We start from the raw sequence: 115343 nt of genomic DNA on the forward strand, positions 1-115343 counted from the left end.
ACCGTGAAGCTAATCTTCATACTCTCTTTAGTTGTGCTGATTTATTCAATCGTTCAAGTCGTCAAAGCACCCATCGAGGCCAAGCAGGCCCTAAATGATTGGGCAAAAAAGAGGGAGGAAGCTATCGCCCGCCCCCTTTCAAATGAAGAGAATCCTCTCCCCAAGGGAATGGTCAGTTCTCCAAAAGAACAACCATCTTCTTCCCCCTCCTATAAAGAGGGTGAAGTGATTGGAGAAATCCGCTTCCCCACCTTAAATAAGAAGGTGGCTATTCTGGAGGGTACGGAAAGCCCTGAATTAAAAAAAGGAGCTGGACACTATATAGGTAGCGCAGCCATCGGCGCCATCGGTAATAGCGTGCTTGCTGGACACCGTGATACCGTATTCCGCAATCTAGGAGAACTTGTCGCAGGAGATCTGATCGAACTGGAAAGCATGGACGGTACGTTCACCTATGAAATGACAGGCAGCACGATTGTAGACGGGACTGAACGCGGCGCAATAAAACCAAGCGATAAGGCTATTCTTACCTTGATCACCTGTTATCCTTTTTCATACGTGGGATCAGCACCGGACCGATATTTACTTTCAGCGAAGCTAGTGAAGCAAGAAATATCGCCTCATTAAAGCTAATCTTAACTCTTAATCTTCCTCCTCAGGGATGAGACCAGATATGGAAAGTGATACTATATAGATACAACAGTAATGAGGAGATGACCCACAGTGAAAAAAGAGGTTATAGAACGGTTTATTTCGTATGCTCAAATGGATACCCAATCGAACGAGGATAATGAAACTTGTCCGTCCACTCCGGGGCAGATGGCGCTGGCCCACAAGCTTGTCGAAGAGCTAAAGGAGATCGGCATGGATGAAGTGCAGGTGGATGAGCATGGGTATGTCATGGCTACACTCCCAGCCAATACGGAGAAGGATGTTCCGACCATTGGTTTTTTGGCGCATCTCGATACAGCAACTGATTTCACAGGAACAAATGTAAAGCCACAGATCGTGGAGAACTACGATGGCAAAGATATTCTTTTGAACAAAGAATTAAATGTTGTATTGTCTAAAGCGAGCTTCCCAGAGCTGGCAGAATATAAAGGCCATACATTAATTACAACCGATGGCACCACCCTGCTTGGCGCAGACAATAAAGCCGGTATTGCCGAGATTATGACAGCTATGAATTACCTTCTTCAGCATCCAGAAATCAAACATGGCAAGATTAGAGTTGCCTTCACACCGGACGAAGAAATCGGCCGCGGACCTCATAAATTTGACGTAGCTGCTTTTAATGCTTCCTATGCTTACACTGTGGACGGAGGCCCACTCGGTGAACTAGAGTATGAAAGCTTTAATGCTGCATCAGCCAAAATCTCGGTTTACGGCGTCAATGTACATCCTGGTACTGCCAAAGGAAAAATGATTCATTCCGCAAAAATCGCTATGGCGCTCCACCTTAGACTCCCTGCTGAGGAAGCTCCAGAATTCACAGACGGTTATGATGGCTTCTACCACCTTAGCTCCATAGAAGGCACACCGGAATTCAGCAAGCTTCAATATATCATTCGTGACTTCGACCGCGAGAAATTCGAGGCACGTAAAGCCTTTCTTTCTGCCATCGTAGATGAATTTAAGAGCATCCATGGTGAAGAGAACATCGTACTTGAAATGAAAGACCAATATTACAACATGCGCGAAAAAATCGAACCGGTGCGTCATATTGTAGATATTGCCCATGAGGCGATGGAGAATCTGAACATCACACCGATCATCCGCCCGATTCGCGGGGGAACAGATGGCTCACAGCTTTCCTACATGGGTTTACCTACACCTAATATTTTCACGGGGGGCGAAAATTTCCACGGCAAATTCGAATACGCCTCTGCTGACAACATGGAAAAAGCGGTAAACGTAATCGTCGAGATCGCCAAGCTGTTCGAACAAAAAGCCTAAATTGTAATTAACGTCATTCCATATTGAATACAAAAAATCCCTGAAAAGGTCGATTCAGACCTCTCAGGGATTATTAATGTCCAAAGTCTATTCGATTAGCATCTCTCTTCCGGCGGCGTGTCTTTCCAGATCACGTTTTCCCCGTAATTCTTACCCCAATCATACATCAATCGAAGGACGGGAAGCAGGCTCTGTCCATATGAAGTCAGAGAATACTCTACTTTTGGAGGAACCTCGGCATACACTTTCCGAAGAACCAACTGATCTTCTTCAAGCTCTCGAAGCTGATTGGTCAACATTTTTTGCGTGATATGAGGAATTAACTTCTTCAGCTCACTGAACCGCTTTGTCCCTTCAAGCCCAAGATGCCACAGGATTATCAGCTTCCATTTGCCTCCGATCACCGCAAGCGTCAGTTCCTTCTCGCAGTTAATTTCCTTCAAATTGATGCGATCTTTAATCTCGGTTGCCATAACTAAAGCCTCCTCTCTCCTGTTGTCATACTAACACAAAAACGAATAACCTCCTTACTAGGAAGGCATTCGTTTCTGTACTTTCACTCTAAATTAGCATGCTTGCCGAACATCTGCTGAGTCGTCTGCCCCGTCTTCTCCATCATCCGCAGAATCACTGCATCGTAAAAGACTAACATCGTCTGTTCGAATAAAGAAGCCATTGGCTGAATCGTGCTGTAGCTTCCGCTGGTCTGATCTTTTGTAGACCCCGGCAGCTTCACTATATAGCTCGCTAAACGTCCGAGGGTCGAATCCGGCGCAATTGTAACGGCAATAACCTCTGCACCTACTCCTTTGGCCTTCTCTGCCATAGAGATCAGCCCCTTCGTCTCTCCTGAACCCGAACCGAGCACAAGCACATCACCAGGCTCAATACCCGGGGTTACCGTTTCTCCCACGACGTACGCTTCTTTACCGACATGCATGAGTCGCATTGCAAAAGCTCGTCCCATCAATCCTGATCTACCAGCCCCGGCCACAAATACCTTATTCGACTGAAGAAGCAGTTCAGCCATTCGTTCAGCTTCTTGATGATCAAGCTGAGAAATGGAGCGCTGAAGCTCCTCTATAATTTGCTGCGCATATTTCAATGTGTCCATTGTAATCTTAAGCCTGGTTAACTAGACGTTTCATCTCTGCCGCTGCAGCCTTTTGATCAGCCTCACCCGTAATGCCTCCGCCAACGATAACAAGATCAGGATTCGCTGCGATAACTTCCGGAAGCGTACTTAGCTTGATTCCCCCAGCGATAGCGGTTTTAGCCTGTTTAACCACACTTTTAATTGCATTCAGATCTGCAAAAGAATTTTTCCCTTCCGCCTGATGGTCATATCCAGAATGTACGCAGATATAGTCTACGCCAAGTGCGTCCACTTCAGCCGCTCTTGCTTTGATATCCTTCACATTGATCAGGTCAACCAGAACCTCTTTATTCGTCTTCTTAGCCTCCTCCACCGCACCTCGAATGGTAGCATCATCAGATACACCAAGCACAGTAACGATATCAGCACCAGCCTCTACCGCCTTCATCACTTCATATCCACCAGCATCCATGATTTTCAAATCAGCCAATACTGTCAAAGCAGGAAAAGCTTCCTTTATTGCTTTCACCGCATGCAAGCCTTCATTAATAACGATAGGTGTTCCAATTTCAACGATATCTATATATTCAGCAACCTCTGAGACAATCTCTTTCGCTCCCGCAATATCCACTAGATCCAATGCTAATTGCAATTTCATATTTATTTGCACTCCTTGTTAATATATTTTAGTAAGTCATGTACAAATTGTAGATCCTTACATCCTTTAAGGGAAGTAGGCACTTTATTGTGATGTAGTTACCTGGAGGATACTAATGTGCTGCTGCCAGCTTTATCTTTACAGATATTTATAACCTTTTGTCATATTTTTGTAAAAGTACTGCATTTTCATGAAAGCTGTGCTAACATTACAGTTTGTTTATGGAATAACAGGAATTTAATCATGATGTAAGAAGGTGTACAATGAAGCACAATAATCACCAAGAATTTAACCTTGTAAAACTAACTTGGCCGATATTCCTGGAACTGTTCCTATTTATGCTCATGGGCAGTGTGGATACTTTTATGATCAGCTCCGTATCGGACGATGCCGTATCAGGTGTTGGCGCAGCGAATCAGATTATCGCGATGGCTATTTTAGTTCTCAGTGTAATTGGTAACGGCGCAGCGATTGTGGTCTCCCAATACCTCGGTTCCAAAAAACCTCTGGAAGCCGCTCAAGTGACCGGCAATGCCATTACTCTAAACCTGTTAGTAGGAATTCTCCTAAGTACGTTTTTGCTGATATTCGGAGGGACTCTACTAACTGCCCTGAATGTAAAAGGGGACATTCTCGTTTACGCTAAATCCTATATACATATTGTCGGGGGCGGTATTTTTCTCCAAGCATTAATCAATGCTCTGGCGACCACAATCCGTACGCACGGTTTCACTAAACAGACGATGGTCGTATCCTTGCTGATGAACATCATTCACGTGGTGGGTAACTACTTACTCATCTATGGTCATTTTGGACTTCCAGCGTTAGGTGTCGAAGGTGCAGCTATCTCAACGGTTGTCAGTCGGTTTATCTGTCTTATTATTTTCTTCTTACTGCTCTACAGAGTGATGGAGGTACGGGTAAAGTTAACCTACTACATTCATCTTTCCAAAAAATATGTGCAGCAAATTCTCAAAATCGGCATCCCGTCCGCGTTTGAATCGATTATTTATCAATCTTGTCAGCTCGTATTCACGCTGTATATTACCTATCTGGGCGCCGAGGCTATGGCCACTCGTCAATACGCGCTCAACATTTCCAATTATATATATTTATTCAGTGTAGCCGTCTCCATGGGAACCTCCATTATCGTAGGACATCTGGTGGGAGCTAGACGCCCCAAGGAGGCCTATAAGCGTGTATTCACCAGTGTGAAGTGGGCACTTCTGGTCACAGTAGTAATAGATGCTCTTGTGATCGTCTTCCGGGTACCGCTATTCGGCCTCTTCACAGACAACGAGAACATTATTCTGATGGGGGCTCAGGTTATATTGCTTAGTTTCTTCCTAGAGACCGGGCGCACAACTAATTTGGTCATCATTAACTCACTACGCGCCTCGGGCGATGCGAAGTTCCCAGTATATATGGGACTGATCTCCATGGTCTGCATGAGCTTACCCCTTGGCTATTTTCTGGTATTCCAGCTTAACCTAGGATTAGCCGGTGTGTGGATTGCCACTGCGGCTGATGAGTGGACAAGAGCTGTCATTATGTATTTCCGCTGGAAGAGTCGAGCTTGGGAGAAACACGGACTGATTCAGCACGATGATGTAGAACACAGCGTGCCTTCCACTACCCCTGCAGCTGTAAATTAACGAATTTATTTAGGTGGTTCTCTAAGGTCATACCAGATCTTAAGGGTCCACCTTTTTTATCGCTTCATGATTACATAAATTTTAGAATGAATGAAGCATTCTACGTTACAATAGATAGAACGTAATTAATTTAAAGGGGAGAACCTCATGCCGGAAGAAACCGGGATCCACGAGTTATTGACGCTCAAGACGATTGCGGAGACCTTAAACAGTTCCAATGAGCTCAAACCGATGCTCGATACAGTTATGGGCAAGCTGTTAGATCTAACAGGAAATACGGCAGGCTGGATCTTCCTGAGCGAAGAGAATATGGAGTATGAATTCGCCGCAGATCGGGGTTTACCGCCAGCGCTGCAACGGGACAATAAACAGCCGATGCAGTGTGGAAGCTGCTGGTGCTTAGACCGCCTATGGAACGGACGGCTAGAACATGCTGTTAACATTCTAAACTGCAAGCGGCTGAGTAATGCCAGGCAATATAACTGGGGCGATACGTTGGGGATCACCCACCACGCCACTATCCCACTGCATTCAGGTGATCGCTACCTAGGACTTATGAATGTAGCCGCACCGGGCAAAGCACATTACCCCGACAGTGAGCTGGCTCTGCTACAATCCGTGGCCCTGCAAATTGGCAGTGCCATTGAACGCATGCAGTTATATAGCACCGAGCAGCGCCGTGCCAATCTGTACGCCAAATTAGGGGAGTTCAGCGCTGCTTTGAATCTAACGGCTAGTGAATGCATCTCCCCAAGCATTCTGGTGGAGAAAACCACCGCCCTGATTGGCCAATATTTCGATTGGCCTTTTGCAGCGATCATTGGACAACATGAGGGCAAATTCGAAGTACATGCAGCCGCTCATGCAGCTAATATAACACCTGAATTAGCTCCTTTTGAGCTCTCGGATTCCTTTAAGAATCGTCTAAGGGATATTGCAAAAGGACAGCGCTTCGCAACATTAACCTCTGACGAAGAACAGGAAATTACGAACTCATGCTGTTCCGAACAGCCTGTTACAGAGCGAGTTGTAATGCTTGCCGTCCCCTTTCGGCAGATTACTGCACATGGTTCAGCCATTCTACTCATCACCTCGCCTAAAGCACTCGCCTCCGCAACCGCAGATGGAGAAGTACTCGAAGCGATTGCCGAGCACATTTCAGCTACACTGGAAAGTGTACAGCTCGGAGAGAAGCGCCGCGAAATCGCGCGTCTGGACGAGCGGAATCGACTGGCCCGTGACCTCCACGACTCGGTGAACCAAATTCTGTTCTCCCTCTCGATGACGGCCAAAGGTGTAGAAAGCATGCTGAAGCAAGAGCACACCTCCCATCCGGCTGCTGAGGCGGTCCGCGATATTCAAGAGCTCTCGCAATCTGCACTCAAAGAAATGCGTGCTTTAATCATGCAGCTTCGTCCTGCAGGACTGGAAGCCGGGTTATTGACCGCGCTGCAGGCTCATGGTCAGCAACTAGGGCTGTTGATACAGACAGAGCGCAGCGGTGTACTCGAACTTCCCCGCAATGTGGAAGAAGGGCTTCTGCGCATTGGTCAAGAAGCGCTCAACAATGTACGCAAGCACTCCGGAGCTTCTAAAGCTGAAGTATCACTACATTTGAACGCTACCGAGGTGATACTGAGCATTGCCGATCAGGGCAAGGGCGGTGCCAAACGGCGCTGTAACACAGACACCAATGAATCTCTCGGCCTGCATATTATGAAGGAAAGAGCTGAGGCGCTCTACGGCCGTATTCATATCCACAGTGAGGAGCATCAAGGCACAACAGTTGAGGTAACCATCCCTTTGCCCCTCCAATCCACATGAAGTCGGGTGATCACAAATGACAATAGGTTTATTACTGGTTGACGATCATGCAATGGTTCGTCGAGGGCTACAAGTGTTTCTCTCGACACAACCGGACATCAAGGTTATCGGAGAAGCGTCGAACGGCCGCGAGGCACTAGAGAGAACGGCTGAGCTCCAGCCGGATATCATATTAATGGATTTGAACATGCCTGTTATGGACGGTATCGAGACAGCTAAACAGCTACGGATCTCCCATCCACAGGTCAAAATCATTGTGTTGACCTCCTTTTCAGATCAGGATCATGTACTCCCTGCTATCCGCGTAGGGATCAAAGGATATTTGCTAAAAGACATAGAACCAGAAGCGCTGGTAGTCGCCATCCGCAAGGTACACAGTGGTCAAGTTGAGCTGCATTCCGCAGCTGCCAGTCAACTGATGAATCTAATGGCAGCTTCTACACCAGAACAACTGAATGTTAGCAACTCAGATCTGAATGGATCCAGTACTACATCGGTTACAATCACCGGATCTGAGCTTCTTACTCCGCGAGAGCAGGAGGTGTTAGACCTCATTGCACTAGGTATGAGCAACAAAGAGATTGCCAGTAAGCTGGTCATCACCGAGAAGACTGTTAAGACACATGTCAGTCATGTACTAGGAAAGCTGAACTTATCAGATCGGACTCAAGCTGCCATTTTTGCATTGAAAAGCGGCTACAACTCATAGCGCCACAGCTCATCTACAACTATAGTCTTAGACGCTCAGCACAATTGCTGAGCGTTTTTATTATGCAGGTTCATTCCATGTGCTGACGTCAACAAATGTCGATTCAGCTATCATTGGTTTATAGCAATCGACCTTATAGGAGTGGATACAGATGAAAGTCATGATCCTGACAGGCAGCAATCGAAAAGAAGCGACTAGCACCAAGTTGGCAGAGCATGCCACACATTTTATTAATCAGCAAGGCGAACAAGTCACCCTGTTTAATCTCCATAAACGCCCGCTGCCCTTTTATTCACCAGATGAGTCTTACGCGGAGCATGAGCATCTAAGCGCCCTCCATCAAGAGATGCTAACTGCGAACGCAATCATCCTGATTACCCCGGAATACCACGGTTCCATGAGCGGCGTGATGAAAAATGCTCTCGACCATCTAGGCCAGACACACTTCAACGGCAAAGTGGTATTGTCCGCTAGCTCTGCAGGTGGAGCTATAGGTGTAAGCTCATTGCTTCAATTGCAGGCGGTTGTACGCAATCTACATGGGATTAATACGCCAGACTGGATCTCCATCGGTGGGATGCAGCGCAAGCGGTTCGAGGTTGAATACGACGGGTATGAGGGCGGCCAAGAAATTGAAGATCGCATTCGCCTAGTCTTAGAATCATTCCTAAATTTAGCTCGCAAAATCAATAGCCCGGCAGGTGCCGCGCTATGATCAAAGGACTGTTTGAAACCCATCTGAACGTGACTAACCTTGAACAATCTGCTCATTTCTATGCTCATGTTCTGGGACTACCCTTAGCACATTCGGAGAATACTGAGGGCCGCAAGCGGCGATTTTACTGGATTGGAGAAGATCGTAATCAGGCCATGCTGGGAATTTGGGAGAAGGCACCTTCCGAGGTTGTGCGTCAGCACTTTGCTTTCCAAGTAACGTTTGAGGATATGAAGCAGTCAGTATCCTACCTGAAGGCCAAGGGGATTGAAGCCTCCAACTTCCTCGATGATGATAAGGGACAATTGTATGTATTTGGCTGGATGCCAGCCGTATCCGTGTATTTCAGTGATCCAGATGGTCATTCCTTAGAGTTCCTAGCTGTACTGCCTGATTCACCCAGACCTGAGCTAGGAATGGTACCCTGGAAAGAATGGGAACTAATACACGGAAGAACCTGGTAGTTATTGATAACATTCAGGCTAAGCCTGCACACGAGGAGACGAGAATATGATAAAAGGACTATACGAAGCACATTTACCAGTAAGTAATCTTGAGGTATCTATCGAATTTTATGAGAAATTGGGATTAAAAATGGCCTGGCGGGATGAGGAAACTGCATTCTTCTGGATTGAGGAAGGTCGGAGTTGGATCGGCATTTGGGAAGGAAAGGAAGTAGAAACGCCATACCACCCATCTTTACGGCATATTGCCTTCCGCGTAACTTATGAGGATCTGAAGCAATCACTGCAATGGCTGGAATCCATTGGGTTAGACGCTGTTCCGTTCCGTAATCGAACTTCCGTTGAGCCTTTTATTCGAGCTTATCAAGGGAATGCTTCTGTGTACTTCAACGACCCGGACGGCAACAGCCTGGAATTGATGTGCCATGTAGAGGTTCCTGAACATTTGAAGCATCTCTCAGAGAACATCATCTTAACCGAGTGGGACAAATTGCTCGAACAGAACTAAAATACTCAAACAAAAAACAGCTGCCCACCATCAAGGGTCCAGCTGTTTGAGTATGTTAGCTGCTTCTTTTTAACCATCTCTAGCATGGTTTTAGTAAAGGCTGTTACTTAATCGTGATGCCTTTCTTCATAGCCTTCATATCTGAATTCGTGTTCACAAGCATTGGCAGTATCTTCATACTTCTCGTCATGGGAGAGTTACATTGCCAGCAGGTAGGTACGTACTGAAATGCAAAGTTATCGCGCATCCAACCGGTGCAACCTTCCTTGGTACAAGACCAAATGGCTGTGTCTTCCTGCGGAAGATCCTCCAGTGCTTTTTTACGAAAATACATAAGTACCCCTCCTTGGATCGAATCGAGACGATTTCGCCACCCTATTAGGGGCAGATTCATAAGATGAAAAATAAAAAAGCTGCCCTCAACTTGTGTTAAGGGCAGCCTAATTTTCGAATTACAGTTTTACAACGTTTTCGGCTTGTGGTCCACGAGCGCCTTGAGTTACGTTGAACTCAACGCGTTGGCCTTCGTCCAAAGATTTAAATCCGTCGCCTGTGATTGCGGAGAAGTGTACGAATACGTCGCTTCCACCTTCAACCTCGATAAAACCAAATCCTTTGTCTGCATTAAACCATTTAACTGTACCTGTTTGCATGATATTACCTCCAATATTTTATTTAACACATGTCCTTTTATTCCTACGTAGTGTACGAACAAATAAAAATTCACACATTGGAAAAGGACTCATACGCACAAATGATAACCTTTTACAATATGTGAATTAAGGGTTAAATTTATGATTAACTTCATTGTACCACACTAAATCATTGAATGCAATGTAAATGCCTACTTTTTTCATTCCGGCTCTATATCCTCTTATATTAAAGGCTTTAGAGCCGGAAATGCACAAGGGTTAATCGATGTATCCTGCCAGCCCTTTATCCATTAAGTAATCCATCTCCGCATCAAGAATCGTCTCTACTGTGATTTCATCCAGCTTCACATCACGCTGGGCAACAACATAGTCAACCAGATCATCATTGTCGATGTCTACCTCGCCTTTGGCATTGGCCTTGGCATTATTGATAAAGGTCTGTTCATGCTTCAATACTAAACGAATTAATTTAGGATCTACTTTGGTTTTGGCAGATAATACTGTTACTAATTCCTGCTCGTTTAATTTGTCACTCATTTTTCAAATTTCATCTCCCTACAATTATTACACATCCATTGTAGCATATTTCACGCTTTAACGCGTCATTACGCGAAGTATACCGCGGTTTGTTCACACTTTTCTTGCTAACACGGGCTCTACAACATTCCACTTCAGGTAAGTTATTTAATAAAAACAGTTGTGAGGAACATTGACTTGTGCCAAAATATAAAAAAAGTGTTGGACCAAATTGAATACTAGAAAAGGCGGTTGAATTCATGAGCTCTGTATCTTCCCAGCAATTAGACACAAACAGCAACAAGGCACATCGTTATATCGAAGACGTATACGCACAGGTTGTTGCGCGTAATCCTTTCGAGCCCGAATTCCATCAGGCTGTAAAGGAAATCCTTGAATCTTTGCTTCCAATCCTGGCTGCTGAACCTAAGTATCAGGAAAATGCCATTCTGGAAAGATTGGTTGAGCCAGAACGTTTGATTATGTTCCGTGTTCCTTGGACAGATGATCAAGGTAAGGTCAGAGTTAACCGTGGATATCGTGTACAGTTCAGCAGTGCCATTGGACCTTACAAAGGTGGACTTCGTTTTCACCCATCCGTTAATGCTAGTATTATCAAATTCCTCGGCTTTGAGCAAATCTTCAAAAACGCTCTTACCGGTCAACACATCGGCGGAGGTAAAGGCGGATCCGACTTTGATCCTAAAGGAAAATCCGAAGGCGAAATCATGCGTTTTGCACAAAGCTTCATGACTGAATTGCAAAATTACATCGGGCCTGACCAGGACGTTCCTGCAGGAGATATCGGTGTAGGTGGTCGTGAGATTGGCTACATGTACGGACAATACAAGCGGATCCGCGGAGGATATCCGGCTGGCGTATTGACTGGTAAAGGTATTGGTTACGGCGGAAGTCAGGCTCGGACAGAAGCTACTGGTTACGGTACAGTTTATTTCGTAAACGAGATGCTGAAAGCAAAAGGCCTTTCCTTTGAAGGAAGTCGCGTTGTTGTTTCCGGGTCTGGTAACGTAGCGATCTATGCGATTGAAAAAGCTGTACAGCTAGGTGCAACAGTTGTAGCTTGTAGTGACTCCGCTGGATATATCTATGACGAAAACGGCATTAACCTCGAAACTGTCCGCCGCCTGAAAGAAGTCGAAAGAAAACGGATAAGTGAATATGTGAATGAACACCCTAACGCTGTGTATACCGAAGATTCCACGCAAATTTGGACTATTCCTTGTGATATCGCCCTTCCGAGTGCTACTCAGAATGAGATTGATGAAGCCATGGCATTGAAACTGATTGAGAATGGTGTTAAAGCAGTAGGCGAAGGCGCCAATATGCCATCCACCCTTGAAGCTATTCACCAGTTCCAACAAGCTGGCGTGCTATTCGCACCTGCCAAAGCTGCTAATGCTGGCGGCGTAGCTGTATCTGCGCTTGAAATGGCCCAAAACAGCATGCGTATGTCCTGGAGCTTTGAAGAAGTTGATACGAAACTGCATGAGATCATGGTTTCCATCTATCAACAGTCTGTAGATGCATCCGAGCAGTATGGACAGTCTGGCAACCTCGTTGCAGGAGCGAATATCGCTGGATTCAAAAAAGTAGCCGATGCTATGTTGGCTGAAGGCGTAATCTAATCAAGCATAAACAAACGGCGTTGTAATCCTAAACGTCCGATATACGAAGTCCCCGTAACCGGTGAGTAAGAAGCCGGGTACGGGGACTTTTTTGTACAACTATGAATTCCAACCTGGGATTTGCCGCAAATCGCCATCCCATATAGAATAAGTACTCTTCACAACCATATTAGACGGCGAAGAAGCCGTGTGAATATAGCAGGAATCTATGCCTACCTTCAGAGCACCCTCAATATCCGTACGAGGATCATTTCCAATCATAATAGCCGAGCTCAAATCGGCTTCATATTTGTCGACTAAGTAGCTGTAAAATAGCGGATCAGGTTTACTCACCCCTGCTTCCGAAGAGATCGCAATGCCATCGAATAGATGGATGATTCCGAGCATAGTTAACTCTGCCTCAATAAATGTCTTCTGCCCGTTGGAGAGCAGAAATACTTTTTTGCCACGTTCTCTTAATGTTTGTAGGATTTCAGCCACACCGTCATAAAGAGAGATATGGACCATCGATAACGTCCGTAGCCATCTCACAGTTTCATATAACCACGCTTGATCCGGTTCTCCACCTAATTGACGGGCCACAGACCGAAACACTTCCTCCATTACGAAATCCGGATACTCGCAGCTCCGTGCGGCTTCACTTAGTTGAAGATCCCTCTCCCGCAAAAACCGTTCTTGCAGTTCCCCTCCTGATATAGAGAGTCCCTGATATCCGAAATGGAGAGCTAACCTTTCCCATACCTCAGATTGCTCCTCATCTGTCTCAATATCAATCAGTGTACCGTACAGATCGAAAATATAAGTCTGATACATCCCCGTCTTCCTTCCCATGATTCACATTATAAGTTACCCCTTAGTCACATTCTCCGTCGCTGCCTGCCCCTCCTCCATTTTGTTTGACACCTTTTGATAAAGATAGGAGATCCCGAGCAGGCAAATCCCAAAGCTGGCATAAGCGATAATTTTACTTCCGGTATTCAGTAGTCCCAGATCGTATAGCAGCAGCTTACCTGTCGCCAGAAGCGTTAATCCAAGGCCGAGGCGCCGGATATACACATATCTTTTGCGGAAGCCGTACATGATGAACAGAACTGCTATCAACAGATACAAAAGACTAAATATTAATCCCGCATCGCTTAATTGCAGCTGTACCCCTAGAAAAGCGGTGATGATTCCGAGTAGATACACTCCCATGAAGACAGGGTAGATTTCCATACTTTTATACTCACGTTTAAGCAAGGTGATCAGCAGATCACGTCCACTAAACCACACGAAAATATTGAAGATAATGAGTATACCCAGTGCGCTATAATCAGCCCCGGTATTACGTGAAAGATCATTCTGCAGGCTTGGCAAGCCTACTGTAATCACCAAACAAATAGCATAGCCGATCCCAAAGAGAAGTCTTACAAAATACTTAACAATCGTGTCATAAAGCACCTTCACCTTTGGCAAAACATAGGCCAGAACAATAGTTAACAGAGCGGACAACAGCAAATTATAGAAGGTTCTATGCGAGAAATCCTCCGGTACAGCCAGACGATACAGTCTTCTTGATTCATACAAACCATAGATCCAGAAATTCAATAATGCCGCGTATTTAAACCACAGGGCTAAGGTGATTTCGTAAGGCTCACTGCGCTGTAGGACATCCTTTCGATTATGCTGAACGGCGTACCATACGGCAATAATCAGCATGCCTGCAGTAATGAAGACATATTTTAGCGGAAAATAGGCGTCTGCGGAATTCAACCATTCATCGGCTATAGCTAGCTGCATGGGTACATTTAATCCGAAGAACACCGCAAGGCAAAGCGTTAAAATCCCCCAGCCTGCCCTTTCCATCCCTTTAAACCGATTCAGATTACCAAACAAGGTAAGCACAACGCCTTCAACCAACCAGCCAATGGACCACCAAGCCGCTCCGAATTGGAACGGAATCATCAGAATACCAAAGGTCAGCGAAGTAGCGTAGAACAGCAGCATGCTTTCTTTTTCTTGTGGCATCAGCTTTTCAAGCCCTCGTCCAAGCCCTAGATACAGCAGACAGAAGAGCAGCGCCAGCGCACCATTGTAATCCTTGAGCCCTGCATCCAGAAATAGAAGATACAAGGTAAGACAGCTAATAAACGTGTTGCATCCCAGTAGAGAGAAATCCCACCAAGACAACTTGGAGCGATACTTGAACGGGTACCATAACGTAATGCCCAAATACATCGCAAAAGTCAGCACCGCATAAATCATATTCATTCCGTTGCTATCCGATAACGCTATTAATATCAGCATGGAGGGTGTATTAAATAAGTAGCTGATGTAATTGACCACGTTCCAGCGTTTGCGGAAGGAGATTAGTAGAATGAATAAATTCAGAAGAAACAAGTAGCCCATTGCCACATAAACTGCGTTGCCTGAAAGTCCGAAAGCCCCAAGATAAGAATATAGTGGCAGGTACCCTCCGATTAAGCCCAACGCACAAATACTTCGTGATTCATACCTTAAAGACAGGAGCACGGCAGTCAAAGTGACGAGCACGGATAAGGACAGCCCTACATAAATACTGATAATATCCAGTAAAAAATAGCTATAGAAAATAGAGCCGTACAGCACTGAAATCCCGCCGCCAAGTAACCCTAAAGCGAACGTCCCTTTTCCTTTGCGGTATAGCCACTCCCCGCCCCCTAACATCAGTAAACCCAGTAGGAAAAAGGCGCCTCCCTTCATATAACCGGTGAACCAATTGGAATAGGAGTATCTGAATGCTGCTCCCACGGCCAAGATCAGCAACAAGATCCCAAGCTTGTTAATCCAGCCTAGTCCAATTTTCATTTCGATCTGATTTTGCTTTCTTCGACGCTCTAATACTTCTTCACTGATCTCTTCTGAGGCAAAATCATGTAATCCGTTATCCATTCTGGAGTTCAGAGCAATTTCGGACTCCCTCAGTCTTTGTCGCTGCACTAGTACACGCTCATTTAACTCCGCCGATAACGCCCCAAGTCGACTGGATAACTCCGCTTTATCCTCACCGAGCTGCCTCGCGGCTGTTTGGTACAACTGCTGAATATGACGCTTTGTGTCCATCTCAAAAGCCGTCAGCCGATCCGTATGGGCAAGGCTTTTAGAGGCAAAATAAGTCTGCAGCTTCTGTCTCGACAGACTAAGAATGCCAAGCTTCTCATCTAAAATTTGTTCCGTTAGCGTAACTTTTAGCTCCGTATTCTCTTCTTGGAGCTTCCCTACCTGAGTCTTTAACTCCACTAAAGCAAGCTTATGTTTCTCATATTGCTTCTTCAAGTGTTCATTCTCGTTGACCAGATCGTGACTTTCATATTCCGCAATCAGAGCTTCATATTCCTTAATAAGCCCGTCCTGCTGGACCTTCATGAATCTAAGTCGATCTTTGAATGACTCCATAGCGCCTCCTAATGTGAGCGATTGTTATTATTTCCATTTTACTACAAACGGCAGGGTCTCTTACTCCTTTTTATGCAAAAAACTGCAACATATTTGAGAGATGTCCCGTCTAGATAATAACAACACTAACAAATGAACTTAAAAAGGAGCTCACAACTATGAACAACATTTTAAAAACAAGTACAGTTCTTTTAACTTTGTCCCTAGCACTTTCAACAGGAGCAGCCTATGCCGCACCAACAACAACTTCTGCCAAAAATGATGCTGCTCAAACTACCGTTAGCGCTAACCAAAAAACATTTGCGATTGAAATCAACGGTTCCGCTCTGAAAGAAACAGGCTTCCAAACTACAAATGGCAAAGAGCCTATGGTGCCACTTCGTTCGGTTACTGAAGCACTTGGCTTTGAATTAACTTGGAATGGACAAACTAAATCCGTTGATCTTATCAATGGTGCTGTGTTCACTACAGTGAAAGCCGGAGAAGATCGCTATAGCATTAACAAAATGAATACTACGCTTGGAACTGCACCACAATTGGTTGACTCCATTTTGTACGTTCCAGCTTCCTTTGTAAGTGAAATCATCCACCACAACATGACCGTGAAGGGAGATTCCATCGTGATCACTGCTGCTAATCAGGAAGAGCATATGACCAAGACTGGCGTGATTACAGCTGTCAATAATGAGGGCAAATACCAATCCGTTCAGATTCAGGGTGTAGGCACAGATGGCATCGTACTGAATGTAGGTGAAGATACGACTATCGAAATGGCAGACGGTACTAAGCTTGCTCTAAAAGATCTTCATATCGGTATGACCGTAAAAGCAGAGCATTCCATGATCATGACCATGAGCCTGCCACCGCAAACTCCAACTTACAAGATCACTGTTCTAGATGAGCAGAAACAAAATGATCTTTTGGGTACTGCAGGTACCATTGAAGAAGTTCAAAAAGACGATGAAGGAAACATCAGCATCACCGTTAAAGGCAGTGGTCTGAACGAACAGTCACAACAAGAAGTAGTACTTCGCATTAGCAAAGATACCGTGCTAATTAATACCGATGGCAAAGCTGTAAACAGCAGCGAGCTTGTAAAAGGCGCAAAAGTTATAGGATTCTACAGCCCTATGCTGACTAAGAGCCTGCCACCAATCGGCACAGCTGCTAAAGTCGTGGTAGATTCCGTTCAACAATAAGAAGCATATAAAAAAGGCCAGTTCTCTAATTACGGGAACTGGCCTTTTGTTTGATTATTTTTAGCCTGAGAACTCTGCTAACAAATACAAGTCTTCTTCTTCACACCAAGCTTTCCAGCCTGTTCAACCTTAGCAATATAATCTACAGCCAGTGGTACTTTACATGCGGTTTGTCCCATTTGTACCTGGACCTTTCCAATGCTTGCAGCAATCTGCGTTGCCTCATCATGCAGTTCGGTTACGCTGCTGGCGGCGATAATTACAAACATATTCATCGTGTAACGAACTCGATTCCGTTCCTGATGAATGGTAGATTGTATTTGCTGTAGTAGCTTTCTGATCTCAGCGATGTCTAGCAGATCATCCGGTGTAACTGAAATGAAATTCCCATAAGTGCTCCAGCCACAGGTGGCTACCATTTCATCCGATGAAGAAATCCATTCTCTTGCAAGTTCTAGTGCGTAAGGGCTCTCTGCAGCGACAGACGCTACCGTATATTCCGCTATTCCAGAGCAGTAAGCTGCCACTACCCAGCTTTGAAGCTCTTCCTTAGTAAGCGTCTTGGGGTCAACTGTAAGCCCTGCCAAATACATCGCATCATAATTCCCCGTCTGATACAAAGCGCGAGCTAGACCTTGATCTTTCTTGATATCCTTTACCAGCTTCTTCATGTCCCCTATCCTTACTCCAAATAAAGGCTCCTTAGCACCATGTCGTATGAAGGTACGCTTCGTCTGCTCTGTACCCATTTCCTCGAGCTTACTCATCACTTCATTAATTGTCAGATTCATTAGAACACCTCTTTATCCCTTCATCGCTTCTCTTAAAATGGGCTCACGACCCAGCGTTACTCTATTCTTGCCCGAATTCTTGGAACGATATAACGCTTCATCCGCTTCCCTATACAAATCTTCAAAAGTCACCTCTCTGCGCTCTGTAAAAGAAATTCCGATGCTAGCGGTAAGCTGAATACTATCGTGTTCGCTCAAAATTATTTTGTAATCACTCATCGTAGTGCGAAAATCCTCTGCTTCCATCAAGGCTGCACGTTTATCCTCAGCAAAAAAGCATACAGCAAACTCCTCGCCCCCGACTCTTCCGGCAATGCCTTTGTTTTGGTACACCTGAAGTATTTTATTCGAGAAATCAACTAATGCCTGATCTCCTGCTAAATGACCATAGGTATCATTAATTAACTTAAAATCATCGATATCAAATAACAACAGCGCCAGTCCTAGTCCGTCCGGAATCGTTTGATTTTGCACCATTTGCATAAAGTGCCTGCGATTATAAAGTCCCGTCAAATCATCTACCGTTGCTTGATAGACCAATTCACGTTCATACCGCTTCTTTTCACTATGGTCACTAAAAACAATTAGCATCCCCTTGTTCTCTGTTGCCTGATGTTCAGTCGCTATCAATGAAACCCCATAACAAACCTCTCTTATTCCAGTACATACAATCTCGAACTGTCCTTCGGTCCTTTGACTATAATGAGTGCCAATGTCCTGGTGATGCCTCATAAAAAGATCAATATTTTTCCCCATCCAGGTCTCATTCGATATCCCGGTAATCTCAAACAAAATGGAGGTTGCAGCCTCATTTATACCAATGATACTATCATTCCGGTCTGTCAAAACTACGCCGTCTTTCATATGCTCCAGGATTTTAATTTTAGTTAAAGGATAGATCGTAGATTTAGAGTCAATGAATAAACACAAATAAGCCGCTATAATTGCGGGTAGATAAGTGAAGGCCGTAAAGCCTGTAAGCGTGATCTTCAACAAGGGAAGTAAAAAAACAGAAACGACCGGAACCAGTAACCCAGCAAATAGTAAGAACGCACGTCGCAAAAAGGCTGTCGGTCTATTCATTAAGGAAACAGCTAGCAAGCAGACCGCATATAGACCAAATAGCTGATCATAAGAAATAAAAGCCATGCTAAGAAGCGTAGGCTTTACAGTAATTCCACTAACACCCGCAACAGTGGCCATGCCCACTTCACTACGCATTAGATGATGATAGGTATCCGTAAAAATAAGCAGTACGTCCAAAGCAACTGGAATCGAGAAAATAGCAAGTTTTACAGGTAGGCGTTCCACGGAAGGAGACACATATTCTTTAACGACAGCATATGTAAATAACGCACTTAAAAAAAGCGGAGCCTGCTGCATATTCTTCCACCACAGCTTAGCCTGAAAAGAGGATGACATGATCTCTCCCGCCGTTGCAATAAATATGAGGCTGACCAGCAGCATTAAGATCCATAAATAGCGTCTTCCCGCCGACTTTCGATGTCGATAGGAGCTGATGCCCATGTAAAAGCTTAGAACACTGCCCATTAATAAGTAATACGGATATCCTTGAATCCACGGCATGCCATATTTCTCCTATTTTTCAAGTCGCTCCTATCATTATATCCTAATCAATCCTACAAATGAATCAACAAATACCAGCACATCTGTACATCTTACGATTTGAACTTTACTCGATGGGAGAACATATACTTTCTGGCCAAGTCCTTAAATGCATCTTTATCTTGTACCGACTGAAAGTACCGTTTAGGGATAATCAGCGCTCGATTAGAAGACACAAAAAACACGAACAGGTTCATCGTTTCACCTATTTTATGTATCTCTTCCCATTTCACTTGCCCGGAACCTGCCTCAGATACGTACTTTATACCCTCATCTGATACGGAATAGCTCTGAGGCTGCTGGGCTAAACTGTCTGTTGCGAAGGCTTTTTTAGATTTTTTGGTCAAACTTGATTTGGTCATATACCATAAAATAGCGGCAAGTATCACAGCAGTCACAGCAAGGATTGAAATATTTTTAATACTGTAATCCTTTGTAATTAACAGTAAAATCACAAAATAAGCAACCACACTGAAAGAGCTAAGTATAATACGGCTATTCAAGCTGAACCATAGGTTAAACTCCTGAACGTCCTCACTCTTAAGGACGGTATCTACTTTTATTTCATTTTCCATTACTAATCGCTCCCCTGCCACTATCGAAATTTGTCAATTCCATTTCATTCTAACATGTCTGAACACAAAAAAGGGACATCCCTGAAGCCATCGCTTCTAAATGGGTTGTCCCTTTTTAATCCGTAAGGATTCTTATTTCTTTTGTGCAAGACGTTGTTTGAACTTGTCAACACGGCCGCCTTGTTCTGTATCTCTTTGTTTACCAGTGTAAAATGGGTGGGATGCGGAACTTGCGTCCACGCGAATAACAGGATAAGTGTTACCATCTTCCCATTCCATTGTTTCATTGGATGATTTTGTAGATGCACTCAAGAATTTGAAGCCTACGCTTGCATCCATGAAAATAACCTTGTTGTACTTTGGATGTATGCCTTCTCTCATTCTGATCGTCCTCCTTCTGAACAAATTAGTGGAGCCTTTATGGTAAATTAACCAAATGATCTGTAGGTTTATCTATAAGTATAACCTAATAAACGTAGGAAAATTCGTAAATCTTACGATTTAGACCACCACTCCATCATACGTGAAATCGACATGTAAAGTCAACTACTATCCGATATTCCTTATATTCCCTTACGTTCAACTGACTTATACATCATACTCCAGTTGTTTTTTTGCCTGAACAATAAAATCTAACGGGTTCTCAATAGTGCTGGATTGATATTCTACAGCACCTATTTTGAGACCGAGGCTAACTTTATACTTTTTGACAAATTCAGTATCATTAAGCTCTTGAAGCTTCAATTTAATCCGCTCGATCACGATTTTTGCTCCATCGTTGTCGGTGAACAGCAGAAGGCCCCATGTTGCGTCATCTTTGTCCAGTAAATACAATGCATCATTGGTACGAATGCTGGCCTGACTAAGCTGAGATACGTCGTGAATGGCCTCAGCCAGCTTATCTTCGGGAATAATACGTCTAATCTCATTCCAGTATTTCACTTTCACTACAAGCAGTGTGAGTGGAATCTGATATCGAGTCGAAATGCCTGTAAATAAGGCAGCATCCTTCTGAAAAGAAATACTGTTACGCAGATCTGTGTTCTCGTCGATGATGGCCATATTAGCAGTCTTTTTCTCCAAACGCTGATTTTCAGCCTGCATCTCACGATTGCTTCGTGTAAATACCCACAGCACCACTGTTAACAATGGGGTCATAATTAGCCAGAAGTAAGTATTCAGTCCAATTGTCTCTCCCAAAGATATCGTCTGATACATCGTGTAGAAGCCATACGCAAATATAAACACCAGGTTCAAGACCAGCCCTGCAGTCACCGTTGTAAAATACGTAACAATCGCCAGAATAAAAGCCACATTTAAAATGATAATATTCTGGATATAATCGTCAGGTGCCCCTGAAATGAAGACAATACAAATAAAAAGAAGCACCAGGAACGATAAAAGAGCGATATCTGAAACTAAACCGCTGCGATTACGTCTCACGCTTATCACCACGTTTCTTCATGTGTTTACGAAGCAGCAGGATCAGCGATAGAATCACCAGTGTCAGCACCAGCACAATTACGATAATGAAACTCAGCACGTCCGTTCGTTCCGCTATTTTTTTAACCACGGAATCCTCTGCTGCTCCAGTAATGATCTTGAAACGGTGCGCATTGACATTACCGTCCTTATCAACGATTACCCCATCGCCAAACACCTTCCATTTGTCCCGCTCTGTTGCGATCAACTTCGACGCCAAATAGTACTCTTCAGAGTGGGCACCCGTAACAGCAAGCAACCCCCGTCCCGCCTCAAATGGCGATTCAATCAGCTGCAGTGTACCGATTTGAGCACCGTAATGATCTTCAATACTCATCTTCTCATTGGAGCGAATCGCTGTTCCGTTCCCGTTATATTGAAAATAGAGCTTATCATTATGATCACGGATGACCTTATTATTCTTATACGTGCCTATGGCGATGACATTATTATTCTTCAAATGATCAGCGCTAATGTTATCCGTGTAGAACTGAATGTTACCTATATTTCCGCTAGCGTATTTTCCCAATAGATTAAATACATTAGCTAAACTCAAATATGAATAATCATCCATTTCTTGTGGTAGAACGACTGCTACTTGATTGTAAAGCCCGTCTCGAATGAACGGATAAGGATAGTTATTAAACAAAAGATCCGTACGATCCTTAGTATTAAGACGCATTACAGAATCTTTGCTAATATACGCCCACGGCATTTGTTGCTTATCTAAAATACATTCGGCTCCCTTCAGCTCCAAATCAAAGGCTACATTTACCGTGAAATTACCCGAAATATTCAAGCTTTGGGGAACTGGAAGATCCAGCTTATCGCCATTCGCCAGCTCTTTGGTCAGCTTCTTGCTGCCAATGGGTGTGTTGTTGATGCTGACAGTCACTAATGAACGGTCGAAATCTAAATTCTGTGCATAACGGAAATCCAATCTGACTCTGCCTGAATCTGCAATCGAGCGGTTAGAGGGCAGTGCAACAAAGTATGTCTGCTCCTGATGACGTGCCCCAGTGAGTTTATCGCCCGTTTCTGTAAGCGAAATATTGGAGCTAATCGAAAGGGGTGGTGCAGATACTTCTGTAGCATCATCGACCACCTTTAAATCACTGCTGATTTGACCCAATAACTCTTCATTCGCAACAAAACGGCCTGCTTTAATCAGTAAGTTCTCATCCTTCGAGGTTACGACAAGTGTCGGCTGAGTATCCTTATTCACTAACTGCAGCAGTGCATGTGTACTTAAATCTTCAGAGGTGCTTAGCTGAGCCTTTAGCCCACTTGGTACTCGGTCATACATAGCTACCAGTACAACCGCAGCTTTATTCTTCACCGCATCTGACCGGTAGGGAAGCATTGGAATCGTTCTATTGTCCAATGTATTCCCCTTCACAAGCCCGGAGAGCGCATACGTAGCCGACTCCAATTCTGCCCCTGTGCTTTTATCCGGTACGGTCAGCACACTATAATTCTTCGTTAAAGTATCAACGCCAGAGAAGCGCTCGCTAAAGTCACTAACCCCTCCAGTCAAGGGCTTCGGCGTATACATCACGCTAATACTGGATGTATTAAACAGATGCAGCCAATTATCAAAATCATAATCGACAGAACAAGATTGTTCATCTGTATAGTTCGACTGCAAATAGCCCTGAATTCCAAGCGTATTGGTTCCTTTTTTTAGAAACCCTTTAGGTGCCTGAAGGACCAGCTGTTGTTCGCCATTATCTCTTAGAGAGGGTCTAAATGTATAGAATGGGCTGCCATTTAGCGTTAATGTAACGCTAGAAATCTGCTCCTTAGTAATTTGCGAAATTTGAAAGTGCAGGTTAATTCTGATCTCATCCACATTCCAATAATCCATGACCTCAAAATATTGCTGCTGAGCACTCGAACCCTTTAACGCTGTATCTGTTCCTGTGAAAGACGTTGTGTAGGTTAATCTAGTATCCTGAGGCGGAGCCTCGGCGGCTGCAACATTCAATTGAATTAGAAAAAGAGAGAGGCAGGTTAACAGTATAACCATTTGTTTTTTCATCATCATGTTCTGTTTCTCCTGTGATCACATATTTCTCATATTACTTCTTTGATCGTTATTAATAGCGTTCAGTCTTATACCACTTTGCTTCTCTTTTGAAGATGAGATCTTTGGCGTAAAGATATAATCCGTAAGCCGCGACAACCATCCACAGCTGACAATAAGAGACGTACATCAACATTACGATCCATAAATTGGACAAGCTCATCTCGCCCTTCTCTGTCGTCAACGTTATGAAAGTACCTACAACGAACAGTATGATGGCGAGTAGCCAGAGAAAATTGCTAAGCCCAGCAATAGTAGTATGTACATAGCCCAAAGCATGCAGGATGAGCAGCACATCGGAGGTAATTAACGAAATCAGCAATAAGAAGTAAATCGCTAAAAAATATAGAATATCGAATCGGACTTTTGCGGCGGATTTATCGAACAGCAGGGGGATATTTTTGACAATGACATAAATGTTGCCCTTAGCCCAGCGCGTTCGCTGCTTGAACCAGACTTTTAAGGTCTGTGGCTCTTGCTCCCATGTGACCGATTTCGGCTGGAACTTGATCCGATAACCCATCATATATATTCTGAAGCTGATTTCTGTATCTTCGGCTATCGCTTTAACATCCCAGCCACCGATACTTTCTACGATAGACCTGCGCATAATAAAATTAGTGCCGGGAATGGTGCATAACTTGAACAGCTTCCAGCGTCCCGCTTGAGCCATCCATTGAAAGGACAACGTCTCAATATTAATAAACCGGGTAAGTAGGCTTGCGTTACGGTTACGGGTTCTAAACTTACCGATTACTGCGCCTAGGCTAGAATCATTCATGATCTCAGCGACCAGATAACGTAAAGCCGGTTTTTCAGGAGTGTTGTCTGCATCATAAATCGCAATTAACTGCCCTTTGCAATGGGTGAAGCCTATATTCAGCGCATTCGATTTCCCTTTGCCACCAGTAATCGCATCCGTATTAATAACGATCAGCTGCCGCCCCGGATTTCGGTTTTGGATACCGGCCAGCAGTTCAGCACTGTTATCAGAGGAATTATCATTAATCACAATAATCTCATATCGATCTTCCGGATAATCAAGCGCTAGCAGAGACTCCACCGTCTTACAGATTACTACCCCCTCATTGTGAGCAGGAACCATAATTGAAACCAAAGGATATTCGCCCTCTATCTCTGGTATGTCCTCATTTTCTGATTTAATGTAATATAAATAGCCTGCGATAATGAGGGTCACATTCACCAGCAATAGAGACCAGATACAGATCACTGCAATTACCATCAGTATGTCTGAAATCGTCATAGGATCCTCCAAATCACGATTAGTTGTCTCATTTCAAATACTTTTTCCTATACAATCGGTATCCGATAATCATTAATCCGCCAAATAGCAACAGAGAAATCATTATCGCAACTATAAAGAACTGATTCTGTATATTAAAAAGCGTCGTAAAGCTCTTCTTCTGCTCTTCTGTATACCGATAATCGCTATTCACTGTTTCTGGCGTATAATTCAGACTCAAGGGTTGTCCATTAATAGAAATCACTCCTTCTGATGAAGTGATCGTATTGACGTCTGTAACAACCTCATGCCTTTCTTGTTTATAATCCGCAAAAGAAACCCAGTATTGTTCCAGCATCTTCAGCATTTCCTCAAGTTCTTCCTTACCCTTAGGCATATCCACAGTGATTACCGTGTCCATCGGCAATTCTGGCATCACATTATTGGATGTTTGCAGATCCTGCAAAAAATCAATCGGTACACTATATAAAGAGGATGGAAAGGACTTGGAGGTGTCGCTTTTCTCCATATAATCAACATTTTCATCCGGATACAATATCACAGAATCGAAAAACCCCATCCCCACCTCCGAGTATTCCTTGTCATACGCCCAGTGCATTTGTGCTCCGATTCCAAGCGGCCCAATCTTGTTGTGCACCAGCAGATTAATGAACGCGTTCATCTTCACCTGAAGTGAATGATCCATATTACTAGTACTCGTTGAATGCATCGCAATAGGGGCATTGACCAGAATGCTGCCATTATTCGATTGCACTCTTTTGATGGCTACCAAATAACGCTGCATTGCCGGATAATCGGTATTGCTGAACACTGGCCGCACACTTGCGAGAAAAGGAATTCCCACTTGATACAGCCGCTCCGCAGTCTCTGTCAGCAATCCCAGATCAGAGAAGGGATAGATCTCTTTGATCGCAAGATATACTTTAGGCGTTGCGTTGATATGAAGCCAATCCTTCAGAACATACCCCATCGCCAGTGCACTGACATTCTCTTGTTCAAAATACGGAACATAAGCAGCATCCTCTTTACTCACAGCATAAGGTGCTTGCAGGCTATCATCCTGGAAGATCAGCTTTCCAAGGGACTGGGTTCCCTGACTTCCGGCTATATAGAGCATATCCTGTGCCTGAAGTGAAATTCCCGAGAACTGTCCGATCTGGAGATCTGGATTCGCGTCATACATGACATCTGTGGTTAACTGTAGTTTCTTTTTCAGCGAGGCTGGAGGACTGTACCCGATGTGCAAATACTGTCCCTGATAATGCTCCCAATCCTCTACATAAAATTTATTAGTAATCAAAATATCCGCTGCATTACGGACCATGATCACTTTAGAGTAATGATTCAGCATACCTTGTTCATATTGATCCAGACTTCTAAGTGTGACCTTCATGGAATAGGCCGCCAGCATTCGCTGGAGTTCAGTCACGTTGCCTTCCTTCGTTGTCCCCTTAGCGAGGCTGTCGTAGAGTAGTAGGACCTGCTGTGGCGAATTAGCAGATTGGACAGGTGTGACGGGAATCAGAAGGGCTGATAGGGTCAACGTCAGTAGCAATATACCGTTTAAAACTCCCCTGATGCTCACACACTCACATCCTTTTGAGGCTTTGTATACGGGCTAGAAGGGGTACTCTTGCTAACCCGCTTAACCTGATTGCTGTTTTTAGAAACTCTACGCCCAATCACACTGGATAGGGTCAGAAAAGTGACTAAATCAAAGGATAATGTAAATAAGAACTCATGCTTGGAAATATCGGCATCGCCTGCCCCGATAATCGATACAAAAATACCTGAAAGCCCAATGCCAATTGAAGTAACAATCAATACCATTCGCTGCATACCTCTGAAATCACGGGACTTGATCGCTTTTACAAAGGAAGGCATATAGAGACCGATGACAAGCACCATCCAGAGGAAGATGAACCCGAATGTTCGCGGGGCCAGCGTTTGTTTCAGTTGGCTGTATCCGGTGAAAAAGTGACTTTGTGCTCGAAACTCCTTACCAACGGAATGCTCGAAATTCCCCATAGCCGCAGGCTTAATCGAGAATGCACTTTGAGCAGCTACATTAAGAATCGAATTGAGCTGGTCAGGGTTCGTTAAATAATATTTAAGGATGGATATAAATCCATAACGACTGTAGAAATTCTCCTCCAGAAGTGGTGAATTTACGTCTATGGTCACGTACTTCTCATAGTGAATGCTGTTCTTCAGAATAGCGTATTGCTCGTCCATCCCTAACGCTTTTAAAGCGGCTTCTGGATCAGGTGATTCCTTCAGCACACCTCGGGTCATGGCATGGAACTGGTTAATGTTTACGAACTCATTTGAGATATTCAAATACGTGAACACACCTGCGAGGAGCATCAAAGCAAGAGACGCCATTGTTAGAATCCGAAATATCTTGTCTCTACGAATCCAAAGCAGTGAACATGCCAGAACAGCAATGATCATACCCACTGGCGCATTCTGCTGCTTAGAAGTAGTCAGGATCAGCGTGCTAATTACGAATAAGGCCAGCATCGCGTAGTCATTGAATCTTTTTCGATATAACATCAGCCATGAAGCGAACATGAAGATCATCGTGATCATCACAACGCTTTCGCCGTAAAAGGAGTTAAAATAAGCCGTATAACCGGTATCTCCGAATATAAAAATAGCAATACCTGCAATGATGAATCCCTGTTTTCGGGACATCTTCCATGTAATAGCCTCTATTAATAAGTAAATTGCGATTACATATAAAATCGTATAAATCGCCGCTTGAAAGCGGATGTCGAATACCTCACTACTGAAGAACAACTTGTTAAGTCCTATAGCCAGCTTGATAAATAAGGACTGAGAGGAAAATAACATTGCACCATTCTCATTAAAATATTGAAAGATCCCATATTGCTTCACAAAATAACCAAAGTACTGACTATCATAATCCGGCAGATTGAAATAGAGTCCATTACTATAAATGCTACGGAAAAAGTCACCGTTATCCGCCACTCCGACATACGGAGCTGTGAACAGCGCGATGATGGTAATAAGCATCACTCCAAATGCAGCAAGAAATGCAGGAGAAACCGATAAATTAGCAAGCGCTATCCCCTGCTTTAGAGGTGTTTTCACCGTGTTGTCCATCATGCAGGTTCACCTTCAATACAATAAGTTTAAGTTAATAGACATAGGCCAGTAATGCCATCAGGTTGTCAAAAGAATAAGCTTGGCCGCTAGCCACATCACCGAATCCTCCGTACAGTGGGCTATCCACATCTGTTACTCTGAACTCGTTCATTCTTTCAATGCTTTTGTGGTGGAGAGATTCATCGCCGATTTCTGTGCCGATCATAGCCGTAATGGCATAAATGGCTGTAGAGCGGATATCGTTCAGCGGCTTACCTTCTCTCGAATATTGCCCATACAAAGTTCCAGCTCCGACCTGTTGCTTGATAAAATCAATGCTGGCGGCTTTCTGCTGACCCACCTCAGCTAAGGCTAGAATGGATAAAAGCGACTCTACTGTATTGATGTTTTCCGAACTATATTTTCCGGTCTCATAATTAAACCGTGTCTCATAAAAGGGGAATTCATCCGATAAATATCCGTTTTCCAATATTACGTTCAAATCATTCGTCAGTTTCTTACTAAATTGGCTAGGAATCGACATTTTTCGCAAAGTGCCCAAATTAATATAACACAAAGTGACGAATGTGTTTGTTGAAGAATATTCCATATCGTAGAAATCATAAAGTTTTCCGTCTTTTACATTATAATCATAAAATCTTTCGCCATATTTATCCGCTTCAGCTGTATAACGTTTATCGCCGAACTTCTCCCCTGCCTCATAAAGAGCTTGAATCATACGCAAATCATCAACGGCAGCATTCAAGGGGTATAGCTTCTGCTGTTTAGGACTGTAACGGTAGCTGAAACCACTGTTGATATCAAAGGTTTGCTTAGCTAGTTGCCATTGCTCTGCAAATCTCTCTTGTTGGCCGCTACGCACAGCTGCCAGCATCCGGAGAGATGCCGATTCACTCAGAACTTCGTGTCCACTCGCCGCTTCCGCCGACTGATCTGTTTCAATAAAATTAGTATATACACCGTACTCACCTGTGAGTTTCGAGGTAATAAACTGCTCTAAGTTAGTTACTTCCTGCGTCTGGATTACCTTAGTATCATTTTCCGAATCTACTGGAGCTGGAGAATTAGTATGAACACTATTGGACAGATTCGGTGCTGCCGTTTTTTCGCATGCCGTTAACCCTATAATGCCTGCAAATATCGCTAATGCAGCAATGATTATTTTCCTCAAGTGATCACCTCCTTTTAATATTCTCCTATTCTGCTTACTGCCTAGTATTATCTATAACGGTAATATACAACAAAATGTTAAATCAACTGTCAGCGTTATGTATCTATCCTTGGACAAAAAAGAGATATCCTTACGCCTTTGGCGAGCGGGATATCCCCTCTGTATCAGTTATTTATTCATTCATACGTTCCCAAAAACGATGGGCAGTAATTGCCGCGACAAGGCTGGCAGCGAACACCTCTCCACCATCTCCAATAATTACACCCGGACTGCTTCTATGCTCGGCCGTTTCAAGTAGTTTAGCATTTTCAGTAGTCACCGCGATGGGCTTAAAGTGAGAATAGGCTTGGTTCAGGAATTGCGCCGTATCCTTGTGGAATTTCTTACGTTCCGAATTTCCACCAGCTGCATAAATCGCATCAAAGAGGACCGAATCTGTCGTGGATAAGGTATGAATGACTTCAAGCTCTGTCCCCTTTGAGCCTTTAATAAATCCAAGCTTATCACTAATTATTTCCGGCTGGATCCCGGCTCTCATAAGCGTATCCAGGACAGGCATCACTAAGACTTCATCAAATCCGTCGCCTATAATCACACCTATTTTACGTGTGTTTGGGTGCTTCTTCGTATTTACCTGACTTAGTGCCGGGGAGGCTTGAGTCACCTCGGAACCGCCTGTTATCGGAGGCTTCGCCCCAATAGCCTTTGCTACAGGCACAGCAAGCTCTAACGTAACGTTCGCGAGCATATCTACAACCTGCTGCCGGACTGACTTACTCTTTACCTTCCCGAGCTCGAATGAATAAGCTTCAATAATATGCGTTTTTTCTGGAGTACTCATGCTGTTCCAGAACAGCTTGGCTTGTGAATAATGGTCTTCAAAGCTTTTGCTCCGGCTACGCACCTTACGACCCTCAACCTTCTCCTGATAATGTACATAACCACCTTCAGCCTCTGTTGCAGGTGCGGGCGTATTGTTAGCAAGCGAATTATTATGATAGCTCACTGAACCCTGATTAATCGTCTGCCGTCCATACCCGTCACGCTGATTATTGTGGAAAGGACATACCGGTCTATTGATCGGCAACTCATGGAAGTTAGGACCGCCAAGCCGAATTAGCTGAGTATCCGTATAAGAGAACAATCTGCCCTGAAGCAGTGGATCATTGGTGAAATCGATGCCTGGAACCACATGTCCAGGGTGGAAAGCTACCTGCTCCGTTTCGGCGAAGACATTATCCACGTTGCGGTTCAAGGTCATTTTCCCAACAATCTGTACAGGTACATCTTCCTCTGGCCATAGCTTTGTAGGATCCAGCACGTCAAAATCATACTTAAATTCATCTTCTTCACTTAGAAGCTGAATGCCCAACTCGTATTCCGGAAAGTTACCGGCTTCAATTGATTCCCATAAATCACGGCGATGAAAGTCAGGGTCCGCACCTGATATTTTCTGAGCTTCGTCCCACACCAAAGAGTGTACACCGAGCACCGGTTTCCAGTGGAATTTAACAAAATGGGCTTTTCCTTGCTCATTAATCAACCTGAAAGTATGCACCCCAAACCCTTCCATCATTCTGAAGCTACGTGGAATAGCACGGTCCGACATCAGCCACATTGCCATATGGGCCGATTCTTGGTTATTGGCTATGAAATCCCAAAAGGTATCGTGAGCCGATGCGGCCTGAGGCATTTCATTGTGCGGCTCAGGCTTAAGCGCATGTACTAAATCTGGGAACTTGATTGCATCCTGGATAAAAAAGACGGGCATATTATTTCCGACTAAATCGTAATTCCCTTCCTCTGTATAGAATTTGGTAGAGAATCCGCGGGCATCCCGCACCGTCTCGGCTGATCCCCGTGATCCGGCTACCGTCGAGAATCGGACAAACACCGGTGTCTTCACGGAGGGATCTTGAAGGAATTTCGCCTTTGTATATTCTTTCAGTGATTTATATACTTCAAACTCACCGTGAGCAGCAAATCCACGTGCATGCACGATTCGCTCAGGGATTCGCTCATGATCGAAATGCGTCATTTTTTCCCGGAAATGAAAGTCCTCCAGTAAGGTTGGGCCCCGGTCACCCGCTTTTAAGGAGAACTCGTCCTCTGATACTTTTAAACCCTGGTTCGTTGTTAAGGTGTGACCTTCATCCTTACTGCGAAACTGTTCCAGTTGCTCATTCTTGCTGTTTCCGTTCACTTTTTGATGTTCACTCATTAACAATGGCTCCTTCCAAAGGTAAAGTAAATATTATCATGTATCTCTTACCCTTTAGGAAAGTTTTGCAAACAAAAAAAGGCGGAATTCCGCGAAGCCATAGCTCCCGAAAATCCGCCTATTCCATCTAATTCTGACCTAATCCTTAATCCTACGATACGTCGCTTCATCGGAAACAACATACAATCTAGCATCCTTAGGAATAGCCTGATCCAGCTTTCGATTGATACTTAGATCGCTACGATCCGCCAATAAGGTTGCACCTTGCAGAAGCAGGCTCTGAAACGCATCCCCATAAGTCTTCCACGTAGCACTCACTGGAATCTCATAAATATCATCACCATATTTACGGCTCAACAGCTGCGTTATCACCTCAGAGTTGCCCTCTTGCAGTGCAGAACGAACAGCCAGTCTGGAGATGGCATCATGCGAAAGAACGAACTCATTTACTTGGACATGCCTGAAATTCTGTATATTCTTCTCTTGCATTATTTCTACAGTCGTATGTACTTGTGGCGCAATGCGCTCAATGCTAGAGGCAATTAATAAAGATTTGCCGTCGATCAGCGATGCTTCATCAATCCTTGTGTCCCCGAACACAATGGCTGCTCTTGCTTCATGGATGTTAGCCTTAAGAAGAATCTCATCACTGGAGGCATCGCCACTTATAAAGTGAACTTGATCCATATGCTCCAGAGGATGACTTCCTGTCTCATCAATGATGACAATGTGGCATTTCGGCGAATAGCATAGAATCTCCTCTACGGCAGCTTGTGCTTTCTTACTCCAATTAATCAGAATCACATGACCCTTTCCCCGAAAGCTCAACGTTCCCGCTCCTCTCCTTCTCTGCACCTCCGCAATGGAGTCAATGACCTTACCAATAACCAAGCTGAGGAGGCCGATACCAAAGATATATAGAAACATGGTAAACAGCTTTCCAAATACGGTCTCTGCAAAATAATCCCCATACCCCACTGTCGCCATCGTTGTCATAACCCAATAGAATGCATTAAACCAACTGTGAAACGTACCCGGCTCAATCAGGTAAGCTATCGACGCACTAAGAACTATAAAGATCAGAATAATTAACCCTATAGTCCGTTTACGCAACCGCATCATCTTGGTGGAAATTCTCAGAAACAGATGCATCTGCCCACCCCTTCTTCACATCAAGCTAACACGCCTTCGATGTCCTTTAAGGACAGTAAGCGTTTATGCGAGAAATATAGGCTGCCACTCGACGGATGGATCGGGGCAACCTTTGTCTTTATCCTATTTCAAGTTGAAACTAAACAATCAAACTGCTAATCGCAAATGCTGTCCCAATAAACACCAAGCAAAGCATAGTGCCTACAGCCACATTTCCCTTCTCCAGATGCTCTGAAATCTTAAAGGTTGGGGTTGCCAATTCAAAGATCCAATAAGCCGCAATTAAGCACACATAACCTACCGCAAACCAAATGATCATGTGCAGAATGGAGGTATTCGTATATGCCGCTACGCCAATAATAATAGCCGTTGCCAGAAACTTGCCGCCTAAAGCCAAGGCTACAGCCACATTGCCTTTCTTCAGCTCCTCCATATCTTTAAACGGAGTCATCAAACCAAAGATCACCATGCCTAACAATTGCAAAAGAATAATCACAAACACACTCACTACCAAATTAACCACCATCGTCACTTCGCCCACCCCCGAAATTTCGCATAAGCCGAATCATAGTCGGCAAAATCATGTACTTCCTCAAGGACTACGGAAGCGGTTTTCTTTTTCTCTAATGCGGTATAGCGTTCATCATCAATCGGCTGCTTAATCCGATTACCTGAAGGGAGCTCAAGCACCGCAAAGTTTCTTGTCTTATCCTTATACTTAGTCTTGTATACTCCTACAATATCAACATCAGTGGTTACCGATACTTTAAGATTAGTAAGATCATCTGCTGCCGTTTTTTCATCTGCATAAGACTTAATCGTGCTCCATGAAGACAGGCGAACTTCATTCTTCTGATCAGCATCCGTGATTAACTCGGCGTCCATGAACTGAAGTGTCCAAATTTTATCGCCAGTAGCATAATTCCCATCATTCGGGAGCAGTTCATTATCCGGCAAAACCGTCATGTCACTCCCAATTAAATCCCCTACGGTACTCTCTACCACCCGGTAGTCCCACGGTACCCGTGCTACACTATCTGAAGTTTGAGCTGTTCCTGAATCAAATACACTGCCCTGATTACTGGAACATGCGCTTAGTAACAGTACCGTCAAAAGCATCATACATAAGACTCCGATTCGGGCTTTCTTGCTCTTATCCAATTATCTCACTCCCAACGCAATAAAATGACTGGCATTGCCTGTAATCAATCCGCCCGCTCGGCCGAGCATACCACAAGGCTTCCCGTTAATCACGAACATGCCTGTCAGCAGATGAAATTCACCCTCTGATGTCGTTATCCGTGCTAAATCGGCTCTTTTTTGATACACAGTGGGGAAGAGCTGACTACTGTCATAACCGTCTTCATCTTCAAGCTCTAGCGCACCACTATCATCAAACATGCGCACCGAACCCCCTTCACGACCAAAAACAGATTTGGACACAAAGTTCCCTGAGAATACAGGCTTATTATAAGTAGGTAAAATATAGCGCGAGATCGTCTCTCGCTCTTCCTTGTCGAATAACAGGCCCAGCTCATACATTCCCCAAACCGCTGCAACCAGCCCCTTGGATTGGAGCAATATACTGTGAGGACCATTAAAGAGCTGAAGATTTCCTTGCTCTACCGCATAGGCGAGGGCATCCCCGCCTTCATCAATAGCCATCCACTCTTTAGGATATAGAGCGAACATCCGCTCAATCATACGGTCCTCCCCATCCTTGAGAATTCCGTTGTCGACCCACAGATCAAGACAATCCACACACTGGATATCGAGACCACTGTGCTTCACTAATGCTTCTATCGTACCTGAATCTTCAAGATGAGATCCATAAGCCACACAAGCTGCGGTATCCGGACGTTCTACCTGCCAAGCTGCCGCAACTTGTGCCTTCATCCCTTGATTTGGACTCTGTATTCCAGCTTGCTCACAGATCCATGGTGTAGCTATCGAGGCTTCCACATAACCTGTTGGGGTATCCGCATTCAGTTCGAGCAGCTTAATCGTCCCATCATGGGCAATGGCAAAGTCAAATCTGGCATACCGACTAATGAATCCTTCTTCTGGCATAGGACACCCGTCAAGCATCTCCCAAAGTACAGGGGGAATCCCAAGCAGTTCATACAAATCGCGCTTTAAATGAACATAGCGAACCGCTTTATCGAGGATGGCCCAGAGTTTTGATGAGGCTTCTTCAAGCTCCTTATAAGTGTCCCTGTGCATTAGAGCAATTGCATCCAACCAGTACTCTTCATCCTCAAGATCCGCCCAAGTGAACCCGAGTTCATATAACGCTTTGACCCGTGGACCTCTTTCAAGCTCAGACTGATCTAGAATTTCAAATACACTCTGCTGCTCATTCATCCGCCAAAACCACTCTTACTTGAGCCTGATCTCGAAGAGGACTTCGAGCCTGAGCTAGATTTAGAGTTCTTCGATGAGTTTAATCCGCTGGAAGTGCCACCGATTCCATTTTTTGAAGAAGAACCTCTTCTCGTAATGGAGCCTGTGGACGAAGTCGATGTTTTGGGCTTTACAACAGAACCGGGAACCTTCTTATTCTGGAACTTCTCACTGCTATAGGTAGGCGGCTTATAAGTTGTTCTCGTGCCTCCATAATAAGTTGGGCGGTCCTTAGACCATCCTCTGGAAGAGTAATTGCCACCACTGTTAAACAGCATGTGATACAGCAGCAAGTCATCCCATCCAAAACCCGAATGATATCCACCATAGTTATTCACTACCGTCGTTCCATTATTGGTTACAACACCTTGGCCTTCCTGTTCTACCTCTTGTTCACCTTCCGGATATGGAATATTCCAATCCACATTTTTGTCAAAATAGGCTTTAACCTCTTCGGTAGACCAGGACACTAGCTGTGGTTCATCTCCAGAAGTATTTGCGCTAGCCCCTGCGCCGCCAGGAATAAACATAGCATTCGCTAACAAAGCTATGCCTAGCGAAGTAGATAATACTCGAATGGGCTTACCATCAGAGGTGAATAATTTGGATACCGCTAATTCCTTATCCTTTTCATCTTTAGACATCGTAAGGTTCTCCTTCCCTTATCTCAATCATTCGTTGTGCATCGGAACAAGTAAAAGCTCCAGCTTACCTTCATCTACATTCAGCCGTCCTTCAACCGTTTCATATTCAACACTGCCAACCACAATATAATTGACATGCTCTAGCGCTGCGATCATATTCATGCTCCACTTGCGTTCCTCGATGACTCGCAGCCCGCCTTCCGGCATTTTTTCAAATAAGATTACATTCATCCCATTGTCCATTATTACCATTCCTTCCTTAGTTCTGCTATAGCATCTGATACGTCTTTATTACCTTTTCGTTTCAGTTCTAGGTATGTGTAGACTGCCCAACCTTACTCTTGGCATTAGAACGTCTATACAAGAGCAGAATTCCTAACGAGCACAAGCTAACGAGGAGCAATACACCGTATACATTCTGATATGCTTTTGCAGGGGAGATATCACGCTGAGCATGTAGTAAAAGCCCGCAGACTGCAACAGATACAGAACCTCCGAAGAATTGAACCAGTTGTAAAAGCCCCATGCCAGAACCAATCCAAGTCCTTGGAAGAACTATAGAAGCTTCATTGTTTAAGGATGCCATCGTAGCTGAGAAGGCGGGAGAGAAACATAGATAACCCAGCAGTAGCACGACAGGTGATACCGAAAGATTCAGAGCAAATACAGCCATAACGGCTGCAAGTATACAATGTCCAATCAATAAGAAGCGTATATTACCGTACCGATCAATAAAACGTCCCACGAAACGGGTCAGAAATGCAGATAATAGCGCTCCCGGTGCGATATACAAGCCAATCATCAGCGCTGATTTATCGAACAGATTAGCAAGTGCAAGCGGCATCAGGAACAAGTTCCCTAAGTTCAACACCAGAATACAAAAGCCTACGGCAACCAAATTCAGGTAACCCGGCATGGTAAGCAGCTGCGGATTAATGAATGATTCCTTGGCCTTCTTCAGATGTAAGGCATGCACGATAATTGATACTACACCCACCGCTAGCCATACAAGCGACTGGGTAGTTACAGCTACCAGTAAACTTGCCGCATTTACAACGGTCAGCGCCGCCCCCAGGATGTCAAAGCTTGCAGGCTGTGGCTGTTCCTTAGGCAATAACCGCAGCAGTACCGGCAGCACAATAAGCACAAGGCAAGTAATGCCGAACAATCCATTCCAGCCAAAGTACTGGCTGATGACGCCTCCGACAATAGGACCCAAACCAAAGGCCATTGCACTTCCCGCCGAGATCATCGCAATAGCAGCACCGCGTCTTTCAATCGGAACATACCGACTGGCGAGTACAAGCCCCAATCCAGCCATAGATCCAGCACCCGCAGATTGCACGATTCTCGTGATCAATAGCATATTAAAGTCATGTGCGAACAATCCAAACACTGATGCTGTCCCAAGTGTAATTAAGCCAATAGTCAAGAGCTTGCGAATCGGCACCAAGTCGGATAACCGGCTATAAATAACCGTTGATAGTGCATAGCCAATCGAATAGCTGGAAATGACCCATGAGCCTAGGTCAGCAGAAATTTGGAGATCCTGAATAATGGTTGGAAGCGATACATTAAACATCGTTGTGTTCATCACTACAACAAAGAGGCAGATCGTCCATAATGGCATAACTATTTTATCATTCATTCCTAGTCCATCCCTGTCCTAATTTATCTATACATGCTCAACTAATTTTATGCCTATAAAAAGAGGTTGGCAATTAGAATAGGGGATTACTTGCGGCACACTCATTCCACATACCGATTCGATTATGATCTCCATTCTCCGCAATATATACTTGTAGTGTTTCAATCAGACCCGTCTTGTGCTAATGATAAGATCTTAGAGGTATATTATATCGCGCATGAACTAGGAAAAGAGTGTTCACAAGAGTTCGCATAGAGAATTTCTAAATAGGAGGTAGTAGCCATGAGGGGTTTGACAAAAGAAGTTGCGATGGAAATTGTTCGACGTACGATGCATGTGATTGGGTACAACGTCAATGTTATGGACAAGCGAGGACGAATTATTGGGTCTGGAGATGGTAAGCGGTTAGGGCAATCACATGAAGGTGCATTACTCGCGATAGAGCGTCGCGGAAGATTCGAGATTGATCAGGAGAGCGCCGCTAGATTGCAGGGGGTATTGCCCGGCACGAACCTTGTTATTGAGTTTGAGAATGAGATTGTTGGTGTTATTGGGATTACTGGTGATCCCAAGGAAGTGACGAAGTATGGTGAATTGGTGAAGATGACGGCGGAAATGTATCTTGAGCATATGAAGCTGTTAGAGCAGGCTCAATGGGACAAACGAATGAAGGAGAATTTCCTGCTCGCGGTGATGAATGGCGATGAGGGGAACGTACAAACATTGCGACATCAAGCACAGCAGATTCATTTTCAGGTGGATAAGCCTCATATCGCATGTATCATTGAATTAATTAATCGTAATGAAGAGGATCTAATGGCAACAATGAAGCGGGTAGCTGATGTATTAGAAGGACGCCCGGCTGTTCAATTGATTACCATTCGTAACGCCAGACAAGTTGTTCTGGTCAAGGAGCATCTCCATGAGCGGAAGCCGCATACGGATATATGTGAAGGAATTCACCAGATAAGACGTTGGTTAGATGTAAAGGAGATTTCTCCACTACGTATCGCTGTAGGCAAACCATTTACAGGGATTCAGGGGATGATGAAGTCCATTCAATCCGCAGAAGATACGATGCGTGCAGGCTATGCAATATATCCGGATGAGCCGGTTTATTATGCAACGGATCTGCAACTGGAGACGATGGCCGTTCCGAGTGTGCATCATTGGATGTCGGAGGAGTTGAAGCAGCTATGGGCGCATTTTATGGAGGAGGATCGTAGTGGCGAGCTTCAACAGACATTAGTTCTATTTTACATTGAAAATGGGGAGCAGCAGCATATAGCAGAACGACTGCGGATTCATCGGAATACGTTACGTTACCGACTCCAGCGTATCACCGATCTCACGGGGAAAGATCCAAGAAATTATCAGGAGCTGTTCCTGCTCATGAGTGCGCGTTGGTTATATTTGTTGGAGCATTCTGGTATGTCCTGTGACGAATAGGAGTTTATATGTTCATTTGCACAAAAAAAGACATCAATCGTTGCGAAATGTTTATTTCTCCGCCTAATGAAACGCTTACAAAATTTCGCTAAAGTATAGGTATGAGCTCAAACCACATATCTACCTATACATTCTGTGTAAAACTGGGGAGGAATTACTCATGACAGTGAGTGTAAGCGTTTTAGGTGCTTTAGCTGCATTGGTTGTGGCAATCGTTCTAATATTGAAAAAAGTACCGCCAGCCTACGGCATGATGATTGGTGCGTTAGTAGGTGGTTTAATCGGTGGTGTGAGTATGGTGGATACCATTACGCTGATGATGGATGGTGCCAAAGGGATGATTCCTGCTGTGCTTCGTATCTTGGCAGCAGGTGTGTTAGCAGGTGTATTGATTGAATCAGGCGCGGCGAAAAAGATTGCAGAGACGCTGGTTCAGAAAGCCGGTGAGACACGGGCATTACTCGCATTAGCATTAGCAACAATGGTTCTTACAGCGGTCGGCGTATTCGTGGATGTAGCTGTTATTACTGTAGCACCCATTGCATTAGCTATTGCACAACGTGCAAATCTTTCGAAATTGGCAATCCTGATCGCTATGATCGGCGGCGGTAAAGCCGGTAACATCATGTCACCTAACCCGAATGCGATTGCCGCATCAGATGCATTTCATATTCCATTAACTTCGTTGATGGCAGCAGGTATAATCCCAGCCGTATTCGGGATTATCGTAACGTACTTCATCGCAAAGCGTTTAAACAATAAAGGCAGTAAAGTAGAAGCTTCTGAGGTAACGAATAATCCGAATGAGCAGCTTCCAAGCTTCTTTACAGCCTTTCTAGCTCCACTTGTAGCCATTATCTTGTTATCCCTTCGTCCAATTGCAGGCATCGTAATCGATCCAGTTATCGCGCTTCCGGTAGGAGGTATCATAGGCGCCATTGCAATGGGAAGATTTAAGAAGTTAAATGAATTCGCTGTATTTGGTCTTGGTAAAATGACGGGTGTAGCCGTCATGTTAATCGGGACAGGTACACTAGCTGGTATCATTGCAAATTCGCAATTAAAGGATGTTATTATCGACGGCCTTACTGCATCTGGCCTACCGGCATACTTGCTTGCTCCAATCAGTGGTGCATTAATGTCTCTTGCAACAGCATCGACAACAGCAGGTACAGCCGTAGCAAGCTCTGTATTCGGCTCCACCATCATGGGACTTGGCGTAGCTTCGCTAGGAGCAGGGGCAATGATTCACTCTGGTGCGACTGTATTAGACCACATGCCTCATGGTAGCTTCTTCCACGCAACAGGTGGCAGTGTGAACATGCAGATGAAAGAGCGTCTGAAATTGATTCCTTATGAAACCGCAGTTGGTCTAACACTAGCGATCGTTTCGACATTAGTATTCGGTGTATTCCAATGGTTCCTATAACAACTGTCGAAGCATAAACAACACAAAAGGATGTGAAGAGCATGAAGTTTGTATTGGCACCAGATTCATTTAAAGAAAGTATGACTGCGATGGAAGCCTGTGAGGCCATAGAACGAGGACTTCGTTCCTCTTTTCCCGATGCAGAATATATTAAAGTTCCGATGGCAGATGGCGGCGAAGGTACGGTTCAGTCACTCGTCGATGCGACAGGCGGACGAATTGTACATTGTGACGTAACAGGGCCGCTCGGTCACCCTGTGAATGCATTTTATGGCATTATGGGAGATGGAAAGACCGCGATTATTGAGATGGCAGCTGCTTCTGGACTTGGACTTGTGCCGAAGGAAGAGCGTAATCCGTTGATCACCACGACAAAGGGTACAGGAGAGCTTATCGTTCATGCGCTGAATGCAGGCGTACGTTCCATTATTATGGGTCTTGGTGGCAGTGCAACCAACGATGGTGGTGTAGGCATGGCGCAGGCGCTTGGATTCCGCTTCCTGCGAGAAGATGGAACGGAGATTGGATACGGTGGAGGATCGCTAAGTGAAGTTACCCGTATTGATAGTGATCATGTAGATCCGAGACTCCAAGGTGTACAAGTGGTAGCCGCATGTGACGTAGACAATCCGTTAACTGGTGAGCGCGGGGCATCCGCCATCTTCGGTCCGCAAAAAGGTGCAACACCCGACATGGTGAAGCAATTGGATGCAAATCTTGCACGTTTAGCAAACATCATTGCGCGCGATCTCGGAAAAGATGTAAATGATACAGCAGGTGCGGGTGCTGCGGGTGGACTTGGTGCTGGCGTGATGGCCTTCCTAGGCGCCAAGTTGAAGCGAGGCGTTAACATCGTCGTCGATGCCATGAAGCTTGCGGATAAAGTGAAAGATGCGGATTATGTCATCACAGGCGAAGGGGGTATGGATAGCCAAACTGTCTATGGTAAAACACCGATTGGTGTTGCCAAAGTAGCACAAGCCGCTGGTGTACCTGTCATTGCCTTAGCGGGTTCCCTCGGTACTGGCGTAGAAGCCGTATACGAGCATGGTATCGATATGTTCTTCTCCATCGTGCCTGGGATATGTACGTTAGATAAAGCGCTCACCGATGCTTCCTTCAACATGGAGCGCACCGCGCGTAATATAGGGATATTAATCAAACATAGTAACCGTTAATCATAAGAAGAAACGAAGTTGTCGTCCATGAAAGACGTTAATCGTTTCTGGAGAAAATATAAGGATTTTTTAAAGCGTGGAATAATATATTACTATATATTTAAAAAAAGATCTGACCCGTGCATGAAGCCGAGTCAGATCTTTTATTTCGTCTTTGCAGGTAGTCTAGGTTTGTACTTCACCTAGTCTGAGCCTTTTCATCAATCCAATAAAGTTTAGGAGACTTGAGATTCCTTAGCAAGAACAGGTACGGTGTTATCCGCTACCTGCACATCATCCTTTGTCTTGGAGAGGACAATGTTCAGCACAATCGCTGTAAGCGAACCGGATACGATACCGTTTTGCAGCAGCATCCGAGCAAATTCAGGCAGCTCTGCGAACATTGCAGGAAGTGTCGCTGAACCTAAGCCAACAGCAATACTGCAAGCCGCAATCAGTAGATTACCATCCTTACGGAGATCCACATCGGATAGAATGGATATCCCGGAAACGGCAACCGATCCGAACATGACAATCATAGCTCCACCAAGTACGGCATTCGGTACAATCGTCGTCAAGGCAGCCAGCTTAGGAAGGAGTCCTAGTACAATCATGATCCCGCCAGCGGCAAAAATAACATTACGGGTCTTAATGCGAGACAGCGAAATCAAACCCACATTTTGGGAAAAAGCAGTGTATGGGAAAGCATTAAAAATTCCACCCAGCATAATCGCTACTCCCTCGGAACGTAGTCCGTTTACGATCTGCTTCTGTTCAACTTTCTGATCAATTACTTTACCAACTGCAAAATAAACCCCAGTAGACTCCACCATACTAACAATGTTAACGATGATCATAGTGAAGATTGCAGTAAGACTGAATTCAGGCCATCCGAAGTAGAACGGTTGTGCGATGCTTACCCAAGAAGCGTCACCTACCGTAGAAAAGTTAACGATGCCCATTCCATAAGCAATTGCAGTACCTACCACAAGACCTACCAGAACTGAGATCGAGCGCAGGAATCCGGTGGCGAAACGGTTAACTGCTAAAATGACAAGTAGTGTAATCAGTGCAAGCAACAAATTGCGGGGTTGTCCAAAATCAGCACTGCCTTCTCCGCCAGCAACGTTATTCATAGCTACTGGAATAAGAGATAACCCGATAATGGTCACGACAGAACCCGTTACAATGGTCGGGAAGAACTTCAGCAGCTTCCCATAAAGCGGGGCCGCAAGAACAACGAACAAACCGGAAATAATGATCGCACCGTACGCAGTCGCCAGATTATGTGTCGAGGCAATCGCAATAATCGGGCCAACGGCTGTAAAGGTACATCCAAGAATAACTGGGAGCCTGCTACCAAAATACTTGGTGCCCATTATTTGCAGCAGTGTAGCCAATCCGCAAGTGAACAAATCGGCTGCGATGAGGTAAGCCATTTGAGTCCCATTTAGCTTCAAGGCACCCCCAACAATCAGCGGTACAATTACTGCTCCTGCATACATGGCTAGGACATGCTGAAGTCCTAACGTAAATACCTTTTGCTTGCTTAACATCCCGCACTCTCCTTGATTTTCTCTAATGAGCTTTCATTATCAATGAAGTGAATTTCACCTGGTGACATAGATGCAATACGGGCCAAGGCATGGACTTCTATGCCTCTGTTCTCCAGAAGGCTCCGGCCTTCTTGGAAGCTCTTTTCAATGACACAACCGACACCAAGGAGCTCTGCTCCAGCCTCTTTCACGATATCTACCAGTCCTACAAGTGCGGCACCAGTAGCGAGGAAATCATCCACAATAAGCACTTTGTCATCCGGCCCAAGATATTTCTGAGAGACGCTGACCAGATAGTCCTCTTGGCGTGTAAAGGAATGCACAGGTGCTGAGTAGACAGCCTCTGAGAGCGTTACTGCTTTCTTTTTCTTCGCGTAAATAAACGGTACACCTAATGCAATCGCAGTAGCCATGGCGAACTGAATTCCACTAGCTTCAATAGTAATTACTTTCGTGATCGGTTGATGACCGAACAACTTTTTGAACTCCTGACCGATTTGCAGCGCTAGCTCCGTATCGACCTGATGATTCAGAAATGAATCTACCTTCAGTACCGTATCTGATAAAATAAGACCCTCTTGTCTAATGCGCTCTTGAAGTACTTTCATCGTGAACTGATCTCTCCTTCTTCATTAAAAAAACAAAAAAAGGACAAATCCCTTGAGTCGTTTCTCTCAAGTGAATCTGTCCTTCTGGGCTTTTGTCCCTTAGTGGTGTAACACTGCATAGTGTCCGCATCGCTCGGTCCAGACCTTTCCTCCAAAGAAGAAAGCGGAACCCTAGATGCGCTATTTCACTCATAGTCGGATAATTACGATGGTTATCCGGTAGAAACTTATGGGCCATATTCCCAAGATTATATGAGTTTGTTTTTAATGTTCGATATGAATACCTTGTATATCTTACACGCTCTGTCTGGTGCTTACAAGCAAAATTTTCAGTATTCCGCATACCATTTTCAGGTTATTTTCACGAAATTCAATGGTTTACATTTAGTAGTGGTTACTCCAAGATCTTCTGCGCCGTCTCTTCGGTTGTTACGAGTACATTCATATACCCGCCATTCAGCGCGCCCAAGATCCCCGAGACCTTCTCCAAAGATTCCGCTACACCAATAGCGTACCTCGCCCGCTTGATCTGCTCCAGCTCAATAGTCAGCGTTCGATCCGATATTGCTGTACGCACAGGCAATCCATTGCCGTCATAAAAACGCGAGCAAATATCACCAGCTACCTTCCCATCCTCCAGCTCATCAATCACAGCATCGCCATAAAATCCGCGCCATGCCTCTTCACCTTTAATTTCCGGTGATCCAATGCCGAATACAGCGATGTCCAGCTGATCCCATGCCTTGGCAATGGTCTGGTAATACTGCGAACGCATCAACTGATCTCGGGTCTCCTTTTGCTCCGTGATGGCTGGGACGTCAATCATTAATGAGCGTGCACCCCACTTTAAAGCCGCTTGATAGCAGATATTATTTACATGGTATCCGCTCTCCATCTTTCCAGATGGACCGCCCACCGTAGGTATACAGGTTACAAAAGGTCTCTGTGCGAGGGTCAGATTGTCTACAACAGCAGCTAAGCTGCTTCCCCAAGAGAAGCCTATCATATCTTTCGGCTGAACCACTTTCTCCAGCCATTTTGCACAAGCCCGTCCAATGGCTTTACGTTTGTTCACCCCTGACTGGGCCGTGTCTACCTCTACAACAATGGCTTCCTTCAGCCCGAACCGTTCTTTCAATTCCTGCTCCAGTGTACAATGATCTCCAATATCGTAATTGATCGTGATCGTAACGATACCTTCTTCACGGACTCTCTTCAGCATCCTACTTATGGTGGTGCGATATATGCCAAGTTCATTAGAAATTTCACTTTGCGTTAAATTCTGCTCATAATACATTTGTGCAATCTTAATGAGCAACTTTCTGTCTTCTTTTCGATCCATGATAGAACTCCTCGCTTTTTCAAGGATTTGACGGATTCAGAACCCCTCGTTATACTGTAGACGATTATTTTTGCACACTTTTTATTATATTGCACAAATGTGCTATTTATCAATTTTTTAATCAAACAATCAAAACAGGCGAGGTGCTAACTATGAACAATCTGAAGTGGGCAATCATAGGCCCGGGAAGTATCGCTAATGAATTTGCGGCTGCTCTAAATGACATCGGCGGAACTTTATATGCGGTAGGATCAAGGACCTTAGAGAAAGCCCAGGCGTTCGCGAGCCAATATGGAGCGGAGAAGGCTTATGGCAATTACAGCGAAATGCTGCAAGATCCAGAAATTGATGTCATCTACATCTCTACACCACATAGCAACCACTACGAATACATCATAGAAAGCTTGCAGAATAACAAACATGTCCTCTGTGAAAAGGCGATCACCGTAAATAGCAAACAACTGCAGGAAATCGCCAAGCTCGCTAAACAAAAAAGCTTAGTCGTCGCAGAAGCTATGACCATCTACCATATGCCACTGTACAAAAAGCTACGGAAAATCGTGGATGAAGGTAAGATCGGACGCCTCAAAATGGTGCAGGTCTCCTTTGGCAGCCATAAAGAATATGATGTGAACAACCGTTTCTTCAGCAAAGATTTGGCTGGAGGGGCGCTGCTGGATATTGGGACGTATGCCTTGTCCTTCACAAGATTCTTCCTGTCCAAACAGCCACAGGAAATTCTAACGACAGTGAAACGTTTTGAGACAGGCGTCGATGAACAATCCGGAATCATTCTGAACAACGATGCGGATGAAATGGCGGTCATCTCCCTGACCATGCGCTCCAAAATGCCTAAACGCGGCGTCGTTTCTGGAGAACTTGGCTTTATTACTGTAGACAATTTCCCACGGGCCTCTACAGCTACAATTCAATATTTAGATGGCACCCTAGAAACGATCGAAGCCGGCGATACTTCCAAAGCGCTGCAATACGAAATCGAGGATATGCAGCGCTATATCGCGGCAAACGGCAAACAGGAAACCCTCAAGCTCTCCTTAGACGTCATGGACATTATGAGTAATGTTAGAGAACAATGGGGAATCAAATACAGCTTCGAATAACATATTCGAACACAATCGATCAATCATCAAAGCGTTGGCATTCCCTTCAACTGAAGGAGACCCAACGTTTTTTATCGCGGATAATATTCTAGAAATGACTGACAATATCCTTAGGCCATATCTTATAGGTACTTTTTAGTACCTATAGCACTTTAAAGTACGTACTATACTTAAATGACTCATGCCTTCATAATTGCACTTACCGGCCGGTGATTAACAAAGTGTAGGAGTGAACGACATGTTGCTAGATCAAAAAAGAAGTACCCTGGCCCTCTTGGCTTTAGCCATAAGCGCCTTTGCGATCGGAACCACCGAGTTTATCAGTGTAGGGCTGCTGCCTTTAATCGCTGATGACCTGAATATACCGCTGACCACAGCTGGATTAACTGTTACTTTGTACGCTTTAGGGGTAACCTTTGGCGCCCCAATCTTAACGTCGCTGACCACCGCGATATCGCGCAAAACATTATTGCTTATCATTATGATTGTGTTTATTATCGGCAATAGCCTTGCCGCAGCTGCGGACAGTATTACAATTCTGCTAATAGCTAGAGTAATATCTGCCCTTTCGCATGGTCTGTTTATGTCGATTGCTTCGACCATTGCCGCTGACCTTGTACCTGAGAATCGTAAAGCCAGCGCTATTGCGATCATGTTCACAGGGCTAACCGTAGCTACTGTTACTGGTGTGCCACTGGGTACCTTTCTAGGGCAACAGTTAGGCTGGAGAGCTGCATTCATCGCCATTATTGCCATCGGGCTAATAGCGCTCATCGGTAATCTGATCTTGGTCCCTGCCACAGGGCTGCGCAAAGGAACCCGAACACCGCTTCGAGAACAAGTTAAACTCGTGACAAATGGACGGTTACTGCTTGCCTTCGCAATCACTGCTTTAGGGTATGGAGGTACCTTTGTAGTCTTTACTTATTTATCTCCACTTCTTCATGAAATCAGCGGTTTTAAAGAGAGTACCGTTGCCATCATCCTTCTTGTTTATGGCATAGCGATCGCCATCGGCAACGTCATTGGAGGCAAATTAGCCAACCGTAACCCTATGAATGCCCTATTCTATATGTTTGCTATACAAGCTGTTGTACTGTTCGTCTTAACCTTTACCGCACCCTTTAAAGTGGCTGCACTACTTACGATCTTCTTTATGGGGGTGTTAGCTTTCATGAACGTACCTGGTCTACAAGTACACGTAGTTACACTTGCAGATCGATACGCTCCGAGTGCGAGAGATGTGGCATCTGCACTGAATATTGCTGCTTTTAACGCTGGTATTGCCATCGGGGCTTATCTTGGCGGTATCGTCACCGATCATATGGGACTGATTCATACCACTTGGGTGGGTGCTATAATGGTTCTATCCGCTGTATTCCTAAGCGCTTGGAGTCGTTCGCTGGAGAAGAAAGATGAGACTCTTCTCCAGTCTGAGGCTGCTTAATCAGCCTTGCATTAACCTACCAATCAATCTTTTAAATATCTCAGGAGGTAATCTTATTATGGCTCAACATCTACAGGATACAACTGCATTACACAACGGGGTAAACATGCCTTGGCTTGGCCTTGGTGTATTTCAAGTCGAAGAAGGCTCTGAGCTGATCCAAGCGGTCAAATCTGCTATTGCACACGGCTACCGCAGCATCGATACAGCAGCGATCTATCAGAATGAGACTGGCGTAGGTCAAGCAATCAAAGAAGCTTTGCAGGACAACAACCTGTCCAGAGAAGAGCTCTTCGTAACTTCAAAGGTCTGGACTGCAGATATGGGCTACGAAGAAACCATTGCCGCCTACGAAGCAAGCCTAGCTAAGCTTGGACTTGAATACCTTGATCTATATCTTATCCACTGGCCTGTAAAAGGAAAATATAAAGAGACTTGGAGAGCACTTGAAACCTTGTATAAAGAGGGACGCGTAAAAGCGATTGGGGTCAGCAATTTCCAGATCCATCATCTTGAAGATGTGATGAAGGATGCGGAAATTAAGCCGATGGTAAACCAAGTGGAGCTCCATCCTTATTTGAGTCAGCAAGCACTGCTTAGCTTCTGCCAGGAACAGGGAATTCAATTGGAGGCTTGGTCTCCATTAATGCAAGGGCAATTGTTGGATCAGCCTGTACTGAAACAAATTGCAGCTAAACACAGTAAATCCGTAGCTCAAGTGATTATCCGTTGGGACCTGCAGCGTGGAATTATTACCATTCCAAAGTCTACTAAAGAGCACCGGATCATCGAAAACGTAGATGTGTTTGATTTTCTGTTAACAGAAGAGGATATGAATCTAATCAACGCCCTGAACCAAGATCAACGGGTAGGTCCTGACCCTGATAATTTCGACTTCTAAGAAATTAACCACTATATTAAGTAACAGTAAAAAAAGACCCTATCTTTCAGAAATGAAAGAGGGGTCTTTTTTGTCTTTACGCCCCTTGCACTAGCACAATAAGGATCGGCAACACAAGAAAGGAAGCAAGCGTCGTCCATAAAATACATTTGGATACCAGCGCTGGAGAGGCGTCAAATCGTTCCGCTAATACCACCGCGTTGACGGCAACTGGCATGGAGGCCAGAATCAGCAGCACAGAGAATAAAATACCATCAATATGCAGAATAGATAATCCGAGGTATGCCACTAGTGGAGCTAAGATTAATCGAATGATCATCGCTGTCCAAAAAGTAGACTGACCCTTACGTTCAGATGACATGGTTCGTACTTTGACCATCTGTGCACCCAGAATCGCCAGTACGACTGGTGAATAACCTCCGGCAACCATGGAGACCCCTGTTGCAAGCTCAGAAGGTAAATGCAGGTCAAATATTCTAAGAAAAAGTGCTAGCATAGCTGCATAGATGGCAGGGAGAGAGAACACGGACTTTACCGCATTTTTCACCGAGAACTGCGATCTAGCCGCAAAATAAACGCCCACAGTATTCACGATAATCATCTGCCCAATCACATACACAGAAGCCTTATCGAGCCCAAGCTGTCCGAAAGCCAGCAACACCAAGGGAAGTCCATAATTCACACTATTCGTAAATGTCGAGACCAGAGTCAATCCCGACATTTCAGAGGGGCCGAGCTTCAATAACTTTCCGATGATATTTGCAATCGCCCATAAAAAGCACAGATTTAGCAGCGAAAAAGCGAGCGTCTTGTAAATATCATCCATAGAAATCTCGGCCGTAGCCAGTGTATTAAGAATAATAGCCGGCGTTAAAAAGTATAAATAGAGCGTCAATAACGGCTTAGTATCCAAATTCTTAAACCGTCCAAGCAGTGCACCGACGATCACCGGAATGGATAATGGCACGATGACTTGATACAACGTTGATAACACGCTCTGGATCATGAACAGTACTCCTCTGCTCTAAGTTACTCTAAACTATAAGCGCAACAGAGCAAGACGTCTAAGATATGAAATCAATATACACAATAGCCATTACCTATAATTAAAAAAGGTCTCAACCCCTATAACGGGGTCGAGACCTTTTTAGCATGTGTTACATCATTTTGATTTCAAGCAATTCATATTTGATGATACCCATTGGTGCGTTTACACTAACGATATCCCCGACTTTTTTACCCAGTAATTCCTTGCCTAGCGGACTTTCATAGGAAATCTTGTTGTTTAGGACATCTGCTTCAGCAGCCCCTACAATTCTATATTCAATCTTCTCGGAGTATTCGATATCGTTCAGGGTAACGATACAACCCATACTAACCTTTGACAGATCCATCTGACTCTCATCTACGATCTTGGCTTTGGTCAGCATTTTCTCCAAAATCATAATACGAGTCTCCATGAACGATTGGTCGTCCTTGGCCGAATGGTACTCGCTATTCTCCTTCAAGTCTCCATAGCTGATTGCCAATTTGAGCCGTGCTGCCAATTCCTTGCGCCCTGGGCCCTTCAATTCCTTCAGTTCTTCCTCTAATTGAGCCAATCCTTCTTTGGTCAAGAACACTTCTTCATTAGACATGTATACAACTCCTATTTTGGATGCTTTCTAATATTTTAACCTATATTTCACATTCATGCGAAAATAAAAATCCCTGCCACAATTGAACATTGGGCAAGGATGTCAATGCTGCATCATTATTCTGGCAAATGCTCTTTACAGAAAAGGAGTAATGCTGCTTCCTCGTCCTCTTCCATATCAAAGTCAAGCAACTGACCTGTTGTTGTCTCCTGTAGATCATAACTCACGATGCTAACTTGATCTTCATCCACTTTAATAATCGCTCTAGCGGAAACTCCATTCTCTACATAGAGCTCATCATCTTCTGGAACATCCAGCTGAACCACGAATTCATACCGTTTACCGGTTAGTATACCAAAAGGATCTTTAACATTCTCCACGTTGTAGCTTGTAAATGTCAACATTGCTCAATCAACCTCTTTTCCTAATACCTGCCACGTCATTGTATCACAAAAAGCTGCATGAAGGGGTCGCCCGTCCCTCAAGCCATAGCTTTCGACTTCTTGATCTGCTTGCTTCGCAATTGTCCGCAGGCAGCATCAATATCTACACCATGCTCCAGACGAGTACTTACGCTGACGCCCTGCTTCTTCAAGGTATCAAAAAAGGCTCGTACGGTCTCCCGCTCGCTTCTTTGATATTGACTGTGCTCATCGACTGGATTATAAGGAATCAAGTTCACATTGACGAGCTGGCGCCGGTCGCCGATTAGCTCGGTCAGCTCAAGCGCATGCTCCTTGCCGTCATTTACATCCTTCATTAGAATGTATTCTAACGTAATTCTGCGATTTGTTTTTTCCAAATAATAATCTATGGACTCCATTAGCTTCTCAATTGGAATGGCCTTGTTAATCTTCATAATCTTCGTCCGCAGCTCATTATTAGGCGCGTGAAGCGATACTGCCAAGTTCACCTGTGTATTCGCATCGGCAAATTCAACGATTTTGTTAGCAAGCCCACTCGTTGATACAGTAATGCCTCTTCCTGCGATGGCTAGTCCCTTATGGTCCTTAATAATCGATAAGAAATCGAGCAGGTTCTTGAAGTTGTCGAATGGTTCGCCAATTCCCATGACTACAACGTGACTAACCTTTTGTTCGAGGTTTGCTGCATCCAAATGCTGCTGAACCTTCATAATCTGCTCTACAATTTCACCGCTGGAAAGATCACGACTTTTCGCTAACAGTCCACTAGCACAAAAGCTGCAGCCGATATTACATCCAACCTGAGTAGTGACACATACGGACAAACCGTATTTCTGTCTCATGAGCACCGTCTCGATCAGGTTGCCATCCTTCAAACGGAATAGGAACTTGATCGTCCCATCCGCAGACTCCTGCTTCACATGTTCTTCCAACGTATGGATCACATAGTGCTGCTCCAATAATTCTACACAATCTTTATTTACATCGAGCATTTCTGAGAATTCTGTAATCCGCTTCCGATAAAGCCAATCCCAGACCTGCGTAGCTCGAAATTTTTTATGTCCACGTTCTAACAGCCATGCCGCCAGTTGATCAAAAGTTAATCCATAAATGGATTCCATATTCATTCGTTATCCTCTTTTCAAAACATTAAAGTTCAGTCCATCACTACTCATTGTCTCAAATTTTTTTTATTTAAACAAGGGGAGTTGTAGCGAAGCGTCGAAGTTTACACCATTAGAAGTCCGTTCTATGAAATTACATCTGAGGAGAGATCGAATCAAATGAGCTCAACCACAATAAAAATCATCGGTTTTGCCCTTCTAGCTGCCGTTCTAATCTTTGGTGGCTTTTTACTGTATATTACCATTACCGATTATAAGCCCAAGGAGACTACTCCATTAACGGTAAACCATAATCAGGAACAAATGATGAAGCAGGGAGAACCTTTTGCAATAACAACCTTTAATATTGGCTATGCTGGGCTGGATAAGGATCAGGATTTCTTTATGGATGGCGGGACCAAATCACGTTCAAGCAGCGAGGAACAAACGAGGACAAATCTTGAGGCAATAGCCTCTCTAATGACCACTTCAGGCTCAGATTTATTTATGTTGCAGGAGGTAGATCTCGGTTCTTCTCGTAGCAACCATATAGATGAGGTCTCCTTGTTATCGAATACCTTCTCTGATTACAGCAACGTATTCGCAACGAACTACAAGGTGCCTTGGGTACCGATTCCCGTTCTTGATCCGATGGGCTCAGTAAATAGCGGTTTATTAACCTTATCTAAATTCAGTAGCACAAGTAACGTTAGATATGATCTTCCGGGAAAAGAAAGCTGGCCTCGTCAACTGTTTGAACTTGACCGCGCCTTTTTGGAGAGCAGATTCCCCGTCGATAACGGGAAAGAACTGATCCTGATCAACCTCCATTTATCAGCCTTTGACCAAGGGGGAACGATTCGCAAGCAGCAATTAGAATATCTTTCTACTTATATTCAGAGAGAGAATGATAAAGGCAATTACCTCATCTTAGGCGGAGACTGGAATCATTCTTTACCGGGCACAACCCCTGAGGCCTTTGAGACTACACAAGCTTGGCCAGAATGGCTGCAGCAGTTCCCTGAAGATTTCAAACCGGAGGGCTTTCAATGGGCTGTCGATGCTAAAGTGCCGTCCGTCCGGACACTTGATGTAGCTTATTCAGAGGGTGTAAATTTCCGGGCTGTAATTGATGGCTTCCTTGTTTCACCGAATATCACAATTAGCGGCGTACAGGGCCATGACCTATCTTTTGAACACAGCGATCATAACCCTGTAACAGCTACTCTTATTCTAAGATAAACCCAATCATGGATCATTGATGTTATTTAAAAATGACGAATTTCATGTTTTTCCCTTTTAGATACTGAATGATAGCAGGCAATGCCTCTACGGTAATTTTCTTTTCATGAAAAAGATATACAGCACCGGACGGATCAGTATGATGAACAAATTGAATGACGTCTTCTGGGATCTTGCGTCTCCAATCCTCGGAATCACGATTCCATAACAATACTTTCATCTGCTGTTCTGTCACTTTGGCTGCTAACTTATCATTAATCGCACCATATGGCGGCCGAAAAACCGTAATCGGCGATTGAATGATTTGCTCCAATGCCCGGTTAGCCTTCGCCAAATTATTCTGATTCTCGTTAGCCCCATTGTCGGTCATCTTGCTATGATCCCACGAATGACTTCCAATCGACATCTGATGTTCACTCGCATACTTAACCGCTTCCACATTATGAGCGACCTTATTCCCAACAAATAAAAAGGTGGCTGCCACCTCATGTTCTACTAGAATATCTACGATTTCTTTCGTATACTTCGACGGACCATCATCAAATGACAAGGCCACGTAACCTTTCGGCAGGCTATAGGTGTATTTATTCCCGGTTAATTTAATCTCCTCATACCGCTGTGTTTGTTCTTGAGGAGGCTCTGTAGGTTCTGGTGTAGGTTTAGAAGGTTCTGGCGTAGGCTCAGACTCCTCTTGCTGGCTAGGGGTCGCTTCTATCTTACCAATAGGAGGAATGAACGGTAGAGAGACTATTTTCTCGATCCCCTCAGCGCTGGCGCCTAGTGAGGGACCTTCCAATCCTTCTGCACGGTCCATATCTTGACCACCCATTCGAAGAGACAACAATACAACTACTAAACAAGCGAACATGATACTCTGCAGTCTAAGTCTTCCAACCCGTTTTTTTCTCTTCTTTCTTAGCCTGCGTGCTGGAGGTATAGAGGGTGGCGTAGTTTCAACAGTAATCTCTTCCTGTACATGGGGATCGTTCACTTGCTTTAATTGAAGAAGCTGAGACACATAATATTCAGAACAGGCAAAATACATGGTTTCGCTGAAGGTTTGATTCATAATAATCAGTGTGCTGTAATAACTGTTGCGAAATGGATCCCACTTCGGATACAATGACAATCTCATTCTTTCCCCGAAAAAGGGAGCCAACGCGTTTAGTTGTTCATATGTAAATTCGTCTATGTTTAGCATGCGTCTGGCATACCCAATATCACGGGTTAAACCTACTTCAATCTGATAACCGGCCTGTTCATGCTCAAGCGACAGCAACTCAATCATTAGAACAGTGCTCGGTTCATTCATTGCCATGAATCTTATGTATCTCCGTTATCGTCATTTCGTCCCGCCAGTGTGCTTCCATTCCCAAAAGGAACGGTCATACGATTGGTAAAATCGCTGATCATACCGGAGAGATATGCTTTTTCTTGGCGGATCGTATCGTATTTCTGTCTTAAATGCGCGTTCTCAGTTTCAATCCGTCCGAGCTTCTCTTCCAGATCATTCATCTTCTTGAGCTTCTCTGCATGAGCTTCGTTATGCTTTTGGATCAGATTTACATACTTTTGATGCTCCAGATCGATCGTACTCTTTAATTCTTCAATCTCTACAGTGAGGGTAGTCTGAAGCTCCCGATAATCTTCCAGCACTTGATCGACTTTCAGATTCTTCTCAATCAATTTATGCTCGAGCTCTCGAACGTTCTTCTCTCTTTCCTCAATCACTTTATTGAGATTCTTCATGTCCCGGTTCAAACGTTCAACATGGCTGCTGGAATGAGTCAACCGATCCTGAAGTTCATTAATATTCGTCTCAGCATGCTGTCTGGCCTGAATGATCTGCTCCACGGAGAAGATCAAATCGAGTGATTTTTTATCAAGCGGCGCTTTCCCTGTAGTAACCACTCCTGCTAAAGTCTCGCCAGCAATCTGTTCCTCTACTTCCTCGCCCTGCTCTTCTGATAATTGCACCTTTTGAACCATACCCGGTTTGGACTGCTTATCCACTGAATCTTTCTTTTTAAAAAAGGGAGAAATCATTGATCTTATCACCTCAATTATAAAAAAATGTCAAAAAATGTCGAGTGCCCACGAGTCTATTATAGTTTACTTGTCTTGTCTGTAAGTGAGCCTTTATATCTAACTTTTTGAATTGGATCAAAAGACCTAAATTCTTGCCAACAACAAGAAAAAAGCACCCTTGCGGGTGCTCTGGTTTTAATTAAATTTATCGGGGAATTGTTTAACAATACCTTCGGTTAGTATATCTCCAAACATAATCATATGCTCCAGCCCTTTATCGAAAGCGACGATCTCGGCATCCCAATCCTTTTTAGCTCTAGCTGTCACATCATCCGTTATTAGCTCCAAATGTTCATGAAACATCTCTTTCAATTGTTCATACGAATATTTGGGATTCTGTGCGCTAAGGAACTTAGCAATGTCGTCAGCGTTGTCATACCACTCTTTATTGTATTTTTCCAAATCCGCCTGATTACCTGCTAGTACAGCAGCAACTACCTTTCCAGCAATGAGGATATGCTCCCGCAATAATTGAGCTAGCTTATCTCCTACTGCCTCACCGTAATACGGCTTATAAACATTGCCTATCTCCTGCTGATTCTGTAGCAATCTCGCCAGTACCTTCTCTTTGTCCTCGGAATTCGCAAAGGCGCTAACTATGTAGTTTTTCGTCCATATCACATGGTCACTCCATAGTTTCCTAAGATTATCTTTAAGCTCTATTACGGAGGGTGTTAAGCATTGCTTATGTGAGCTTTTTTTCTCTTTCACTGCAGCATCGGCAGTTACGGGCATTATACTAACAACAAGAAACATACACAACAAAGTTAGCTTTGCAATCAAAAACTTAGGCTTCAATATGACCTATCTCCTTTTAAGCATTTATTAACTATCTTGCATAGTGTGTACCGATACTCTTATTTCATTCCTATTTTCTTTTAAGCACAAAAAAAGCACCGTCATTAGACGGCGCCTCTTCCTTAAACTTATCTGAACATCACTTTATCTACATTGTATTTAGACTTTAATTCATTAATGATATACGTTTCGTAGATCTCTCTATGAACAGGGCTCTCGATTAAACTTACATCAATTCTGGTGACCTCGTCTCGATGCAGCTTAATATCAGATACGGTATCTTCAAAATGTTTTTTGATTCTGGGTCTTAGCTTTCTCGCTTTACCTACAAACAACAACTCATCTTGGTCATTGTAGAACATAAAGATACCACCGTAATCTCTTGGAATAAGATGGAAATCAGTGAATCCATAGATATTGCTTAACTGCGGGTTGATTTGTTTAGTAATACTAACATCCACATTGGGCATTGTTATGTTGATCATTTTAGCTCACGTCCTCTTTCTATATAGGAGTAAATAGTATCATAAGTTTGCCTTTTATTCTATCTTTCACAATGAGCCTGGCTCTTTATTCTGCCTTGGACTGACGACTCTTTAGAGCTTGAACAGTCTCTGTTATCCCTTGCTCAAAAGGAGTAGCGGGAATTGGACCCACAACACGCTCGTATTTACCACCGCTTAGGACCACAGGCTCTTTGGTTAAATACAGCATCTCAACGATCTCTTTCATGACTGGAACAAATACACCGAGCAGCGATAGTCCAGCCTTTCCTAAAGAGATAACGGGCTTCTTAGAGCCGCTTGCTGCTTGCGCTATTCTAACGATATCTCGCCCTGAGATTGTGCCTGCCCCCGGAATGTTCCAATTCTGACCATAAGCCTCATCTCTAATAGCGAGCTCAACAATCATGACAGCGGCATCCGGCAAATACACATACTCACGGGCAACGGTCATATTCCCGATGAACACTGCAGGTTTACCCGCAGCGATGGACGCCAGAGTCGATCCTAAATAGGAAGCCTCATTGGCGGTAGGTCCATAATAATCCGGTAAACGGACAATGAGCCGCTGTGCTTTACTCCAACGCTGGCTAAAAAACATTTGTTCAAACTCAAGTTTCACTTTACCTTTTTTTGTATGTGGATTCTTCGGATGTTCCTCGTCGATTGGCTTGTCATTCTGTCTTCTTCCATAAGGATAAATGCCATCCACTGCGACAACCTTTATCCCCAGCTTATTAGCCGCCTCCATGACCGCCTCTCCCATAGGTAACAGTCGTGTGCTCATTTCATTATACGGAATAGATGCACTATGAAAAATAACATCCACATCCTGTGCAGCTGATAATATATCCTTCGTATTAAATACGTCCCCTGCCATTAGCTTAAGAGCGGCGGGATTACCCAGCTTTGCTGCCAGCTTCTCCAGCTTGGGAATCGATCGCCCAAAGGCCACCGTTTCTATCCCTCTTTTTAATAATTCAGCGATAATTACCGTCCCTGTTCCCCCGGTTGCACCAAGCACAAGCGCTTTTGTTAACATAATCATTCCTCCTATTATTGTTATTGATTAATCACTAACTAGTACTCAGACATCTAAGAACCGAAGCTCTTAGATGTTACAACGTATCTTCACCTCTAGGACTCTTTCCGATGTTTCGGCTTCAACTCTGGCATTCCAAGGGCCATAGAAATATTGCAGAGCATACCATTGGCCATAAAGGTGCTTACCTCTACTTCAGGCTGCTCGATGCCAGCAGCGACAAACTTCCCGTGCACAACGTTGGTGATCTCCAGCATTCCCTTTTGCATGGCTTCACGAATGATTTCATCGCGAATCCCTAACCCCTGAACTTGCAAAATAATTTCATTCGGATGTGTCTCCATCAACAACTCGTATACTTTAATACTTTCTTTTAACACTTGATCTGCGGGGGCTTCTACGCCTTTAAATGATCGAATAATCCGCTCAAAAGCCCGTTCCAGGGAAGCGACAAACAATTCTTCTTTGTTCTTGAACACCTTGAACACATAGGGCTGAGAAATACCTACCTTTTCCGCAACCTGTGCTGTTGTAGCTCGGTAGTAGCCATTCTCGGCGAATACAACAACCGCTGCCTCCAAGATTTGTTCTCGGCGGTTTACGGTGACCGATTCATCCGATTTCTTGCGACCGGAACTAGATTCTGTTGTCATGATAATCTCCTTACGTAACCTAGATCTAATTAGGTTATTGATCAATCACTTTCTTGATTAGAGTATATGCTCATCTCCTAAATAATGCAACTTAAAATCAACTATAATTTTTAACAACTTTCATCCGTACTGAAAATACAGTAAAAGTTAATTCCCCATTTCCGCTGGAAATATTACTAAAAAATATGACGTTATTCAGAACCTTCTCGCCAAAGGGTTGTGATTTTCCTCATGAGGGTATTATAAATATTAAGGTAGTGTAGAGTTGTGTTAACTTCATGAAAAGAGCAATTAGCATCAAGGGGGATTTGATTCATGTCAGCAACAGACAGGCAAAAAATTGTAGATAGTGTCCCGCAAACAGGATTTTTTGGACATCCTAAGGGACTATTCACACTCTTCTTTACTGAATTTTGGGAACGTTTTTCCTATTATGGCATGAGAGCGATCCTTGTTTACTACATGTATTATGAAGTAAGCAAAGGCGGGCTCGGATTTCCAGAGGATATGGCCCTTTCAATTATGTCTATCTACGGATCACTCGTATATATGTCTGGAATTATAGGTGGATGGCTTGCGGATCGAATTTTTGGGACTTCGAAGGCAGTTTTTTACGGCGGCGTTCTAATTATGTTTGGGCACATTTTATTGGCGATACCGGGAAATGCCACGCTATTCTTTTCTTCGATGATTATGATCGTGCTCGGAACCGGACTTCTTAAGCCCAATGTATCAAGTATTGTAGGCGAAATCTACAGCGAACAAGATAACCGCCGCGACGCTGCTTTCAGCATTTTTTATATGGGTATTAATCTCGGCGGATTCATCTCTCCACTGATTGTAGGCGCTGTAGGTATGAATAATTTCCATCTCGGTTTCTCGATTGCCGCGGTGGGCATGTTTATTGGATTAGTTGTTTACGTAGTGACTCGCACCAAAAATCTAGGTCTGGCAGGTACGATTGTACGCAACCCGATTCCAGCCGAACAAAAGAAAAAATTATTTACTTGGATTGGTATTGGACTAGTTATACTTGCTTTATTAGTTACGGTCGGCATTCTTACTGGAGCACTCACCTTTAAGACATTCATTAAGATCGTAGGGGTGTTAGGACTACTTATTCCTACAATGTACTTTATTGTGATGTACCGCAGTCCCAAAACAACAGCTGTAGAGCGATCACGGATTCTCGCGTACATCCCTTTATTTATTGCTTCGATTATGTTCTGGGCGATTCAGGAACAAACTTCAACAGTTCTAGCAAGCTTTGCTGATAAGCGTACCCAGTTGGATTTTGCAGGCATACACATTTCTCCAGCTTGGTTCCAGTCGCTTAACCCGCTGTTTATTATCGCCCTTGCACCTGCATTTGCATGGCTTTGGTTAAAGCTCGGTAACCGCCAACCAACGATTCCACAAAAGTTCTCGCTTGGTTTATTGTTTGCCGGTCTGTCCTTCCTAGTGATTCTGGTACCGGCTTACTTCGGTGGAGCCAATTCACTGGTGAATCCATTATGGCTGGTTCTCAGCTACTTTATCGTCGTCATTGGAGAACTATGCTTGTCGCCTGTTGGCTTATCAGCAACGACCAAACTGGCGCCAGCTGCTTTTACTGCTCAGATGATGAGCATGTGGTTCTTGTCCAATGCTGCTGCACAAGCTATTAATGCTCAGATTGTGAAGTTCTATACCCCGGATACCGAAATGCTGTACTTCGGAGTCATCGGCGGAGTCGCCATTGTGCTCGCGTTAATTCTCTTCCTGTTCTCTTCTAAGATTCAAAATTTCATGAAGGGTATACGATAAATATATAAGGCTGCCGGAATATTCCCGGCAGCCTTTTTTTGAATCAATATTCTAAGCCAGGTCTACACCAGAAACATAGCAACAATCGTTGTAACTATCAGCCCAATCAGCACCGGTTTCACATTGCGTCTAGCGAGCTCAAATGGACTTACGCCGCAAATGGCGGCGGCTGGAATCAATGCCCATGGGATTAGCGTTCCCCCGCCAACCCAAATGGCAGATACCTGACCGAGCGAAGTTAAAGTAGCTGCGTCGGAATGTGTGGCAACTGCGAACAATTTTCCGATGGACCCCGCAAGTGAGATTCCCGAGAACCCTGAACCATCAAGGCCCGTAATGGCCCCTGTTATGGTAGCGGTCACAGCACCTACAGCACCATTTAGAGGTACATTATGCGCCAGAGCAACCCCTAAATCATTAACAATTCCCTGAGATGCAGCAGGTAAGACTTTACCAAACAATTCAGCAAAGGCCGAATCTCCCAGATAGAAGAATGCCGCAATCGGAATTACTGGACCGAATACTTTAAAGCCAAATGTAAGTCCATCGATTAGATATGAGGTGACTTGCTCCAGTCCCTTATTACGATGTGCGAGCAACGTAACTACAACCAAGATAAATACAGCAGTCCCGCCAACTAAGGCCGTTGCGTCTCCACCCTGTAAATCCAGCAGAAACATGCCTGCTACATCAGCTAGAAACAGGAGTGGGATAACAATCGCCAGCCATTTCTTCAGTGTGGGAGGAATCACCGCTTGACCCTCGACCGCGTCATTGTCTGCAGCTAGCGCACTCGCGGCATTTTTCCCGGAAATAAGTCCGTCTCGCCAAGTACCGTTCTTCTGGTCTCGTCGCATCATCCAATAGGCTGTTACCGTAGTGACTACACCCATCACTATAACAAGCGGAATACTCGCTTCCATGACACTGCTTACCGGAAGTCCTGCCGCATCTGCCGTCAATTTAGGTGCACCTTGAATAATATAATCACTCGACAGCGCAATCCCATGACCGAATAGATTCATCGCAATCGCTGCTCCAAGTGCAGGCAATCCTACACGAATAGCAACGGGCAGCAGCACAACCCCTATCAGGGCCACTGCTGGCGAAGGCCAGAAGAACCATGATGTCACCATCATAATCAAGCCAATGCCCCAAAATGCCATAAACGGCGTACGTAAAAAACGGGTAAGCGGGGCAACCATCGTCTCGTTTATTCCGGTACGTGTTAACACTCTGCTCATGGCTACAATGATCGAAATAATCATAATCGTACCCATTAACTCCTTTGTTGCATATACAAAAGAGTTGAATACGCCTGTGACTGAACCACTTATCGTTTCTGTCGCGAGCCAGCCTAATACAAAGATGCCTGCAATACAGATCATCGTTGTATCCCGCCGCTTAATCAGAAGTGCCATAATGAACACGATGAATGCCAAATATACATAATGGAGCGCTGTTAATTGGATGCCCATCTCTGAACCACACCCTTCTCCTGCTTACAAGTGCTATATGTTATGCAGAGTTGTAGGCTAATGTTCGGTAGAAATGGGCCATTAAATGTTTATCATTTAAATAGAAAGAGACGCTTTTGCTAATGTAAAAAAAGCCGCCCCACGCGTAGATAATATCTACGCATGAGACGGCTTTCTTAGTGTTGCCTATTTAGAAATTTATTATTTAGCCACGACTCCGCCATCAACTGGCAGCTCAACACCCGTAATGTAAGAAGCTTCGTCAGAAGCTAGGAACAATACAGCTTCAGCTACTTCAGAAGCACGTCCAACGCGTGGCAATGCAGTCTGGGACATAAAGAAGCTATGCATTCTTTCATCATTTACAAATTCAGCACTCATTGGAGTTTCGATAAAGCCTGGGTGAACAGAGTTCACGCGAATGTTATCTTTACCAAAGTCTACAGCTGCTGCTTTACTCAGCATACGAACGGCACCTTTAGAAGCTGTATAAGCGCCGGCACCACTGCTGCCAGTCAAACCTGCGATGGAGGAGATATTGACGATGGAACCACCTTTATTGTTCTTCATTTGAGGAACAACATGTTTCATCCCAAGGAATACGCTGCTTACATTAATGTTCATTACTTTGTTCCATTGATCAACAGTGGATTCAAGCAATTGAACTGGGAACGAGATCCCTGCGTTATTTACCAGGATGTCGATTTTTCCAAATTTGCTAATCACATCTTCTACAACTTTGATCCAGTCTTCCTCGGAAGCTACATTATGTGCATAAGCTGCGGCTTGTCCACCATTGGCTTCGATTTCTTTTACAACTGCTTGTACAGCAGCTTCGTTAATATCAGTTGCTACAACTGTAGCACCTTCTTTGGACAATAAAAGGGCTTCTTCACGACCCATGCCACTGCCTGCACCTGTAATAATTGCTACTTTATTAGTTAGACGATTCATAATTAAGTCTCCTCTATAATCGTATTGTGATATAATAATTCCAGTGATGATAGTCACACTATCACTGTGATATTTATCATATCATTTTTACGAAATAACTACAACCTCTCCTTGCTTAATCCAATAAACGGTGGATATAATACTAATAATTAAAGAACCTAATTAAAAAATGGAAGGGTCTATCCCTCATGAATCCTAAAGCACGCTATGAAAAAGAACGATCTGAAGGTAAACAGCAGCGATTATATACGATTCTCGAATCAGCAGAACGAATATTTTCGCAAAAAGGAATTGAAAAGTCGACGATGCAGGATGTCGCAAGCGAAGCAAATATAGGGATTGCGACGTTGTTTCGATATTTTCCTAGAAAAGAAAAGCTAATCGTGGCGGTGGCTACCCGAATGCTAGAGCCAATGCTCGATTACTTTAAGCATGTAGCCGACTTACCACTTACCTGTCTCGAAAAGATCGAGATGTTATTTGATTTCTTTATTCAGGATCAAAATCATTTAAGCATTATTTTTATGGTCAATTTTGAAAGCTATGCCTCTCACTTAAATGAGCCTGTTGAGGACGTTCTGGATTTCAATGCATTAAACCGTAAGATTTGGCATGAGTACTCCAGGATCATTCAAAATGGGGTAGAAGACGATTCTATTCGCGCCGATCTCCCTGTGAAAGAGACCTTAATCACGCTGATGAACAGCTTTGCTCTTTTTTCCAGAAAGCTAACGATGAAAGAGAACATCCTCCTGCTAGAATCGGATTTAGACTCCGACAAGCAGCTTGAGCTTCTTAAACAAATCTTTCTAGAGCATTTAAAAGCCTAAAAAGCGCCAGTTTCCTTATGAGGGGAACTTGGCGCTTTTTTGATCATAAATTGGATTGCTAGTGAAAAGGACAGGTGGCCACAGGTGATCGCTGATAAAGGAAACGAGGGCTGTAATCATATTCTTTCAGTTTACTGTCATTCCAAATCGGTGTAGACGACGGAGACATAGGGGGGATCAGCCATGACCAGCGTCCCGAAACCTGACGTCCATGTCCCTGCTCCTGCTCTTGAAATCTCACAAATTGATCGGCTGCTGTATGGTGATCAACGATACTGACCCCAGCTTGCTTAAAGGAATACAGTACTGCACGATTCAACTCAAGAAGCGCCCGATCCTTCCAAAGCGTTGTGTTACTGGAGCGGTCAAGTCCCATTAGATCAGCTACAGCCGGCAAAGTGTTATATCGTCCAGTATCCCCTAAGTTACGTGAGCCAATTTCGGTCTCCATGTACCAGCCGTTAAAAGGAGCCGCGGGGTATAGAATCCCGCCAATCTCCAACTGCATGTCCGAAATGATCGGCACAGAATACCAGCGAAGCTGAAGCTCTGCAAAACGTTCAATTTCAGGATGAGTTAACGGTACCTCCTGAATGAGGTGTTGAGGAATAGGAAATACATGGGGGTACCCATTACCTATGCTGATCACTAGCGGCAATACATCATAATTGCCCCTTGTTCCCTGCCAGCCTAGTTGTTGGCACACTTTCGTAAATTCATCCGATGCCGGATCACCAGCGCGTTCATGTTCAGCATCACCAGGATATCCCGCGTAACGAATCAATTGATGGTTCCAAATCCGGATTCTCCGATCAGGAGCTTCCCCGCTGCGGAAGACCGTGATAAGTGGACGAATCCGACCTCCATTATTCGCCTTTTCCAGATGTCGCAGCAAAGCTTCAGCAATATCCTCCTCGGTCTCTGCCAGACGTTCATCCATCAGCTCAATGGATTGCCAAAAGAGGCGGCCAATGCAGCGGCTATTATTTCGCCAAGCCATTCTTGCCCCATGAGCCAGCTCTTCCGTTGTATGTGTATAACTCCCGGATTGATTAATTTCTTCTCGTACGGCTTGGATGCGATGATCCATCTCAGCTTCAGTCTTATCAAGTTCAGCGTAACATTGTCGAATGAAAGCCTCCGCCTGCCGGGTTAACTCTTCAATGTCCTTACCATTCATATCGTTTATCTCCCATCCAAGCTCTTGCTAGAACCTTCAATCCAGTATACCATCCTCAATCCTAAGCTACATCCTTAAGGAAACAGTACATGAGAGTGCACGAGAACAACCCGTGAAGCTTAGTCGCTTCACGGGTTGTAGCAGGAACATCTAGCGTTCTGAACGTTTCCCTTGCGTCTTCAATGCAGCAAGCCTGCTCTTATCCTCGGCCAGCAGTTCTTCAGCCAACTCCACACCTTGGGGGCCTAATGAGGCCTGAGCTTGTTCTACCGCCTGTTCGGTATGCGCCAAACGGTTCTCAGCCTGTGCCAAAGTCTGTTCTGTTGGATGACTAAGCGCCTGAGAGACAGAGAAATGAAGCTTGCCTAAAGCATTTTTGGCTTGAGTTACATTGTCGTTCGCTTGCAGACTGGAATCGGGTTGTTTCATAAATGAAATTCGCTCCCTTCTGAAATGCGCCTGTTCTCTTCTAGCATGGTTTAGGATAAGTAACTTTATGCATACACCTACTGGATGATGGATTGCATGAAAGTAGTCATTTCTTTGCTGGCCTTATTCAAGCGCTCAATTACCCCGCTGAATTCGGTGACCAGTTCTGCTTGTGCGTGTGAAGAAGCGGAGATCGCTTCAATTTCCAGCTCCATTTGTTTAATGGATTTTTGAACATCACTGAGTGATTTTTCAATATTATGGGTTGCTTCTTTGGTATTTACAGACAGTTTGCGTACTTCCTTAGCCACAACGCCAAAGCCCGCCCCCTGCTCTCCTACACGCGCAGCTTCGATGGCTGCATTTAGTCCTAGCAGATTCGTCTGCTCAGAAATCTCACGAATGAAGCTAGTAACCTTATTTACTTCTTGAGACTCCGTTACCGCTCTACGTGTATTATCTAATATTTGCTGGGAGGTAGCCGATAATTCTTCAGATTGTGCAGCTACGCTCTGAACCATATCCATTAGGTGATTGCTTATCCCATTAATCTCGTCTGTAAATACTTCAAGCTTATTCTCGTTCTCCAGTGTGTAGGCAATTGCGAACACGCCTACTACCTCGTTGTCTGTTCCATATATAGGCACACATGTTGAAATCACAGGAGATCCATAAATTTCTGCTGGAATCCGGTTAAAGGTAACCTCACCTTTCAATCCATTTGAAAGCGTTAGGTCTTCAGGTGGAATAGGACTTCCTTTAGCCAGTCCAAAATCAATGGCATTACTCGGAGTATAATACTGGAAGATTTCCCTGTCCGTAATACCGATCATAATATCTTGCGAGTGAAGCTTTTTGAAGTAAGGTGCTGCGAGGACTAAGGCATCGATAATACTCATCTGTTCATCTCCCATTAAGTAAATGTATATGTAAGTTTATCGACACAATGGGTGACATAATGAATATTGTCATAGTAAAGTAACAATCCTACCGTAGGATGGATTCATGAATACTAAACCTATTAGCAGACGTCAATTTCTGAAGAAAAGTGCTCAAGTGTCGTTGGGGCTGCTTGGAAGCGCTGGTGCAACCGGCATTTATTCACATTGGGTTGAGCCCTACTGGCTTGAAGTTAAACATATAGATATAAAGCTTCCTCTACTCCCTCCAACATTCGATAGATTTCGTATCGTTCATTTCAGTGATTTACACTTAGGCGTATATACGAAGTCCGAAGCCTTAACAGAGTTAGTAAAGCAAGTTCAACATGTAGGACCAGATCTGATTTGCTTCACCGGGGATCTGCTGGATCATTCTGTCGATTATATTTCTGAGGCTGTAGACATCTGTTCACAGTTGCGGGCACCCTTTGGACAATATGCTGTGTTAGGTAACCATGATGCTTTTGGTACTAGGAAAGCTGTGACGAAAGGGTTAACGCAATCTGGATTCCACGTACTTCATAATGAACATATTGTCTTAAAAAAAAATGCGGAGGCGCTTTATCTAGCTGGAGTGGATGATCCGTGGGTCGGCAAAGCAGACATTCATCAGGCGCTACGCCATATCCCTGATAAGGCATGTACTCTACTCCTTGCGCACGAGCCTGATTTTGCCGATGAATACAGTGATCTTCCCATAGATCTGCAATTGTCCGGCCATAGTCACGGAGGACAGGTGCGTCTCCCATTTGTAGGTGCCTTGTATACCCCGCCGCACGGCAGTAAATATTCAAGTGGATTATACCAGCTCCCAGATAGTAGACTCCAGGTCTACACCACACGCGGAATTGGAGTGACTCGTATGCCTATACGTTTTAATTGTCGTCCCGAGCTTACCGTAATTACTTTAAAGTCCTCATGATTGTGTCAAAAATTAATAAATGGTTAAAAAGTATATACCTTTTGCACGTCTATACAACAACACTGTAACCGTGTTTGTAATCAAATCTATTGGGGGCCTAGGTATAATTGTAGGAGTGATAGATAACATCAAAAATCATAATGAACTACATAAGCCCATCATTGGAGAGGAGAAATTAAATCATGAACAAAACTATGAAATGGACGTCTGCTGTATTAGCTACTGGAGTATTATTTGGAGGTACTGGATTCTTCGGAGGGAATTCTGTTCAAGCTGCAACTACCGGTACAAAAACAGTCAAACAAGCCGTTCAGCAGCCTTCTGTGGTGCTTAAATATAAAGGCCAATTCTTAACGCAGCAAGGAAAAATCGTAGATGGAAATACCATGATCCCTTTAACCGTATTGCGTGATGCCTTCGGCCTTGCTATTCAATACAATTCAACCACAAAGACTTACAGTGTAGGTAGTGACTCGGTGAAGCTGAACATGGAGGTCTCTGACTATGGCGTCAGTACCGATTTAAACGGATATTACATTTATAGCATGACCGGAAATCATGAAGTGAAGATGATCAATGACCGTTTATATGTTCCATTTAAACTGTTAAATGATTATTTAGGTGTTCAAGGCGTATATAATCCAGCTCAGAAATCACTTGAACTTAGCAAGAAGGTGATGAATGACATCAAGATCACCTCTGTTAACTTAGACAAGAGCAATAAGAATGCTAATATTAAAGTACAATATCCACAGATCAGCGGTCTGACGGATGAATTACAAAACACGATTAATACCACCTTCAAAAAAGAGGCTGAACTATTCGTGTCAGAGGCTGAGAAAGAGTCTAGCCGTAGGGATGGCACGATAGAGAATAAGTATGATTACTCTCAAAATTATGTTGTCACCTTTAACCGTCAAGGCGTGCTTAGTATTGTAGTTGATCAATATGGTTACAGCGGTGGAGCACACGGCGGTACCATGCGCGAGGGACATACCTTCTCGCTGAAGGATGGTAAGAAGATAGAGCTTAAAGACCTGCTAAAGGCAGAACCAAACTACAAACAAAAGCTAGATAAAATGTTGAAGGCAAGCACCAAGGATATTGCTTTTCCGGAGTCAACTGGTGGACTCACAGATAAACCAGCCTTCTACGTCAGTGAAAGTGGCTTAGCTATCTTCTATCAACAATATGAAATCGCACCTTATGCAGCTGGAATTCCTACCTACACCTTTAATTTCAGTTCAATATTGCCTAAAGGCACCGATCCATTCGCTTCTTTCAAATAAATACTAACGCATAACAAAAAGCGCTTCAGCCAATCGGCTAAGGCGCTTTTTGTTATCTATATTATTCTTCTAAACTGCCGGCAGGACCAAAAAATTCAAAATGAATTCTGTCATCAGGTACCCGCCATTCCTTGAGCGCCTTATATATGACCTTCATAAATGGGGTCGGCCCACAGAAATAGAATTCAGAGTTCACATCTGCTATTTCTTGAAGCCAAGAAAGATCAATATAACCAGATCTATTGTACTGGTCTCCTTCGTTTGGAGATTCATAACATACATAGGACCGAAGAGAAGAATGAGATTGCGCTAAATCTGCCACCCTATCTTTCATAGCATGCAAACTTCCATTGATGGCTGCATGAATATAGGTTACCTCGCGTTCTGGCTGTGCAGCAACTATTGTCTCCAGCATACTTACCATTGGGGTTAAGCCTACACCCCCACTGATTAGAACCACCGGAGTGTCACTACGCTGATCCAGTACGAAATCGCCCGCTGGAGAGCCCACTTCTAATATAGAGCCTACTTGGACGAAATCATGCAGATAAGCGGATACGACGCCCGCAGGTCTGTCTATCCCTTCACCTTCCCTTTTAACAGTGATACGGTAATACGCCTGTCCCGGAGCACTGGACAAACTGTAGTGACGAATATGGGAATATTCTTCCCCCTCGGGCTGAACACGAACCGTGATGTACTGACCCGGGAAATAAGAAGAGATAGCCCCTCCATCCTCTGGAGACAGGTAAAAGGAAGTAATATGCTCACTTTCACTAACCTTCCGAGTGACGACAAAGTTTCTGAATCCACTCCAGCCCCCCGGAGCTTCCGCAGCTTCACGATACTTTTCTGCTTCCACACCAATGAAAGCATCTGCGATCACACCATAGGCCTTGGCCCATGCACCTATAATTTCCGGAGTTGCCGCATCGCCAAGCACCTGCCCAATCGCAGCTAACAAGGTCTCACCCACGATCGGATAATGCTCAGGCAATACACCCAGTGCTCGATGCTTCTCTGCAATCTGTTTTACCACCGGTAAGATATTCCCTAGTTGATCAATATTCATAGCCGCTGCTAGGACTACGTTGGCAAGCGCTGTCTGCTGTCTGCCTTGCCGCTGATTGGCATGATTAAAAATATTCAATAGCTCTGGATGGTTTTCAAATAACATACCATAGAACGTCGTAGTAATGGTTGTTCCATGAACCTGTAATACAGGAACTGTTGATTTTATAATAGAAATCGTTTGTTGATCTAACATATGAATACCCTCTCTCCTGCAATTTGATAATGCCTCTATAAAAAGCATATAGAAGCTGCAAATGAGCGAGTGTGCGCTGAATCACTTTAAAACTTAATAAAATGTGAATAAACAGAAAATGCAATGATATCCATCACATTCGAATGCCCAATCCAAAAAAAAGCTGTCCAAGCAGCTCAGGTAGCCACCGGACAGCACTTTCACTCTTATTTTGCCAGCTCCACAAAGCCTTCTCCGAACACATCTCTTACATCGTGAATGGCGATAAAAGCCTCTTTATCAATCGATCTTACAATTTTCTTAAGCATGGTTACTTCCTGTTTGCTAATGACTATATAGAGCAGCTCTTTAGGTTCTTTAGTATAATACCCTCGGCCATAAATGACTGTGACCCCTCTATCCATGATTCCATTAACTTGTTCAGCAATTTTGTCCTGCTCCTTGGATACAATCGTAACGGCCTTCTTAGGATTCACTCCCTCAATAATGAAGTCCATCACCTTAGTCGCTATATAGAGCATCACAATCGTAAACATCAGACTTTGAACACCAATGATGAAATACGAAGCAAATACCACAACTAAATCGACTAGGAGAAGAGCGTAGCTAACGTTCCAATCCAAAAATTTATGCAGGATTCTGGCGATAATGGTTGACCCTGCGGTCGTTCCACCCACACGTATGATCATTCCGATACCCACACCAGACAAGATGCCTCCAAATATTGCATTGATGATCAACTCATCGCTGGCGATATGCCAATTCTTCGTAAGAATCAGGAATAACGAGTTAAAGAACACCGCAATAATCGTGTATACTGTCGTCGTTTTGTCCAGAAATTTATAACCCACAATCAATAATAAAGCATTAAGAATTAAGCTAACAATACCTGGTGACCACTGATACAAATAGTATGTAATCATAGTCAGTCCCGTTACCCCGCCTTCACCGAACTCGTTCGGAATCACAAACAAGTTAACGGCCAAGGAAAACAGCAATGCTCCTACAATGATGGAAACAATATCCGAAATACGCTTTTTCATACCATGCCCCTTCTATCCTCTGTCTATATCTACCATCCACAAATACTAACACCGCTTCGATATAGTTGTAAACAATCCAGAAGAAACCAGCATTCTATATATGGTGTAACCGACTACCCCACCGCAAGTGTTTAAGATCAAATCATCCACGTCAAAGGTGCCGATATACAATACTAATTGTGTAACTTCAAAGCTCAGACTCAGCGCAAAAGAGAGCATGAAGACCTTTTGAAATAACCTTACTTTTTGCGACAACAGCATTGGAACAAAGACTCCAAACGGAATAAATGCAAGAAGATTGCCCACTAAATTAAGTGATGAAAAAGGATCTGAAAGTGACAGATGCTCTATCCCCCGCGAGATCTCTTTAAAGGGTACATAGTTGCCCTGTCGCTTAAAAATTCTGTCGGGATGCTCGAGCATACGCCCTGCCTGTTCCCAAAGTGATTGCAAGCTAAAAGGTGCGCCTTTAAATACGATAATTCGGATCAAGAAATACATATAGATGATGAAGACAGCTGCCAGCAATAATTTCATAGTTGACTTGTCCTTAGGCTCTGTACTCATCAAAATGTAGTGACAATTACGCCATCCATATTATCGCCCGACGTTTTATATTGCCCTTCCTTTGGAATCTTAATACTTGTATATCCTGATACTGGATAATAGTTCACCGTATATGTTTTGCCGTCTACAACCGTTGAAATTTCACTATTCTCCTTCAAAAGATCTAAATATTGTTCCAGCACGATCCCCTTCTCCTGAATGATCGCACTGTGCGGCAAGCCGACATAACGGAAGTGCCAAGGTTCATATTTAATCCCCGTAATCTCCGTTTTGTCTTTCGGATAGCGTAGAATAAAGCCGTATTTCCACGCATTCTTTTCCAGCCATTTGCCTTCAGGTGCTTTGCTCATTTCCGATTGAGACGATCCGATGTCCAGCGATAATCCTAAATTATGTTCGCTATATTGCGCCGGCAGAGCATAATCTGAACCTTTTTCCTCATACAATTGCTCTTGCTCCTCAAAGTCCCTGTACCCACTGCTAATTAAAAAATGATTCACGCCATCCTTCTCAGCAGCCTTGATCATCTTATTGAATTTATGTGCTACACTTTCAGACAACCGAATCGAGGTATCTAGTAATCCATAGCCCTGAACCAGATCCTTCTGATCAAATAAGGTCACAATATCAGACTTCACGCTGTCCTCACGTACCGGATATTGTTTGTTCACCAGCAATAAATCCCCTTGATATACCTGATCTTGCGTAACCACCTTTAAACTATCGCTATCTCTAATCGATCCCTTCTGGATCTTATCATTCTTATCAGCTAAATTACCCGTATCCGGTAAATAACGAGCGGCAGCGTAACCAAGAAATAACACAACGATCACCAAAAAGCCCCACTTTTTCATCCGTAATGTCCTCCCATTTCCTTAAGACGTTTATGCTTGATAGGAATAGAATAACGAAGACACTTTAAAGAAAAGCAGGACAATTATAAAGTTTTTCTTAAAATGTATAAGGGCTCAGCGGCCTTACCCAGTAAAGGTATATCCTACACCCCAGATTGTCTTAATAAATTTGTTCTTATTGATGTCTTCACCAAGCTTTTTGCGCAAGGTACGGATATGCACCATGACCGTGTTGCCACTCTCATAATAAGCTTCTCCCCATACCTGCTGGAAGATACTCTCCGCGCTAAACACCTGCTTAGGATGGCTCGCCAATAAATGCAGAATATCAAACTCTTTCGGAGTTAGGTCTATTACCTCGCCGTAAAGAGTGACGGTATGTTCATCTGGTGAAATCGTCAACCCACCAACTTCAAGGACCGACTTAAGAACGGCTGCGGGCTGACTGAATTGTATAGAGCGCCGTAGTTGAGAATTAACGCGGGCGACTAACTCCATGGGATTGAACGGCTTGGTCATATAATCATCTGCGCCCATGACAAGTCCCGTGATCTTATCCAGATCAGAAGTCTTCGCACTTAAAAAAATAATCGGCAGATGATGCTGCTCCCGAATGTGACGGGTTACCTCATAGCCATCCAGCCCTGGCATCATAATATCCAGAATCGCCAAATCTATCGTTTGGGACTCAATAGCTTGTACCGCTGCCCGCCCATCGGATACTTTAATGATATGATACCCTTCTTTTTGCAAATGCAAAGCCACCAGATCCGCAATCTCCGCCTCATCATCGGCAATTAAAATCGTAATACGCTTCATCTATATTTCACCCCTGTAGTTTTGTGCTATATGATCTCCATCCATTATACCCCAAACTTAAAAACCACTCCTAGGATGAAGTGGTTTTGATGAAATCTATGATGAATCAATAGAACTGTTGTAATATTATTTACCGTCGTTATGTCTACAAATAATCTTTTTGATGAAGAAAGGTCTAGTTAGAGTTCAGTACTACTGGCTTGCCGATACAGCTCACGACTCTTATAACCAGCCTGTAGAATCTTCTTCATTTCCTCTTTACGCTTAGCTCTTGTTGCCTCTTGTTTGGCACTATAGACATATCGAGCCCAGTCTTTGCGGTATCCCGGGGTAAGCGATTCATAGATCGCAAGCAAATCCGACGTATCTTTCAGATCTTGCTCCACATTTGGAATGAAAGAAATATAGTCATCCACAGATTGACTTGGGGTATTGGAAAGCTGACCTTTCCCCTTAGCGTCCTCTTTTAACCCCACAACTGTAAAGACATCATCCAAACCTACCATGCGTGCAAATTTAATATTGCTTGTCCCGATGTAGCCATTCTCATCACTGCCCAAACCCTCTAGTAAGTCGTCACGATGAATAAAGGTCGAATACACTTTGTTTCCCTTTTTAGGATACGCCACAAAGAGATAGCCATTCTTATGAAGATGCTGTTGCTCAATCACACGGTTCACTAGTTCCTGTAACGACGCCATGTCTAGTACAAAGGCAAATATAAGATCATACGCCCCATTTAGCGAAGTGTCATAATCCGTCAATTCCGCTAAATAATCGGAGTCTTCTGGTTTACTCAATATCGCTACTTGGTTGTATTTTTGTAAGTTCAGCTTTTCTACGATGGTTTTAGTCACTATGCTTCATCCCCCAAATGTATTCGGATGCTTCTTCATCGTGATCATTATAGCCTAATCGCTACCCAATCTAGAACATTCTACGGGCCGTCACAAAACGCTTCTTCCACTTCTCACTCAGGGCTTCATAATGGACGCCTTGCTCCTTAGAATACGTATGCAATATCTGATTATTTCCTGCATACATGGCAACATGACCAATGTCGAGACCACGTGCACTAAAGAACAGTAGATCTCCTTTGCGCAGTTCGCTGATCCCAACTTCCTTCCCTTCTTTGGCTTGATTATAAGAGGCGCGTGGCAGATCCACCGACAACACGTTCTCTAATAAATGCCCTACGAAAGAAGAACAGTCAAAGGTAGACGTCTGGTTCGTCGCTGCACCGAATTCATAAGGGGTTCCCAGATACTTTTCTCCGTAAGCAAGCAACGCGCTTCCCTGCTTCTCAGCGAGCGACTCACTAGTATAATCGCTATATTTCGGTTTAGCAGATATGTACCCCGTCTTGTTGTCTTGCGTTCGCACTTCTAACCACAAAGCATCCACTTCTCTAACGATATGGACTTTATCGCCTACGGACAACATTTGCTGGACACCTGATTGATCCGATGAATTCGGCGAACTGCGCAGGTTAACCCCATAACGAATCGTTGAATCGTAATTCAGTGCTGAATAGATGCGGACGATCCGATTGTTAGCCTCCCACTTCACGGTGCTACCTAGAGCCTCGCTGACAAAACGCAGCGGCATCATCGTATTACCACCGACAACCTGACCCGGAACGGTTAAGCCTAAGGCTTGTCCATTTTTATTCGCGGTTAAATCTCCTATTTGATAAGTCAGTACCAACGCTCCCTTAGTGGCCTTAACTGTTTTGGTATCGTTGTTCCATGAAATCTTTGCTCCCTGTTCTTCAAACAGCTTGCGCATGGGAATAAGCGTTGTACCGTTTATGAGCAAGGGCTGAACCTCTAATTCAAGCTGCCGATCATCCAGAAAAACGCCTGTAACCTGATTCTGCGGCGTCACCGCCGCATGGGCTGGAGCAGTATAGAGTATAGATGTAAGTAGTACAAGTAGTGTAGCTTTCTTATGAATCCTCATGATGTCATCACCTCGTTGATTGATATGTTCGATTATTATTACTAAAAAAAGGGTAATTAGTTTTGTTACAATTATTGGGGTTGCTGTCTAACTACAGCTCAAACCATGTAAAAAGAAGACTGCGGTCACCTTTCGGTGCCACAGCCTTCTTTTTAATCCACTTCAAAAATAGAATCAATAATGATCGGAAGATTATCCCTTACAGAAACAGCGCCCAATACCGAACGAGCATGACTGCCCTTGTCTCCGAATACCTCCAGCATTAAATCCGAACAGCCATTGAGCACTTTATGATGTTCTTCGAATAAGGGTTCTGCATTCACAAATCCTTGAATTTTGACCACTCTCTTCACTTTATCCAAGGAGCCTAAAGCTGACTCAAGGACGGCAAGGATCTCTATACCAGTCTGACGTGCAAAGTGATAGCCTTCTTCGGTGGTGAAGTCTTGTCCCAGCTTGCCTTTGGGATGCCCGGCAGGTCCTTTTCCCGATACAAAACATAATCCATTAACAATAACGAAGTTAGCATATTTTGCCGCAGGTTCACTAGCACTAGGTAGGACAATACCTAATTCCTCAAGTCTATCCGCTATGATTTGATCCGCCACTTCAGTCTCCTCCTCCAATCAGTACAACCTCAATAAATTGGTAAGATTATACTGATTAATCCAGAAAGGATCAATCCTATTTTGCTTCGACCTCTGCTTCCCATCTCGATATCTCAGCTCGAACAATTGGCGCTACTTCAGTACCCAATAGTTCAATGGCTCTCATTACATCCTTATGAGGCATCGTACCTAGCGGTACATGCAGCATAAAGCGTGTAATCCCTACGTGTTTGCGTAGGTGAATAATCTTCTCAGCAACAGTGTCTGGATCTCCTACATATAAAGCACCTTCAAATCTACGTGCCGCATCAAAGCTCGCCCGACTATAATGACCCCAGCCACGCTCACGACCAATCACATTCATGCTAGCCTGCGTAGAGGGGAAGAACATATCGGCCGCAAGCTGATTATCCTCTGCAATAAAGCCGTGCGAGTGTGAGGCAACCGGAAGCTTCGACACATCATGTCCTGCTTGGGCCGCCGCTTTCTTATAGAGCTTCACCAGTGGAGCAAATTGCAACGGACTTCCTCCAATAATTGCGAGCACAAGTGGCAGCCCGAGCAGGCCAGCACGAATCACAGATTCCGTATTGCCTCCACTACCAATCCATACGGGCAAAGGATTCTGAACGGGGCGCGGATAAATCCCCAGATTATTAATGGCTGGTCGGTGATTTCCACTCCAGGTTACTTTTTCAGATGCCGTTATTTTTAACAACAGGTCCAGCTTCTCATCGAATAACTCATCGTAGTCATTTAAATCGTATCCAAAGAGCGGGAAAGATTCGATAAAAGAACCCCGGCCTGCCATGATTTCTGCCCGTCCATTTGAGATTCCATCAAGTGTTGCAAAATCCTGAAATACACGTACTGGATCAGCAGAGGACAGCACGGTTACCGCACTGGTCAGCCGAATTCGTGTCGTCTGTGAGGCAGCCGCAGCCAGCAAAACAGCTGGAGAAGATGCGGCATAATCCTTTCGATGATGCTCACCCACACCGAATATATCTAAACCCACCTTATCTGCAAGAACAATCTCCTCTACTACCTCGCGCAATCGCTGTGCATGGCTTATTAACTCCCCCGATTGAACATCCGGTGTTGTTTCTACGAACGTACTGATACCTATTTCCACTTACGATTCCCCCTTAACTATAATTTTCTCTTCGAGTTGTTTGTTTGATTATAACACAAGTTACGTTCAAGCATAGCTAGGCATTAATGCCTAGCTCCAGCTTGTCCAAAAACTCATTTTTAAAATTTGCAGAACATCACTGACAAATAGAGGATTTTGATGAAATATGTTGAAATGATCTAAAACAAGTAGCTCTCATGCATCTCATGCTTGATATAGGAGGGACATATGCTTCAAAGAAATAAACACAAAAATTCCATATCCAAACAAACCTTCAATCCTGTTCGGGGCTCCTTAAAAATCGCCATAATATATTTTATTGTTGGGTGCTTATGGATCCCTTTAACAGATAAGGCCGTTTCCACTTTTACGCGAGATCCGGAGTGGATAAGACTTATTAATATAATTAAAGGCTGGTTCTTTATTCTCATAACAGCTTTGCTTATCTTTGCATTAATTCTAGGTACTCTGAAACGGATTAAAAGGATCGAGAAGAAGCTGGATCTTGCCTATAGAGATAGGGTGAGCGCCCACGAAAATCTAGAGGCCGCCTATGAGGAAATCACAGCTACGGAAGAAGAACTCAGACAGCAATATGATCAGCTCATTGAGAATCAAGAGAAGCTAGCCATGAATGAAGAAAGGATGCATTACCTGGCGTATCATGATCTATTAACCGGCTTGCCCAACAAATTAGCTTTTTATGAGAATGGGCCTCACATTTTGGAACTGAATAATATTGCAGCCTTAATGTTCATCGACATTGATTACTTCAAATATGTAAATGATACGATGGGCCATGAATTTGGTGACCGCCTAATTGTTAAGGTTAGTGAGAGATTGGTGTCCCTGGTTGGGAGTAGTGGGGAAGTGTATCGTTTCGCCGGGGATGAGTTCATCGTTCTTTTATATTCTATTGAGAACAGTCAGTGTATAACTAGTGTAGCCTCTCACATTATTGCCGGTTTTAAAGATGCGATTGAGATGGATGACAGTCTGCTACATGTTAGCCTAAGCATCGGAATCAGTGCTCACCCCGAACATGGAAGTAATATTATGGAACTCCTTAAATGCGCAGACATCGCTATGTATAAAGCCAAAGACGCTGGCAAGGGTCAAATTATTGTCTTTGATCAACCGCTCAATGATACCTTTACTGAGCGAATGAACATTGAGAAGCAGTTGTATAATGCTTTAGAGAAAAATGAGCTAGAGGTATTCTATCAACCCCAGATTGATCTGACTCAGAACAGAGTGACGGGACTAGAGGCTCTTATGCGCTGGAACAACCCTATACTAGGCATGGTCCCTCCGGATAAGTTTATCAAAATAGCAGAAGATTCCCACCTCATTATTCCTCTCGGGGCGTGGGTGCTCAGAACAGCCTGTGCCTTTTTAAAAAGCCTTCATGAGCAAGGATTATCACATCTGACGATGTCTGTTAATATTTCAATGCTGCAGCTACTGCAAAGTGACTTCAATGAGTTAGTTTTAGACACCTTGCAAGCCTCCGGACTAGACCCTGAATACTTAGAGCTGGAGATTACAGAGAGTGTTCTGGTTGAATCTTACGAATATGTGAGCAGTAAACTTACTGAACTCAGAGCTCACAACATCAAAATTGCCTTGGATGACTTTGGTACCGGTTATTCCTCCTTAAGCTATCTTACTCATATGCCGATCTCGACTTTAAAAATAGACAAGTCCTTCATTGATTCCATTCGAACAGGGACACATCAAGCCGTTCTTGTCGAACAAATTATTATGATAGGTAAACGCATGAATATGTGTGTTATTGCAGAAGGTGTGGAGCGAACTGTACAACTCGATTACCTACAGGAGCAAGGCTGCGATAAAATTCAAGGTTACTTGTTCAGTAAGCCACAGTCCGCACAGAGCGTAAAAGAGCTGCTAACCGAGTGGGAGAAGGTTTCGAGCTTAAATGAATAAAGATGAACCTATTTTTTTATATAAGAAGGTGTTACCGAATTGAATGTCATGACATGGATTGACTTATCATTATTCTTCGTTCTTTTCGTTCTATTCATCTACATATTTGTTACTGTAACAATCACTAACTTACATAAGGTTTACTTGACTTTCCATTTCACGATGATGTTATGGCCCTTCTGTCAATTTGCTCTCAAAACTACAGCGGATCCCGATGTTCAATTGTTTTATGTGAAGCTCGCTTTTATTGACTCGATACTGTTAACGATTGGATGGCTCCTTTTTACGATATTTCTCACTGGAAAATCATATCTCCTCCGAAAAAAGAAAACGCTGATCCTATACATTGTCGCAGCATTGATCTTAATTGGAGTGATCGTCAATCCAAAGCAAAGCTTTGTACTGCCAATGCATGGTGGATATGTTGAAAGATCTTATGGTCCGCTTTTTTGGCTGTTTATTCTCTTCTTGATCTGCACCATTATTATTTCTCTGTATATCATCTATTCAGCACTTATATCGAACGCCACACAGCGGATCAAAAAACAGGTTACTCATGTACTCAAAGGTGTGATAGTGCTGACTGTATTTGTATTACTGGATGTCTTTCTTAATGTAGTACTGTTTAAATCTCAGCCAGTGATTCCGGGGATGACCTCTCTGGGGATACTAATCTCTGCCATCTTTTTCGTCATTGCCATCCATCGTGATAAAATATTTGATCTCGTAACCATTGCTCATCAGGATATCATTGACACACTCACACTAGGTATTCTTGTACTGGATGATAACGAGACTGTAGTAGAGATCAACCGATCGCTTTTGCCAAAAATCAACCTACAGATCGGTGATCGCTTCGACTTATCGGCGCTAACACCCCTGGAGCAGACTGCCAGCGCTTTCCGATTGTTTCAACATACATATCTTAAACAGCCCATGGAGAGAAGCGAAGTTGAAGTATTCTACACCTCGCTCCAAGCATACATCAATATTACAGCGGAACCCATTGTCGTAGGCGAGATCATGGTTGGACGGATTCTCACCTTTCAGGATAGAAGCGAGCTGCATCGCCTCATTGCTGAGACTAATCAGCAGAACGAGGTCCTGCAAGAGCGTAATCTGGCATTAATTGAAATCCAGAATGAGCTTTCTCAGACCAACCAAAAACTCAAGCAGATGGCCATAACCGACAGCTTAACAGGTTGTTATAACCGTCATTACTTAACGCAGTACTTAGAACAAGAGATTATAGAAAATATGATATTGAAGCAGCCTTTTGCCATCATTCTACTGGATATCGACTTTTTCAAAACGGTGAACGACAATTACGGCCATTTAGTGGGCGATGTTGTAATTTGCAGCACGGTAGAGGTCATTAAGCAATCGCTAAGGGAGACGGATATTCTGGCACGCTATGGCGGGGAAGAGTTTATCGTCTATTTACCAAATACGAACCACACACAAGCAAACCTCTGGGCAGAGCATATCAAATTCATGATAGAGGCTAATAAAGTACATGTGGATGAGGTTGCTCATTCTGTATCCATCACTGTAAGCATGGGACTACTGTCCATTAATAATTTTGCAGAGCAGTATGCAGAAAGTCCGACCAATCAACTAAATGATTTATTCGAATCTGTGGACAAGGCTTTATATCAAGCCAAAAATGCAGGACGAAACCAAATTGTTGAAATCATAAGATGACACGCCTTTAAATATTACCTAAAAAAGAAAGAATCAGCCCTACTTCTATCGAAGGTATGCTGATTCTTTCTTTTATATCTTTTTAACAAATTCGGATTTTAATTTCATAGCTCCAAACCCATCAATTTTGCAATCAATATCATGATCTCCGTCCACTAAACGGATGTTTTTGACTTTGGTACCTATCTTCAGAACAGATGAGCTTCCTTTTACCTTAAGGTCTTTGATTACAGTTACTGAGTCGCCGTCGTTTAATACATTGCCATTGGCATCTTTGATAACCTTTTGATCTTCACTATTCTCAGACTCTGATTCTAATGTCCACTCGTGTGCACATTCCGGGCAGACTAGTAGACTTCCATCTTCATAAGTGTACTCAGAATTACATTTCGGGCAGTTCGGTAAATTAGACATTGTTTCATTTTCTCCAATCGTAGTTCAAATTCTAGCTGTCTTGCGGCTAATCTTTAAAAGTATATTTCATATTCATGAAGGAATCCACTATATCCAGATAGTAAGCTTGTTCCACGTTTATTAAAAAACAAACTACCAAATATTATCTTGTATATATTTTCACAATTGTCTATGATAATAATGTAAAATTTTCATATAAATACATAGGAGAGTGAACAGTGATTAGTCAAAGGAGTGTCGCATTTTCCATTATATTGTCATTAATTACATGTGGAATATATGGAATATTTTGGTTTATTGTTCTAACGAATGACGTAGGAAAGCTAAGTGGAGACTACACATTCACAGGAGGAAAGCATTTTCTTCTAACATTGATTACTTGCGGGATATGGAGCCTGGTTTGGGCCTACCAGATCGGTAAACATGTTGCAGAAGCTCAAAGACAACGCGGCTATCTCGTATCCGATAATTCAGCTCTGTACGTGATCCTCACAATCTTTAGTTTTGGTATTGTCACATACGCTTTGGTGCAATCTGATGTTAACAAATTGGTATAATTTTACGACTCATAGAAGGACACACCCTAAACTATTTTGGAGTGTGTCCTTAAGTCTCCTTGGCTTACTGTATTTCACGGTATGGATGCCTTTAACCAATCTAGGTATACCTTGTCTATTTCATGAATGGACTGGATTTTATTGTCCGGGATGTGGAATCACAAGAGTTATTCTATCCTCGTTAAAGTTCGACTTCGTTCAGGCGTTTAGATTTAACCCGTTGCTATTTATTCTAGCGCCTCTGTATATGTTGTATAATTACTGAAAAGAAACGTATCCAACCACTTAGCCATGGAATTATGGCTGTGATGTTGATCCTAACCGTTACATTTGGAGTACTGAGAAATTTTCCGATGTTTGATTACTTGGCCCCTACAGTAATTCGTTAGCATCAACTATGTTTACATTATAGCTTGAAGGCGCACAATCGCTTGAGCCCGGTCAACCACCTCTAATTTGCTATAAAGATTACTAATATAGTTACGGGCTGTCCCCTCCGCAATATGCAGTGTATCGGCAATTTCGCGATTGTTAAGTCCCCGGATAATGAGCTGCGCCAGCTCCTCTTCCCGTTCTGTCAGACTCATACGATCTACATTGGATCTTTGCCAATGTTCGTACTCCTCCGTCAATCTATTCATCCTCGTCGCCAATTTGGCTGCTACCGGAGCTGGCAGAATAAATTGCCCGGATATCGTATCACGGATCGAAGAAATCATTTTATCAGCATCCATATCCTTCAGCATATAGCCGCTTGCTCCAAATGCCATACCCTCAACAATATAATCGGTCTCTATAAAAGTGGTTAAAATCAGAATGAATATATCCGGACGTATCTGCTTGATCCGTTTTAGTGCACTGATCCCATTCATGATTGGCATTTGAACATCAAGCAGTACCAGATCGGGTTGGAATGCTTCCACCATCTCGCAGGCCTCTTCCCCGTTCTTGGCAGCGCCGACCACCTCCATATCATCCTCCAGATCCAGAATGGTACGAAGTCCTTCACGCGTCAACAATTGATCATCGGCAATTACAATCTTTATCTTACTCATTTTCTATTCCCAACCCTTCGCATTGGCAGATCGATTTCCAGTAGACAGCCCTCATTCATTTCTGAATCGATGGATAAGCTACCTCCCAGTTGCTCCACCCGTTCTTTCATCGTCCTAAGTCCAAAACCCATCACTATATGACTATCTCCTGACCCACGATCTTTGAGCCTAAACTGTAAATTTGCTCCGACAGACTCCAGACTAAAATGAAACTCCGTACTCTTACCGTGTCTGATTCCGTTCGTTAGGCCCTCCTGCAAAGCATGATAGATGGCCTTTTTATAGGCTGTTGACATGGCCTCCGGCAGATCATAAATAATGGCATGGACTACAACGCCCGCATTACGTTCAGTATCGCGTATCAGTTGCTTCAACATGACCGTGAGGTCCGAATACTTGTCCTCCTTCAGCATATGGACAGAGCCGCGGATTTCATTCAAGCTATGCCGAACAAGATCCTGTGCCTCAACCAATCGCTGAAAGCCACTATCTATATCTTTTTTCTGAAGCAGCCGCTTGCCAGCTTCAATCTGCAGAATCGTCGATGTAAGTGTATGCCCAACAATATCATGAATCTCTTGGGCAATACGATTGCGTTCCTCAAAGACGGTAGCTTCGGCCAAAGCCGCAGATGTTTCTCGCATCGAACGCTCCAGACTACGAGTTCTTTCTACAACTTGGTCCTCTAGATTTTTTTTAAGATATTGGATTCCCGAATACAGCTTGGCGTTAGCGATTGAGATTGCGCATTGTGAACCAAGCAGCTTGAGCACATCGAGTCTACTTGGCGTAAATACACCCGGGGATAGGTTATTCTCCAAATAGAGCAAGCAAACCAATTTATTCTGATTCATGATAGGAAGACAAAGAACCGATTTCAGTCTATTCTTCCTAACGTAAACGTTACGCGTAAATATCCCCTCACTGAGCGCATCATGTAATACAACCTGCTCCTGTGTTCTTGCTGCATAGGCTATGATCGCTGCCGGAACAAGATCTGACTCTTCCCCGAGAGGAACAGATTCGATATGCTGAGCCTCTGAGGTACCGTAAGCTTCAACCATCCATTTGCCATCATGATCAAAAATAACTGCCCCATATTCGGCCCCAGCATTATGGAGCATGATCCGCATCAGCGTGGCCAATAATCGACTCATCTCCATCTCGCCCGATAAAGCTTGAGCAGACATAACTACAGAAAGGGAATCTACTCGATCGAGCCCGGGCTCCCGTTTAATATGCAGCAAATGACTATGCTGCTGCTCAAGGTCAGCCGCTTTAGCCTTTGCGCCCCATTGCAGATAAGCCTCGTAGGCCTCAGTCATATAGATTCTTGCTAGATGTAATTTACCATGACGAAGTCCATATTTGCCGTAGCATTCCGCCGCCATCGCTAAATCGTGAATATGGCCGTTGATACGAGCAGCCTCAATAGACTGCTCATACAAGGCTTCAGCTTGTCGTGGATCTCGCGATAGGCGAGTCAGCTCAGCCTTCATCAACAAATATTTATGCTCATAATTTTCCGGGCAACGCTTAGCAAACTTTTTCATTTTTTTCAGCCGACTGTGCATTTTTACCCGGTATACACGTTGCTCTTCAGCGTTATATTCCTCATACAACTGAGCCCAGACTAAACATTCATACACGGTCTGTATAGGACTGTCTAAGCCATCTTCACGTGATTTTATAATGGCAGCTGATTTCGCTAATGCCTCACTGGCTTCGCGGTACTCCCCAAATACATAACCTGTCAAATATCGGTGTATCCAGACCATTTCTTGTATAAAATTAAAGGTATCTCCATGAACCGATTGTGCAAAATCAGGTTCGCTAATCTCTGCGATGTTAAATGGATCATCTAGAGAGCGATAACCTGTCAATCGAACTAGAGTAGCTGCAGCTATGATAGCCTGCTTACAATGAAGACTGTTGTTATGGCGCAGCAAATCACCGGAATGAGCAATTAACCGATCATAGATATCGCCTAACGGATGGCCAAATTGCAAAAGGGAGGCACAGTTGATTAGCACACTCTGGTTGCCCTTCCATAAGTCACCTGATTCCAGTCCCACTTTACCTGCTTTATCTGTAAACATACGGAGCATAGCTGGATCATAATGCCGCCAGCTATCGTAGCACATTGCGAACGCAGCTAAGGTTGTCATATGCACTTTCGGATAGGGTTCCGATAAGCTGCATGCCAGCATGGCCCATTTAAATGTTTCTTCATCATTACGGAAGTAATAGTATTGAAACATTGCATAGCCTATGAATCCAATGGAAGCCTCCGGAGTCATCCCATAATCGAGCGTCAATTCAATCATGGTGAAGGAAGAAGCGAGCCACCCATCTCGGTTGACATAGAAGCAGGCATTGCTCGTATGATCTAAAGTGGTCATTGCGACTCTACGAGCCTCGTCGGTCATCGGCGGTAAAAGATTAAGCGATTCGAGTGAGACCTTCTGTAATCTGCGCCGCAATCTTAACCATTGAAGCGTCAATTGAACATAGCTAGGATCAAATTGATGGCTCACTTTCAATAGCGATAATGTATGCCGACCTAAGGAGATAACCTCTTCATGGTTATCATTACTTGCTTCCAATTGAACCTTCATCGCGTAGATGTAAGCCTTATCCGTATTTGTCGCAGCCTTATGGATTAACAGATGAAATAATTCATTGGCCTTATCAAAATGTGAACATAAGTATTCGAGCTCGGCCCTCTCACGAAATACCCGGAAGGTTAGCCCATAATGCTCCTCCCAGCTCTGCTCCTCTAGTATCGCTGTTGCCTGAAGCATATATTGTAAGGCTGTCTCATGTGCAGTCGTTTGCTTCGCTTTTATCCCTGCCTTTAAGTTCAGCTCTACCAGTTGAAGCCTCTGTTCGGGGCGATCTATCCATGTAAGCGCCTGATTGAAATGATGGACCGCTTCAAATAGAATCGTTCCTTCACTAAGAGAGCTGCGGCCTAGACATAGCATGCCAATCCTCCAATGTAGCTCTGGGCGTACCTCTTCGGGAACAAGAGCATAAGCCGCCCGATGAATGCGGTTGTGCTGGAATTTAAAATGCGTATATTCCTTCCCGTTAACAGGTTGTAGCACACGTCCATTTACAGCGACTTCCAACGCTTCGGTCAATGTCTCTACCGGAATCTCCGTAATTTGGGCAAGCGTACCCACATCAAATATGCTGCCCAGTAATGCAGCTCTACTAAGTGCATACACCGTCTGATCAGGAAATTGCTGTAACTTACTTGAAAGATAGGCTGCTGCATTATCAGGAACATTCAATTCAGTAATGCGCTGGAGGTCCCATTTCCAGCTTCGAAGATCCTCGTCAAATTCCACTCGCTGATCATCAATTAAATCCTGAAGGAATTGCTTAATAAATAGTGGATTCCCATCTGTCTTATGCAAAAGTACCCGCGCTAACTCGTCCAAGTCAGCAGCCTCGTAACGCATAACATCCAGTAGCAGTTGTTTTAAATCGGTGAGTTCAAGCGCTTGTAGAGATATTCTACTCATCACTACGTTACGGTCTATCAAATGCTTTTCCAGCCTACTGAGTGGGTGCAGCCTCGTGATTTCCCGATCACGATAGGAAAGAACGATTAGCAGATGACTCGTGGCCGTGTCCTCTATAAGTGAAGTGAGATATTGCAGCGATGTTTCATCCGCCCATTGCAGATTGTCCAATATCAAGATCAAAGGATGATCTTCATGGGGAAAGAGTTGAATAAATCGGCTCATAATTAATTGAAATCGATGCTGAGCTTCCAGCGGCGGCAACGGAGGCACGGAAGGTTGGGGGCCAATCAAGAGCTCAAGCTTAGGGACAAGTTCGATCAATAATTGCCCGTAACTGTCCACTGCTTGTAAAATACGCAGCTTCCAAACCTCCACCTGCAGCTTCGTTTCCATCAGCAGTTGACTGACCAATTCTTCTATAACTTGATGCCAGATGCCATAAGGGAGTGAGGTATGTAGAGATTCGAATTTGCCTCTGGCGAAAAAACCATCCAAAGAAATCGAATTTCTAAGCGTTTCTTTTAGAAAGGTCGTTTTGCCGATACCACTCTCACCACTAAGCCAGACCGTCTTTACAGCACCTTGTGATGCTCGTTTCAGTGCTTCTCGTAAGCTTAGTTTCTCAAAATGTCTTCCGTAGAATCGTTCCGATACCATCCAGCGTTCCGGAATATCCCAGCTTCCTAACAGGAAGGGCTCGATGTACCCGTATTGTTGTAGGTGGGATAGACATTCCTCAAGATCCGACTTGATTCCAAAGGCGCTGGCATATCTCGCATCAGGCATCTTCTCCATGCATTTACCAACAATGTCAGAGACAGATAGAGGGATAGTGGGAAACCTGCGATGTAAAGGCTCAGGTGTATCTGCAATATGACGATATACAATATCAACAACATCATGAAGCTCAAAGGGGCGACTGCCTGAGAGACATTCATACATAATGACTCCAAGCGAATAAAAATCAGAACGATAGTCCGGGTTCAACCCAGTTCGACCCGTTTGCTCTGGCGATATATAAGGAAGCAAGGTATCCGGCCGCCCGCTTAAGGGTAACAACGGACTAGTATTATTTTCAGTAGAGCACATTCGTATATCAATAAATTTCACTTCAAAAGTAATTGGATTGACGATTAGATGAGCGGGGGTCAGTTCATTTAGTGTTATTTTTTCACGATGAATTTGCATAAGGCAATCAGCAACAGCGATGGCGATCCGAAGCAGCACTGGAAGCTCCAGTGAATCAGGTGTACGCAGTATCTGATCCAGCGTACTCCCCTCTATATCTTTTAGGAGAAGGACTGGCCGATCCGGTGTGATTTCCAGGCTATATGCCTCGATTGCTCCACGACCGCTAAGTCGCTTAAGCATGTCATACTCATGACGAAAAGCATCAACCATAGTAGATCCCGGGTACTCGCCTGTAGTTGTCTTGGCAATAACCCTAAGGCCATCTTCTTGACGTAGGAGTCTGTACAGCCTGATATCTGAGGTAGTCTCTATCAGATCTAAAGTTTGGTATCCTTGCAACTCAAACATGAACAGCACTCCCTAGTTACAATTAGGTAGACAGAATAAGCAATCTCGCAAAGCAATTATACTCATTATATCATCTGATCTCGCCATACAATCCTATGTTGTAATTAACTTTGTCATCTATTTTGTCATATGACATCTATAAAATTGCATTGTGATAATATAGGAAAAATACTCAATCATCCCCACAGAAGGAGGATTCAAATTGCATCTTTCCTACATAGACTACCCTATGCTTGAGCACCTGTCCGATGAAGAATTACAGCAGTTAGCTCCAGAAATGCAAGAAGAGCATTATGAACCCGGCAAGCTTATCATGAAAAAGGGCGAGGTCAGCCAGCGGGTTTATATTTTGGTATCCGGTCAGGTACAAGTATTTATTAGTGCGGAAATAAAGGTAGAATTGGCTATACTCTCGAAAGGCCAGTTCTTCGGGGAAATGTCCTGTCTTACCGGAGACCCCATCAGCGCACATGTAGAAGCGATCGATAACGTTCATGTAATATCCGTATCCAGAAATGGCATGCTGCTGTTGATGGACAAAAATCGCGAGTTCCGGAGCCAGATCATCGAATCCATGATCAAGAGAATCCAAAATTGCAACGAACGTGTACTGGAAGAACACTCGAAAAGTCAGATCATCATGAAGCTTCATGAATCCGAGGAACAAGAGCGTTATGGTGAACTGATTGGAGAAAGCGCCGAAATGCGCACACTTCTCAGGTCGATTGAACATCTGTCGACGGAGCGGGTCCATGTTGCAAAAAAAGAAAAATTCAGGAGGTGTCCCAAGAGCTATGAACTGCTACTGAGACACCTCCTCGTATTTAATGCTAATGTTATATTTCTACTCATAACACATTTCATATTTCGTTAGCCCTATCGCGTTTGCGTACAATGCTGCCTGTGTCCGATCATTAACCTGCAGCTTCGCTAAAATCTGGCTGACATGCTTCTTCACCGTAAATTCACTGATATATAGACGTGCAGCAATCGTTCTGTTGCAAGCACCTTGTCCAAGTTCAATCAGTACTTCCTTCTCTTTCGGTGTTAACTCATCCGTCGGACTGCTGCCGCTAATACGCATCTTTTCTTCCATTAGACCAGGATCATAGTACTTTCTCCCTTTATGCACCAACTGGATAGCAAAGAGTAACTCCTCCGGCAGTGCCTCTTTTAGGACATATCCATCTACTAGTACTTCTTCAGCCCTCAAAAAATCCTCTCTGCTCGCAGAGGAAGTCAACAGAATGAACTTACTAACCATGCCGCGAGCACGTGCTGTCTTAATGATATCCAAGCCCGATTCATCAACAAGCTTAAGATCAATGAGAACAATATCTGGCTTTGTCCCTTCAATCACATCAAATGCTTCTTGACCATTCGTAGCTTCACCAGCGAATTGCACACCTGGCTGCATTGAAATGACAGATGCCAGCCCTCTTCTAACTAAAGGATGATCATCCACAATAACGATTTTCATAGAAACGCCTCCCTCTAAATCTCATGACAATCTTAATTCTCTATATCAAGTCCACTTAGGTTACCGTCCAATTAACTTCTGCCCGTTTGGCCCCTTCCATCTTGAGCAGGAATTCCGACTTAAATCCAATAGCCCCTGCAAATAAAAAATTAGGAAAAGTACTTATCATCGAATTATAGCTTGTCACATTTTCGTTATAGATACGTCTACTAGCAGATAGATTTTCCTCTAAAATATTTATCCTTTGTTGCAATTTGATATATGGATCACTGGCCTTAAGCTCTGGATAATAGTCTGCCTGAACATTGATCGAATGAACATACTTTTCCATTTCCACATATTTAGTCAGCTTCTCAACCGGAGAATGATGATCACTTAAACCCGCACCTATTCTATGTACTAACGCCAATGTTTCGTGTTCATGTGCGGCATAAGCAATAACCATCTCCGCAATTTCAGTTAAGGCCTCAAACCGATTCTGCAAATAAACTTCTATAGTAGAAAAAGATTCTTTTACACGATTACGCATGCTAAACAATCGAATGTAAGCAGCTATTAAATAAGCTCCGATTGTAAAAGCGATGACCAATCCGATTCCTAACATCTACATCACCTCTTGTGTATTTAATTGAATAGGCTGGAAGAGTTGGACCATCTGATTCATTATAATTAAAAGACTTGTCTGGTTATAGTGAGCGTTGTCATCACTTCTGTCATATTACAAAATGGATAATTTTATAATATAAGTATGTAAAAGGAGTTTTATAGCAGAGCAGAAGTATTCAGCAATGGATGAAACGTCTACTTGAAGAGCAACGGAGCCAAAAACGCTTAACACCTACCCAAACAACTACTATATAAAAACAGGCGAATCATGGTTGAATACACCACAATTCGCCTGCTTTCTTCTGCCTATGGGATTTAATTGTTATCAATAAAAGAAATTAATTGCACGAGATTACCTGCGACTTGGTAAGTTAACCCCAGCATGTAAGTTCCCTTCTCCTCGTTCGATAGGTCTATAGTGAACACATCCGGATTAGCTGCCCATTCATTCATATCAAACATGATTTCTTTAGATGTTCCAGTGTTTCTGACCCCTGCTGAATCAGGGATCACTTTACTGCCATCGAGCCCTTTCACCGGATTGGTCCATTCAACCACAGGTCCCTTAAATCCTCCCACTTCTACCACTTGAGGGTCAGCCAATAAGCTCGTTAGTTTAGTTAACCCTTGTAGTGGGGAGAAATCAGTGATTTCATTTCCAGTAATATCAAGTGTCTCTAGGTTCTTAGCATACTGTAGACCTTCCAAGGATCTAGCTCTTCCGGTCTCGCTCGTTAACGCTGTAAGGTTATACATATCCCCTAGCGTTAGTTCTCCAGTTACGCCTAACGTAGTCTTGATCGAAGCACTTAAATATTTGTCCGCAATGGTAATGACTTGCGTAAGGTCTATTTCGGTCAGACCTTCTGTTGCTTGTTGTAACGCTGCTGAGGCTGCATCTATTTCACTTTGTGTGACAGAGGGATTAGTCAAAGCCGCTTCTGCACTCGAAAGGCTTGCCGTAAATGCCGCAATACTCTCAGCCGTGAAGCCTTCTAGAGAAATTGCTTTTGCCGCTGCAATGGCTTGCTCCAGATCCCCAGTGAATAGGTGATCTCCATTCGCAAAATGTAGTTTGGTTCCTCCCCATGTAGCATGGTCAGATCCGTTGCCATTTCCGCCGTCTGTAACGACTAATTTCAGCTCTTTAGCTCCGTTAATATCCAATTCGATGAACTTCTGCGGATCTCTGGAGCCCATAACCCCACTATCGAATTTCTTCTCTCCATCGACAAACACTTCAAAGCTCACCGAACCGACCGTACTATACATTTGTCGATCTACACCCACATAGGAAGTGAAGTAGTCCGCGTTCTTATCGCTTAGATCGTATACAATCGTCGAGTTAGAGTGTGCTCCAATCCCTCTCTCGTAGGACACTACTTGATTGCTCTCATCTGTTAATCTCAGCGTATTGGCACTAATAGATTTATCCTTCAAAGGTGCGGTATAGCTGTTCTGAGTAGAATTCCAGTCGTAATCCGTCAGATACGTAAAGTCCGTCATGTCTACAACGGCAATGGTTCTAGTCTTGGTGGTCGTATTTCCATCACTATCCGTTACTGTATAAGTAATCGGATACTTTCCAGCTCTGCCCAATTTAACTTGATCTTCACCCGTAACCTTTACTTGAGCCGTCAAGTCACCATCTTCTGAATCTGTTGCCGAATAGTCTGCACCTACTGCTATCGCTTGGCCCACTTTGGTAGATACTGATTTAGCTATGGTAAGCTCCGGGGTACTGTTCAGAATTATAAACTTCGCATCAGCGAAATCACCGTGATCTGATGCATTTCCGTTGCCTGCATTGTCTAATACCAATTTCAATTCACTTACACCCTTCACAGGGATTCGAGCTAGTTTGGCTTCCGTGCCAAATTTCATCAGTCCGCTGTTATACACTTCTACCCCATCGGCGAAAATTTTGAAGATCACACTGGAGTTGTTTTGCTCCGGGATATTTCTATCAACCCCTACATACGTTTCAAAATATTCATAGTTTGCGCCCGCCAGATTATATACAATCTCAGAGTTAGCATGCGTTCCTAAGCCCTTAGCGAGCTCTTTGGTTACGCCATTTACAAGTAGTTTAATCGGATTGTTAGAACTTGCCTTATCCTTACGAACAACATTATAATCCGTTCTTGCCGACTGCCAAGCTGTATCACTCAAGTATTTACTAGCGCTATACACAACGATTGTTCTGGTCTGCACAGCTGTATTCCCATCCCGGTCTGTAACTGACAGTTCGACGTTGTAAGTGCCTGTTTTGCTTGAAGTAAAACCATTCGGACTTACCTCAACGGCTCCAATCAAGTTACCATCTTCCTTATCAACGGCTGTAACATCGGTCAAAACATCAAATTCACTGTTCAGCTTAATAAAAGTTGTCTCTTCAGGCACTGTGATAGTAGGCTTGCTTGAAGTATTCGTAAACTTCGCCTCCGCCCATATCGTATGATCTGAAGCATTGCCGTCTGTAGCATCTGTGGTAACCAGCTTCACTTCGCGCGCGCCTGTCACAGGTATTTTCACAAATTCATGCTCTGTCCCTGCCCGGAAAACATCGCTCCCGAATTTCTTCTCTCCATCTACATACACTTCAAAGGTTGCAGAGGATGGCTTTCCTTTCATCGCTTGATCGATCCCGATGTAGCTTTCAAAGAAGTCATAACCTTTACCCTCAATATCATAAATAACTTCAGAGTTCGCATGTACACCGATTCCCTTGGTATAGGTCGCAGCTAACCCTTGTCGAACAAGGGTGATGATTCCACCAGAAACGGCTTTGTCTTTCTTTAATTCACCCCAACCAACAACGACTGACTTGGCATTAAGATCCGAAAGATAAGCATAGTCACTCGTTACCGTAACCAGTGTAGTTTTGGTTTCTGTAACCCCTTCGTTCTTCACTTCATATACCACTTCGTAGTCGCCTTTTTGCGTTACATCAACGGTATTTGCTTTCAGGGTGACATTAGAAGTAATATCGTTCCCTTGGTAGTTAGTCGCTTTTACATCGTTCATCGGATCAAAGGTTTGATTAAGCTTTAACGTAATTTGATCTTCAACAGACAGCGCTGGCTTGAAGGCTTTAACCTGTACCGGCTTCAGTGGGCTCAGCTTCTTATCATAACCAACGATCTTGTACGTATAATTGATGCTGTTATCTACATTCGTGTCCACGAACTGGTCAGTCCCTGTAAACCCTACTAACTTATCGTCTCTATACACCTCATAACCTAAGAAATCTTTCTTAAGATCCTTATCCATACTGAAGCTTAATGTGTTCGATTTAGCAGTAATGTTAGGCGTGATATTAACCTTTATCGCAACATTCTTATCTGCTATTCCTGTTCCCTCATAATGAACCACTGAATTGTTTAAATACCAGAGCTTTTTCGGTGCTGGGTATTTAGCTAACTTCTCTTTCGTTTCAGGATTCACAGTGAAGCCATGTCTGGCAAAATAGCTACTTAAGTCTAACCCCAGCACTTCAGAGGAGAACTCCACCAAATACTGCTGCTTGGAATTGTCGCCGTTCGGAAGGGAGACCTTCCGCTCGCGGTACAGCTTGGTCAGTTCTGTCCAGTAACCCGGATGCGCCAATTCTAACTGCCAATAGGCACCAAGCTGTGCAAATAAGCCTTGCTGATTCATAACCACTTTATTTTCTTCGATTACATATTTATAAATATCACTTTCAAAAGGAATACGAGTATCCATCGAGTCCGCATAGACTGACATCAGCATAGACACCATATTATTGGTTACTTCACCATATTCTCGTTCACCCATCGCCAAGCGATGCCCTATTTCATGATTCAATCCCCAGCCTGGATAGACTTTGTTAAAATCACCTAACATCGTCCCTACGGTCCCAATTTGTATCCCTGTATGATCTCCCGCTGCATACATCGCACCATAAGGCTGCATCAATCGGATGTTCTCACGAATTAGCTTCGCATCATGAAGCACACTACTGCCATCCAAGCCATAGAAGTCAAAGATCGTCTTCATCCAAGTATCATAGCCGGTGACGGTACCCAGCGGATCATTTCCTTGCGTAATAAACTTGTTATAAGCTTCTGTCGCAGTTCCTGTGAAAATAACATGATCGCTGACCATTTCCACCACATCGATGAGCTCGCGATCTTGAACATTCGGATGCGCTGCCTTATCTTCATCTAATTTTTTTTATAGGTGGTTAAGAAGGCTTTGAATTGTTCTGGATCTGTGGTCCTGGTCATCATAGGGATCTTGGTAAGCCCCTCGAAGCGGATCATAGGTGCTTTGCCTTGTTCCTCTGCTGTATATGGATTGACGATATACACTGTACCGCCCTTAGTCACTTCATGTGCATAATAACTATTCGTAGCAAATTCAGGAACGGTTATAATGTTCTTACCTGGACGCAATTGCACACCTCTAGCCCAAACATTCCAAGCCGCCTCTTGTTGAGAAAAGACTAAAGAAGGTAGTTTATCGCTAGAAGCTGCGTCCACATAAACGTTGATCGTATCTCCAGGCATTGCAACGAGACCTGTAGGCTGGTTGTTCGTACCGAAACCAATTCTCAGGTTTTCCTGCGCATGCTTTTTCATATCTCCACGTTGTTCCGCCTCAATGATGGTGCCTTCGGTTTGAACTTCACCATTCACTAGCTTCTTAGCTAAATCCAAAGAATCTTTCAGGATTGGATAGAGCGGATGTACTTTTGCCGCTTCTTCTAATTCATTGATTGCTTCGACGCTATTATAAGCAGGAACAACCGCACTCATCGTGCCATCTGTGAAAATACCATTTACAGCTTCGCTTACTTTATCCTCTGTATAAAATCTAAATTCAGCTGCAAAGGGTCTGTTGATATTGGCTTTTGTGAACTTGAATTTCAATCTTTTAAACTTCGTAGGTTCGAATTTAAACTCCAGAAAGTCATTCGTACTAGTCGCGGTTCCGCTAGATACGAGCTGGAAGGTCTCTCCCTTACTTGTTTCTGATGCATAAATTTGAAAAGCCTCTGGAAAGCCTTTGCGGTTATCTCTAGCCAGGAAAGCCACTCTATCTAGTATTTTCGCTTGCGCTAACTCAAACACAACTTCATTCGTGAAGCTGTCATCATTGTTTTTATTGGTTTCCCAGTGTGTATTCGGTTGGTCATCGAGTATGTATTCAGGTTTCGTACCTGGATAGCTTCCACCGTTCACCGTTACTTTTGATACATTAGAGTTAGGCATTCTATAAGCTTCGCTATAGGCATTTTCATATGCTGTACCATAGGCTTTTAGCTTCGAAACCTTAGCCGCTGTTGCCTCTATTTGATGATTCTCCAGAAGTACTTTTGCATTCTCTATATCTGCTTGAAACTGTGCGTACAGTGGATGTGTCTGCACTTCTTGTTCTAAAGCCGTTAATTTCTCCACCGTATTAAATGCTGCGCTAACTTGACTCAAGGTATCATCTGTAAATAAATTTTTCATTTTAGCAGATACGGTATCTTCTTTGTAAAAAGAAAACTCAGCTGCACTCGCCCAATCTTGGTTAGCTTTTTTGAAGACAAATTTAAGTCTCTTGAAGGTTGTAGGTGCAAACTGAATCTCTACTACGTCACCTGCTCCGCCTTTATATTCTCCAGAGGATGCTAGCGTAAAATCGCCTGCATCCGTTGTTGAACCATAAATATCAAATTCCTGAGCAAACCCCTTCCCCTTTGCACTGGATTGTCTTGCAGCGTATACGATTCTATTTAATTCAGTGGACTCATTGAAAACAAAGACAACCTCATTCGTAAACGTTGAACTATTCGGTTTGCCCGTTTCCCAATGCGTACTCATATCGCCATCCATAGCCTTAGCTATAGGTGAACCTGAGTAGTTACCACCGTTATTGGTAATGGATTTAATATTCGCAGGATTCATTCTAAAAACATCATTATAAGCACCTAGGATAGCCTTGCCGTACAGATCAAACGGAATAACTGACGCATTGCTGAATAGGTTAGCCTTGCTTTGTACTACAGTGTTCACTACAGTGTTCACTACACTTACCTTGCTTACATCACTTGCTAAAGCATAACCTGCCTCACTCGAAAAACTGGCTAACATGGCTGCCGATGTAGCGATCGCAATCATTTTCCTCATCTTTTCTACCCCCCAGATGTAATATGAATCTCTTCCGTGCCTAAAAATAGACACAAAAAAAACTACCCCAAAAGAGTAGCTTGATTGCGTATAAAGTCGCATAAAAACTAAGACTTAATTTTTATTAAACCTTAAGAACAAAAAGCGTAATACACTCTTTGGCAGCTGGCTGACAATAGTTATGATAACCTTAGTCCCTATAGCTTTGCGTCCCTACATTTCCATAGGTTTGCCTATGAAGTTTCGAATACATTACAAAGAGTAACATAACGCTACATCTGATCGCATGATTAATTGGTATGAAATCCGAATAGGTAATTGCAATTACTTTTTCTATCGTGATAGATATTCTTTATCGAGTATCCCGGAAGAGAGAGGAAACTTTAGGACTGGAGGTCTACTTAACTCCCCGCACCAAACAAACGCCGGAACCAATTCCACACATCGCCCGTGATGGGAATTAACCCGAAGCCATGCTCGCCAACTGCGATTAGACCATATGCCCATTGGCCAATAGCTACTGCTCCCCCAGCAATCCGTCCTATGGCTACCGCCCCAAATGCCGTATCACCTATGGCGACAGCTCCCAACGCTTTTTCGGCTATCGCGATCGCGCCTACAGCCACTCCTGCAATGGCAATCGCCCCAGCCGCGAAGCCAAGCCAGCTAATTGCTATCGCTCCAAGGGCTAACCACATTCCTAGTGATATTGCACCCACGGATAGAACCCCTACGCTTATCGCACCTATGGAAATCAAGCCTACAGCTACATCTCCAATAGCAATTAATCCAACAGCTGTCTTCACTTGTGGCTTGCTTCCGTGACCATACCCCTGACCTGAGTATCGACCCAAATTGCTGCGAATACTTACCACCGGAAATGATGGAGACGGCCATTGATAATCAATTTCTCGTCCACCTAACCCTCTAGAATCCGCCCAGCGTGTGATGTACTTATGCCATTTCATATCCATCCCGTCCCCCTTCTCAATTACCTTAATTATACAACCCCGGGGGTTGGCTGTACTCAGACTCTAACCTGAAATTCACCTCATCCTCTAGACGGAGTTATACTCATTAGGATCACTGTTTGGGAATAGGATCAGGCTTTCCAAATAAATATCCCTGAAACAACTGATAACCACTCTGCTTAAGCCATTCAAAGTCCCCTCTAAACTCCACACCTTCTGCTAAAGGAATGGATTGAATTTCTAAAGCTTTTTCTAAAAATTGTTTAGCTATTTTCTGTTTGTTCAGATCGCTGGACACACCCTGAACATATTTCATATCCAGCTTCATGTAATGGGGTTTAAGCTCCAATAACATCTCGATCGTGCTGAAACCCTCGCCAACATCATCTAAAGCGTATTCAAATCCCCGATCCTTGTAATATGTCAAAATAGCTTTCAAATGAGCGAGATCATCCACTTTCTCCGTCTCAACAACTTCAAAGACAAAAAGAGAGGAATCGGCGCCTAATTGATTAGCCAGTTCAACGGTTGATCTTAAGCAGAACTCTGGCGCGTAGATCGACGTTGGGATAAAATTAATAAACGTTTTTTTATTTAAGGGTGCCGCATATTTTACAGCAGTCATTCTACATAACCGGTCTAAAGCATATAAACGCCCACGATTCCGTGCCGCCGCAAAAATCTCATTAGGATAGATAAGGGACCCATCTTCTTTTTTAAATCTGGATAGGAGCTCGTATGCAAAAATCTCTTCCCGTACGTTCACAATCGGTTGGAAGTGACAAGTAACTAAGCCCTTAGTTATAACCTCATCAATCCACTCCATATCAAGTACAGTAGGTAATTCGGATAGAGGTCTCCATGTTTGGTCATCTATACGGAATTCAAACTGCTCCGACTCCATATGGTCATTACAGAAATCTAGGAAATCCCTCACCCCAGCCTCCTTAATCGTAATCACATTTTCTTCTACCTTATGTATCGTATTACTTCTACTCAAGTGATGAATAACCTCAGGTAAAATCCTTAGATTAAGCTCACCATGAGCCTTGATTTCAAAATTCAGCTCTCTTACTACACAATGATTACATGCCACATTCACAACCCCTTTAATAATCAATTCTCTGAAAAAGATCCTGGAACTGCTCATCTCAATCGAAATCCGTATACTCCAGTAAATACGTCGGGTCTAACACGGTGATCTGCTGATGTTGAATATCAATAATCTTTTGCTCTTGCAGATCTTTAAGCACAAGGGTAGCCGTCTCCCTGAGCGTTCCGATCATATCCGCGAACTGCTGATGGGTCAATCGAAGATCAATCCTCTGTTTGCCCTGCTCCTCTGCTCCGAATCTTTGGTATAGTCTTCTTATTGTAAATATCGCACGCGCTCTCGCATCATGAAATTTCATTTCATGTAATAACCGATTCGATAAAAATAAACGGTCCATCTGCAGCAGCATCAATTGTTCCTTAATCAACGGGTAGTCGGCAAGCATCTGCTCAAAAGGCTCACGTTTAATCACAAATAATACAGTATCATTCATAGCCACCGCAGACAGCACTCTTATATTGGAGGGATGGATCACTTCCAGATCGCCAAAGAAATCGCCTTTTCCAAAAAGATCTACGGTATGCTCTTTCCCTTTCGTGGTAGCGTACACTCTTATAATTCCCGAATAGATAATGTAGGCATGATCCCCCGGATCTGATTCTTTAAACACTAGAGTCCCCTTGGAATATGCCTTATAAGTGAATAATCTTGAGACCGCCTTGATCTCCTCCGAGGGTAAACCCTGAAAAAAGCGAATGCCAGTCCAAAAAGAAGCTTCCATCTCATTATTCCTTTCTAAAACATTCCATAGTTTTGTATGCCAACATACTGATAATAAATCATCATCCTGTTATATTCTATCGTGACGATGCCAAAACCAATAACAAAGGAGAACCTTCCATGAGATATAATTTTGACGGAAAAGGGCTTACCGAAACGCCAGAGATCGTGTTTGAGAGCAATCCTCTACTAGAACTGAGCATGTACAACAACCATCTTAAAGAAATCCCTGACCAGCTCTTCCTTCATGACGAATTAGAGGTACTTAATTATGCGGGTAATGAAATCGAACAGTTATCCGAGAATATCGGTCGCTTAGTTCACCTAAGAATGTTGGATTTAGGCCATAATCGACTCAAGGTATTGCCGGAAAGTATAGGAGGACTACGGGGGTTGGATTCTTTTCTATACCTAAGTAATAATCAGTTCGAACAGCTGCCGGAGCAGCTTTGTAATCTCCAGAAACTCAAGTATCTGAACGTAACAGATAATCATCTTAAGCAATTACCTACCCGTATAGGCGAAATGAGCAGTCTAATTGAATTGCGGCTTTATTATAATCAGCTAGAACGTCTACCTGATTCGATCACACAAATAAAAGGGTTAAGAGAGATTCATCTTTATGGGAATCAACTGGTCGTATTGCCAGAGCATTTGGGTGCTTTAGAAGAACTGCGGATACTCGATATGAGTGATAATCGAATCACTGAACTACCTTCCTCCATCGGTAAACTAAGCAAGTTAAGAAGACTTAACCTTCGAAAAAATAAACTGAATAAGCTGCCTGAGGAAATAGATCAATTATGCAGCCTTGTTGAGCTTGATTTAAGAGATAATAACCTGCAAGAAATCCCGAATTCCCTTTTACAGCTTGAACGATTAGAGAAACTGGATCTCAGATGGAATCACAGCTTGAAGGGAACAGATATTTTAGAGCAATTAGAGCAAAGAGGATGTATCGTATATAAATAACAAAAAAGCCCCCTGTTAAAGAAGCTTTTCACTCAAATCTATGCTATGCGTGACGCAGTTTCTCCCCTGTTCTTTAGAGGCATAGAGCGCTTGATCAGCTTTTTGCAGAAGGGTGGTTTCTGAATCGGCTGGAATAAATGTAGCTATACCAATGCTCACCGTAATCCGGCCCATTTCCCAAGTTGAATACGCGATAGATTGCCGTAAATTCTCAGCTATAATCTTTGACTCCGAGATGTCTGTATTAGGTAAAAGAAGTATGAATTCCTCACCGCCATATCTAACCGCCATATCCTCTTTACGAGATTGCAGTTTCAAGATACTCGCCATTTTCTCCAGTACATAGTCACCTGTCTGATGCCCATAGGTGTCGTTCACTTTTTTGAAATGATCAATATCTATAATACACAGCGAAAATGCTGCTTGAACTTGGCCATACCCTGCAATCTGCTCTTCCAGCTTCTCTTGAAAAAACCTTCTATTCTTCAGCCCAGTCAGCTTATCTGTATTAGATAATTCTACTAAAACGGCATTCATCTCCAGCAATTCAGCTTGCTTTTGCTCGATTTCCAGGTGAATTTGTTTGAGCTTTGCCAGCGCCTGATCTTTTTCCCAATAAGCCTCTTCTATTTGCTTCTTCGCAGATCTTAACTCTAGCTCATAATCAATACGTTTGCCCATCTGTACTAAAATACAATCAATGACCTCTACACCTTCACACTCAAGGCGTCTGCCATTTAACAAGTAAGGGACGGCTTGTCCCTTGCTGTCCTTCAAATTGATAAATAGCTCTTCTACATGTCCATTCAGACTGATAAAAGGATAGAAGTATGAATGAAAAATAAGCTTGTTTGCCGTAGACATGATAGATTCAAAATGCTTATGCACCAAATCAACCTGCTTATACCCCATACGGTCCAAGAACGTCTGATTTACATCCTTGATTATTCCTTCATGGGTAATAGAAACATAGCCACAAGGCGCATATCTTAATCGGTCATCCATGATCTAAATATCCTTTCAACACAGCATAATCTCATCTAGCTTACGTAAGATATTCATTAATTAAAGTGATGGTCTCCTCAGGATGGCTTATATGCGGGTAATGCCCTTTAGCCTCCATTAACCGGAAGGTGCTATTATTCAAGTGTTTATGTAGATATTCTCCAGCCGCTATAGGTACGATACTGTCATCCGAGCATTGTAGAATAAGTGTAGGGATTGTAGCCTTAGGTAGATCTCCCCTATGATCTGAAAAGAACGTAACTTCTGCAAATTCCCTTGCAATAACAGGATCTGCCGAGATAAAGCTGCGCTCCAGCTCTTTCGTTAACATTGGGTCAGGGTTGTTCATAGCAAGAGGTGCCATAAAGCTAGCCCAGCCAGCAAAATTCATCTCCATCATCTCCAGAAGCTCGGTAATATCGCTCTTCTCGAAGCCTCCGAAATAAGTATCCCCCTCATTTAAATAACATGAAGAAGGACCAATCATAATCATTTTATCAAAATAATCCGGCCGCTCAATCGAAGCAAGCATCCCGATCATAGAACTAATCGAATGACCTATAAAAATAATATCTTTGAGTTCCAACGTTTCGATGACATCCAATACATCCTGTACATAGCCGTGGAGCGTATGATATTTATCTGTTGTATATGCACTTAAATCTGAGTTACCTGAACCTACATAATCAAATAGAACGATTCGATATTTCTTCTCAAAAGAAGGCGTGATAAACTGCCACATGCTCTGGTCACACCCAAATCCATGTGCAAAAAGGATGGTTCTTTCTCCTTCTCCAATCACTTTTACATGATTCCGCGCCTTAACATCGTTCATTTCATATAACTCCCTCTATAGTTAGCATTCTCTCTATTTTGAAGGGTTAACCTGGAAATATCAAGAGCATAAAAAACTCCGCTAGAGTAATCTCTAGCGGAGTTTTTATGATATCTAATTTTAGAATGCTGAAGTCCATCCCGCATCGGCAGCGAGGACTGCTCCGTTTACAAAGCTGGAATCATCTGAAGCCAGGAATAACGCAACTTGTGCGATTTCTTCAGGTGAACCTACACGAGGAATTACAGCCTGTGTTAGTTGAGTGCGGCTCATGCCGAACTCATTAATATTTTTCATAGAAGCACTAATGTTAGTGGCAGTAGCTCCTGGTGCGATGGCATTACAACGAATGCCTTTGTTGGCATACATAAAAGCTGTATTTTTCGTCAAGCCTACTACTGCATGTTTGGAGGCAGTATAAGTTGCTCCAGCATGAGCACCACTTACGCCACCGGTAGAAGCGGTATTCACAATAACGCCCTTTCCTTTTTCGAGGAAAATAGGTAGCGCTTTACGTGTGGACCGCATTACACTTTTGGTATTGATGTCAAAGATAAGATCCCATCTCTCATCATTAATATCACCAACTGGCTCAAAGCCGTCCATAATACCCGCATTATTCACTAGTATATCTAGCGTTCCATATTCATTTACTGCGGTATCAATCATGTTATTGATATCTTCGACTAGAGCAACATTTACCTTCAACGCCTTAGCTACTCCACCATTACTAACGATTCCTGCTGCGACTTGTTCCGCACCTTCGAGGTTAAGATCGGCTACTATTACTTTAGCACCTTCTTTAGCGTACAACTCTGCGATAGATTTCCCCATACCCGATGCTGCTCCGGTAACAACTGCAACTCTGTCTTGAAGTTTCATGTTGGAAGTCTCCTTTACGTTTATCTATAATGTAAGTATTAATTTATAAAATCTCTAAATAACTTAAAATTTATTCTACTCAAGTTTAATCTTCTGCAATTTAACTATCAATATACAAATGAGACATCAAATGTTCATAAATATATATAACTTGGAATTGTGTTGAAATAGGAATAGAAAATAGACAGTTAGGTGGTCTTCTGTTGCTTAAAAATCGAAGAACGAGTAAATCGAAGAAAGAACTAAAAAATGCATTGATATTACTCATGGAAAAAAAGAATTTCCGCACCATTACGATAACCGATATTGTTACCCTAGCTGATTTAAACCGTGGAACTTTCTATAAGCATTATCAAACCAAAGAAGAGCTTCTGAATGAGCTGATTGATGATGTGCTGGAGGATTTAATTAAGGCTTATAAAGATCCCTATCTCCATACCGATAAATTCATGGTGAGTGAGCTTACTACCTCTAGCATCAAAATTTTTGAGCATGTCGTTTCCTACTCTAATTTTTATACCATCATTGTAAATTCCAATGTTCTGCCTGGGTTTCAAAATAAGATTTGTGACATCTTAAAGGAGCTGACCAAGCAGGACTTAGTCGCGGTTAATAATACTAATAACAATATAAATATCGAATTATTTTCTAGCTATACGGCCTATGCTCTATTTGGATTAATCATGGAATGGGTAAAGGGAGGTTTCAAATATACTGCGAACCATATGGCAGAGCAGCTGATTCAAATTCTGTCTTTTAATTCACACAATGTGATCATCAACACTTCTAATAAACCGATTGAGTTGGGTTCCACCCCAGTGAATAGAAACTAGATCTCCAGAACGGTCAGTCTCATTTATGCTGAAGATAGATACAGCGTTGAACCTCATAAAGGAAAAATTTACGCCAAAAGCACGGTCGGCAAATCCACCACCTTTTACGTTCATCTTTCGTAACTAAAAGTAAAAAAGACTCAATCCCTGTTATCACTAGGATTTGAGTCTTTTTAATATGCTGATTTCATTTATTATACTTCGCCCCAATAGACCTCGGTCTCATATTCAAAAAACACTTTATCATCCTGTTTATTTCGTTCAAATAGGTTCCTCAGCTCCGTCATCATATTCTCGTAACGTGGATCTCCAGGGGCTGGAATGTAGGAAGACGATCTCGCCCGCCCGCTTAATCCCTCGAAATCAAACACCTGCTGATTGCTAAAGTGCGCTACTTGCATCTGCCCTTCCTTAAAAAAGGAACTAAGGATCTCAGGGGTAATGTTCTTATGATTAACTTGAGTGTAGTCGGTGCCAAAGGTTTGCACAAGCTGCTCATATTCCTCCAGAAATGGGGTACCGTAAGTACGCCTAGAATTCCATATCAGAACTGCCTTTCCACCCGGTTTAAGAATCCGCTTGAATTCCAAATGCGCTGCATCCCTATCAAACCAGTGAAACGCTTGGGCACACACGATAAAGTCTACAGACTGGTCTGGCAATTCTGTCTTCTCGGCAGACCCAGGCAATGCGCGGAAATGGTTATCCTTTGCGAACTTCTCCTCCGCAGCTGTACGCATTTCCGGATTTGGTTCAACGGCAGTCACGCGGCACCCGCGCTCCAGAAGCAGTGCTGAGAATATTCCTGTTCCTGCGCCAATATCCGCAATATCACAATTCGGTTTTAGCCCAATCGTATTGTATAAATAATCAATGGCTTCTTTAGGATAACTCGGGCGATATTTCACATAAGAATCAACCCGGTTTGAGAACCGTTCTTTGTTATTCATCTAAATACCCTCCCTTAGCTTTTAGGTTCGTACTCACTTAATTTGCCTTGATAGATCAGCTTCAGCCGATCGCTTTGCCGAAAATCATCCGGCGTTACGAGCGCAGGCAGCTTGTTCCATAGCTTAATGCCGGACCTCTCCAGAATTTCCGCAACAAATTGTGAGCAGAAGTAGGAGTTGCTGAATTCGACAGGTTCCTTCAGTGCGATACCAATTACACCGAGAATATTATAGAGATACTTTTGACGACTTCGGATAAAGACTTTGAGTACCCGCTCCATTTTTTCTACTTCACGAGCTGTTACTTGAAGTTCGTAAAGAACACATGTTGTATTGGGATACTTACTGAACGTGCCTGTCTTAATATCCTCCTTCACGAATCCTCCATTCAGAGGGTTGCTAGGGTGCTTTCTGCCAAAGCTATATAACTCGGAGAGCTCCCGGTTAAAGGAGATCGAGGCGTGATTATAGGGTGCTCTCGTGTAGCCTTGAATAAGCTTCGTAAAGAGCGTTCCGGTATTCGTAAGCAAGATAAAGACCGATGGATCATCTGCCATTTACAATTTTCCCCTTATCAAGATTGGACGTTTCCTTCATAATAACATATGAACCCATTAATGGAATCTACTCTACGACAAGTTGGTGATTAACTATCGACCGCTCTCTATTAACGATAATCCTGATTTTTGCAGCCTTATCGGCCATTCACTTGATGTATGTAGTTATAGGCAGATTACAACCAAGTAAAGACTATACAGGTATCGGCTTTCGTATCAAAACCTGGTGGGGAATGCTCTTCATCTTTTGTTTGGCTACTCTTTTTAATCCAGTCGTCTCCCTACTGTCACTTATGGTGCTAACCTTCTTTGCACTCAAGGAATATTTCTCCATGATAAAATCACGAAAATCAGACCGCAGACTATTTCTGTGGGCGTACTTATCTATTCCTCTACAGTTCTACTGGATTTATATCGAGTGGTATGGGATGTTTATTGTCTTTATCCCGGTCTATGTATTCTTACTCCTTCCGCTACCTAGGCTCATTAATAAAGGGACCGTTGGCTTCCTGCGTAGTGTTAGTTCAACCCAGTGGGGATTAATGCTAATGGTATTTGGGCTTAGTCACTTAGCCTATTTTCAATTTGCTACACCGGAGTATGGAGCGGGGCTTGTATTATTCCTAGTAGTGCTGACACAGCTTAATGATGTGGTCCACTATCTCGCATCCCTTTATATGGGAAAGCGCAAGGTGGTCCCAACCGCCAACCCGTATTTAACCTGGGAAGGTTTTGCCTGTGCGTTTGTCGTAACAACCGGGGTCTCCTATTTGATCTATCCCTACCTGACGCCGCTCAACCCGATCTTCGGGTTCCTGTCAGGCATGCTAATCAGTTTGAGCGGCTTCTTGGGTAGCTTAACGGTTTCCGTGCTGAAGCGAGATTTGCTCATCGGTGATGGCGATAAATTCGTAGCTTTGAAAGAAAGCTATTTAAGCCGTGTGGATAGCTTGACCTACACCTCGCCGGTCTTTTTCCATGTCATCCGTTATTTCTTCGATTTCATGTAAATTAGTTTTCTACAACGATTTTGGTCGCTTGGCCGATAGGTGGCAAGCTCTTGGTCAACATCGGACCGTAGAACGCATACACTTTGTCACCTTTTTTCAGCTCACTTATGGCAATCTTCTGATTGTCTTTCGTGCCGAGAATAGTCGTAGTATCTGTAGTATTTAGAACAATCGTCTCGAAGGAAGAATCACTGAGCTTAACGCCTTTGATTACAACGCGGGTCGTGCCATTATCTGAAGGAGTAACCTCTTCGATCACGCCAACCGTTCCCAAGGTCTGCTGATCGGGAGCCTGTTCTTTCACAACAATCTTGATCGCGCCCGCCAATGGCGGCATGCTCATAGCCATGACCATACTGTGCTCGACCTCGATGGATATGCCTAGCTGCAGATCAGCAAAGGTTAGCTTCTTATTATCAGCAGATACGATCTCCGTTTCATCAGAAATGCCTAGGCGAACGCCATGACCATAGCCGTTGAGGCCGATTTCAGCATTTTTTTCGCCCTTATAGATACTAGTGATTGATCCTTGCTTGATCGTGTCTGAAGCGGTCTCTCCATTGCCTTGTTCCTTGGAATTAATCGATATGGTTCCAGTTGGGCCTGCGACTACTTCAAGCTTCAATACTTTTTCGAAGAATGATAATGGAACATAGGTTTTGCCATTCTTTAGCTCTGGTACAGCACCCAGCGAAAGAATTGTTGTACCATTACGGTAAGCATCTTTTGCAATTTGAAAGGACATCGACTGGCTATCTTTCTCAAGACCTAGCGATTGAAGGCTTTGAGTCCATGTTAGCTTGTATCCAAGCGCTTCAGCTGCTGTACGGATTGGGATCATAACTTCCTTGCTTGAACCTACGTATAGCGGAACATCGACTGGGGAGTAGCCGTTACCATCAATGACTAGCACATATTTTAGACCACCATAAGAATCCTGCGGTACTGAGGAATTAGTCGCTGGTTTGACTGGAGCTGGCTGGATTGGAGCAGCAGTTATGACGTTCGATGCTATGAGCGTGCCAGCGAGGACCGCTCCGATTACTCTGAATGTTTTCATAGTGAATTATACCTCCTGAGATGAATGAAATTGTGCTACTCTATCATTCTTAACGTGAGGTCCAGGAAAAATGTTGCGATAAGATTGATCACTCAGCCGTTCCATAAATGATCTTGGAGCGTCTTTGTCATGTTCTCTTGCTGGCTGGCAAACTGCTTAAATCTATGTCCGTTCGCTCCAGAAGGATGAGGAAATCCCCATAAACAGCGGTGATCATCGAGCTTACCCTCAGATACCATAAGCTGGAGCATTCCCTCCACCGTTTTTCCTAAAGGAATAATTAAATTTTTCTTCTCTACGAATACAGGAAAACGCAATAAAGAGGTGGTATGCAGGTTCGTTTGCTGCTTCTGAAACAATTGGTCACAAGAGGTAAGGTTTAAGTACTGATGAAGCCCAAGTGTATCTAGCATGTGAATTAACGTACTCCTCATGGAGCCTGCGAATCTCGCCGCTTCTTTTGCTTTTCTGCATACCTCTTCATCTAAAAGCCCGGCTTTCAACCCAATGACTGCTTCTTGTATGGCTATTCTCATTTGTGTAAACCCGGGTGTTAGTCCGATAATGATCACCTTTGCAGATGGATTAATGTATTCATTGTGCGGTGCATAGTACATTTCAAGCTTCCCGCTTCGCTTCATTAGAAGCTTATCCACCTGCAGATCATCTTTCGATAGCACGGTCCCCTTCGGAAGAGAGAGCAGCGCTGCTTTATACTGTTGTAAATGGTTAGAGATGAGCATGTCATCCACCTCTCATATCCCTACAATGATCCGCTCACGAGACGCCCTTCGAACCATACCGCTTGACGGTCCGCTCTTCTTGCTACTGCTTCGGCCGAGCAGCTGGCATGCAGCAGCACAAAGCTTGCCGTGTCTCCTACTTTTGGCCATACCTGTTCACCCTTTAGATTAAGAGGCGTTATCCCTCCTGTTATGAATCTAAGGGATTGCGATAATGACCGTTCATCACTACACCCATATAACTCTGCGTACCGTCCCGCCTTCTCCAATTGATCTCCATTTCCAAAAGGAGACCAGTGATCCGTAAGGCTGTCTGTTGCCAGTTTCACTTGTACACCTTGGCTGTGCAGCATCGGTAGTGGCATCATCATTCTTCCAATAGGTACTGTGGATGCAATACCCATACCAAGTGATGCCATCCGTGCAGCCATTTCTTCTGCTTCTTGCTGCGATGCACCTGCGAACCAGAATGCGTGACTAACGGTCACCTTGCCCTGTAAGCCAGCTTCTTCTGTGAGATCAGCCAAACGCGACAGCGTCTGCTTTCCTGCTTCTTTTCCATCATGTAAGTGAAGATCAATGCCAGCATTATTCATTACCGCTAGCTCGACCATGGTCTGGAGTGACTTCTCGATATCTCCATCCACTGAGTATGGATCGACACCACCTACATAGGTTGCCCCCTCTGCTAGGGATTGCTTTACGAATTCAACAGAATTAGACCGAAGCAGACCATGCTGCGGAAAGGATACAATTTCAGATGAAATTTTGCCGGAGAAGGTATCCAATGCTTGCAGCGTTGCCTCTAAACGCTTCAGACCGCTGACAGGCTCAATATTACAATGACTACGCACATGTGTGGCACCGAAACGCTGTACAAGCGTCAAGATGCTCTCCGCTTGTTGTCTCGCCATAGGCAACAGCTTAGGCAATAATACCTTCTCTTCCTCAATGCGTTCGAAGACACCGGCAGCAGGCTTTACCGCTTTCCATGGTCCAGCGAAATATGTTTTATCTAAATGGATATGTGCCTCCTCAAAGGAAGGAAGCATCAATAACCCCTTGCAGTCATATTTAGGTAGATGACTCCGAAGCTCTACGTCTGCTCCAACCACTTCTGAAATCTTATCTCCGTCAATTCGGATATGACAAACCTTCGTATCTGTACCAACCACTTGTCCATCCTCAATAACATAACCCTGCTCTAATCTTATATTGGTTAACCAGTAAGAAGCATTCAACATGCTACCCCATCCTTTTCTCAACGATTTAATATAGGTGCGAACCACTTTATCCTAAATGGTACCATAGCCCTTCCTATATAAAAAATGTTTGAATGGTTTTTAGCATAAGACTATATCGTAAATATCCCAACTTCTAACTTTAAAAATACAGATAACTCGCTGAGTTCTCTAAGTTTGGTCGCCATCTCATCGATAGTCGCAAGTTGCTCCTCCGTAGAAGCCGCTACTTCCTGTGAGGACGATGCCGACTGATCAATGAGCTGCGAAGATTGCACTAGAGCCTTCAATGATTGATGTGACATTGTAGACAACTCACCAAATATGCCTTGAATGCGCAGCGTGCTTTGGGTCGTTAGATCAACCTTCTGAACGATCTCCTCCAGGGATTGTTGCCCTTGTAATACTAAATCATTCTGTTGATTGACCACTTGTTGACTGGATTCCATCGTTTTGACCGCTGCATTCGTATCTGCTTGAATTGCGCCAACAAGCTCGGCAATCTGCTCGGCTGCTCTTTCGGAACCTTCAGCAAGCTTACGGATCTCTCCTGCAACTACTGCAAAACCTTTCCCTTGCTCTCCAGCGCGGGCCGCTTCAATGGCTGCATTTAGCGCGAGTAGATTCGTCTGACTAGCCAATTCGGAAATTACGTTAATGATCTCACCGATTTGGCTGGATCGGCTGTTCAGCTGTGCAATGGTTTCTGTTGAGCGCTCAATGGAACTAACCATAGTTTCCAAGTGATCTACAGATGCCCGGTTTGCACGCTGGCCCGTTTGCACCGCTTTTATTAAATGATTGGAATCGTGAACTGTCTTTACCGTTTCCTGCATAATTTCCTCAGAGATTTCCCCTGTCCGTTCCATCATCGTGAGTACTTGCCGCACATGTTCTGCTTGCTCCGTCGACCTCACAGCCATATCCGTAATAATCGTGGTGATTTGCTTGGATGTCTCATTTGTCTGCTCTGCTGAAACTTGAAGTATTTCTGCATTTTCATTCAGATGATTGGCCTGTGAAGTAACATTCCCGACGATGGCCCGAATATTATCCAGAAACTGATTCATGGAATACGCCAACATCCCAATCTCATCATTACGCTTCATGTCCAGCTTCTTAGTCAGATCGCCTCCGTGTTCAACAAGCTCCATCACATGCTCATTGATTCTTCGCAGCGGTCGTACAATAAGTCGGGTTAAGATAATGAAGAGTAAGACAATAAAAATAATCAAAGCGATAACAAAACCGCCAATAATTAAATATTGGTTGTTCATCATTGGCTCCAAGATCTGTTCTACAGACATCACTAGCACTAGCTTGTAATCTGTATCGCCGATCCTTGTAAAAGCATAAACATTCTTCGAGTCCTCCGTACCACTAGTTCCCGTAGATTGTGCTATGACCTGACCAACCTTTTGCAACTGTATGTCCGGTTCATCAAATATAGCTTTACCTATATCATGCTTAGGGCTCTGGCTTGCTACATATCGACCAGCTTTATCTATGACAAAATAATAACCTGCATCCTCCTCACTCATTTCAGCCAAGCTCTTCTCGAAATCATTCGGCAATCGACTATTCAGTTTAGTAGAAGTAAGCTCCACCTTATAGTTAAGCTTTTGTTCAACTTCATGACTGACAATTTTATTAAACTTAGAAAATGTGTACATACATAGACCTACAAAAATTAACACCATGTATACTACAGAAACGGTCATAACGATGGTTCGAACGGTTTTCTTTTTCAATGTCTGAATTCCCTTCCAATCTAGTGACATCATGTCATCCATAGCTACAGATTAATCTGACCGTGATGTTTGACGCTGGATCTAGCTTCTCCAATGCGACTAGCTTCCTTGTTCAGTAGCTCATCCACTCGCTGGCTCTTCAGCCCCCTTCTAGGAATCTCCTTTAAGACCTCTTCCAGTCCGGTGATCATGTTCAGCGGCGCTTCTCGATCTGCCCCAGGTGTATCACCATTGTCGTGCAGAACGATGATAGAACCGGGTTTTATCTTTTTCAATAAGTCATGCTTTATTTGGGCTGCGCTGACAGACGCCTTCCAGTCTCCCACCATTACAGACCACAACACTACCCGATAAGGATGTCTAAGAAAGACAAGATCGCCTAAATTAAGGAGCCCCCATGGTGGTCGATACAAGATAGGCCGCTCTCCTGTAATCCGCTCGACAATATCAGCTGTTCGATCTACTTGCTTCCGTCTATTCGTCCATGGAGAGTAAATCCAGTTAGGCGTATGTGTATAATTATGAATGCCGATCTGATGTCCTTCACGGTGCATTCGCTGGATTAAATCCGGGAATTGCTCAGCCCTTTTGCCTAATACGAAAAAAGTTGCTTTAACGTCATGTTCATGCAGCAAGTCCAATAATTCAGGGGTATAGCATGGATCTGGTCCGTCATCGAAAGTAAAGGCAACTTCCTTCGCGGCATTTCCTCTGGATACAACTCCCCATCCCAATATTCGAGTAATCACAAACGGAACAATCATATAAAGAATAATCGCATCTATAGCTAAAATAAGGAGCGTCCACATTAGGAAACCGCCTCTTTCCTTCGAGGAGCAAACCGCGCTTTCAAAGACTGCTTACTAAGCACGAGCATCTTAGGAGACAACTTCTCCGTGCTGTCCTCAACGCGATGTTTCCCCTCCGGATGCAGCATCCGAAGTAAGAACCGAAGATAGATTCCGAACCATCGCCGCTGCCATTTGGACTTGATAGGATGCTGCTCAAACCCTATTCCATGAATGATCCCCCGGTGAAGTAGCGTAATCCCCGTTAGCGCCTGCACTTTGCTTAGTTCTGGATTGCTATCTAGTTCACGACTAATCTCCTTCATGGCCTCGCGAAGCATACGTGCAGTTCGAATTCCGGCCCGATCAGCGCCCAGGGTACGCGTAAGCTGCACTACCTGACGATTATCCAGATGAAGCTCCCCCACCCAATCTCCGGGAAGAATCTGATGTCCATCTTGGCAGACTATACTTTCACCGTGATACTTCAACACTACCAATTTGCATATCCCGTATCTCCACACGGACTGGCTGCGGAATTTGGTAACAACAGCGAATAGGCTCTCCCACATCATCCAAAGGGATTGAGAGAATAATTTTATAAATGAAACGGAAGCTACCATCATTTCTCCTTCTTTCCTGTTTAAGACTATCTTCTAGCAAAATTCTTTACTAAACGCCGTGTATACCTGCCGATCATCTTTACCAGACTGTTTCCGAGATAAGCACCTATCCATAGAAATACCGCACCTAACAGCATGAAGAAAAGCGAGGTACTGAGCGTATTATTCTCAATCCCGAATAACGAGATAGAAGTGATGCCGAGTAAGTACAAGACAGGTGCGAACAAGAGAATAATAGGGGCCAAGTAAAAAAGAGTCGCACAGATTAGACTGAGCATTCCGATAATACCCTGCAGCATCAGTCCTATAATCGCTCTCCAGTTATGTTCATTTAGAAACTCTGCCTTAACCCTTTCCCACATGCTGCCTTCTTCTTGAGATCCGGTTGGAAGCGTGCGAACGGAGATATCCGTATAGATTTTCGTTCGAATTCGCTCATGCTGTAAAAAGGTTTCGGTAGAACGCAAAACATAATAAAGGATTGGAATCCCTACTAAGGTAAAGGACATCCCGACCCCAAAAGTGACGCCCACCAAATAAAAGCAAAGGTAAAACAGCCCTGTCGCAAAAGTAATTAATAAAAAACAGAAATTCCTAACATGTTTCCGGATCATTTGATTCATCTTCTTCTCTCCCTCTCTGGAATAAAAATTTGTTCAACTTCGTAAATCCTATGTTAGAGCTCCTGATGTAAAATCGACCAGTGCCATAATGTCATATGACAGTCATTTCACACAAAAAAACACCCTATTGCCTACTCCCACAAGGGAAAATAGACAACAAGGTGCTCGCTCTACAATTTTAGATCATTCGGTTTTAGTTATTCCAAAGTGCCAAAGGCTTTCTCAACAGCCTCTTCGCGGTTCCGTACACCCAGCTTAGCATAGATGGTAGAGGCGTAATTTCTCACCGTTCCATCAGACAAATATAATTTGGCTGCAATGGATTTATAACGCATGCCCTTTGAGAGGCATTCTAGAATTTCCAGCTCCCGCGGGGTCAGCCCATATTCATTACACTTCTCCGTCGGTGCTTCTGAAGCTGGATTCATCTCATAGTGATCAATTAATACATTCGTAATATCGGGTGTTATCATCTTTACGCCCCGATGTACGAGACGTATCCCTTCGAATAACTCCTGAGGCTCGGTGGACTTTAATAAGTAGCCATCTGCTCCATTTTGCAGCGCCTCGACTGCCATATCCGTTTCTTGAAAAGTAGTCAGGATTAGCACTCGTACCCCTGGCCACTTTTGCTTAATAAGCCTGGTGGCTTCCGCACCATCCATGCCTGGCATATTCAAGTCCATCAGCACCACATGAGGCTGTTCCTGCTCACAGAAGCCTACTGCTTGTTCACCATTCTCTGCTAACCCGATAATCTCAAAATCCGGCTGCTGCTCTAAAATAATTCGCAGACTATCCCGGATATAAGGTTGATCATCGACCAGCAATAAGCGAATCATTTCCTCCTGTATCTCTTCAAGCCTTGGTAAACTACAGGTCACTAGGGTTCCTTCCCCTGGCTTAGAGTAGAAGTACACTTGGCCTTGCAAGTTAGAAGCACGTTCTTTCATCGCGTTCACACCAAATCCTGCTTTTAAATCCTCAGTGCCTAATCCATTATCCTGCACTTCCAGCCGGATCAGCTTTTCTTCGTAATGCAGGGTGATGACAATTTCACTGGCTTGACCATGACGAACAGCGTTGGTTATCGACTCTTGCAAACATCTATATAAGGTCATTTTGGCCTGCTTAGATATTGAATACGCCTCTCCGAACGTTCTTAGACGAACCTTAATCTTCGAAAAGGTCTGGAAATCATCCACTAATTTCTGCAGCGACTGCATAAGCGTCAATGAATCCTGGGAAGAGCCGACATGGTGCAAATATTTACGCACATCATCTAGGCCATTACGAGTTAGCTTTAACAAGGCATCTATCTTTTGCTCCCCATCCGGGGTGTTCACCTCAGAACGTAAAGTTTCTAGTCCCATAAGAATTGAAGTATAAGAATGCCCTACCGTATCATGCAAATCTTTGGACAACCGATCTCGTTCTTCCAGAAGTGTCATACGCTCGACTTGTGAGATATACTGCTCCAAGACCGCATTCTGATCCTTGATGATTCCGCTCTGCTTGTGATTGACCATTAGTAAATGAAAGGCGAAGCCAAGAGTATACACCAAACCAATGTTCAGGATCATCGAAACAGCATCCACTTGCTGTGACAGCCTAGACAACAGAATTGGAAACAAAATAACCGTAATCGGCGCTGACCAACGATAGGACTTCTGTGCACTGTTGCTGGCAATCATAAAAGCGGTAGGCAGAAAAGTGATGTAGGATTCAGGAAATAGAGCAGCCAAATATAAGCATAAGCCACCCGAAAGAAGCATCTCGGCAATCAGATAATATTTATAATGAAGCTGTAAACAGAACCAAGGCACTGAAAAAGAGATCAGCCCCCAAACAAACGCGATCCAAAAAGGAATCGTAAAATCCTCCGAAAGATAACACATAGTGATCAATATAGAAGTAGAAAAACAAATCCGAAACAGGAGGACGAGCCAATCGTACCAGAACCACTGTTTGACCAGATTAAACAAGACATTGCCCCCTATAAATTATGCTGACTAGACCCTTATTATAGTGTAACCCCCTGAGGCCTTACTAGTTACAAAAGGTCATGAGATGGGATGACATTTCTGCTAGGAGTGTAATTACAGAATAGAAAAAAAGATACCATCCCTTTAGGGGCAGCATCCCTTGATCAATCCTAATCGATTTCTGGAATTAAAACTTAATTCGTGAAAATCCATTGTCTGTCATTACATACCCCACGCCATTGCCTACATAGTTGAAATTAAAATCATCCTTCAGCTTAAAAGTATAATCTACTGCGAGCGTTTTAGGATTTAAAACATATGTGGCGGAACCCGGGAAGCCAAGCTCAATATTACCATCCTGTAATCGGTCCAACGATACAAAAAATTCTGTCTCATCTTTAAGCGCTACCGACTTAACCAATCCTTTGACATTATATAGAGACAGCTTGCCATTGGCATAAACCCCATAAACTTCACCAAGTGAGGATACGACAGCATCACCTGCGATATCTCTTCCCCACAGTAGATTACCTTTAGAGTTGAATCCGAATAACCGATTCCCTGTCTTTGGTATATTAGTACGGATTAATACTGTTCCATCGGAAAGCACCTGATTGTAAGACACTTCAGTGTACGAATCGGCTGGCATTTGATATGTAAACACTGAATTTAAGGAAGAATCGAGTGCCTGGATACGTGAGCCTTTCCCACCACCGTAATTCGTTTGAATTAAGACACGATTTCCTTGCGCCAACACCGTTCCTTTATAAGAAATATTTTTTACTTTGGTACCACTTTTATTAATTAAAGTTAGTGACCCGGTATAATTCCCATTGTTATCAAAGTTACCTTGGGATGCAAAGACTAAACTCCCGTTATCAAGTCTATATAAGTATCCCTCTGTCTGAGACAAATTCACTTTCCATTTCCGTTTTCCGTCTGGTCCCACCGCATAGATCTGAGTTGCGTCAGGTGAAAGATTATCTGTAAAGGTTATGTATACCGTTCCATCCGGCGCCACTAAATAATCTTTCGATTCACGAAACATCGCTGTGCCAGGGTCTGCAAAATTAACTGACCACTTTAGCTTCCCTGTCTGTGTATCATAAGATTTCAGCGTATCAACCAACCATACCTTAGTTTGGGTAGCATGCTCTTCCTTAGTGTGGAGATACACTGTATTTAATGATGGAAGTTCCACGGGACCCCCTTCTATGCTTTCTAATGCTCCCACAACATTCAACTGACTCCATTGGGGGCTAGGTAATTTCGTTACTGTTCCAGCGGCCTCTACAACATTAAAAGATAGCGTAAAGGCGGTAATCAGCAAGAGCGCAAGAAGACCTGTAAATATTCCTTTTTTCAAAAAATATCAACCTTTCTTTCCATAAATAGTATGTATCATGTTACTTTACTACCTTTTTTAAGGGACAACAAGATTATATTAATCATCTTTTTTTATAAAGGCATAAATTGTATGATAGTACATATTGTTTAGCCAGAAATTATGGATGAAGGGGTCGATAACCAATGGGCGAGAATATCCAGATACAAAATGTAATGGATCAATTAAACAAATGGCTCATTAAATTACCTCAAGAAATCAGACTTATGTCAGAAACAGAAGTGACAGAGCGCCCCCAGCCTCATAAATGGTCACGGAAAGAAATATTAGGACATCTATGTGACTCCGCGATCAATAATCTTGAACGATTCATCAAAATTCAATATGAGGAGCAACCATACGTCCTGCAGAAATATAATCAAGAGAAGTGGGTTGATCTACAGGATTATCAGAATACCTCTATCGAAGAAATCATGCTTTTATGGAGCAGCTTAAATAAACGAATCGTCAAAGTCATTGCCACGATTCCTAACGACAAACTGAGTTACCTCTGTGATCTAG

Annotated in this window: 107 protein-coding genes and 2 riboswitches (2 of these 109 only partly in view); of the genes, 30 read left to right on the plus strand and 77 right to left on the minus strand. The window is 43.6% G+C overall.

All coding sequences use genetic code 11. The features are described from left to right. Both ACWNM1_RS00940 and pepT read left to right on the plus strand, forming a co-directional pair. A protein-coding gene (locus ACWNM1_RS00940) for a sortase (protein ID WP_449599213.1) crosses the window boundary here: on the plus strand, positions 1-627 show its 3' portion. It extends 27 nt beyond the left edge of the window; 627 of the gene's 654 nt are visible here — the last part of the coding sequence; the start codon falls outside the window, past its left edge; it ends in the stop codon at positions 625-627. Positions 628-723: 96 nt separating this feature from the next. Beyond that, positions 724-1956: a peptidase T gene (pepT, locus tag ACWNM1_RS00945; RefSeq protein WP_341146655.1), complete on the plus strand. Its 1233-nt coding sequence runs from the start codon at positions 724-726 to the stop codon at positions 1954-1956. A 95-nt stretch (positions 1957-2051) separates the two neighbouring features. Here pepT and ACWNM1_RS00950 read toward each other — a convergent pair whose 3' ends face one another. From ACWNM1_RS00950 to hxlA, 3 genes are all read right to left on the minus strand, one after another. Further along, positions 2052-2429, minus strand: coding sequence for a winged helix-turn-helix transcriptional regulator (locus ACWNM1_RS00950; RefSeq protein WP_036682121.1), 378 nt, complete (start codon positions 2427-2429; stop codon positions 2052-2054). Between the two features lie 83 nt (positions 2430-2512). After that, on the minus strand, positions 2513-3070 hold the full coding sequence (gene hxlB, locus ACWNM1_RS00955) for a 6-phospho-3-hexuloisomerase (RefSeq protein WP_449599215.1): 558 nt from the start codon (positions 3068-3070) through the stop codon (positions 2513-2515). Positions 3071-3077: 7 nt separating this feature from the next. Continuing rightward, positions 3078-3710: a 3-hexulose-6-phosphate synthase gene (hxlA, locus tag ACWNM1_RS00960; RefSeq protein ID WP_340973359.1), complete on the minus strand. Its 633-nt coding sequence runs from the start codon at positions 3708-3710 to the stop codon at positions 3078-3080. 263 nt (positions 3711-3973) lie between these two features. Here hxlA and ACWNM1_RS00965 point away from each other — a divergent pair, with 263 nt between their 5' ends. The 6 genes from ACWNM1_RS00965 (at position 3974) to ACWNM1_RS00990 (ending at position 9585) form a co-directional block, all read left to right on the plus strand. Beyond that, positions 3974-5365 (plus strand): MATE family efflux transporter, encoded by a 1392-nt coding sequence (locus ACWNM1_RS00965; protein WP_449599217.1) that lies wholly within the window; start codon positions 3974-3976, stop codon positions 5363-5365. Positions 5366-5512: 147 nt separating this feature from the next. Then, positions 5513-7189 (plus strand): GAF domain-containing sensor histidine kinase, encoded by a 1677-nt coding sequence (locus ACWNM1_RS00970; protein WP_449599219.1) that lies wholly within the window; start codon positions 5513-5515, stop codon positions 7187-7189. Between the two features lie 16 nt (positions 7190-7205). Beyond that, positions 7206-7898: a response regulator gene (locus ACWNM1_RS00975; RefSeq protein WP_449599220.1), complete on the plus strand. Its 693-nt coding sequence runs from the start codon at positions 7206-7208 to the stop codon at positions 7896-7898. Positions 7899-8049: 151 nt separating this feature from the next. Next, entirely contained in the window at positions 8050-8613 is a 564-nt protein-coding gene (locus ACWNM1_RS00980; RefSeq protein ID WP_449599221.1) for an NADPH-dependent FMN reductase, read from the plus strand. After that, positions 8610-9077: a VOC family protein gene (locus ACWNM1_RS00985; RefSeq protein ID WP_449599223.1), complete on the plus strand. Its 468-nt coding sequence runs from the start codon at positions 8610-8612 to the stop codon at positions 9075-9077. Before ACWNM1_RS00980 ends, ACWNM1_RS00985 begins: the two co-directional genes overlap by 4 nt. Before the next feature lie 46 nt (positions 9078-9123). Continuing rightward, entirely contained in the window at positions 9124-9585 is a 462-nt protein-coding gene (locus ACWNM1_RS00990; protein ID WP_449599224.1) for a VOC family protein, read from the plus strand. A 103-nt stretch (positions 9586-9688) separates the two neighbouring features. On the opposite strand, the gene ACWNM1_RS00995 is transcribed toward ACWNM1_RS00990, so the two are convergent. The 3 genes from ACWNM1_RS00995 to ACWNM1_RS01005 all read right to left on the minus strand — a co-directional run bounded on the left by ACWNM1_RS00995 (position 9689) and on the right by ACWNM1_RS01005 (position 10775). Next, a complete protein-coding gene (locus ACWNM1_RS00995; RefSeq protein ID WP_042131520.1) occupies positions 9689-9919 on the minus strand; it encodes a cold-shock protein in 231 nt (76 codons plus the stop codon). Between the two features lie 118 nt (positions 9920-10037). Then, the gene (locus ACWNM1_RS01000) at positions 10038-10238 is read right to left on the minus strand and encodes a cold-shock protein (protein WP_019914790.1); all 201 of its coding nucleotides are present in this window, start codon (positions 10236-10238) and stop codon (positions 10038-10040) included. 258 nt (positions 10239-10496) lie between these two features. Then, positions 10497-10775 (minus strand): hypothetical protein, encoded by a 279-nt coding sequence (locus ACWNM1_RS01005; RefSeq protein ID WP_060626091.1) that lies wholly within the window; start codon positions 10773-10775, stop codon positions 10497-10499. A 239-nt stretch (positions 10776-11014) separates the two neighbouring features. Here ACWNM1_RS01005 and gdhA point away from each other — a divergent pair, with 239 nt between their 5' ends. Then, a complete protein-coding gene (gene gdhA / locus ACWNM1_RS01010; RefSeq protein ID WP_042192743.1) occupies positions 11015-12400 on the plus strand; it encodes an NADP-specific glutamate dehydrogenase in 1386 nt (461 codons plus the stop codon). A gap of 99 nt (positions 12401-12499) precedes the next feature. Here the strand turns inward: gdhA and ACWNM1_RS01015 are convergent, their stop codons facing one another. After that, positions 12500-13213: an HAD family hydrolase gene (locus tag ACWNM1_RS01015; RefSeq protein WP_449599225.1), complete on the minus strand. Its 714-nt coding sequence runs from the start codon at positions 13211-13213 to the stop codon at positions 12500-12502. A 33-nt stretch (positions 13214-13246) separates the two neighbouring features. Further along, complete coding sequence (locus ACWNM1_RS01020; RefSeq protein ID WP_449599226.1) at positions 13247-15814, minus strand: DUF2339 domain-containing protein; 2568 nt, start codon at positions 15812-15814, stop codon at positions 13247-13249. 158 nt (positions 15815-15972) lie between these two features. Here ACWNM1_RS01020 and ACWNM1_RS01025 point away from each other — a divergent pair, with 158 nt between their 5' ends. Continuing rightward, positions 15973-17013 (plus strand): copper amine oxidase N-terminal domain-containing protein, encoded by a 1041-nt coding sequence (locus ACWNM1_RS01025; RefSeq protein WP_449599227.1) that lies wholly within the window; start codon positions 15973-15975, stop codon positions 17011-17013. Between the two features lie 77 nt (positions 17014-17090). Here ACWNM1_RS01025 and ACWNM1_RS01030 read toward each other — a convergent pair whose 3' ends face one another. The 18 genes from ACWNM1_RS01030 to ACWNM1_RS01115 all read right to left on the minus strand — a co-directional run bounded on the left by ACWNM1_RS01030 (position 17091) and on the right by ACWNM1_RS01115 (position 37208). After that, the gene (locus ACWNM1_RS01030) at positions 17091-17798 is read right to left on the minus strand and encodes a DNA alkylation repair protein (protein ID WP_449599401.1); all 708 of its coding nucleotides are present in this window, start codon (positions 17796-17798) and stop codon (positions 17091-17093) included. An 18-nt stretch (positions 17799-17816) separates the two neighbouring features. Then, positions 17817-19391: a diguanylate cyclase gene (locus ACWNM1_RS01035; RefSeq protein ID WP_449599228.1), complete on the minus strand. Its 1575-nt coding sequence runs from the start codon at positions 19389-19391 to the stop codon at positions 17817-17819. Between the two features lie 92 nt (positions 19392-19483). Continuing rightward, complete coding sequence (locus ACWNM1_RS01040; protein ID WP_449599230.1) at positions 19484-20005, minus strand: YcxB family protein; 522 nt, start codon at positions 20003-20005, stop codon at positions 19484-19486. Positions 20006-20137: 132 nt separating this feature from the next. Next, positions 20138-20386 carry a type B 50S ribosomal protein L31 gene (locus ACWNM1_RS01045; protein WP_042131530.1) on the minus strand — a complete coding sequence of 83 codons (249 nt, stop codon included), beginning with the start codon at positions 20384-20386 and terminating at the stop codon, positions 20138-20140. A 207-nt stretch (positions 20387-20593) separates the two neighbouring features. After that, complete coding sequence (locus ACWNM1_RS01050; RefSeq protein WP_449599231.1) at positions 20594-21448, minus strand: diguanylate cyclase domain-containing protein; 855 nt, start codon at positions 21446-21448, stop codon at positions 20594-20596. Then, the gene (locus ACWNM1_RS01055; RefSeq protein WP_449599233.1) at positions 21438-23534 is read right to left on the minus strand and encodes a cellulose biosynthesis cyclic di-GMP-binding regulatory protein BcsB; all 2097 of its coding nucleotides are present in this window, start codon (positions 23532-23534) and stop codon (positions 21438-21440) included. Before ACWNM1_RS01055 ends, ACWNM1_RS01050 begins: the two co-directional genes overlap by 11 nt. Positions 23535-23586: 52 nt before the next feature. Further along, the gene (locus ACWNM1_RS01060; protein WP_449599234.1) at positions 23587-24837 is read right to left on the minus strand and encodes a glycosyltransferase family 2 protein; all 1251 of its coding nucleotides are present in this window, start codon (positions 24835-24837) and stop codon (positions 23587-23589) included. Between the two features lie 28 nt (positions 24838-24865). Beyond that, on the minus strand, positions 24866-26422 hold the full coding sequence (locus ACWNM1_RS01065; RefSeq protein ID WP_449599235.1) for a hypothetical protein: 1557 nt from the start codon (positions 26420-26422) through the stop codon (positions 24866-24868). Beyond that, entirely contained in the window at positions 26419-27969 is a 1551-nt protein-coding gene (gene wsfD, locus ACWNM1_RS01070) for a glycan biosynthesis hexose transferase WsfD (protein ID WP_449599236.1), read from the minus strand. Before wsfD ends, ACWNM1_RS01065 begins: the two co-directional genes overlap by 4 nt. A gap of 31 nt (positions 27970-28000) precedes the next feature. Continuing rightward, the gene (locus tag ACWNM1_RS01075) at positions 28001-29140 is read right to left on the minus strand and encodes a glycosyl hydrolase family 8 (protein ID WP_449599237.1); all 1140 of its coding nucleotides are present in this window, start codon (positions 29138-29140) and stop codon (positions 28001-28003) included. A gap of 172 nt (positions 29141-29312) precedes the next feature. After that, positions 29313-31361 (minus strand): catalase, encoded by a 2049-nt coding sequence (locus ACWNM1_RS01080; protein WP_449599239.1) that lies wholly within the window; start codon positions 31359-31361, stop codon positions 29313-29315. A gap of 138 nt (positions 31362-31499) precedes the next feature. Further along, complete coding sequence (locus tag ACWNM1_RS01085) at positions 31500-32513, minus strand: potassium channel family protein (protein WP_449599240.1); 1014 nt, start codon at positions 32511-32513, stop codon at positions 31500-31502. 139 nt (positions 32514-32652) lie between these two features. Then, positions 32653-33045, minus strand: coding sequence for a DUF350 domain-containing protein (locus tag ACWNM1_RS01090; RefSeq protein ID WP_149645447.1), 393 nt, complete (start codon positions 33043-33045; stop codon positions 32653-32655). Then, positions 33042-33635, minus strand: a complete 594-nt coding sequence (locus ACWNM1_RS01095; RefSeq protein WP_449599403.1) for a signal peptide protein — start codon at positions 33633-33635, stop codon at positions 33042-33044. The genes ACWNM1_RS01090 and ACWNM1_RS01095 overlap by 4 nt, the downstream gene beginning before the upstream one ends. A 39-nt stretch (positions 33636-33674) precedes the next feature. Then, positions 33675-34877, minus strand: a complete 1203-nt coding sequence (locus ACWNM1_RS01100; RefSeq protein WP_449599241.1) for a glutathionylspermidine synthase family protein — start codon at positions 34875-34877, stop codon at positions 33675-33677. After that, positions 34874-35560 carry a hypothetical protein gene (locus tag ACWNM1_RS01105; RefSeq protein WP_042131541.1) on the minus strand — a complete coding sequence of 229 codons (687 nt, stop codon included), beginning with the start codon at positions 35558-35560 and terminating at the stop codon, positions 34874-34876. The genes ACWNM1_RS01100 and ACWNM1_RS01105 overlap by 4 nt, the downstream gene beginning before the upstream one ends. 27 nt (positions 35561-35587) lie before the next feature. Then, positions 35588-35803, minus strand: coding sequence for a hypothetical protein (locus ACWNM1_RS01110; protein ID WP_339799357.1), 216 nt, complete (start codon positions 35801-35803; stop codon positions 35588-35590). A 67-nt stretch (positions 35804-35870) separates the two neighbouring features. Further along, complete coding sequence (locus tag ACWNM1_RS01115) at positions 35871-37208, minus strand: MFS transporter (RefSeq protein WP_449599243.1); 1338 nt, start codon at positions 37206-37208, stop codon at positions 35871-35873. A 282-nt stretch (positions 37209-37490) separates the two neighbouring features. Between ACWNM1_RS01115 and ACWNM1_RS01120 the strand changes: the two genes are divergently transcribed. From ACWNM1_RS01120 to ACWNM1_RS01130, 3 genes are all read left to right on the plus strand, one after another. Then, entirely contained in the window at positions 37491-38657 is a 1167-nt protein-coding gene (locus tag ACWNM1_RS01120) for a sugar diacid recognition domain-containing protein (protein WP_449599244.1), read from the plus strand. A 160-nt stretch (positions 38658-38817) separates the two neighbouring features. Next, complete coding sequence (locus ACWNM1_RS01125) at positions 38818-40086, plus strand: GntP family permease (protein ID WP_449599245.1); 1269 nt, start codon at positions 38818-38820, stop codon at positions 40084-40086. Positions 40087-40127: 41 nt separating this feature from the next. Then, complete coding sequence (locus tag ACWNM1_RS01130; protein ID WP_449599246.1) at positions 40128-41264, plus strand: glycerate kinase; 1137 nt, start codon at positions 40128-40130, stop codon at positions 41262-41264. 215 nt (positions 41265-41479) lie between these two features. On the opposite strand, the gene ACWNM1_RS01135 is transcribed toward ACWNM1_RS01130, so the two are convergent. The 3 genes from ACWNM1_RS01135 to ACWNM1_RS01145 all read right to left on the minus strand — a co-directional run bounded on the left by ACWNM1_RS01135 (position 41480) and on the right by ACWNM1_RS01145 (position 44749). After that, positions 41480-42799 (minus strand): nucleobase:cation symporter-2 family protein, encoded by a 1320-nt coding sequence (locus ACWNM1_RS01135; protein WP_076121591.1) that lies wholly within the window; start codon positions 42797-42799, stop codon positions 41480-41482. After that, positions 42793-43407: a xanthine phosphoribosyltransferase gene (locus ACWNM1_RS01140; RefSeq protein ID WP_375104302.1), complete on the minus strand. Its 615-nt coding sequence runs from the start codon at positions 43405-43407 to the stop codon at positions 42793-42795. Before ACWNM1_RS01140 ends, ACWNM1_RS01135 begins: the two co-directional genes overlap by 7 nt. 172 nt (positions 43408-43579) lie before the next feature. Continuing rightward, positions 43580-43683, minus strand: a riboswitch (purine riboswitch). A gap of 118 nt (positions 43684-43801) precedes the next feature. Beyond that, positions 43802-44749 (minus strand): sugar-binding transcriptional regulator, encoded by a 948-nt coding sequence (locus tag ACWNM1_RS01145; RefSeq protein WP_449599247.1) that lies wholly within the window; start codon positions 44747-44749, stop codon positions 43802-43804. Between the two features lie 152 nt (positions 44750-44901). Here ACWNM1_RS01145 and ACWNM1_RS01150 point away from each other — a divergent pair, with 152 nt between their 5' ends. The 3 genes from ACWNM1_RS01150 (at position 44902) to ACWNM1_RS01160 (ending at position 48218) form a co-directional block, all read left to right on the plus strand. Continuing rightward, a complete protein-coding gene (locus ACWNM1_RS01150) occupies positions 44902-45870 on the plus strand; it encodes a Gfo/Idh/MocA family protein (RefSeq protein ID WP_449599248.1) in 969 nt (322 codons plus the stop codon). 238 nt (positions 45871-46108) lie between these two features. Then, positions 46109-47317 carry an MFS transporter gene (locus ACWNM1_RS01155; RefSeq protein ID WP_449599249.1) on the plus strand — a complete coding sequence of 403 codons (1209 nt, stop codon included), beginning with the start codon at positions 46109-46111 and terminating at the stop codon, positions 47315-47317. A gap of 58 nt (positions 47318-47375) precedes the next feature. Beyond that, entirely contained in the window at positions 47376-48218 is an 843-nt protein-coding gene (locus tag ACWNM1_RS01160) for an aldo/keto reductase (protein WP_339243952.1), read from the plus strand. 76 nt (positions 48219-48294) lie between these two features. Here the strand turns inward: ACWNM1_RS01160 and ACWNM1_RS01165 are convergent, their stop codons facing one another. From ACWNM1_RS01165 to rlmN, 4 genes are all read right to left on the minus strand, one after another. After that, positions 48295-49224: an AEC family transporter gene (locus ACWNM1_RS01165; protein WP_449599251.1), complete on the minus strand. Its 930-nt coding sequence runs from the start codon at positions 49222-49224 to the stop codon at positions 48295-48297. 151 nt (positions 49225-49375) lie between these two features. After that, complete coding sequence (greA, locus tag ACWNM1_RS01170; RefSeq protein ID WP_042131553.1) at positions 49376-49855, minus strand: transcription elongation factor GreA; 480 nt, start codon at positions 49853-49855, stop codon at positions 49376-49378. Between the two features lie 116 nt (positions 49856-49971). After that, positions 49972-50259 carry a DUF6509 family protein gene (locus tag ACWNM1_RS01175; protein WP_042192802.1) on the minus strand — a complete coding sequence of 96 codons (288 nt, stop codon included), beginning with the start codon at positions 50257-50259 and terminating at the stop codon, positions 49972-49974. Positions 50260-50336: 77 nt separating this feature from the next. Beyond that, on the minus strand, positions 50337-51407 hold the full coding sequence (rlmN, locus tag ACWNM1_RS01180) for a 23S rRNA (adenine(2503)-C(2))-methyltransferase RlmN (protein WP_042131555.1): 1071 nt from the start codon (positions 51405-51407) through the stop codon (positions 50337-50339). A 156-nt stretch (positions 51408-51563) separates the two neighbouring features. On the opposite strand from rlmN, the gene ACWNM1_RS01185 reads away from it, so the two are divergent. After that, a complete protein-coding gene (locus ACWNM1_RS01185) occupies positions 51564-52625 on the plus strand; it encodes an endonuclease/exonuclease/phosphatase family protein (protein WP_449599252.1) in 1062 nt (353 codons plus the stop codon). A 22-nt stretch (positions 52626-52647) separates the two neighbouring features. On the opposite strand, the gene ACWNM1_RS01190 is transcribed toward ACWNM1_RS01185, so the two are convergent. From ACWNM1_RS01190 to ACWNM1_RS01215, 6 genes are all read right to left on the minus strand, one after another. Then, on the minus strand, positions 52648-53943 hold the full coding sequence (locus ACWNM1_RS01190) for a polysaccharide deacetylase family protein (RefSeq protein WP_449599254.1): 1296 nt from the start codon (positions 53941-53943) through the stop codon (positions 52648-52650). A 5-nt stretch (positions 53944-53948) separates the two neighbouring features. After that, entirely contained in the window at positions 53949-54671 is a 723-nt protein-coding gene (locus tag ACWNM1_RS01195; protein ID WP_449599255.1) for a hypothetical protein, read from the minus strand. 177 nt (positions 54672-54848) lie between these two features. After that, complete coding sequence (locus tag ACWNM1_RS01200; RefSeq protein ID WP_449599256.1) at positions 54849-55511, minus strand: glycosyltransferase; 663 nt, start codon at positions 55509-55511, stop codon at positions 54849-54851. A 128-nt stretch (positions 55512-55639) separates the two neighbouring features. Beyond that, positions 55640-55996: a nucleotide excision repair endonuclease gene (locus ACWNM1_RS01205; RefSeq protein WP_042192814.1), complete on the minus strand. Its 357-nt coding sequence runs from the start codon at positions 55994-55996 to the stop codon at positions 55640-55642. 85 nt (positions 55997-56081) lie between these two features. Further along, entirely contained in the window at positions 56082-57062 is a 981-nt protein-coding gene (locus ACWNM1_RS01210) for an NAD-dependent epimerase/dehydratase family protein (RefSeq protein ID WP_449599257.1), read from the minus strand. A gap of 89 nt (positions 57063-57151) precedes the next feature. Continuing rightward, positions 57152-57709 (minus strand): TetR/AcrR family transcriptional regulator, encoded by a 558-nt coding sequence (locus ACWNM1_RS01215; protein WP_341051182.1) that lies wholly within the window; start codon positions 57707-57709, stop codon positions 57152-57154. Positions 57710-58024: 315 nt separating this feature from the next. On the opposite strand from ACWNM1_RS01215, the gene ACWNM1_RS01220 reads away from it, so the two are divergent. Then, entirely contained in the window at positions 58025-59515 is a 1491-nt protein-coding gene (locus ACWNM1_RS01220; protein ID WP_449599258.1) for a peptide MFS transporter, read from the plus strand. A 62-nt stretch (positions 59516-59577) separates the two neighbouring features. On the opposite strand, the gene ACWNM1_RS01225 is transcribed toward ACWNM1_RS01220, so the two are convergent. After that, on the minus strand, positions 59578-60993 hold the full coding sequence (locus tag ACWNM1_RS01225) for a hypothetical protein (RefSeq protein ID WP_449599259.1): 1416 nt from the start codon (positions 60991-60993) through the stop codon (positions 59578-59580). Positions 60994-61194: 201 nt separating this feature from the next. Continuing rightward, complete coding sequence (locus ACWNM1_RS01230; protein ID WP_076284950.1) at positions 61195-61947, minus strand: SDR family NAD(P)-dependent oxidoreductase; 753 nt, start codon at positions 61945-61947, stop codon at positions 61195-61197. Between the two features lie 188 nt (positions 61948-62135). On the opposite strand from ACWNM1_RS01230, the gene ACWNM1_RS01235 reads away from it, so the two are divergent. Then, a complete protein-coding gene (locus ACWNM1_RS01235) occupies positions 62136-62777 on the plus strand; it encodes a TetR/AcrR family transcriptional regulator (RefSeq protein ID WP_449599261.1) in 642 nt (213 codons plus the stop codon). 58 nt (positions 62778-62835) lie between these two features. Here the strand turns inward: ACWNM1_RS01235 and ACWNM1_RS01240 are convergent, their stop codons facing one another. The 3 genes from ACWNM1_RS01240 to ACWNM1_RS01250 all read right to left on the minus strand — a co-directional run bounded on the left by ACWNM1_RS01240 (position 62836) and on the right by ACWNM1_RS01250 (position 65285). Continuing rightward, a complete protein-coding gene (locus tag ACWNM1_RS01240; protein WP_449599263.1) occupies positions 62836-63957 on the minus strand; it encodes a nitric oxide synthase oxygenase in 1122 nt (373 codons plus the stop codon). Positions 63958-64107: 150 nt separating this feature from the next. Beyond that, complete coding sequence (locus ACWNM1_RS01245) at positions 64108-64386, minus strand: hypothetical protein (protein ID WP_076121620.1); 279 nt, start codon at positions 64384-64386, stop codon at positions 64108-64110. Positions 64387-64463: 77 nt separating this feature from the next. Further along, a complete protein-coding gene (locus ACWNM1_RS01250) occupies positions 64464-65285 on the minus strand; it encodes a methyl-accepting chemotaxis protein (protein ID WP_449599264.1) in 822 nt (273 codons plus the stop codon). 106 nt (positions 65286-65391) lie between these two features. Here ACWNM1_RS01250 and ACWNM1_RS01255 point away from each other — a divergent pair, with 106 nt between their 5' ends. Then, positions 65392-66249, plus strand: coding sequence for a metallophosphoesterase (locus tag ACWNM1_RS01255; RefSeq protein ID WP_449599265.1), 858 nt, complete (start codon positions 65392-65394; stop codon positions 66247-66249). A gap of 182 nt (positions 66250-66431) precedes the next feature. Further along, the gene (locus ACWNM1_RS01260) at positions 66432-67538 is read left to right on the plus strand and encodes a PdaC/SigV domain-containing protein (protein ID WP_449599266.1); all 1107 of its coding nucleotides are present in this window, start codon (positions 66432-66434) and stop codon (positions 67536-67538) included. Positions 67539-67599: 61 nt separating this feature from the next. Here the strand turns inward: ACWNM1_RS01260 and hmpA are convergent, their stop codons facing one another. The 9 genes from hmpA to ACWNM1_RS01305 all read right to left on the minus strand — a co-directional run bounded on the left by hmpA (position 67600) and on the right by ACWNM1_RS01305 (position 75793). Beyond that, positions 67600-68805: an NO-inducible flavohemoprotein gene (hmpA, locus tag ACWNM1_RS01265; protein ID WP_449599267.1), complete on the minus strand. Its 1206-nt coding sequence runs from the start codon at positions 68803-68805 to the stop codon at positions 67600-67602. A 206-nt stretch (positions 68806-69011) separates the two neighbouring features. Continuing rightward, positions 69012-69848: a YitT family protein gene (locus ACWNM1_RS01270; RefSeq protein WP_449599268.1), complete on the minus strand. Its 837-nt coding sequence runs from the start codon at positions 69846-69848 to the stop codon at positions 69012-69014. Between the two features lie 45 nt (positions 69849-69893). Next, the gene (locus ACWNM1_RS01275) at positions 69894-70385 is read right to left on the minus strand and encodes a VanZ family protein (protein WP_449599269.1); all 492 of its coding nucleotides are present in this window, start codon (positions 70383-70385) and stop codon (positions 69894-69896) included. A 29-nt stretch (positions 70386-70414) separates the two neighbouring features. Next, positions 70415-71269 carry a M15 family metallopeptidase gene (locus ACWNM1_RS01280; RefSeq protein ID WP_449599270.1) on the minus strand — a complete coding sequence of 285 codons (855 nt, stop codon included), beginning with the start codon at positions 71267-71269 and terminating at the stop codon, positions 70415-70417. A 123-nt stretch (positions 71270-71392) separates the two neighbouring features. Then, positions 71393-72088 carry a response regulator transcription factor gene (locus ACWNM1_RS01285; protein ID WP_042192843.1) on the minus strand — a complete coding sequence of 232 codons (696 nt, stop codon included), beginning with the start codon at positions 72086-72088 and terminating at the stop codon, positions 71393-71395. A gap of 179 nt (positions 72089-72267) precedes the next feature. Next, the gene (locus tag ACWNM1_RS01290) at positions 72268-72948 is read right to left on the minus strand and encodes a YdeI/OmpD-associated family protein (RefSeq protein ID WP_449599404.1); all 681 of its coding nucleotides are present in this window, start codon (positions 72946-72948) and stop codon (positions 72268-72270) included. A 67-nt stretch (positions 72949-73015) separates the two neighbouring features. After that, positions 73016-74050 (minus strand): C40 family peptidase, encoded by a 1035-nt coding sequence (locus tag ACWNM1_RS01295; protein WP_449599271.1) that lies wholly within the window; start codon positions 74048-74050, stop codon positions 73016-73018. A gap of 152 nt (positions 74051-74202) precedes the next feature. Further along, entirely contained in the window at positions 74203-74658 is a 456-nt protein-coding gene (locus ACWNM1_RS01300; protein WP_449599272.1) for a RidA family protein, read from the minus strand. Positions 74659-74734: 76 nt separating this feature from the next. Then, positions 74735-75793, minus strand: coding sequence for an LLM class flavin-dependent oxidoreductase (locus ACWNM1_RS01305; RefSeq protein WP_042192850.1), 1059 nt, complete (start codon positions 75791-75793; stop codon positions 74735-74737). Positions 75794-76021: 228 nt separating this feature from the next. Here ACWNM1_RS01305 and ACWNM1_RS01310 point away from each other — a divergent pair, with 228 nt between their 5' ends. Both ACWNM1_RS01310 and ACWNM1_RS01315 read left to right on the plus strand, forming a co-directional pair. Further along, positions 76022-77743 carry a putative bifunctional diguanylate cyclase/phosphodiesterase gene (locus ACWNM1_RS01310; RefSeq protein ID WP_341051161.1) on the plus strand — a complete coding sequence of 574 codons (1722 nt, stop codon included), beginning with the start codon at positions 76022-76024 and terminating at the stop codon, positions 77741-77743. 48 nt (positions 77744-77791) lie between these two features. Further along, positions 77792-79447, plus strand: coding sequence for a histidine kinase N-terminal 7TM domain-containing diguanylate cyclase (locus ACWNM1_RS01315; RefSeq protein ID WP_449599405.1), 1656 nt, complete (start codon positions 77792-77794; stop codon positions 79445-79447). Between the two features lie 72 nt (positions 79448-79519). On the opposite strand, the gene ACWNM1_RS01320 is transcribed toward ACWNM1_RS01315, so the two are convergent. Next, positions 79520-79861 (minus strand): zinc ribbon domain-containing protein YjdM, encoded by a 342-nt coding sequence (locus ACWNM1_RS01320; RefSeq protein WP_042131582.1) that lies wholly within the window; start codon positions 79859-79861, stop codon positions 79520-79522. Positions 79862-80079: 218 nt separating this feature from the next. On the opposite strand from ACWNM1_RS01320, the gene ACWNM1_RS01325 reads away from it, so the two are divergent. Both ACWNM1_RS01325 and ACWNM1_RS01330 read left to right on the plus strand, forming a co-directional pair. Further along, positions 80080-80418, plus strand: coding sequence for a DUF4234 domain-containing protein (locus ACWNM1_RS01325; protein ID WP_052404459.1), 339 nt, complete (start codon positions 80080-80082; stop codon positions 80416-80418). A gap of 85 nt (positions 80419-80503) precedes the next feature. Further along, entirely contained in the window at positions 80504-80683 is a 180-nt protein-coding gene (locus ACWNM1_RS01330) for a DUF2752 domain-containing protein (RefSeq protein WP_449599407.1), read from the plus strand. A gap of 136 nt (positions 80684-80819) precedes the next feature. On the opposite strand, the gene ACWNM1_RS01335 is transcribed toward ACWNM1_RS01330, so the two are convergent. After that, positions 80820-81473: a response regulator gene (locus tag ACWNM1_RS01335; RefSeq protein WP_042192856.1), complete on the minus strand. Its 654-nt coding sequence runs from the start codon at positions 81471-81473 to the stop codon at positions 80820-80822. Then, positions 81470-86548, minus strand: coding sequence for an AAA family ATPase (locus tag ACWNM1_RS01340; RefSeq protein WP_449599273.1), 5079 nt, complete (start codon positions 86546-86548; stop codon positions 81470-81472). Before ACWNM1_RS01340 ends, ACWNM1_RS01335 begins: the two co-directional genes overlap by 4 nt. 202 nt (positions 86549-86750) lie before the next feature. Here ACWNM1_RS01340 and ACWNM1_RS01345 point away from each other — a divergent pair, with 202 nt between their 5' ends. Continuing rightward, positions 86751-87422, plus strand: coding sequence for a Crp/Fnr family transcriptional regulator (locus ACWNM1_RS01345; RefSeq protein ID WP_449599274.1), 672 nt, complete (start codon positions 86751-86753; stop codon positions 87420-87422). Here ACWNM1_RS01345 and ACWNM1_RS01350 read toward each other — a convergent pair. From ACWNM1_RS01350 to ACWNM1_RS01380, 7 genes are all read right to left on the minus strand, one after another. Further along, a complete protein-coding gene (locus ACWNM1_RS01350; RefSeq protein ID WP_449599276.1) occupies positions 87393-88028 on the minus strand; it encodes a response regulator in 636 nt (211 codons plus the stop codon). The genes ACWNM1_RS01345 and ACWNM1_RS01350 overlap by 30 nt on opposite strands. Positions 88029-88083: 55 nt before the next feature. Beyond that, complete coding sequence (locus ACWNM1_RS01355) at positions 88084-88632, minus strand: LemA family protein (protein ID WP_449599277.1); 549 nt, start codon at positions 88630-88632, stop codon at positions 88084-88086. A 317-nt stretch (positions 88633-88949) separates the two neighbouring features. Next, on the minus strand, positions 88950-92762 hold the full coding sequence (locus ACWNM1_RS01360) for an NPCBM/NEW2 domain-containing protein (protein ID WP_449599409.1): 3813 nt from the start codon (positions 92760-92762) through the stop codon (positions 88950-88952). A gap of 59 nt (positions 92763-92821) precedes the next feature. Further along, positions 92822-94774, minus strand: coding sequence for a discoidin domain-containing protein (locus ACWNM1_RS01365; protein ID WP_449599279.1), 1953 nt, complete (start codon positions 94772-94774; stop codon positions 92822-92824). Positions 94775-94931: 157 nt separating this feature from the next. Further along, positions 94932-95018: riboswitch (cyclic di-GMP riboswitch) on the minus strand. Positions 95019-95175: 157 nt separating this feature from the next. Beyond that, complete coding sequence (locus ACWNM1_RS01370) at positions 95176-95748, minus strand: hypothetical protein (RefSeq protein ID WP_449599280.1); 573 nt, start codon at positions 95746-95748, stop codon at positions 95176-95178. Positions 95749-95857: 109 nt separating this feature from the next. Further along, positions 95858-96841: an EAL domain-containing protein gene (locus tag ACWNM1_RS01375; protein WP_449599281.1), complete on the minus strand. Its 984-nt coding sequence runs from the start codon at positions 96839-96841 to the stop codon at positions 95858-95860. A gap of 55 nt (positions 96842-96896) precedes the next feature. Beyond that, positions 96897-97580, minus strand: a complete 684-nt coding sequence (locus ACWNM1_RS01380) for a Crp/Fnr family transcriptional regulator (RefSeq protein WP_449599282.1) — start codon at positions 97578-97580, stop codon at positions 96897-96899. Between the two features lie 119 nt (positions 97581-97699). Between ACWNM1_RS01380 and ACWNM1_RS01385 the strand changes: the two genes are divergently transcribed. Next, positions 97700-98551 (plus strand): leucine-rich repeat domain-containing protein, encoded by an 852-nt coding sequence (locus ACWNM1_RS01385; protein ID WP_449599284.1) that lies wholly within the window; start codon positions 97700-97702, stop codon positions 98549-98551. Positions 98552-98566: 15 nt separating this feature from the next. Here the strand turns inward: ACWNM1_RS01385 and ACWNM1_RS01390 are convergent, their stop codons facing one another. From ACWNM1_RS01390 to ACWNM1_RS01400, 3 genes are all read right to left on the minus strand, one after another. Next, positions 98567-99556, minus strand: a complete 990-nt coding sequence (locus tag ACWNM1_RS01390) for a sensor domain-containing diguanylate cyclase (protein WP_449599285.1) — start codon at positions 99554-99556, stop codon at positions 98567-98569. Between the two features lie 40 nt (positions 99557-99596). Beyond that, positions 99597-100391: an alpha/beta fold hydrolase gene (locus ACWNM1_RS01395; protein ID WP_076298035.1), complete on the minus strand. Its 795-nt coding sequence runs from the start codon at positions 100389-100391 to the stop codon at positions 99597-99599. A 120-nt stretch (positions 100392-100511) separates the two neighbouring features. Further along, positions 100512-101273, minus strand: coding sequence for an SDR family oxidoreductase (locus ACWNM1_RS01400; protein ID WP_042131593.1), 762 nt, complete (start codon positions 101271-101273; stop codon positions 100512-100514). 203 nt (positions 101274-101476) lie between these two features. Between ACWNM1_RS01400 and ACWNM1_RS01405 the strand changes: the two genes are divergently transcribed. Beyond that, a complete protein-coding gene (locus ACWNM1_RS01405; RefSeq protein ID WP_449599287.1) occupies positions 101477-102106 on the plus strand; it encodes a TetR/AcrR family transcriptional regulator in 630 nt (209 codons plus the stop codon). Positions 102107-102300: 194 nt separating this feature from the next. Here ACWNM1_RS01405 and ACWNM1_RS01410 read toward each other — a convergent pair whose 3' ends face one another. Next, positions 102301-103056: a class I SAM-dependent methyltransferase gene (locus ACWNM1_RS01410; RefSeq protein WP_449599289.1), complete on the minus strand. Its 756-nt coding sequence runs from the start codon at positions 103054-103056 to the stop codon at positions 102301-102303. 14 nt (positions 103057-103070) lie between these two features. Next, positions 103071-103613, minus strand: a complete 543-nt coding sequence (locus ACWNM1_RS01415; RefSeq protein WP_042192886.1) for a hypothetical protein — start codon at positions 103611-103613, stop codon at positions 103071-103073. A gap of 95 nt (positions 103614-103708) precedes the next feature. Between ACWNM1_RS01415 and ACWNM1_RS01420 the strand changes: the two genes are divergently transcribed. Beyond that, positions 103709-104623: a phosphatidate cytidylyltransferase gene (locus ACWNM1_RS01420; RefSeq protein ID WP_449599410.1), complete on the plus strand. Its 915-nt coding sequence runs from the start codon at positions 103709-103711 to the stop codon at positions 104621-104623. Position 104624: 1 nt separating this feature from the next. On the opposite strand, the gene ACWNM1_RS01425 is transcribed toward ACWNM1_RS01420, so the two are convergent. From ACWNM1_RS01425 to ACWNM1_RS01465, 9 genes are all read right to left on the minus strand, one after another. Beyond that, entirely contained in the window at positions 104625-105683 is a 1059-nt protein-coding gene (locus ACWNM1_RS01425; RefSeq protein ID WP_449599291.1) for a copper amine oxidase N-terminal domain-containing protein, read from the minus strand. A gap of 92 nt (positions 105684-105775) precedes the next feature. Next, positions 105776-106426 carry a hypothetical protein gene (locus tag ACWNM1_RS01430; RefSeq protein WP_449599293.1) on the minus strand — a complete coding sequence of 217 codons (651 nt, stop codon included), beginning with the start codon at positions 106424-106426 and terminating at the stop codon, positions 105776-105778. Positions 106427-106446: 20 nt separating this feature from the next. Beyond that, positions 106447-107670, minus strand: a complete 1224-nt coding sequence (locus ACWNM1_RS01435) for an amidohydrolase (protein WP_449599295.1) — start codon at positions 107668-107670, stop codon at positions 106447-106449. A 110-nt stretch (positions 107671-107780) separates the two neighbouring features. Next, positions 107781-109418, minus strand: coding sequence for a methyl-accepting chemotaxis protein (locus ACWNM1_RS01440; protein ID WP_449599296.1), 1638 nt, complete (start codon positions 109416-109418; stop codon positions 107781-107783). Positions 109419-109462: 44 nt separating this feature from the next. After that, the gene (locus tag ACWNM1_RS01445; protein ID WP_449599297.1) at positions 109463-110227 is read right to left on the minus strand and encodes a polysaccharide deacetylase family protein; all 765 of its coding nucleotides are present in this window, start codon (positions 110225-110227) and stop codon (positions 109463-109465) included. Continuing rightward, the gene (locus tag ACWNM1_RS01450) at positions 110227-110832 is read right to left on the minus strand and encodes a YkoP family protein (RefSeq protein ID WP_449599298.1); all 606 of its coding nucleotides are present in this window, start codon (positions 110830-110832) and stop codon (positions 110227-110229) included. The genes ACWNM1_RS01445 and ACWNM1_RS01450 overlap by 1 nt, the downstream gene beginning before the upstream one ends. 23 nt (positions 110833-110855) lie before the next feature. Next, complete coding sequence (locus ACWNM1_RS01455) at positions 110856-111452, minus strand: sensor domain-containing protein (RefSeq protein ID WP_449599299.1); 597 nt, start codon at positions 111450-111452, stop codon at positions 110856-110858. Between the two features lie 197 nt (positions 111453-111649). After that, the gene (locus tag ACWNM1_RS01460; RefSeq protein WP_449599300.1) at positions 111650-113437 is read right to left on the minus strand and encodes a response regulator; all 1788 of its coding nucleotides are present in this window, start codon (positions 113435-113437) and stop codon (positions 111650-111652) included. 187 nt (positions 113438-113624) lie between these two features. Further along, positions 113625-114803: an outer membrane protein assembly factor BamB family protein gene (locus tag ACWNM1_RS01465; RefSeq protein WP_449599301.1), complete on the minus strand. Its 1179-nt coding sequence runs from the start codon at positions 114801-114803 to the stop codon at positions 113625-113627. A gap of 164 nt (positions 114804-114967) precedes the next feature. Between ACWNM1_RS01465 and ACWNM1_RS01470 the strand changes: the two genes are divergently transcribed. Beyond that, positions 114968-115343: the 5' portion of a DinB family protein gene (locus ACWNM1_RS01470; RefSeq protein WP_449599302.1), read on the plus strand. The gene runs 86 nt beyond the window's last position; only the first 376 of its 462 coding nucleotides appear in the window; it begins with the start codon at positions 114968-114970; its stop codon lies off the right edge, out of view.

The organism is Paenibacillus sp. Marseille-Q9583 (assembly GCF_976954365.1).

Coding starts and splice junctions, on each gene's coding strand:
- ACWNM1_RS01210 (WP_449599257.1), bottom strand. CDS start 57,062: ATGATTATGTTAACAAAAGCGCTTGTGCTTGGTGCAACCGGGGGAACA.
- ACWNM1_RS01095 (WP_449599403.1), bottom strand. CDS start 33,635: ATGATGCTTTTGACGGTACTGTTACTAAGCGCATGTTCCAGTAATCAG.
- ACWNM1_RS00995 (WP_042131520.1), bottom strand. CDS start 9,919: ATGTATTTTCGTAAAAAAGCACTGGAGGATCTTCCGCAGGAAGACACA.
- ACWNM1_RS01230 (WP_076284950.1), bottom strand. CDS start 61,947: ATGAATCGTCTAACTAATAAAGTAGCAATTATTACAGGTGCAGGCAGT.
- ACWNM1_RS01235 (WP_449599261.1), top strand. CDS start 62,136: ATGAATCCTAAAGCACGCTATGAAAAAGAACGATCTGAAGGTAAACAG.
- ACWNM1_RS01020 (WP_449599226.1), bottom strand. CDS start 15,814: ATGGAGTCATTCAAAGATCGACTTAGATTCATGAAGGTCCAGCAGGAC.
- ACWNM1_RS00990 (WP_449599224.1), top strand. CDS start 9,124: ATGATAAAAGGACTATACGAAGCACATTTACCAGTAAGTAATCTTGAG.
- hxlB (WP_449599215.1), bottom strand. CDS start 3,070: ATGGACACATTGAAATATGCGCAGCAAATTATAGAGGAGCTTCAGCGC.
- ACWNM1_RS01340 (WP_449599273.1), bottom strand. CDS start 86,548: ATGTTTGAGTTGCAAGGATACCAAACTTTAGATCTGATAGAGACTACC.
- ACWNM1_RS01155 (WP_449599249.1), top strand. CDS start 46,109: ATGTTGCTAGATCAAAAAAGAAGTACCCTGGCCCTCTTGGCTTTAGCC.
- greA (WP_042131553.1), bottom strand. CDS start 49,855: ATGTCTAATGAAGAAGTGTTCTTGACCAAAGAAGGATTGGCTCAATTA.
- ACWNM1_RS01335 (WP_042192856.1), bottom strand. CDS start 81,473: ATGAGTAAGATAAAGATTGTAATTGCCGATGATCAATTGTTGACGCGT.
- ACWNM1_RS01205 (WP_042192814.1), bottom strand. CDS start 55,996: ATGATCAACATAACAATGCCCAATGTGGATGTTAGTATTACTAAACAA.
- ACWNM1_RS01400 (WP_042131593.1), bottom strand. CDS start 101,273: ATGAAACTTCAAGACAGAGTTGCAGTTGTTACCGGAGCAGCATCGGGT.
- ACWNM1_RS00985 (WP_449599223.1), top strand. CDS start 8,610: ATGATCAAAGGACTGTTTGAAACCCATCTGAACGTGACTAACCTTGAA.
- ACWNM1_RS01455 (WP_449599299.1), bottom strand. CDS start 111,452: ATGAATCAAATGATCCGGAAACATGTTAGGAATTTCTGTTTTTTATTA.
- ACWNM1_RS00975 (WP_449599220.1), top strand. CDS start 7,206: ATGACAATAGGTTTATTACTGGTTGACGATCATGCAATGGTTCGTCGA.
- gdhA (WP_042192743.1), top strand. CDS start 11,015: ATGAGCTCTGTATCTTCCCAGCAATTAGACACAAACAGCAACAAGGCA.
- ACWNM1_RS01120 (WP_449599244.1), top strand. CDS start 37,491: ATGAGGGGTTTGACAAAAGAAGTTGCGATGGAAATTGTTCGACGTACG.
- ACWNM1_RS01240 (WP_449599263.1), bottom strand. CDS start 63,957: ATGAATGGTAAGGACATTGAAGAGTTAACCCGGCAGGCGGAGGCTTTC.
- ACWNM1_RS00950 (WP_036682121.1), bottom strand. CDS start 2,429: ATGGCAACCGAGATTAAAGATCGCATCAATTTGAAGGAAATTAACTGC.
- ACWNM1_RS01450 (WP_449599298.1), bottom strand. CDS start 110,832: ATGATGGTAGCTTCCGTTTCATTTATAAAATTATTCTCTCAATCCCTT.
- ACWNM1_RS01280 (WP_449599270.1), bottom strand. CDS start 71,269: ATGAAAAAGTGGGGCTTTTTGGTGATCGTTGTGTTATTTCTTGGTTAC.
- ACWNM1_RS01410 (WP_449599289.1), bottom strand. CDS start 103,056: ATGAATAACAAAGAACGGTTCTCAAACCGGGTTGATTCTTATGTGAAA.
- ACWNM1_RS01360 (WP_449599409.1), bottom strand. CDS start 92,762: ATGGTCAGCGATCATGTTATTTTCACAGGAACTGCGACAGAAGCTTAT.
- ACWNM1_RS01175 (WP_042192802.1), bottom strand. CDS start 50,259: ATGTTGACATTTACAAGCTACAACGTGGAGAATGTTAAAGATCCTTTT.
- ACWNM1_RS01390 (WP_449599285.1), bottom strand. CDS start 99,556: ATGGATGACCGATTAAGATATGCGCCTTGTGGCTATGTTTCTATTACC.
- ACWNM1_RS01355 (WP_449599277.1), bottom strand. CDS start 88,632: ATGTTAGGAATCGGATTGGTCATCGCTTTTACAATCGGAGCTTATTTA.
- ACWNM1_RS01365 (WP_449599279.1), bottom strand. CDS start 94,774: ATGAGGAAAATGATTGCGATCGCTACATCGGCAGCCATGTTAGCCAGT.
- ACWNM1_RS01080 (WP_449599239.1), bottom strand. CDS start 31,361: ATGAGTGAACATCAAAAAGTGAACGGAAACAGCAAGAATGAGCAACTG.
- hxlA (WP_340973359.1), bottom strand. CDS start 3,710: ATGAAATTGCAATTAGCATTGGATCTAGTGGATATTGCGGGAGCGAAA.
- ACWNM1_RS01330 (WP_449599407.1), top strand. CDS start 80,504: ATGCCTTTAACCAATCTAGGTATACCTTGTCTATTTCATGAATGGACT.
- ACWNM1_RS01275 (WP_449599269.1), bottom strand. CDS start 70,385: ATGAAATTATTGCTGGCAGCTGTCTTCATCATCTATATGTATTTCTTG.
- ACWNM1_RS01025 (WP_449599227.1), top strand. CDS start 15,973: ATGAACAACATTTTAAAAACAAGTACAGTTCTTTTAACTTTGTCCCTA.
- ACWNM1_RS01425 (WP_449599291.1), bottom strand. CDS start 105,683: ATGAAAACATTCAGAGTAATCGGAGCGGTCCTCGCTGGCACGCTCATA.
- ACWNM1_RS01245 (WP_076121620.1), bottom strand. CDS start 64,386: ATGAAACAACCCGATTCCAGTCTGCAAGCGAACGACAATGTAACTCAA.
- ACWNM1_RS01445 (WP_449599297.1), bottom strand. CDS start 110,227: ATGTGGACGCTCCTTATTTTAGCTATAGATGCGATTATTCTTTATATG.
- hmpA (WP_449599267.1), bottom strand. CDS start 68,805: ATGTTAGATCAACAAACGATTTCTATTATAAAATCAACAGTTCCTGTA.
- ACWNM1_RS01135 (WP_076121591.1), bottom strand. CDS start 42,799: ATGTTAAGCAAGCAAAAGGTATTTACGTTAGGACTTCAGCATGTCCTA.
- ACWNM1_RS01295 (WP_449599271.1), bottom strand. CDS start 74,050: ATGAGGATTCATAAGAAAGCTACACTACTTGTACTACTTACATCTATA.
- ACWNM1_RS01430 (WP_449599293.1), bottom strand. CDS start 106,426: ATGCTCATCTCTAACCATTTACAACAGTATAAAGCAGCGCTGCTCTCT.
- ACWNM1_RS01115 (WP_449599243.1), bottom strand. CDS start 37,208: ATGAATGATAAAATAGTTATGCCATTATGGACGATCTGCCTCTTTGTT.
- ACWNM1_RS01085 (WP_449599240.1), bottom strand. CDS start 32,513: ATGCATCTGTTTCTGAGAATTTCCACCAAGATGATGCGGTTGCGTAAA.
- ACWNM1_RS01100 (WP_449599241.1), bottom strand. CDS start 34,877: ATGAATGAGCAGCAGAGTGTATTTGAAATTCTAGATCAGTCTGAGCTT.
- ACWNM1_RS01370 (WP_449599280.1), bottom strand. CDS start 95,748: ATGGATATGAAATGGCATAAGTACATCACACGCTGGGCGGATTCTAGA.
- ACWNM1_RS01140 (WP_375104302.1), bottom strand. CDS start 43,407: ATGAAAGTACTTCAAGAGCGCATTAGACAAGAGGGTCTTATTTTATCA.
- ACWNM1_RS01055 (WP_449599233.1), bottom strand. CDS start 23,534: ATGATGATGAAAAAACAAATGGTTATACTGTTAACCTGCCTCTCTCTT.
- ACWNM1_RS01270 (WP_449599268.1), bottom strand. CDS start 69,848: ATGAAAAAGCGTATTTCGGATATTGTTTCCATCATTGTAGGAGCATTG.
- ACWNM1_RS01395 (WP_076298035.1), bottom strand. CDS start 100,391: ATGAACGATGTTAAGGCGCGGAATCATGTAAAAGTGATTGGAGAAGGA.
- ACWNM1_RS01190 (WP_449599254.1), bottom strand. CDS start 53,943: ATGGCAATGAATGAACCGAGCACTGTTCTAATGATTGAGTTGCTGTCG.
- ACWNM1_RS01350 (WP_449599276.1), bottom strand. CDS start 88,028: ATGAAAATCGTTATTGTGGATGATCATCCTTTAGTTAGAAGAGGGCTG.
- ACWNM1_RS01000 (WP_019914790.1), bottom strand. CDS start 10,238: ATGCAAACAGGTACAGTTAAATGGTTTAATGCAGACAAAGGATTTGGT.
- ACWNM1_RS01150 (WP_449599248.1), top strand. CDS start 44,902: ATGAACAATCTGAAGTGGGCAATCATAGGCCCGGGAAGTATCGCTAAT.
- ACWNM1_RS01320 (WP_042131582.1), bottom strand. CDS start 79,861: ATGTCTAATTTACCGAACTGCCCGAAATGTAATTCTGAGTACACTTAT.
- ACWNM1_RS01385 (WP_449599284.1), top strand. CDS start 97,700: ATGAGATATAATTTTGACGGAAAAGGGCTTACCGAAACGCCAGAGATC.
- ACWNM1_RS01215 (WP_341051182.1), bottom strand. CDS start 57,709: ATGACAACAGAATCTAGTTCCGGTCGCAAGAAATCGGATGAATCGGTC.
- wsfD (WP_449599236.1), bottom strand. CDS start 27,969: ATGATGGACAACACGGTGAAAACACCTCTAAAGCAGGGGATAGCGCTT.
- rlmN (WP_042131555.1), bottom strand. CDS start 51,407: ATGAATATGGAATCCATTTATGGATTAACTTTTGATCAACTGGCGGCA.
- ACWNM1_RS01145 (WP_449599247.1), bottom strand. CDS start 44,749: ATGGATCGAAAAGAAGACAGAAAGTTGCTCATTAAGATTGCACAAATG.
- ACWNM1_RS01260 (WP_449599266.1), top strand. CDS start 66,432: ATGAACAAAACTATGAAATGGACGTCTGCTGTATTAGCTACTGGAGTA.
- ACWNM1_RS01225 (WP_449599259.1), bottom strand. CDS start 60,993: ATGGGCATCCAATTAACAGCGCTCCATTATGTATATTTGGCATTCATC.
- ACWNM1_RS01165 (WP_449599251.1), bottom strand. CDS start 49,224: ATGATCCAGAGCGTGTTATCAACGTTGTATCAAGTCATCGTGCCATTA.
- ACWNM1_RS01250 (WP_449599264.1), bottom strand. CDS start 65,285: ATGAGTATTATCGATGCCTTAGTCCTCGCAGCACCTTACTTCAAAAAG.
- ACWNM1_RS01435 (WP_449599295.1), bottom strand. CDS start 107,670: ATGTTGAATGCTTCTTACTGGTTAACCAATATAAGATTAGAGCAGGGT.
- ACWNM1_RS01195 (WP_449599255.1), bottom strand. CDS start 54,671: ATGATTTCTCCCTTTTTTAAAAAGAAAGATTCAGTGGATAAGCAGTCC.
- ACWNM1_RS01315 (WP_449599405.1), top strand. CDS start 77,792: ATGACATGGATTGACTTATCATTATTCTTCGTTCTTTTCGTTCTATTC.
- ACWNM1_RS01415 (WP_042192886.1), bottom strand. CDS start 103,613: ATGGCAGATGATCCATCGGTCTTTATCTTGCTTACGAATACCGGAACG.
- ACWNM1_RS01185 (WP_449599252.1), top strand. CDS start 51,564: ATGAGCTCAACCACAATAAAAATCATCGGTTTTGCCCTTCTAGCTGCC.
- ACWNM1_RS01035 (WP_449599228.1), bottom strand. CDS start 19,391: ATGCCGTGGATTCAAGGATATCCGTATTACTTATTAATGGGCAGTGTT.
- ACWNM1_RS01045 (WP_042131530.1), bottom strand. CDS start 20,386: ATGAGAGAAGGCATACATCCAAAGTACAACAAGGTTATTTTCATGGAT.
- ACWNM1_RS01160 (WP_339243952.1), top strand. CDS start 47,376: ATGGCTCAACATCTACAGGATACAACTGCATTACACAACGGGGTAAAC.
- ACWNM1_RS01040 (WP_449599230.1), bottom strand. CDS start 20,005: ATGGAAAATGAAATAAAAGTAGATACCGTCCTTAAGAGTGAGGACGTT.
- ACWNM1_RS01105 (WP_042131541.1), bottom strand. CDS start 35,560: ATGTCTAAAGATGAAAAGGATAAGGAATTAGCGGTATCCAAATTATTC.
- ACWNM1_RS01005 (WP_060626091.1), bottom strand. CDS start 10,775: ATGAGTGACAAATTAAACGAGCAGGAATTAGTAACAGTATTATCTGCC.
- ACWNM1_RS01060 (WP_449599234.1), bottom strand. CDS start 24,837: ATGACGATTTCAGACATACTGATGGTAATTGCAGTGATCTGTATCTGG.
- ACWNM1_RS01380 (WP_449599282.1), bottom strand. CDS start 97,580: ATGGAAGCTTCTTTTTGGACTGGCATTCGCTTTTTTCAGGGTTTACCC.
- ACWNM1_RS01220 (WP_449599258.1), top strand. CDS start 58,025: ATGTCAGCAACAGACAGGCAAAAAATTGTAGATAGTGTCCCGCAAACA.
- ACWNM1_RS00965 (WP_449599217.1), top strand. CDS start 3,974: ATGAAGCACAATAATCACCAAGAATTTAACCTTGTAAAACTAACTTGG.
- ACWNM1_RS01015 (WP_449599225.1), bottom strand. CDS start 13,213: ATGTATCAGACTTATATTTTCGATCTGTACGGTACACTGATTGATATT.
- ACWNM1_RS01110 (WP_339799357.1), bottom strand. CDS start 35,803: ATGGACAATGGGATGAATGTAATCTTATTTGAAAAAATGCCGGAAGGC.
- ACWNM1_RS01310 (WP_341051161.1), top strand. CDS start 76,022: ATGCTTCAAAGAAATAAACACAAAAATTCCATATCCAAACAAACCTTC.
- ACWNM1_RS01255 (WP_449599265.1), top strand. CDS start 65,392: ATGAATACTAAACCTATTAGCAGACGTCAATTTCTGAAGAAAAGTGCT.
- ACWNM1_RS00980 (WP_449599221.1), top strand. CDS start 8,050: ATGAAAGTCATGATCCTGACAGGCAGCAATCGAAAAGAAGCGACTAGC.
- ACWNM1_RS01125 (WP_449599245.1), top strand. CDS start 38,818: ATGACAGTGAGTGTAAGCGTTTTAGGTGCTTTAGCTGCATTGGTTGTG.
- ACWNM1_RS01285 (WP_042192843.1), bottom strand. CDS start 72,088: ATGAAGCGTATTACGATTTTAATTGCCGATGATGAGGCGGAGATTGCG.
- ACWNM1_RS01130 (WP_449599246.1), top strand. CDS start 40,128: ATGAAGTTTGTATTGGCACCAGATTCATTTAAAGAAAGTATGACTGCG.
- ACWNM1_RS00970 (WP_449599219.1), top strand. CDS start 5,513: ATGCCGGAAGAAACCGGGATCCACGAGTTATTGACGCTCAAGACGATT.